The organism is Variovorax sp. KBS0712, from assembly GCF_006323185.2.
Classification (GTDB): Bacteria; Pseudomonadota; Gammaproteobacteria; order Burkholderiales; family Burkholderiaceae_C; genus Variovorax; species Variovorax boronicumulans.
The window spans coordinates 567587-681193 of the sequence record NZ_VCCD02000001.1 but is presented as its reverse complement, the minus strand read 5'-3'; the positions used below and the strand labels follow the sequence as shown (position 1 = coordinate 681193).

Here is a 113607-nt window from a genome sequence, read left to right as displayed (position 1 = left end):
CGAGAATTCTTCAGAAACCTACTGGCTGCGCGCGCGCCTCACGGGGCAACTGGACGGCGGCTGGTCGTGGCGCAACGAGTTCTCGGCCAACCAGTCGAAGCGCATGTTCCGCAACTCAGAGAGCGCCACCTTCGTGCCGCCCGCCAGCATCGCGCGCGACCAGACGCTCATCACGCACGACCAGGACTTCTGGCTCGACCGCTTCGACGCCACGCACAAGGGAAAGATCGTGGGCCTGGACAACCGCTTCGTCGTCGGCGGCGAATACAGCGAGACGCGCTTCGGCAGCCAGCGCCGCTTCTCCAACAGCAGCCCCGCCACCGCCGCGCAACTGCGCGTGCCCGTGTTCGACCCGTACACCGGCTACTTCGACGACAACCCCGCGCTGACCACCGGCGCGGGCAACCGCGCCGACACCTTCTCGCGCGTGAAGGTCGCCTCGGTCTTCGTGGAAGACGCGCTCAAGCCGATGCGCGACCTCACGCTGGTCGGCGGCCTGCGCCACGACCGCACCGAGGTCGACCGCCGCATCTGGGACCTGAACGCAGGCAGCGTCACGCGCTTCGGTGCGAGCTACCGCGCCACCTCGGGGCGCCTCGGCGCGGTGTACGACCTGTCGCCGCAGTCGAGCCTGTATGCGCAATACACCAACGCCACGCTGCCGGTGGGATCGCTCTTCCTGCTGTCGGCCTCGAACGCCGCGTTCCCGATGTCGCGCGGCAAGCAGGCCGAGGTGGGCTTCAAGCAGAGCCTGCCCGCGGCCAACCTGGAGTGGACCGCCGCGCTGTACAAGATCGAACTCGACAACGTGCTCTCGCGCGACCCGAACAACGCCGCCACCACGGTGAACAACGGCCGGCAGTCGTCACGCGGCCTCGAGCTGTCGGCCGTGTGGAAGCCCACGCGCGAATGGACGCTGGCGGGCAACCTCGCGGCGCTCGATGCGCGCTTCGACACGCTGGTCGAAGCCGGCAACGTCTCGCGCGTGGGCAAGACCCCGCCGAACGTGCCCGAGCGCATGGCCAACGTCTTCGCCACCTACCGGCCCGACGGCTCGAAGTTCGAGTACTTCGCATCGCTGAACCACACGGGGCCGATGTACACCGACAACGCCAATCAGATCCGCATCAACGGCTTCACGACGGTCGATGCGGCCGTGAGCTACCGCCTGAAGAATGCGCTGCTGAGTTTTCGCGTGCGCAACCTGACGGACCGGCTCTACGCGACCTGGACTGGCCGTGCGGCGAGCCAGGTGCTGCTGGCGCCGCGGCGCACTTTCGAGGTGTCGGCGAAGTTCGATTTCTGAAGTTCGTGCGCCGGGGCGAACCAGCAGCGTCCCCCGTGCGCAGGACACTGGGTGCTTCCCGCAGCGAAATTAAGGAGGAGGCCGCAGGCCGGGGGACATTCGCGGAGGGAAGTACCCGGTGGCCTGCGCACTCGCCCTGAACAAACCCAGCCTCAGCGCATCTGCAACCGCGCATCCTTCGGATACCCGATCGTGTAGTCTGCCGACACGCGCGCCGTCTGCCCCGCGTCCAGGTCGAAGCGCCACATCGCCAGCCCCGGCTGCTTGTTCCACGCTTGATCAGCGGGTTGCGGTGCAAAGCGTGTGGTCACGCGCACCTGCTCGTCGACCGACACCGGCGCGGCCTCCAGCACCTGCACCGCGATCGGCGTGCGGTGGCGGTTCTCGACCACGTAGGCGCGCTGCACCTGGCGCTCGGCGCGCGAGCCGACAAAACCGCCCGAGCCCTGGTTGTCGCGCTCGGGCTCGACCAGCACGCGCACCAGTTCGTCGCGGCCGAACGAGAGCGTGAGCTTCGCGTCGCTCGGCGCGTTCCAGCGGCCCTGGCCGACGAAGTTGCCGTCGCGGTACAGCTGCATCGGGCCGGCCGGCCACACGCCCGCGGGCTGCGTCATCTCGGCGACCAGGAAGGCGCTCGGGTCCACGCGCGGGCTGGTGCGCGCGGCGAGCTGCGCCGTGTCCTCATGCTGGCCCAGCGCCAGGGTCACGCGCTGGCCGTTGGAAGGCACGTCGATGCTTTGCGGCACGGCAAATTCGGTGGCGAAGCTGTTGTCGAACACGCTCACGTCGAACAGCGGCTCGCGTGCGCGCTCCATGGCCATCTTGCGGTCGGCGGCAATGGGCGAGGGGGCTGCGGCCATCGGCGCGGCCATGTATGCCGACTCGGCGTTCGCGCGCGGCGGCGGCTCGATGCCGATGCGCCACGCGCTCGGCGTGCGCCCCGTGGTCTCGCGGCGCGGCTGGCCGGTGGACAGCACCAGCTTCACGCCGCGCCAGTCCTCGCCCGTGGCCTGCGCCACCAGCGCCTGGCGCTCGATGCGCACCTTGCGCGTCGTGGTGTCGAGCAGCGCGCGGTAGCTCGGCGTCCAGCCCGGGCCGTTGACCTGGTAGCTGAGCTTCACGTCGGCATCGGCACTGGCGGCCAGCGTGACCGTCACGGCCGTCACCTGCGCTCCCTGGCCCTGCGTGCGGCCGCGCTCGGCCAGCAGGGGCTTGAGCTGGCGGTCGAGGTCGGTCTGCTGGCGCTGGATCTGGTGCTGCTTGAGCAGCGCGTCCTGGCCCGAGCGGCGCATCGCCTCGGTCATGGCCGAGAGGTTGCGCGCATCCATCGGCGCGCGCGCGCCGGGGCCCGACTCGCCGCCCGACAGCCCCTTGAGATAACCCGTGACCATGCCCAGCGCGTCGGTCTCGGCCTGCAGTGCGGCCTTGCGGTCTTCGAGTTCGCGGATGCGGCCGTCGAGCGCGCTGGTGGCGCAGTTGGCGGAGAGCTCGCGCGCCTCGCTGAGCACCGAGGTCTCGCCCACGCGCACTGCCGTGCCGGCCGACACTTGCAGGCTCTGCACGTCGAGCCCGGCCGGCAGGCAGGCAAAAGTGACCGAGCGGCTGCCCGCCGCGACGCGCGCCACGCGCTCCACCGTGGCGCTGCCGGGGTAGACCTTGACCTGGGTGATGCGCGAGGCATCGGCCTGCAGCTGTGCATGGGCGCCCGCGCCCGCGGCCAGCCAGAGGGCGGCGAGGGCGGTGGCGCGCAGGAGGGGACGGGCGGAGAACGGTGTGTGCATGGAAAGCCTTCCGGAAGAAAGTCGGTGACGAATCTCCGCTTCTACGGACGGGGCGGGTGAACGGGGTTAAGGCGCTGCGAAGTTTTTTTCATGACGCCGATGTGACGCGGGCGCGTTGCTGTCGCGCAGGCATCTGCCGGCGGCGAACCGGTCACCCAAGAGACGGTGCGCGGCGGCCCGGCTTCCTAGAGTGGGTCTCGCCTTCCCTCCATTGATTCACCCTGAAAGGACACCCCCCCATGCTCGACACGATCCAGGCCATCAACCGGTCGGCCGCCTTCAACCGCTGGGCTGGCTTCGACGTCACACAGGCCGCCGACGGGCAGGCCGAACTGCGCATGAAATGGCGCGAGGAAGACATGGGCCAGTACACCGGCTTCCTGCACGCGGGGATGATCGCCGCGCTGCTCGACACCGTGAGCGGCTTCGCGGCCGCCACCGTGGCGGGCCGCGTGCTGGCTTCGCACTTTTCCATCAACTGCATCTCGCCCGCCATCGGCGAGGCCTTCGTGGCGCGCGGGCGCGTGGTGAAGGCGGGGCGCAAGCAGGTCTTCGTCGGGGCCGAGCTGTTCGCGCAGCCCGAGGGCCAGGGCGAAGACAAGCTCAAGCTCGTGGCGACGGCGAACGCCATCCTGGTGCCGGTGGACGAGGCGTCGACGACGCCGAAGCCGAAGCAGGCGGCATAACCATCACCGGCTCGGGCTTGCGCTTCAGCCCGAACAGCGGGCGCAGCCAGCCGATGCGGCGGATCAGCCCGTCGGTCAGCAGCCAGCAGCCGGCGATCGTCACGGCGACCAGCGCCACGGGCTCCCACACCGGGCCCAGCGCCAGCGGCACCAGCAGCGCCACCCCCGCGACGATCAGCGTCTGGTGCAGCATGTACCAGGGGTAGACCGACTCGTTGGCCCAGCGCAGCCACGGCCAGGGGCGGTTCAGGTGGCGGTGGCCATGGCCCAGGATCGTGGCGACCGCGAGCCACAGGTAGGCCGTGCGCAGCACGTCCATCAGCAACCCCTTGGGCGCAACGACGGCCCCGACGCGCAGCGCGATGAACGCGCCGATCGCCGCCACCGCCAGCAGCAGCGACACGCGGCGCAGCCGTTCGAGCTCGCGCCAGATGCCCGTGTCCACGCCCATCCAGTAGCCGTAGAGGAAGACGGTGAAGTAGATGCTGTGCAGGTGGAAGTCCCACACCAGGTTGTGCGTGGCCGGAAAGTGCCGCGCCAGCAGCACCGTCCACGCCAGCAGCGGCAGCGCCGGCAGCACCAGCAGCTGCCAGCCGCGCAGCCCGTTGAAGCGCCGCCGCACCCACTGGCCGGCCGCCGAGCGCCACAGCGGCAGCGTCAGCGCGACCAGCGCCGTGTAGACGAACAGGTAGGGCAGGTACCAGAGGTGGTTCCAGGTGATGCCGAACTCCGCCCCCGCAAACGCGCCCTTGGGCCAGGGCGCGCCCATCGGCAGGTAGCGCAGCAGGAAGGTGCCGAAGCCCGGCGCCACCAACCCGCGCGCCACGCCTTCGGCATAGGCCTGGTAGGGCACGACCACCGCCATGCCGAAGGCCAGCGGCAGCATCAACCGCAGGCCCCGGCTGCGCAGCAGGCCCCAGGTGCCCTGGCCCCGGCTCAGGAAACCGAGCGACACGCCCGAGATGAGAAACACCAGGTCCATGCGCCACAGGTTCAGCACCCGCATCGGCCACGGCAACCACTCGGCCGCGTGCGGGCTCTTCAGGTGCCAGGGCCAGTCGGCCACGTAGTACATGCCCACGTGATAGAGGATGACGAACAGGAAGGCGAGGGCGCGCAGGGCGTCGATGTCGTGGCGGCGCTGCGGTGTGGGAACGGAATCGGAGGGCATGGCGGGCTCCTGGAACGAGGAAACGGCGGCCATCGTGGCCCCCGCGCCCGTCCCCGGGGCCATCGCCGGGACGGATCGGCCCGGATTTGTGACGAACGGTGGCCCCCAGGGACGAAATCCGGCCCCGGTTCGCGAGAATCCCCGCATGAGCGAGCCGCGCAAGAACCTGTACGAGCGCTATGAACCGATCCGGCGGTACGTCGAAGTCGGCTTCTGGATCGTGCTGATGACGGTGCATGCCGCGATCAGCACCGTGGTCGCGCTCATCGACGCCCGCAGCCGCGCCGTGCCGCGCGCGAACTGGGAGGTCGTCACCTGGGAGGTGTCGAGCCACATCGCGCTGCTGGCCCTGGTGCCGGTGCTGGTGGCCGTGGAGCGCCGGCTGTCGCCGCTGGCGCGCGACCACTGGGGGCGCTTTCTTGCCGGGCACCTGGTGGCCAGCGTGCTCCTGAGCCTGGCGCACGTGGCGGCGATGTTCGGGCTGCGCGCCGCGGTGTACGCGGCGGCCGGCGAGCCCTACGACTTCGGCGGCGCCATGGGGCGATGGGGCTACGAGTACCTGAAGGACGTGCGCGTCTACGCCACGATGGTCTTCGGCGTGTGGGCCTACCGGCTCTTCATGCTGCGGCTGCAGGGCGAGGCGCGCGTGCTCGATCCGCCGGAAGAGGGCGTGGCGCCGGTGCCCGAGACTTTGGAGCAGAGGGAGGGAGTCGAGCCCTCGGTACAGGAACTGACAACGCCGGCAGCGCCGCCGCCGGCCCGCCCCGAACGCTTCCTCGTGCGCAAGCTGCGCCGCGAATTCCTCATCGCCGCCACCGACATCGACTGGCTGCAGGCCGAGGGCAACTACGTCGGCCTGCACGTCAACGGCCACGACTACCTGCTGCGCGCCACGCTCACCGACTTCCTGACCCAACTCGACCCCGCCACCTTCGTGCGCGTGCACCGCAGCCACGCGGTGAACCTGGGCCGCATCAAGGAGATCGAGCCGCTCGACGGCGGTGACGCCCGGCTGCACATGCACGACGGCACGAGCGTGCCCTGCAGCCGGCGCTACCGCGACGCGCTGCGCGGCGGCGCGGGCTGAGCGCTCCGGCGGCGCGTTCCGATCCGGTGCGTGCCCTGCGAAATCGGCCCATTCCTGGGTCGTTTCGCACCATTCAAGAGCCTTCAGGCACCATTTTTGCTTTCTTGCGCCGGCGCCCCGAGCCGTTCGGGTGCGACGCACCAAATCAAACCAAAAACCTGCAAGAAGCTCTCATGGACGCACTCAAACAGGGCGCTGACGCGCTGTTCATCCTTCTCGGCGCCATCATGGTCCTGGCCATGCATGCCGGCTTTGCCTTCCTGGAACTGGGCACCGTGCGCAAGAAGAACCAGGTCAATGCGCTGGTCAAGATCCTGGTCGACTTCTCGGTGTCGACCATCGTGTACTTCCTGGTGGGCTACGGTGTGGCTTACGGCACGCATTTCTTCGTCAGCGCCACCGAACTGTCGGCAAGAAGCGGCTACGAGCTGGTGAAGTTCTTCTTCCTGCTGACCTTCGCGGCGGCCATCCCGGCCATCATCTCGGGCGGCATCGCCGAGCGCGCCAAGTTCTGGCCGCAACTGATCGCCACCGCCGTGATCGTCGGTTTCGTCTATCCGCTGTACGAGGGCATCGCCTGGAACAAGGCCTTCGGCATCCAGGGCTGGATCGCCTCGGTCACCGGCCACGAGTTCCATGACTTCGCCGGCTCGGTCGTCGTGCACGCCGTGGGCGGCTGGCTCGCGCTGCCGGCCGTGCTGCTGCTGGGCGCACGCCGCAACCGCTACCGCGGCGACGGCTCGCTCAGCGCACACCCGCCGTCGAACATTCCCTTCCTGGCGCTGGGCGCGTGGGTGCTGTGCGTGGGCTGGTTCGGCTTCAACGTGATGAGCGCGCAGAGCATCGACAAGATCTCGGGCCTGGTCGCCGTCAACTCGCTGATGGCCATGGTCGGTGGCACGCTGGTGGCGCTGGCCATGGGCAAGAACGACCCCGGCTTCGTCTACAACGGCCCGCTCGCCGGCCTCGTGGCCGTGTGCGCCGGCTCCGACCTCATGCACCCGCTGGGCGCGCTCGTGGCGGGCGGCGTGGCCGGTGCCATCTTCGTCTTCATGTTCACGCGCACCCAGAACAAATGGAAGATCGACGACGTGCTCGGCGTGTGGCCGCTGCACGGCCTGTGCGGCACCTGGGGCGGCATCGCGGCGGGCATCTTCGGCACGCAGGCGCTGGGCGGCATCGGTGGCGTGAACCTGTGGGCGCAGCTGATCGGCACCTTGCTTGGCGTGGTCTGGGCGCTGATCGGCGGCGCCGTGGTGTACGGCGTGCTCAAGGCGACGATGGGGCTGCGGCTGTCGCAGGAGGAGGAATACGACGGGGCGGACCTGTCGATCCACCACATTTCTGCGACGCCGGAGCGGGAAGTGAACTGGTGAGGGCGTTGCGGCTCAGGACATGAGCCGCATCGGGGGATTAGCGGCGCACGGCACGAATTTGCCAGCTGTAGCAAACTTGCCGGCGACCTCCGATCCCACCTGTTCACCACCCCATGACCCAATCTCCCCCCGCCCTCGAAGTCCTCCCCCGCGACCTGTCCGCCTACCGCGAGGGCAACGTCGGCATCGACTACGTGCACCGCTTCGAATCCGGCAAGCCCGGCCCGCACGTGCTGATCAATGCCCTGACGCACGGCAACGAGATCTGCGGCATGACCGCCGCCACGCACCTGCTCGACACCGGCGTGCGCCCGAAGATCGGCACGCTCACCGTCAGCTTTGCCAACGTGGCGGCGTATGAGTCCTTCAACGAGGCGCTGCCTTTCGACAGCCGCCAGCTGGTGCACAACCTCAACCGCGTGTGGTCGCCCGAATGGCTCGACGGCAGCGAGGACAGCCCCGAGCTGCGCCGCGCCCGCGAGCTGCGCCCGGTGGTGAGCGCGGCCGACCACATCCTCGACATCCATTCCACGAGCCAGCCCGTGATCCCGTTCTGGGTGTACCCGGCCTTCGACCGCAACGCCGAGGCCGCCATGGCCATCGGCCGCCCGTCGGTGCACCTGGTGATGCCCGACGGCCTGGGCTCGGGCACGCCGCTGATCCAGCACGGCCAGCATGGCCGGGCCGACGGCAAGGGCGTGGCGCTGGTGGCCGAGTGCGGCCAGCATTTCCTGCGCTCGGCCTCCGAGCTGGCCACCGCCGTCTCGCTCGACTTCCTGGCGCACTTCGGCCTCATCGACAAGGACCCGGCCGTGCCCGCGCCCGGCGAGCAGCGTCGCTTCGAGCTGCTCCAGACGCACGTGATCAAGTCGGAAGACTTCGCCTTCGTGCGCCCGCTGATCGGCTTCGAGACCTTCGCCAAGGGCGAGCTGATCGCCACCAACGGCCCCGACGAAATCCGCGCGCCGTGCGACGACTGCACGATCTTCATGCCCGCGCAGCGAACGATCGTGGGGCGCGAGGCGGTGTACCTGACCAGGCCGCTCTGAGGCCGGCGTTCTTCTCTTCAGCAGATCAGCAGGTGCCGCGGTTTGTCCGCGGTGCTGTAGTCGGCATGCCAGTAGTGCGGGTCGTCGCAGAGGCTGAACGCGGCCTGCTTGCCGGCGTGCCGGGCCGTGAAGTGCCTTTGGAGCGTGACGTGCACCGAGCCCTCGTCGGGCCAGTCGATGCCGACATCGACGACGCTGTTGCCCGCGGCGACTTCGGCGGCAACGATCCGCTGCAGGGCGGGGTGCAAGAGGGTGTTGAGGCGGGCGAGGGCTTCGCGGTGTTCGGTGGAGGCGAACGAGGTGTCGAGGCAGGCTTCGGTGAACATCGCTGAATGGGCCATGGCGCGCCTCCCAGTTAGACCGTTGTAGATGCCTTCGACTTCGGGATCGTCCGGCCCTTGCACTTCGGGTAGTTGGCGCAACCCCAGAAGCTGCCGTCGTTCCTGGACGAGCTTCGTTCGACCATCTTGGTGCCGCAACTCGCACAGGTCGGCCGCCAGTACTCGCCTTCGTAGGCCACGGCGAGCAGCGCTGCCTGTTGTTCGGGCGTGCGCTGGCCGATGAGCCGGAGCAACGCTGCGCCGTCCTGGGCGTGAATGCCGTTCGCCTTCGCAAATGCCGCCGCTTCCGCCGAAAAGGTCGAGCTCGTCACGTAGGTGCCGCTCTTCAATTGGTGCGAAGCCATCACGCCGAGGAACTCACGCATCTCCTTCACGCCCACGGCTTTGCTCTGCCAATGCTTGCACTGGACGATGCGCGGCATGTCACTGTGCCTGGACTGGAGCCAGATATCGACGCCGCCGTCCGCGCCGTGCGATTGGCTGCGCGTGGTGAAGCCGGCTTGTGCGTAGAGCGCTTCGCACAAGGCCTCGAAGCGACGCCATTCGATGGCGTGGAGCACGGCGGGGCTCCACTGCGATTCCTGGCCCGCATGGGGTGTTGTCGATGGTGCGGGTGACAGCGTGGGCTCGCGACGCTCGGCTGTCGAGGTGGGCGCGGGGCGTGTGGGAGCGCGAGCTGTCGTGGGCTCGATCTCCACAGGGGCGGCTTGACGACGGACGACGTAGTGCAGGCCCAGTAGCACGGCCCCGATTGCCAGCGCGACCCAACCGGCAGGCCGCAGCGCCGGCCCCAGCGTGCCCACGATCGGCCCTTTCAGGAAGGCGGGGGCGACCACCAGCAGCAGGATGCCGACGAAGATCGCCGTCCAGGCCTTGCCGGCCAGTTCCTGTCGCGCGCGCTCGCGTCGGCGCTCGGCTCTTGTCTGTTTTGCCATCGGTCGCTCGCCTCGCTCCTCGAAAGATCTCTTTATAAGCCGGGGGCGGGCGCCCGGGTCTTCACCGCGCGACCGCGTTGCTCTGTGCATCTCGCAGCGCGTTGTCCGCGGCTTGCCGCGCCTGCGAGCTGCCGGACTCGGGGGCATGCGCTTCTTCCGGTGTTTCGGGCGGCTTGTTGATCTCCTTGACCAGCCCGGCCAGGTGCGTGTCGTCGTCTCCTCCGCACTGCTCGGGTGGCCGGCTCAAACGGGCGCCGTCGAAGTGCCATCCGGCGGTGCCGCCCGTGGCGGCTTTTGTGCGCAGCCAGAGCTGTTCCCAGCGCGGGAATGCCGAGGGGTCGTCGCGCCAGTACAAGCTCTGCAGCATCTGAGACAGGGCCACCTGCGTCTCACGCTGAGCCGGCTGCGTCGAAACGAGGATCTCGGCCACCTCGAAAAGTCGCGGCGTCGAGATGAAGTAGCGCTGCCCCATGCGGGTGCGCTGCGTGTCCGGCCCTTCGGGCATCAGATATCCCGAGCCGCCGCTCCCGCTGTCGGCGCCCAGGACGCAGAGCGCTTCGGCTGGGGTGAAGTGCCGCAGGTCACCGAGCGCCGACGCCGTCGCCTTCTGGTCGCCGCGCGCCACGGTCTGGCTGAACGCCCGGAATTCCTTGTACGAAGCGTCCCAATCCGCCCGACGTGCGGCGTCGGCGATGCTGAAGGCAGCGATCACCAACACGACGCCACCAGCGAGCCCCGCAACGCTCGCACCGAGGGTCCGGGTCGCGCCGCCTGCGGCCAGGACTGCCACCAGGACGACCAGCACGGCCGCCCCGATCGCATAGGGCAGGAGGTACGCGAACCACAGCGGCAAGAGGCTCAGGCCGATGAGGCCCAGGCCCGTGAGCACGGGGACGACGGCGAGCCAGATGAGAAAGGACTTGGTTCGGGTCGTCATGCGCCGAGATTACCGAGGGCGGTGAGGGCCTGTTCCTGCGCGCGACTCAACCCGCAACGAACAACGCCGGGTCCACCATCGTCCGGTTCAGCATCACCCCCCAATGCAAGTGCGGCCCAGTCACCCGCCCCGTCGCTCCCACCGCGGCCAGCTGGTCGCCGACCTTGAGCACGTCGCCCACTTTCACGTCCCAGCGGCTCAGGTGGCAGTACATCGTCAGCAGGCCGCCGCCGTGGTCGACCCAGACGGTGCCGCCGTTGAAGAAGTAGTCGCCGGTGTCGATCACCTTGCCGGCCAGCGGCGCGCGCACGGGCGTGCCGGTGCCGGCTGCGATGTCCATGCCGCTGTGCGGATTGCGCGACTGGCCGTTGAACACGCGGCGCAGGCCGAACGAGCTGGAGCGGCGGCCCGGCACGGGCACGCGCATCTGCAGCGCGGCGTCGGGGCGCAGGTCGGTGAGGGTGGCCATCACGCCGGTCAGGTGATCGCGTTCCTTGACGTAGCGCGCCTCGTCTTCCGGCGACAGGTCGACCGTGCGCGGCGCCACCGTCAGCCGCTGTTCGCGGTACTGCTTCGGGGCGACGGTGTAGGCGATCTGGCGTTCGGGCTTGCCCTCGGCGCGCACGCTGATGCTGGCTTCGCCGGGTACGGTGGCGAGCGGAATGCCGACCAGCGCGGTCCATTCGATCGGATCGCCGAGCACCAGCACCGGCACATCACCGGCGAAAGCCTTGGGGCGCGTGGCCGCCGGGCCGAGCGACAGGCGGGCGACGCCGCCCGGCACCAGCGAGGCGCGCGGCCAGACGTCGGGCGCCTGCGGCTTGTTGTTGTTCTTCTTGGCCGGGGCCGCGGCACCGGCGGGCAGCGCCAGCAAGCCGAGGGCGCCGAGCACGGCGCTGCGGCGGTTCAATGCGGCAGAAGGGAGATCGGAGAGAGGAAGGTTCATGTACATGGACAGGATTCGAATGAGGCGTTGAAGGTGCGGCGGTTCAGCCGCCGCTCTGTTCCCGCCAGGTTCCGGGTGCGAGCCCGTCGAGCGTGTAGGGCCCGATGGCGGCGCGGATGAGGCGCAGCGTCGGCAGCCCCACGGCCGCCGTCATGCGCCGCACCTGGCGGTTGCGGCCTTCGCTGATCGCCAGCTCCAGCCACGCGGTGGGTATGAGCTTGCGCTCGCGGATCGGGGGCTCGCGGTGCCACACGTCGGGCGGTGGGTCGAGCAGGCGTGCCCGTGCGGGACGCGTGGGCCCGTCGTTGAGTTGCACGCCGTTGCGCAGAGCAGCGAGTGCCTCGTCGGTCGGTACGCCCTCGACCTGCACCCAGTAGGTCTTCTCCATCTTGAAGCGCGGATCGGCGATGCGCGCCTGGAGCTTGCCGTCGTCGGTGAGCAGCAGCAGGCCCTCGCTGTCGGCATCGAGGCGGCCGGCGACGTAGACACCGGGGAGGTCGATGAAGTCCTTCAGGCCGCGCCAGCGGCCCTCGGGCGTGAACTGGCTGAGGACGCCGTAGGGTTTGTTGAAGCGGATCAGGCGAGAAGAAGGGCTCGTAGCGTTCATGAACCGACAGGATAGCCGGGGTCTGTCGACGCTCGGCGCAAGAAAAAAGCCGGAGCCCTGACGGCCCCGGCTTTGCGGGAGAGAGATAGACCGGGCCTACTTGGCCCAGCTGTCCCGCATCCCCGCCGCGCGGTTGAACACCACCTGTCCGCCGGCGGCGTCGCCCTTCGTGTCGCGCACGAAGTAGCCATGCCGTTCGAACTGGATGCCCACGCCGGGCTCGGCCTTCGCCAGCGACGGCTCGACGAAGGCCGTGCACACCTCGAGGCTGTGCTTGTTCAGCTCGTCCAGCAGCTCGCCGCCGCCGGGGTTGGCTTCGGCGAACAGGCGCTCGTACAACCGCACCTCGGCCTGCACGGCATCGGCCGCGGCGACCCAGGTGATGTTGCCCTTGACCTTGATCGCGTCCGCGCCGGGCGTGCCGCTCTTGGTATCGGGCACCAGCGTGGCCTGCACTTCGAGGAGCTTGCCGTCGGCGTCGCGCGTGGCGCCGATGCATTCGATGACGTGGCCGTACTTCAGGCGCACCTTGTTGCCGGGGAACAGGCGGAAGAAGCCCTTGGGCTGCACGTCTTCGTAGTCGGTGCGCTCGATCCAGACCTCACGGCCGAGCTTGAATTCGCGCTTGCCCATCTCGGGGTGGTGCGGGTGCACGGGGGCGGAGCAGTCGTCGAGCGCGTCGTCGCCGCCCATCAGCTCACCCCAGTTGGTGATGACCAGTTTCACCGGGTCGAGCACGGCCATGGCGCGCGGCGCGATGGGGTCGAGGGTGTCGCGCAGCGCGGCCTCGAGGCTGGCGTATTCGATCCAGCCGCCCGACTTGGTGGTGCCGCTGCGTTCGCAGAACAGCTGCAGCGCGGCGGGCGTGTAGCCGCGGCGGCGCAGGCCGGCGATGGTGGGCATGCGCGGGTCGTCCCAGCCGTCGACGTGTTTCTCTTCGACGAGCTGGCGCAGCTTGCGCTTGCTGGTCATCACGTGGGTGACGTTCAGGCGGGCGAACTCGTACTGGCGCGGATGCGGGCTGGCGACGAGACCGCCTTCGGCCAGGCGGTCGAGCAGCCAGTCGTAGAAGGGGCGCTGGTCTTCGAATTCGAGCGTGCAGATGGAGTGGGTGATCTGCTCCAGCGCGTCTTCGATCGGGTGCGCGTAGGTGTACATCGGGTAGATGCACCACTTGTCGCCCGTGTTGTGGTGCGTGGCCCGGCGGATGCGGTACAGCGCGGGGTCGCGCATGTTGATGTTGGGGCTCGCCATGTCGATCTTGGCGCGCAGGATGGCGGCGCCGTCGGCGAGCTTGCCGTCGCGCATCTCGCGAAAGCGCGCCAGGTTTTCGTCGGGCGTGCGGCTGCGAAAACGGCTGTCGGTGCCGGGCGTGTTGAAGTCGCCGCGGTTGGCGCGCATTTCTTCGGGCGTCTGCTCGTCGACGTACGCCAGGCCGGCGCCGATCAGGTACTCGGCGGCTTCGTACATGAAGTCGAAGTAGTTGCTGGCGAAGTACTCGTGCTCCTGAATCGTGCCGGGCGCGCTGGGGCGGTCGGCCAGGTAGGTTTCGTAGCCGAGCCACTTCACGGCGTCGCGGATGGAATCGACGTACTCCTGCTCTTCCTTCTCGGGGTTGGTGTCGTCGAAGCGCAGGTGGCACACGCCGCCGTATTCCTTGGCCAGCTCGAAATTCAGCCAGATGCTCTTGGCGTGGCCGATGTGCAGGTAGCCGTTGGGCTCGGGCGGAAAGCGCATGCGCACCTTGGCGGGGTCGGGCATGCCCTGGGCGTGGTGGGCGGCGTCGCCCGGGGAACCGCCCCAGGTGCGGCCTGCGTAGGCACCCTGTGCGAGGTCGTTCTCGATCACATGGCGCAGGAAATTGCTCGGTGCAGCGGTCGTTTTGGTGCCGCTTTTGTCGGTCGGGGAGGTCATCGCGTCATTCTAGAGGGGGCCCTGTCGGGGTTACTTTTGGCAACGCTCTTCACAATGCAGCGTCCACCCGCTTTGCAATTGCAGCGTTCAATACGGACATGGGGCGCACAACGCCCCCCAACAAGGAGTCCCACATCATGAGCGTCACACGTTCTACCTTCTTCAAATGGGCCGCCGCCGGTGCGGTGGCCTTCGGTGCGCTGTTTGCCGCCACCTCGGCCAGCGCCCGCGGCGACGTGAGCTGGTCGATCGGCGTCGGCGTGCCCGGCGTGGCGGTCGGCGTGGGCGGTCCCGCCTACTACCCGGCCCCGGTCTATGCGCCGCCGGCCCCGGTGTATTACGCACCGCCGCCCCCGGTCTACTACCGTCCGCCGCCGCCGGTGTACTACCGTCCGGCACCGGTCTACTACGCACCGCCGCCGGCCTATTACGGCCCGCGCTACTACGGTCGTGGTTATCACCGCGGTCATGGCCACGGACACGGCCACTGGCGCTGATTTACAACGCCATTCGTGACTGAATGAAAAAAGCCGGCCCCGAAAAGGCCGGCTTTTTGCTGCGTGCCCGGCGCCTGGATTTCACATGGCGCGAAACAGGTGGGCGTAGAGCCGGCTGACCGGGATCTTCTCGGCCCGCCCGCGCAGCGCGAGGTGCAGCTTGCCGGCCTCGTCGCGGTGCACCGCCTCGATGGCCGCGCTGCGCACCACCACCGCCCGGTGCACCTGCCAGAAGGTGTCGGCATCGAGCTGGGGCAACAGTTGCTTGAGGGGCGTGCGGATCAGGTACTCCTGCGTGGCGGTGAGCACGCGCAGGTACTTGTCGGCGGCCTCGAAATACAGCACCTCGTCGATCGGCACCATGCGCACGGTGGCGCCGCCCGCATCGCTGGCGGCGATCATGCGCAGCGGCGCTGACGATGCCGACGATGCCGACGGTGCACCGCCGGCGGCGCCCAGCACCTGGCGCCACTGGGCGAGGGTCCGCTCCAGCACCTCGTCAGGCGGCACGGGCGGGGTCATCGACGGCGCGGCCGCCGCCAGCGCCTGCCGCAGCCGCGCCACGGTCTTGCGCAGGCGCTCGGGCTGCACGGGCTTGAGCACGTAGTCGATGGCCTCGGCCTCGAAGGCGCGCGCGGCGTACTCGTCGTAGGCGGTCACGAACACCAGCTGCGGCATCGGCGCTTCGTCGGTGGGCCAGCTGTCGGCCAGCTCGGCGGCGGCGCCCAGGCCGTCCAGGCCGGGCATGCGGATGTCGAAGAACAGCACCTGCGGCAGCAGCCGCAGCGCCTCGCGCACGGCGCTGCGGCCGTCGCGGGCGGTGGCGACCACGCGCAGCTCGGGCCAGGCGGCGGCCAGTTCGGCCTGCAGGGCCTGGGCCAGCAGGGGTTCGTCTTCGGCGATGAGGGCGGTGAGGGGCATCGTCTTCTTCTTGTTGTCGTGGAGGCCTGTTCAGGCGGGCAGGGGAAGGTTCAGGGTGACGCACGTCCCGCCGCCCGCGGGCGTGGGGTGCAGGCTCAACCGGCCTTGTTCACCGTACACGGTGGCCAGCCGCTCGCGCACCTGTTCGAGCCCGAAGCCGCCGCCTTCCGAGGGCTGCCGCGTGGCATCGAGCCCGACGCCGGTGTCGCTCACCTCGATGACCAGTTCGCCCGCCTCGCGGCGCGCGCGCACGGCGATCTCGCCACCTTCGACCTGGGGCTCGAGGCCGTGGCGGATGCTGTTCTCGACCAGCGGCTGCAGCAGCAGCGGCGGCACGGGCGTGTCGCGCAGATCCTCGGGCAGCTCAAGCGTGTAGCGCAGGCGCTCGCCCATGCGCACCGACATCAGTTCGAGGTAGTCGCCCAGCCGGTCGAACTCGGCCGACAGCGGATGCGACAGCGCGCGCGAGCCGCTGAGCGTCATGCGCAGGTAACTGTTGAGCCGGTCGAGCATCGCCACGGCGCGCGGCGGATCGACGGTGATCAGCACACGCAGGTTGGCCAGCGTGTTGAAGAGCATGTGTGGCTCGAGCTGGGTTTCGAGCAGCTTGAGGCGCGCGTCGGTGGCGTCTCGCTGTGCCAGGTCGAGCTGGCGCTGCATGTGCTTGCTGCGCCCGAGGCTGTAGAAGAAGTAGCACATGCCGATGGTGGCCGCCAGCGTGATGACGATGGTGGAGACCATCCGGTGCCGGGCGAAGCCGGTGAAGTCGAACAGCGGCCGGCCGACCCAGGCGTCCCCGATGGCGCCGCCGCCGAGGAAGCCCAGTGTGACGCCGAAGGCCACCAGCACGAAGCCCCAGGGCCCGTGCGGCCAGAGCACGTTCTGGTGGCCGCTGATGAACAGGCGCCCGGTGTCGATGACCAGCCAGCTGATCGTTCCGATCGACAGCGAATACACCATCTGCGAACTCCAGCTGCCCATGCCCGAGACCGTCAGCGCTGCGGCGATGACGCAGCAGAAGGTGGCCGTGATCAGGCCGTGCCGCAGGATGTCTCGCAGGTTCTCGGCGCGAAAGCGCGACGGGCGTGGCGTGTCGTCCGCCGTGGCCGTCACCGGCGGTCCCCGCCACCTAGCGCGCGGCGTTCACGTTCCAGCAGTCGGTCGTACAGGCCGCCGCCGGGCGCGATGAGCCAGACCACGGCGCCGTGGATCAGCAGGCCCAGGCCCCAGCCCATGAGCGGGTACACGGCCCAGTTGTGGCCGCGCGAGGCGGCAAGTGCAACCAGCCCGACGTTGACGACCACGTAGACGAAGGCGTGGATGAACCAGCCCATCTTGGCGCCGGCGCGGCGGCGGGCGCGCCGCTCGATGTCGGCGGACGAAGAAGAGGAGGAGGAAGAGGACATGGGGGTCATGACAGCTCCTTGAGAGAGACAGGTGAAATGGGAACGAAGTCGCTGGCGGCCGGTGCCGGCATCGACGGTGAAGGTGGCAGCGCCGCGCGCTGGCGCAGCTCCTCGGTGGTCTCGCCCGGCCCGTCCGCCCGCCAGCCCGGCGGCTTCACCAGGTAGCCGACGAAGGCGCGCAGCGAACGCGCCGAGCGCAGGTCGCGCCATTGGCTGAACTCGATCTCGAACAGGTTGTACGAGGTGATCGGCTTCACCAGTCCGTAGCGGCAGGGCAGGTCGGCGCGCTCGGGGATGTAGGTGCCGAACAGGCGGTCGAACACGATCAGCACGCCGCCGTAGTTGCCGTCCAGGTACTCCAGGTTCGAGGCGTGATGCACGCGGTGGGCCGAGGGCGTGTTCAGCACCCATTCGAGCGGGCCGAGCTTCGGAATCCAGGTCGCGTGAATCCAGAACTGGTAGAGCAGGTTCAGCGTGAGCATCAGCAAGATGATCCGCGGCGGCATGCCCAGGAGCGGCGCCAGCAGGAAGAAGGCCAGCGTGCCGGTGAGCCGGCCGGTCCAGCCGAAGCGGTAGGCGGCCGACAGGTTCAGCTGGTTCGGCGAATGGTGCACGGCGTGGGTGCACCAGAACCAGCGCACGCGGTGCGCGGCGCGGTGGTACCAGTAGTAGCAGAACTCCTGGCCGACGAAGCAGGCGAGCCAGCCGGTCCAGTGGTCCATCGGCAGCGTGAAGAGCCGGTGGGCATAAAGCCAGTCCATGGCGCCGACCCAGAAGGCCAGCGGCAGCAGCCAGCGCAGCGGGTATTCGCGCACCAGAAAATCGAAGACCGAGATGCCCGCCGCCTTCCAGTCGTAGCTGCGCCAGCCGTTGCGCCACGACAGCACCAGCGCTTCGGCCAGCGAGGCAAGCAGCACCACCGAGATGGAAATCTTGAGGATCAACACGAGCACGGTCATGGCGGTTCCTGGCGGCGAAGGGCGGGCGGGGCGCCGGAATCTTAGGCCGCGCGGGCGCTGCTGACCATCGCGCCCGACGCGGCGGCCAGGCGCCACAGGCGCGCGGCGCGGGCCGCGAAGATGCCGCTGAAGGCGCCGTACAGCGCCGGCACGCCCAGGGCGAAGGCGGCCTGGTGGCGCAGCTCAGGGTGCATGGCCAGCGACACGCCCACCACGTACTTGGTGAGGAAGATGCCCATCATGAGCATCAGCGGCACGGCGGTGCCGGCCACCTCGAACTGGCGCGCCGCGGCGTCGTAGCGCGTGGTCGCCGGCAGCGGACGGCGCAGCACCAGCACCATGAGCAGCAGCGCGGCCACGGCCCAGCCGAGCAGGGCGCCGGCCGACTCGCCGGACACCGACACCACGCCCCAGAACGACAGGCCGGCCATGGCGACCGGCATCACCAGCACGCGGTTCAGGCCGATGCGGTTGGCCACGAGCTGCCGGCCACCGAGCCAGGCCAGCAGGACGAACACGGCGAACACCCACTTCGGGGTGTGAAGAAGGATTTGCATCAGCATGGGAGGCTCCGTTGGGTGGAAGGAAATGAGGGCAGGGAGGGAATCGATGGAGCGGACTGTGCCGATGCCGCCCGGCCGCCGCCACGGCCATGCGACGAAATGCGGGTGGGCGGCGTGAAGTGCCGGTCGCCGGCGCGAATGGCGACCCCGGCGATGGCGGGGCGCCGCGCAAACGGAAGCTTTACCGTCGCTTTACGGCACGGAAAACTGCGGGAGTGATATTTCGCGCTGTACTCTAGGCCGCCTCCCTTCAGGCCGCCTTTTCGCACCCCTTCGCACGCACCGCCCATGGATTCCCAAACGCCCCCCGAACCCCTGCCACCCGTCGTGTCGCCGACCCATCCTCCGGCGCGCCGGCGCCGCTGGGTCGGGAGCCTGCTGGCCCTGCTGCTGCTCGTGGCGCTCGGGGGCGGTGCCTGGTACCTGGTGCAGCGTTCCAAGTCACCGGCACCGGGCGCGGGCGGACCGGGTGCAGGCGCAGGCCGCCCAGGTGGCGGCGGGCCCGGCGGTCGGGCGGGCGGCGGAGGCCCGGCCTCCAGCACCGTCGGCACCGCCGTCGCGCGGCAGGCCGACATCCCGGTGCAGCTCGAAGCGCTGGGCACCGTCACGCCGCTGGCCAACGTGACGGTGCAGCCGCAGGTGTCGGGCGTGCTCACGGCCGTGCTGTTCAAGGAAGGCCAGATGGTCAAGAAGGGCGACGTGCTCGCCACCATCGATCCACAGCCCTTCGAGAACGCGCTGGCGCAGGCCGCCGGTGCCCGCCAGCGCGACGAGGCCCAGCTGGCCGCGGCGCGCGTCACGCTGCAGCGCTACCAGACGCTGCTCGGGCAGGACTCCATCGCCCGCCAGGACGTCGACACCCAGGCCGCGCTGGTCAAGCAGCTCGAAGGCACCGTGGCCATCGACCGCGCCAACGAGAACACCGCCAAGCTCAACCTGGCCTGGAGCCGCATCACGGCGCCGGTGAGCGGGCGCATCGGCCTGCGGCCGGTGGACGCGGGCAACTACATCTCGACCGGCAGCACCGGCGGCGTGGCCACCATCACGCAGATCGCGCCCATCGACGTCGAGTTCGCCATTCCGCAAGACCGCGTGCCCGAGGTGCAGGAGCGGCTGGGCCAGGGCGCCACGCTCGCCACCACCGCCTTCGACCGCACGCGCACGCGCCGGCTGGCCGACGGCAGTTTCTCCACGCTCGACAACATGGTCGACACGCAGACCGGCACCGTGAAGGCCAAGGCGCGCTTCACCAACGCCGACGGCGCGCTGTTCCCGAACCAGTTCGTCAACCTGCGGCTGCTGCTGCGCACCGTGAGCAGCGCGGTGGTGGTACCGGTCACGGCGCTGCGCCACGGCCCGAACGGCGACTACGTGTACGTGGTGACGGCCGAGAACACGGCCTCGCAGCGGCCGGTGACGCGCGGCGAATCGAGCGTCGATTTCGCCTCCATCACCAAGGGCCTGCAGCCCGGCGAAACCGTGGTCACCGAAGGCGGCGACCGCCTGAAGGACGGCGCGCGCGTGCAGACCACGGTCGACCGGCCGGCGGGTGCGGCCTCGGGTGCGGCCGCGCCGGGCGGACGGCGTGGAGGACGCCGGCAGGAAGGTGGCGGTGGTGCAGGTGGTGCGCAAGGTGGCGGTGCCCGCCCGGCCGAAGCGGCGGCGCCGGCTTCGCCCTCGCAGGCCCCGGCCGCACCCGCTGCTGGAGCGGCGGCACCGGCTGCAGCGCCAGCGGCCACAGCGCCCGCACCTGCAGCAGCCCCTGCACCCGCAGCCACGCCCGCCAAGCTCCCCACCCCCGAGCAGCGCCAGCGCATGCTCGACGCGGCCAAGGACGATCCCGAACAACTCGAACGCCGCAAGCGTTTCCTCGAAGCCCTCGACCGCGGCGAACCGGCCGCGCTGGAGCGCTGGCAGCGCATGGCCGAGCGCGGTGGCGCCGGTGGCAGCGGCGAACGCGGCGGTGAGGGACGGCGCAGCCCATGAGCCCCTCGCGCCCGTTCATCCTGCGGCCGGTCGCCACCTCGCTGCTGATGCTGGCCATCGTGCTGGCCGGCCTTGTGGCGTTCCGCTTTTTGCCGCTGGCGGCGCTGCCGCAGGTCGACTACCCGACCATCCAGGTCCAGACGCTCTACCCCGGGGCCAGCCCCGAGGTCATGAGCAACACCGTCACCGCGCCGCTGGAGCGCCAGTTCGGCCAGATGTCGGGCCTGGACCGCATGAGCTCGACCAGCGCGGCGGGCGTGTCGATCATCACGCTGCAGTTCTCGCTGGGCCAGACGCTCGATGTCGCCGAGCAGGAAGTGCAGGCCGCCATCAACGCCGGCGGCTCGCTGCTGCCGGCCGACCTGCCCGCGCCGCCGGTGTACGCCAAGGTCAACCCGGCCGATGCGCCGGTGCTCACGCTGGCCATCACCTCCGACACGCTGCCGCTCACCGAGGTGCAGAACCTCGTGAACACCCGGCTCGCGCAGAAGATCAGCCAGGTCTCGGGCGTGGGCCTCGTGTCGCTCAGCGGCGGGCAGCGCCCGGCCGTGCGCATCCAGGCCAACACGCAGGCGCTGGCGGCCAACGGCATCGGGCTGGATTCGCTGCGCACCGCCATCAGCGCGGCCAACTCCAACGGCGCCAAGGGCAGCTTCGACGGCCCCAAGCGCGCCTACACCATCAACTCGAACGACCAGCTGCTCACGGTCGACGACTACAAGAACCTCATCGTCAGCTACAAGAACGGCGCGCCGATCCGCATGGTCGACGTGGCGCGCGTGGTCAACAGCGCCGAGAACACGCAGCTCGGTGCCTGGGCCGGACGCAAGGTCGACGGGCAGGTGCAGCTCACGCCGGCCATCATCCTGAACGTGCAGCGCCAGCCCGGCGCCAACGTGATCGCCACCGTCAACGCCATCAAGAAGCAGCTGCCCGAGCTGCAGGCCGGCATGCCCGCGGGCCTGCAGGTCGAGGTGTTGAGCGACCGCACCGCCGGCATCCGCTCGTCGGTGCAGCACGTCGAGATGGAACTGGTGCTGGCCGTGGTGCTCGTGGTGCTGGTGATCTTCGCCTTCCTGGGCAGCCTGCGCGCCACCGTCATCGCCAGCATCGCCGTGCCGATCTCGCTGATCGGCAGCTTCGGCCTGATGTACCTGCTGGGCTACAGCCTGAACAACCTGAGCCTGATGGCGCTGACCATCGCCACCGGCTTCGTGGTGGACGACGCGATCGTCATGATCGAGAACATCGCGCGCTACATCGAGGAGGGCGAGAAGCCGCTGCAGGCCGCGTTCAAGGGCGCTGCGCAGATCGGCTTCACGATCATCTCGCTGACCGTGTCGCTCATTGCCGTGCTGATCCCGCTGCTGTTCATGGGCGACGTGGTGGGCCGCCTGTTCCGCGAGTTCGCCGTGACGCTGGCGATCACCATCCTGATCTCGGGCGTGGTGTCGCTCACGCTGGTGCCGATGATGTCGGCGCGCTGGCTCAAGCACGAGCCGAAGAAAGACGCATCGGGCACCGGCTTCGGCGCGCGCGCCCAGCGTTTCTTCGACGGCGTGATGGTGCGCTACGACCGCTCGCTGCACTGGGTGATCGCGCACCAGCCGCTCACGCTGCTGGTGGCGCTGCTCACCATGGTTCTGACCGTGGTGCTTTACCTCACGATCCCCAAGGGCCTGTTCCCCACGCAGGACACCGGCCAGCTTCAGGCCCGCGTGCAGGCCGCGCAAGACGTGTCTTTCGAGCGCATGGCGCAGCTGCAGCAGCAGGCCGCGCGCGCCATCCTCGAAGACCATGACGTCGAGAACCTCAGCTCCTTCGTCGGCGTGGACGCGGCCAACAACACGATGCTGCACACCGGCAGCATGCTCATCAACCTGACCCGCAGCCACGACAACCAGCAGGAGGTGATGGAGCGCCTGCGCGAGCGCGTGCGGCAGGTGGCCGGCCTCACGCTGTACCTGCAACCTACTCAGGACCTGACCATCGACGCCGAGACCGGGCCGACCGAGTACCGCGTGTCGCTCGAAGGCGTGAACAGTGCGCTGGTCACCGAGTGGATGCAGAAGCTGGTGGCGAAGCTGCAGGAGTCGGACAAGGTGCGCAACGTGAGCAGCGATGCCGGGGCGCAGGGGCTGGCGGCGTATGTGAACGTGAACCGCGACACGGCGTCGCGGCTGTCGATCACCGCGAGTTCGGTGGACGACGCGCTGTACAGCGCTTTCGGGCAGCGCATCGTGTCGACGATCTTCACCGAGACGAATCAGTACCGCGTGATCCTCGAGGCCCAGCCTGGCATGGTGAACACGCCGCAGACGCTGGGGCAACTGAACCTCATTGCGGGGTCGGGCACGGCGACGCCGTTGTCGGCGTTTGCGGAGATCAGCGAGCGGCAGGCGCCGTTGCAGATCACGCACGTGGCGCAGTATCCGGCGAGTACGTTGAACTTCGATACGGCGCCGGGGGTGTCGCTCGGTGGATCGGTTGCCGCGATTCGCGCGGCTGCTAAAGAGATCGGGCTGCCAAGCAGTGTGACGATGACTTTTCTGGGGGCTTCTGGGGCTTATGAGAAGTCGTTGTCGAATCAGCTGTGGTTGATTTTGGCGGCGGTGGTTTGTGTGTACATCGTTCTCGGGGTGCTGTACGAGAGCTATGTGCATCCGTTGACGATCTTGTCTACGTTGCCTTCTGCTGGGGTTGGGGCTTTGCTTGCCTTGATGCTGACCGGCAATGACCTGGGGGTGATCGGGATCATCGGGATCATCCTGCTGATCGGCATCGTGAAGAAGAACGCGATCATGATGATCGACTTTGCTATCGATGCTGAGCGGACGCAGGGGAAGTCTGCTCGTGAAGCCATTCATCAAGCTGCGTTGTTGCGGTTTCGGCCGATCTTGATGACTACGTTGGCGGCTTTGTTTGCTGCTGTGCCCTTGATGTTCAGTTTTGGGGACGGGGCGGAGTTGCGACGTCCTCTCGGGTTGGCGATCTTTGGGGGGTTGATCGTTAGTCAGTTGCTGACTTTGTTTACTACGCCTGTTATTTATCTGGCGTTTGATCGGTTGGGTGGGGGGAGTGCTCGTAGGTCTTCTGCTGAGCTTGAGGAGGAGACGGCTTGATCTGTTTGTTCTCCTGCTGTTCTTTTGTGTTCCGGGGCCGGGTCTCGCCCCGGCAGGCGACCTACTTTTCTTTGCTTCGCCAAAGAAACGTAGGCAAAAGAAAGGCGACCCCACTGTCTGCGACCCTCCGCTTCGCTACGGGCAACCTGCGGTGCTCACGTTTCGCGGGGTCTCGCAGAACTCGCTTCGCTCAAACAGCTGCGAGCCCTGATCCGCGAAACGCTCCGCTCCTCGGCGCAGCCAGAGGGGAGGGGAGCTTCGGGCCGTCGCGTCGCTCGGCCCGGGGGTACCAACAGCCGAATTCAATGCCCGCGCGCGCGCCCGCGGCTTCCCCTACGCGCAGTTCTTTGCCAACGCCCACGCACCAACCACTCCCAGCTGCAGCAGGCGCGAAGCGCCTGCTGCAGCCCACAGGCCGAGCGAAGCGATGGCCCGTTGGTATCCGAAGCCCTTCTGTATGCGCCGAGGAGCGCAGCGTTTCGCGGATCAGGGCTCGCCCTTGTTTGAGCGAAGCGAGTTTGGGCGAGACCCCGCGAAACGCGAGCACCGCAGGTTGCCCGAAGCGAAGCGTAGGGACGCAGACAGTAGGGTCGCCTTTCTTTTGCCTACGTTTCTTTGGCGAAGCAAAGAAAAGTAGGTCGGCCGCCGGGCCGAGACCCGGCCTCGGGAAGCAAAACGAGGCACTGCGATGAACCTGTCGCGTCCTTTCGTCCGCCGCCCCATAGGCACAGTCCTCCTGACCATAGGCATCGCCCTGGCAGGAATCGCAGCGTTCTTCGTCCTACCAGTCTCCCCGCTACCCCAAGTCGACTATCCAGTCATCTCGGTAAGAGCCTCGATCCCAGGCGCAAGCCCAGAGACGATGGCAACCAGCGTCGCCACGCCACTGGAAAGACACCTGGGCACCATCGCAGGCGTCAACGAAATGACGTCCACCAGCTCCGTAGGCTCCTCCCGAGTCACGCTGCAATTCGACCTCAGCCGCAACATCGACGGCGCCGCCAGAGAAGTCCAGGCCGCCATCAACGCCAGCCGCGTAGACCTGCCTGCGACATTAAGAAGCAACCCCACCTACCGCAAAGCCAACCCGGCGGCGTCGCCAGTCATCATCCTGGCCCTCACGTCCAAAACAAAGACCCCAGGCCAGATCTACGACGCCGTCTCCAACATCGTCAGCCAGCGCCTGTCTCAGGTAGACGGCGTAGGCGACGTAGAGATCGGCGGCGGCTCGCTCCCCGCGGTACGCATCGAGCTGCTCCCCTTCGCCCTCAACCGCTACGGCATCAGCACCGAAGACGTGCGCGCAGCGATCCAGGCGTCCAACGCCAACCGCCCCAAGGGCATGGTCCAGGGCGAAGGCCGCAAGCTGCAGATCTACACCCAGACCCCGGCGCTGCGCGCGAGCGACTACGCCTCGATGGTCGTGGCCTGGCGCAACGGCGCGGCGGTGCGGCTGCGCGAGGTGGCCGACGTGATCGACGGTGTGGAAGACACGCGCACGCTGGGCCTGTTCAACGGCGAGCCGGCGATCATCGTGCTGATCACGCGCCAGCCCTCGGCCAACATCATCGAGACCGTCGACAACGTGCGCGCGCTGCTGCCCGAGCTGCAGGCACAACTGCCGCCGGACGTGACGCTGCAGGTCGCCTCGGACAGCACCAACTCCATCCGCAGCTCGCTGCGCGAAGTGGAGATGACGCTGGTCATCGCGGTGCTGCTCGTCGTGCTGGTGGTCAGCCTCTTCCTGCGCAGCGTGCGCGCGACGGTGGTGCCGGCGGTGGCCACGGTGGTGGCACTGCTGGGCACGTTCGGGGTGATGCACCTGCTGGGCTTCAGCCTCAACAACCTGAGCCTGATGGCGCTCACGGTGGCCACGGGCTTCGTGGTGGACGACGCCATCGTGGTGCTGGAGAACACCAGCCGCCACATCGAATCGGGCATGTCGCGCATGAAGGCGGCGCTGCTCGGCGCGCAGGAGGTGGGCTTCACGGTGCTGTCGATCAGCGTGTCGCTGGTGGCGGTGTTCATTCCGCTGCTGTTCATGGGCGGGCAGGTGGGGCGGCTGTTCCGCGAGTTCGCGGTCACGCTGTCGGCGGCGGTGCTGATCTCGCTGGTCATTTCGCTCACCACCACGCCGATGATGTGCGCGTGGATGCTCAAGCCCGGCGGCGAGCACGACAAGAACAAGCCGCAAGGCCGCTTCGGCCGCGCGGCGGCGCGCAGCTACGACTGGATGCTCAAGCGCTACGAGAGCGCACTCGACTGGGCGCTGGACAGCAAGGCGATCGTCATGGTCGTGCTGCTGGCGGTGGTGGGGCTGAACGTCTACCTGTTCAGCGCGGCGCCCAAGGGCTTCTTCCCGCAGCAGGACAGCGGGCAGCTCAACGGCGGCCTGCGCGCCGACCAGAGCATTTCGTCGCAGGCCATGGGCGCCAAGCTGCGCGAGGTGGTCGACATCATCCGCAAGGACGAGGCGGTCGACACCGTGGTGGGCTTCACGGGCGGCGGGCGCGCGGGCGGCGGCTTCATGTTCGTCAACCTGAAGCCGGCCAGCCAGCGCAAGGACAGCGGCCTGGCGGTGATCGCGCGGCTGCGCCCGCAGCTGGCGCAGGTGACGGGGCTGCGCGTGTTCCTCGGCCCGGTGCAGGACGTGCGCTCGGGCGGGCGCTCCAGCAACTCCACCTACCAGTACACGCTCAAGAGCGACAGCCTGTCTGACCTGCGCACCTGGGCCGTGAAGCTGGCCGACGAGATGAAGCAGCAGCCCACGCTGACCGACATCGACACCGACCAGGACCAGAACGGCGTGGAGACGGTGGCCAAGGTCGACCGCGACAGCGCACGGCGGCTGGGGCTCACCTCCACCGCCATCGACAACGCGCTGTACAACGCCTTCGGCCAGCGGCAGGTGGCCACCATCTACACCGAGCTCAACCAGTACCACGTGGTGATGGAGTGGGCGCCGGGCTACACGCGCAGCCCGAACGCGCTGCGCGACGTGTACGTGCCGGCCACGAAGACCTCGGTGGTGGCGGGGCAGGCGGTGACCACGCAGGTGGCGGCCACGACGTCCACGGGCGGCACGACGACGTCTGCCAGCACCGCCGCCGCGACGGTGCCGGTGTCGGCCAACGCCGGCTCGCGCAACGCCTCGACCGGCAACGTGCTGAGCAACACGGCCACCGCGCTGGTGCCGCTGTCGGCGGTGGCAAAGTTCGAGGAGCAGTCGGTGGCCACGTCGGTGAGCCATGAAGACGGCGAGCTCGCCACCACCATCTCGTTCAACCTGGCCGAGGGCGCCAACCTCGGCGACGCGCGCGAGGCCATCGCCAAGGCCGAGGCCAACATCGCCATGCCGACCAACGTGCGCGGCGCCTTTGCCGGCACCGCGCTGAGCGCGCAGCAGTCGCAGGGGCAGCAGGCGATGCTGATCGTGGCGGCGCTGGTGGTGATCTACATCGTGCTGGGCATCCTGTACGAGAGCCTGGTGCATCCGGTGACGGTGCTCTCGACGCTGCCCTCGGCCGGCGTGGGCGCGGTGCTGGCGCTCTTGATGTTCCGCATGGAGTTTTCCATCATCGCGCTGATCGGCGTGTTCCTGTTGATCGGCATCGTGAAGAAGAACGCCATCCTGATCATCGACTTCGCGCTGGAGGCCGAGCGCTCGCGCGGCCTGAGCCCGCTCGAGGCGGTGCGCGAGGCCTGCCTGCTGCGCTTCCGCCCGATCTTGATGACCACCCTGGCCGCCGCGCTCGGTGCGCTGCCGCTGGCCATCGGCTTCGGCGAGGGCGCCGAGCTGCGCCGGCCGCTGGGCGTGGCGATCATCGGCGGGCTCATCGCGAGCCAGCTGCTGACGCTGCTCACCACGCCGGTGGTGTACCTGCTGCTGGACAAGCTGCGCCGCCGCGGCAAGAACGAACACGCGCTGAGCCGCGCTCCGGCCGTCTGAGACCCATGACCATGAATGCCTCCCTTTCTTCTATCGGCCCTTCACGCCGTTTCTTCGCGCTGAGCACGCTCGCGTTGGCCGCCGTGCTCGCCGGCTGCGCCGTGGGCCCGGCCTACAAGGTGCCCGAGTCGGCGGCATCGGCCGGCTGGAAGGAACAGCCCGCCGCCGACGGCTGGCTGCCCGCCGCGCCGGCCGACGCGCTCGACCGCGGCGAGTGGTGGAAGCTCTTCGGCGACGCCACGCTCGACGAACTCGCGGCGCGCGTGCAGGTGTCGAACCAGAACATCGCCGCCGCCGTCGCCAACTACACGCAGGCCCAGGCGCTGGTGCGCGAGCAGCGCGCGGGGCTGTTCCCGTCGGTGTCCTTCGACGGCAGCGGCAAGCGCTCGGGCACGGTGGGCGGCAACGCCTCGGCCAGCCCGTCGAACACCTTCGGCGCCACGCTGGGCGCGAGCTGGACGCCCGACGTGTGGGGCCGCCTGCGCGAGGCCGTGAACAGCGCGCAGGCCAACGCCCAGGCCAGCGAGGCCGACCTGGCCTCGGCGCGGCTGTCGGCCGTCGGCGACCTGGCGACCAACTACTTCTCGCTGCGCGAGGCCGACGCCGAGATCGTGCTGCTCGACGAAACCATCCTCGGCTACCGGCGCGCGTTCGAGATCACGAGCAACCGCTACGCCGCCGGCATTGCCGCGCAGACCGACGTGCTGCAGGCGCAGACGCAACTGGTGAACGCCAAGGCCGACCGCGTGGGCCTGCAGCGCACGCGCGCCACGCTGGAGCACGCCATCGCGATGCTGGTGGGCGTGGCGCCGGCCGACTTCAGCCTGCCGCCCGCGCGCTGGACGCCCACGGTGCCCGGCGTGCCGACCGGTGTGCCCTCGACGCTGCTGCAGCGCCGTCCCGACATCGCGGCGGCGGAGCGCGCGGTGGCCGCGGCCAATGCGCAGATCGGCGTGGCGCGCTCGGCTTATTACCCGAACATCTCGCTCACGGCCTCGGTCGGCAGCAACGCCAGCCGCGTGAGAGACCTCTTCGGCGCGGCCAACACGCTGTGGGGGCTGGGCCTGTCGGTGGCGCAGGTGGTGTTCGACGCGGGCGCCATCAGTGCCAGCGTCGATGCCGCCAAGGCCGGCCACGAGGCCAGCGTGGCGCGCTACCGGCAGACCGTGCTGGCCGCGTTCCAGACCGTGGAAGACCAGCTGACCACCGGCGCCACGCTGGCGCAGCAGGAAGGCTTGCGCCGCGAGGCCACGGCAGCGGCCGACAAGACCGAGCAGCAACTGCTCAACCGGTATCGCGCGGGGCAGGTGAGCTACACCGATGTGGTGCAGGCGCAGGCCGCCGCACTGAGCGCGCGGCGCGCGCTCGTGCAGCTTCAGGTCAATCGCCAGGCCGCGGCAATCGCGCTGATCCAGGCCATGGGCGGCGGCTGGCAGGCCGACTGGATGGGGGCGACCCGCCCGGTCGACAACAGCACTTCAAACAACAGCGCCGCTTCCCGCACACCGTAAGGGGCGGGTGTCGCGGGCGGGCATGGGAACCTGCCTGGCCCGTCGGCCCGACCGGCGCGAACACCGGACCGGGCGTCGTCGCTTCGCGGCGGTGGTCACCGCTCGGCGCTCACAGGATCGCTCTCTCCCCATCAGTGCGCTGGTCGGTCGAGGGCCTCGCCCAGGTAGTCCTTGTCTGTCACCAGGACCCAGAGGGCGAGCACCATGATCACCGCAGCCACGAGGACTGCATTGACCAGCGCCGGCTCGACCATGCGGAAGTCGAGCAACCAGGGCGACACCGCCAGCCAGGCTGCCAGCGCCACTTCGGTCCACTCTTCCCACTGGTGCGGCACGAAGGTCGCGCCCAAGGCCACGGCGCCCAGCACGATGCCGGTCGCCACCATGGTCCACATGGCGAGCGAATTGCCCTGAAAGCCCAGTACCCATGGCGAGACGATCAGCCACACGCCGGCGACGGCGTTGACGGGGTCCTGCCAATGCTTCACATGCTTCATGGTCGTACCTCCTGTCGCAGCACGACGCCACGACACTGGTTGGACTGCCGCGCCGCGCCGTGGTTCCGCCATGCGGCATGGCGCCGGCCGCGCGGGGCTTGCGGATCGGCGCCGCCTTCCTATACTTGAGTGCGCACTCAACTAAACGAACGATGGAGACCGCCCGCGCATGGCCCGCCCCCGCAGTGTCGACAAGCACAACGCCATCCTCGAGGCGGCGCTGGTCGAGTTCGGCCGGCGCGGCGTGTGGGCCACGCCGACCTCGGCGATCTCGCGCACCGCGGGCGTGGCCGAGGGCACGCTGTTCACCTACTTCGCGAGCAAGGCGCTGCTGACCGACGCGCTGTACCGCGCGCTGAAGACCGAGCTGGCCGGCGTGATGCTGGCCGACTGGCCCGAGGCCGCCGATCCGCGCACCCAGTTCCGCCACATCTGGGACCGCTACGTGCGCTGGGGCGTGGCGCACCCCGGCAAGCTGCGCGTGCTGGCGCAGCTCAAGGTGTCCGACGAACTGAGCGACGAGAGCCGCGCCGCCGGCATGGCGCCGTTCGCGCGCCTGGAAGCGGTGGCGCAGGAGTGCATGCGGCGCGGGCTGGTCGTCGAGCGGCCGATGGAATTCCTGGGCGCGATGCTCACGGCCATGGCCGAGACCACCGTCGGCTACATCGCGCAGGCCGGCGACGCAGCGCCGGCCTTCGACTACGCCGAAGCCGGCTTCGAGATCTTCTGGCAAGGCATCGCCGTGCCGCCCTGACGACCTGACGACCTGACGACGACCCTACCTCCCGCACGAACGACAAGACCCACCGAAGAAAGACCACGCCATGCCCACACTCAAACGCCGCCACTTCGTGCTCGGCACCCTCGGCGCCGCCGGCGCCCTGGTCGTCGGCTGGGCCGCCACGCCGGCGGCTTCGCGCCTCGTGCCCGGCGCGCCGCTGCCGGCGGGCAACGGGCAGGTCGCGCTCAACGGCTGGGTCAAGGTGGGCAGCGACGACACCGTCACGCTGGTGATGACGCAATCGGAAATGGGGCAGGGCACGCACACCGGCCTGGCGATGCTGCTGGCCGAAGAAATGGACGCCGCGGTGTCGCAGGTGCGGCTCGAGCAGGCCGGCTTCGACGCCATCTACAACAACCAGGCCATGATCCTCGACGCGCTGCCCTTCAGGCCCGGCGACGAGGGCTTCGGCAAGCGCGCGGCGCACCAGGTGGTGGGCAAGCTGCTGCGCACGATCCCGGGGCTCTCGGGCACGGGCGGCTCGTCGAGTGTCACCGACCAGTGGGGCCCGGTGCGCGAGGCCGGCGCGTCGGCGCGGCTCATGCTGGTGGGCGCGGCCGCCGCACAGTGGCAGGTGCCTGCCAGCGAATGCCGCACCGAGGCGGGCCGCGTGCTGCACCCGGCCTCCAACCGCAGCGCGCGCTTCGGTGAGCTGGCCGCAAAGGCCGCGCAGCAGCCGCTGCCCACGGCGGTGAAGCTCAAGGCGCAAGCCGACTTCCGCGTCATCGGCCAGCCGCAGCGGCGCATCGACAACGCCGGCAAGCTCAATGGCACCGCCACCTACGGCATCGACGTGCTGCCGCAGGGCCTGCTGTACGCCAGCATCGCCATGTGCCCGACGCTGGCCGGCCGCGTCGCGCGCTTCGACGCCAAGGCGGCCGAGGCGCTGCCCGGCGTGCGCAAGGTGATGGCGCTGGAACCGGTGGCCGCGAGCCTTGTCGGCACCGGCAGCACGGCGGGCGGCGTGGCGGTGATCGCCGACACGCCGTACCACGCGATGCGCGCGCTGAAGCAGGTCGACATCGAATGGGATCACGGCCCGGCCGCGAGCCTGTCGAGCGCCGAGATGATCGACCGCCTCGCGCGCACGCTCGACGCCGACGCGGGCAATGCGCGCCTCGATACCGGCGGCGTGGCGGCGGCGCTGAAGTCCGCCGCGCGCACGATCGAGGTCGAGTACCGCGTGCCCTTCCTGGCGCACGCCACCATGGAGCCGATGAACTGCACCGTGCAGTTCAAGGATGGCGCCGCCACCGTCTGGGCGCCCACGCAGGCGCCGGGCTTCGCGCGCGCCGCGGTCGCCAAGGCGCTGGGCATCGATGCCGAGAAGGTCACGCTGCACGTCACCTACCTGGGCGGCGGCTTCGGGCGGCGCTACTTCATCGACTTCCTGGTGCAGGCCGCGCAGCTCGCGCGCGAGGCCGGCGGCGCGCCGGTGCAGCTGATCTGGTCGCGTGAGGAAGACATGACGCACGACTTCTACCGGCCCGCCTACGTGGCGCTGTGCAAGGCCGGCTTCGACGCGGCGGGTGCGCTGGTCGCGTGGCAGACCACCAGCGCCGGCTCCAGCCTCGGGGCGCCGTCGTTCATGGACAACTCGACCGACGGCGCCTGGAACACCGCCTACGACTTCCCGCAGGCCCGCGTGGCGCACGTGCCGGTCGAATCGGCCGTCACCACCGGCATCTGGCGCTCGGTGGCGCATTCGCAGAACGGCTTCTTCGTCGAGAGCTTCATCGACGAATGCGCCGTCGCCGCCGGCAAGGACCCGGTGGCCTTCCGCGCCGGCCTGCTCGCGAAAGATGCGCGCCACCTGGCGGTGCTGAAGCGCGTGGCCGAGCTCTCCAAGTGGGGCGAGCCGCTGGCCGACGGACCCGACGGCACGAAGCGCGCGCGCGGCGTGGCCATCCACCGGGCCTTCGGCAGCATCGTGGCGCAGGTGGCCGAGGTGTCGGTGACGCCCGAGCGGCAGATCCGCGTGCACCGTGTGGTGTGCGTGATCGACTGCGGCCTGCCGGTCAACCCCAACCTGATCCGCCAGCAGATGGAAGGCGGCATCGTGTTCGGCCTGTCGGCCGCGCTGCGCGGCGAGATCACCGTGGCGCGCGGCCAGGTGCAGCAGAGCAACTTCCACGACTACACGCCGCTGCGCATCGACGAGTGCCCGGCCATCGAGGTCGACATCCTCGCCGGCACCGGCGCCGAGGTGCCGCCTGGTGGCGTGGGTGAGCCGGGCACGCCGCCCATCGCGCCCGCCGTGGCCAACGCCGTGTTCGCGCTGACCGGCCAGCGCCTGCGCAGCCTGCCTCTGCGGCTGGCCTGATCTCCCGGAACAGCAAGAAAGACACCCCATGACCACCACCACGCTGAAGATCAACGGCCAGACCGCCACCGTGAGCGCCGAGCCCGACACCCCGTTGCTGTGGGTGCTGCGCGGCGAGATGAAGCTCGTCGGCACCAAGTTCGGCTGCGGCAAGGCGCTGTGCGGCGCCTGCACCGTGCACCTGGACGGCCAGGCCGTGCGCTCCTGCGTCACCCCGCTGGAGGCCGTGGGCGGGCGCGAAGTCACCACCATCGAGGGCCTGAAGGGCCGGGAAGCCGACGCCCTGCGCGCGGCCTGGACCGAGGTCGACGTGGTGCAGTGCGGCTATTGCCAGAGCGGCCAGCTCATGTCGGCCTGCGCGCTGCTCAAAGCCACGCCCAAACCCAGCGACGACCAGGTCTCGGACGCCATGCGCGGCAACATTTGCCGCTGCGGCACCTACCCCCGGATTCGCGCCGCGATCCACCTGGCGGCAGAAACAGCGGGGCGGTAACGCAGAAACCGGGGTGGTTGTTTACAGAAGTTAATAATTTTTCCGTAATTCTCGAAAAAGTCGCCAGAACGGCATTTTTACGGAAATTGGGGATATGAAGCTTCGATACGCCGCCGTACCATCCGCGCGGCCCGCTTCCGGCCGTCCCCTGTTTCCGACTTTCGATGACCCCCCCAGATCCCTCGCGGACGCGCGTTCTGTCCGTGGCCGACACGCTGCGCACCCGCATCTTCGACGGTGCGATCGCCCCCGGCGCCCACCTGATGGAGATTTCGCTCGCCAACGAGCTTGGCGTGTCGCGCACCCCTGTGCGCGGCGCCATGGCGCGGCTGGCCGACGAGGGGTTGCTGGTCTACCACCCGCAGCGGGGTTTCCAGGTGCGCCGTTTCGACGCCAAGGACGTGTTCGACGCCTTCAGCGTGCGCGCCACGCTCGAAGGCATGGGCTGCCGCCTGCTCAGCGAGCGTGGCCTGGACGGCGAGGCGCTGGCCGAACTGACGGCCATGGTCGACGAGCAGCATGCGCTGCTGCATGACAGCGGCGAATGGACCGACGAGCGGGCCGACCTGTGGCAGGACCTGAACCAGGCTTTCCACCACAAGCTGCTGTCGCTGGCCGACAACCGCTGGCTCAGCGAGGCCGTGCAGCGCGCCTGCCAGCTGCCGGTGATCTTCGACAGCCGCTCGCGCCCGCACAGGCACGACGCCGCGATGCTGCTGTACCGCCACAGCCAGGCCCTGCAGGCGCTCGAAGAGCACCGCTGCATCGTCGAGGCGCTGGGCCGGCAGGAGGCCTCGGGCGCCGAAGCCGCGATGCGCGAGCACATCAACGCCAACCGCGACCTGCTGGTGCTCTACCTGCGCCAGAGCGCCGGCCGCACCCGCGCACTCGCCTGATCAGCCGCCGCGCGCCACCGGCGCCATGAGGTAGGCCCCCGACTCGAACAGCTGCGCCTCGGCCTGGTCGATGCGCCGGATCACCGGCTTGCCCGCGCGGCTCGCCAGCAACTCGACCAGCGCTTCCGTCACGGCCACGCCGGCCGCCACCGACGGGAAGAACGAGGGGCTGTGGATGGTGAAGAGCAGCGTCTCGTCCGCCAGCAGCGACAGCGGCGAGGTCACGCTGTCGGTGATCGCCACGATGCGGCAACCGGCCGCCTTCGCGGCCTCGGCCACCTGCAAGGCTTCGCGCGAGTAGGGCGCAAAGCTCGCCACCACCAGCGCGTCGCCCTTGGCGAAGGCGCGCTGCTGCATCTCGAGCGAGCCGCCCTGGCCGTCCACCAGGTGCACGCTGGTGCGAAAGAGCCGGTACACGTACACGAACGAGAAGGCGATCGGAAAGCAGGCGCGAAAGCCCGCCGCGTGCACGGCCGGCGCCTTCTCCAGCAGCGCGCAGGCCTTGAGCAGCGCCGGCCCGCTCTGCTGGTGCGTGAGCTCCAGGTTGCGCCGCTGCACCTCGAACATCTCGCCCGCCAGGCCCTGGTCGGCGACGCGGCCCACCAGCTGCTTGGCGCGCCCGCCGTAGGTCTCGGTGCCCAGGCCCATGTCGGCGGCGAAGGCCTCCTTCAGCTGCGGCCAGCCCTCGAAGCCCAGATGCTGGGCGAAGCGCACCAGCGTGGCCGGCGTGCTCTGCGCGCGCGTGCCGACGTTGCGCATCGAGCCCGTGACCACTTCGTTGGGGTGGTCGAGCACGTAGCGCGCGACCTGCTGCAGGGCAGGGCTCAGCTCGTTGAAACGCTGGCGGATCAGTTCTTTGGCGCCCATGGCGGTGTCTCTTTTCGTGCGGTGTCTGGAACGAATGTACCGGAGCAGGGAAATCCCGGGAGTTGACGGAACAAATGTTCCAAACAATAATTCAACCGAAACGTTAGTTCCAAACACAGGCCCCGCTTTTCCCTCGCCATGACGCACGTCTTCCACCGCCATCTTCGCCAGACCCCGCCTGTTGCCGCCAGCGCGCAGGGCATGTTCATCCGCGACGCCGAAGGGCGCGAGTACCTCGATGCCTCGGGCGGCGCGGCCGTGTCCTCGCTCGGCCACGGCCATCCCGAGGTCATGGCGGCCATGCACGCGCAGATCGACACACTGGCCTACGCCCACACCAGCTTCTTCACGAGCGAGGTGGCCGAGCAGCTGGCCGACGAACTGGTCGGTTCTGCCCCCGAAGGCATGAGCCACGTCTACCTCGTGAGCGGTGGCTCGGAGGCGGTGGAGTCGGCGCTGAAGATGGCGCGCCAGCACTTCGTGGAAATCGGCCAGCCGCAGCGCACGCACTTCATCGCGCGCCGCCAGAGCTACCACGGCAACACGCTGGGCGCGCTCGCGGTGGGCGGCAACGCCTGGCGGCGCGAGCCCTTCGCGCCCATCCTCGTGCCGGCCACGCACGTCGCGCCGTGCTACTCCTACCGCGAGCAGCGCGCCGATGAAAGCGCGGAGCAGTACGGCCTGCGCCTGGCGGCCGAGCTCGAAGCGGCCATCGTCGCGCAGGGCGCTGACCGCGTGATCGCCTTCGTGGCCGAGACCGTGGGCGGTGCCACCGCCGGCGTGCTCACACCGGTGCCGGGCTATTTCAAGGCCGTGCGCGCCGTGTGCGACAAGTACGGCGTGCTGCTGATCCTCGACGAGGTGATGTGCGGCATGGGCCGCACCGGTTCGCTGCATGCCTGCGAGCAGGAGGGCGTGGTGCCCGACCTGATGACCATCGCCAAGGGCCTGGGCGGCGGCTACCAGCCGATCGGCGCGGTGCTGGCGCAGCGCCGCATCGTCGAGGCCATGTCCAAGGGCAGCGGCTTCTTCCAGCACGGCCACACCTACCTGGGCCATCCGATGGCCTGCGCGGCGGCGCTCGCGGTGCAGCAGGTGATCCGCCGCGACGGCCTGGTCGCCAAGGTGCGCGAGGACGGCGTTGCCTTCGGCGCGATGCTGGCCGAGGCGCTGGGCGAGCACCCGCACGTGGGCGACATCCGTGGGCGCGGCTTCTTCTGGGGCGTCGAGCTGGTGGCCGACCGCGCGAGCAAGAAGCCCTTCGATCCGGCCCTGGCCGTCAACGCGCGCCTCAAGAAGGACGCGATGGCGCGCGGCCTGCTGTGCTACCCCTTCGGCGGCACGGTGGACGGGCGCCAGGGCGACCACGTGCTGCTGGCGCCGCCGTATATCGCGACGCGTGACCACCTGCGGGAGATCGTCGCGCGGCTCGCCGCCTCGGTCGACGCGGTCACGCGCGGCGCGACGCGCTGAGCCACCGCCCCTTTTTCTTCAACCGCCGTTCCGAGGAGCGTTCCATGCCCCAGCTTCGCCCGTCGCTTTCCATCGCCGCCGCCTTCGCGCTGGCCCTTGCCGCCCTGGCACCGACCGCTCCCGCGCAGGCGCAGCCCGCCAACGACACGCTCGCCAAGATCAAGGCCAGCGGCGCCATCACCTTCGGCTACCGCGAGGCCTCGTTCGGCTTCTCGTACCTGGACGCCAACCTCAAGCCCGTGGGCTACAGCATCGAGATCTGCAACCGCATCGTCGACGCGGTGAAGACCGAGCTGAAGCTGCCGGCCGTCGAGGTCAAGTACCAGGCGGTGACCTCGGCCAACCGCATTCCGCTGGTGCAGAACGGCACGGTGGACATCGAGTGCGGCTCCACCACCAACCTGGTCGAGCGCCAGTCGCAGGTGGCCTTCTCGCCGGACATCTTCCGCTACAACGTGCGCACGCTGGTAAAGGCCGATTCGGGCATCAAGAGCATCGCCGACCTGCAGGGCAAGACGGTGGTCACCACCGCCGGCACCACGTCGTTCCGCCTGCTGCGCGCGGCCGACAAGGGCCGCAGCCTCGAGGTGAACCAGCTCTCGGGCAAGGACCACACCGACTCGTTCCTGCTGGTCGAGAGCGGCCGCGCGCAGGCCTTCGTGCTCGACGACATCCTGCTGGCGGGCCAGATCGCCAACGCGCGCAACCCGAAGGACTTCGTCATCACCGGCGAGAGCCTGCGCACCGAGAACCAGTCGCTGATGTTCCGCAAGGACGACCCGGCCTTCAAGGCGCTGGTGGACCGCGTGGTGTCGGGCATGATGAAGTCCGGCGAGATGGAAAAGCTCTACAGCAAGTGGTTCATGTCGCCGATTCCGCCCAAGGGCATCAACATCAACTACCCGCTCAATGCCGAGACGAAGGAGGCCTTTGCCAACCCGTCGTCCAAGGGCATCTGATCTCACCTGACTTCATGACACGCATCGCCCTCATCCACGCGCTCTCACATTCCGTCGCGCCCATCAACGAAGCCTTCGCACGCGACTGGCCCGAGGCCGTGCGCATGAACCTGCTGGACGACAGCCTGTCAGCCGACCTCGCGCGCGACGGCAAGGGGCTCGACGCGGCGATGCACGAGCGCTTCCAGCGCCTGGCGCAGTACGCGGTGGACACGGGCGCGCGCGGCATCCTCTTCACCTGCTCGGCCTTCGGGCCGTGCATCGAGGCGGTGGCGCAGCGGCACGCGGGCATTCCGGTGCTCAAGCCCAACGAGGCCATGATCGAAGAGGCCGTGCAGGGCGAGGGCCGCCTGGGCCTGATCGCGACCTTCGCGCGCACGCTGGAATCGATGCCGCCGGAGTTTCCTGCCGGCATGGCGCTCGAGCTGGCGCTGGCCGAGGGCGCGCTGGCCGCGCTCGATGCGGGTGATGCACAGCGCCACGATGCGCTCATCGCCGAACAGGCCGCGGCGTTGCGCGCACGCGGCTGCACGCGCATTGCCCTGGCTCAGTTCAGCATGGCGCGGGCGCGTGGTGCCTGCGAAGCGGCCAGTGGCCTGCCGGTGCTGACGACGGTCGACAGCGCGGTGCGCGCGCTGCGCCGTCGCGCTTCAGTGTGAGCCGCCGTTGCCGACGACCGTGACCAGCGTGGTCATCGCCACCTGCGCGGCCTCGCCGCGCGCGAGCGGACGGCCCGGGCCGGCGTTGCCGCTGTCGGTTTCCAGGCCCTGCGCCAGGCGGCGGTAGATGTCCGACGAGGGCATGGTCGCCGCCGTGCCGAGCGCGTCGCAGTAGGTGTCGGTGAGCACGGCGGCCAGCCGTTCGCGCTCGGCGTAGCACAGCACGGGCGCGTCGGCGGCGAAGACCGACGCCACGCAGTGCATCAGGTAGGCCTGGGTCTCGAGCGAGAAGGCCTGCTGGCGCACGTAGTCTTCCACCGCGTGCCAGAAGAGGGTGTCGGAGGTGCGGCGCCAGCTTTCGAGCACCTTGCGCGACTTGGCGACCAGGTCGGCGTGCGCGTCGTGCGGCTCGCTCGGGCGCAGCGCCAGGCCCTGCAGCGTGAGCGCGGCCACCGGGCCGGCCGCACCGAGCAGGAAGCTCCAGAACTTCCAGCGCGCAAACCATTTCTTGTCATGGGCCGGGCCCAGCGGCTCCAGCAACCGGAAGTCGATGCACAGGGCGGCGTCGGCCTGCAGGCCGGAGGCCATGCGGTCGGCCTCCACGTGGCCCTGCGCGACGATGCAGGCGCTGGCGCCGCAGCGGTCGATGTCGGCCAGACGCTGGGTCAGCTGGCGCAGCTCGTGGGCCGAGGCGCCGGTGGCTTCGGCCACGCGCAGCATGCCGTGGCACTGCTCCCGCTCCAGCTGGCAGGGGCTCTTGAGACGGTCTTCGACATGGTCGTCGAGCGTCGAGGGGCGTTCTTCTGCGACGCAGTCCTCGAGTTCACTCCCGGTGGTGAACGTTGACATGGATGCTCCTTCGGGCGCAGATGAATAACTGTTATCAATATGTATTAACGCGCCGAGGTCGAACATCACCTGAACTAGGTATTTCCGTGGGCGGGCTGCCTCGTGTTCCACCGGCGGAACGGCGCCTGAACAGGGCCTGACCGATGGCCTCGCCATAATTGCCGCTCTTTCAAGGAGTACGCGTGGATATCGTTTTGCTGGTCAAGGCCGCTGTCATGGGCATCGTGGAGGGTCTGACCGAATTCCTGCCGATCTCGTCGACCGGCCACCTCATTCTTGCGGGCTCGCTGCTGGGCTTCGACGACGCCAAGGCCAAGGTGTTCGACATCGCCATCCAGACCGGCGCGATCTTCGCGGTGATCCTGGTCTACTGGCAGAAGATCCATTCGACCGTGGTGGCGCTGCCGCGCCAGCCCAAGGCGCGCCGGCTGGCGCTGAACATCGTCATCGGCTTCCTGCCCGCGGTGGTGCTGGGCCTCTTGTTCGGCAAGATGATCAAGGCGCACCTGTTCATCCCGACCGTGGTGGCCAGCACCTTCATCATCGGCGGCTTCATCATCCTGTGGGCCGAGAAGCGCCCGCCCGGTTCGGTGCGTGTCGAGCACGTGGACGACATGACGCCCTGGGACGCGCTCAAGGTCGGCCTGGTGCAGTGTTTCGCGATGATCCCCGGCACCAGCCGCAGCGGCTCGACCATCATCGGCGGCATGCTGCTGGGCCTGTCGCGCCAGGCGGCGACCGATTTCTCGTTCTTCCTGGCCATTCCGACGCTGATCGGCGCGGGCGCCTACAGCCTCTACAAGGAGCGCGCGCTGCTGTCGGTGGCCGACATTCCGATGTTCACGGTGGGCCTGGCCTTCTCGTTCATCAGCGCATGGCTGTGCGTGCGCTGGCTGCTGAAGTACATCAGCACGCACAACTTCATTCCGTTCGCGTGGTATCGCATCGCCTTCGGCATCGTGGTGCTGGCCACGGCGTGGACCGGCGCGGTGGTCTGGGCGGAATAAGCCAGCAGCCTCAGGCCGCCGCGCCCAGCAGCGCGCCGGCGGCCTTCGCCTCCCGCCGCACGGCGATGGCGATCGGCCCGTCGATCGACGGGTCGAACCCGCCCGTGGCACCCAGCGCGGTGATCACGGCGCACACCCTTCCTGCGTAGTCGTACACCGGTGCCGCCACGGCGCTGATGCCGCGCAGGTAGGTGTCCCTCACGATGGCGCAGTGCGCCTGCTGCACCTCGCGGCGCAGCGCGCCGATGGGGTCGTCGGCATCGAGCAGAGCGCGCATGTCCTCGGTGGCGTCGGCCAGTTCCTGCTCGGCCAGCGCCACCACGCGCGACTCGTCGAGCAGGCCCAGGAAGGCGCGCCCGGTGGCCGACCACAGCATCGACATCACCGAGCCGGCGCGCACGTTCACCGTCACCGGCAGGCCCGGCTCCTCGAAGCGCACGATGGTCGGGCCCTTGTTGCCCATCACCGCGACGAAGCAGGTCACCTCCAACGATTCGCGCAGGCGGATCAGGCAGGGCTCGGCCGCGCGGATCGGGTCGGCCTGGCGCATGGCAGCCAGGCCGATCTGGATCGCCTCGGGCCCCAGGTAGTAGTGCTGCGAGGCGGTGTCCTGGCGCACCAGGCTTTCCTCCATCAGGCTCGCGAGGTAGCGGTGCACCTTGGCCGGGCTCTCGCCCACGTGGGTGGCCAGCGCCGTGAGGCTGCTGCGCCCGCCCAGGTGCGCCAGGCCCTTGAGCACGGCCATGCCGGTCTCGGCGGACTGCACGCGCTGGCGGCGCTCGCGGGGAGGGGAAGGGGGTGCTTCAGCGGGGGAGGTCATGTCGTCCTCATCTTAGGTGGCGGCCTCGGTGGCCGGGTAAACCCGTGGTTTGGTGATTACGCAATGCGTATGATAATTACGCAATACACAATTCCAACCCCGGAGACACCCAGATGAAGATGAACTTCGCCCGCGGCCTTGCGGTCCTGTCCCTGGCTGCCCTGGCCACTGCCGCCAGCGCCCAGACCACCTTCCCCGCCAAGCCGATCCGCTGGCTCGTGCCCTACGCAGCGGGCGGCGGCTCCGACTTCCTCGCGCGCACCGTCGCCCAGACGCTGTCGACCCAGGTCGGCCAGCCGGTGCTGGTGGACAACAAGCCGGGTGGCAACACCGCGCTGGCCGCCGCCGAAACCGCGCGCGCCCCGGCCGACGGCTACACCGTGCTCTCGGCCGACAACGGCACGCTGGTGTTCAACCCGGCGCTGTACAAGTCGCTGAGCTACAGCCCCACCAAGGACCTGGCGCCCGTCACGCTGATGGGCAAGTTCCCGATGATCCTGGTGGTCGGCGCCAACTCGGGCTTTGCCACCGCCAAGGACTTCATCGCCCAGGCCAAGGCCAAGCCGGGCGGCATCAACTACGCCTCGGCCGGCGCGGGCAGCCCGCACCACCTGGCGATGGAACTGCTGAAAGTGGAGGCCAAGCTCTTCATGGTCCACGTGCCGTACCGCGGCGCGGCGCCCGCGCTGGCCGACGTGGTCGGCGGGCAGCTGCCGGCCATGATGGTCGACATGGCCGCCGGCGCCGGCTTCATCAAGGGCGGCAAGGTGCGCGCGCTGGCCGTGGCCAACCCCACGCGCCTGCCGCAGCTGCCCGACGTGCCCACCTTCGCCGAGCTCGGCTACAAGAACGTCGAGGCCGCCGCGCTGGTCGGCGTGGTGGTGCCCGCGGCCACGCCGGCCGACGTGGTGAACACGCTCAACCGCCAGCTGGTGGCCGCGATCCACGAGCCCTCGGTGAACAAGCGCATGGTCGACTTCGGCGTCGAGCCCGTGGGCAACACGCCCGCGCAGTACACCGAGCTGCTCAAGGCCGAGACCGCGCGCTGGCACAAGCTGATCCGCGACCTGAAGATCACGCTCGACTGAGTCTGCTGCCATGTCCGACACCGCCATGCCTTCGCGCACCTCCGGTTGCCCCGTCGCGCACGGGGCGCTCTCCGCCGAGCGCACGCCCACCGGCTGCCCCGTGAGCCAGCGCGCCGCCGAGTTCGACCCCTTCGAGGACGGCTACCAGCAGGACCCGCCCGAGTACGTGCGCTGGGCCCGCGAGCAGGAGCCGATCTTCTACAGCCCCAAGCTGGGCTACTGGGTGATCACGCGCTACGACGACATCAAGGCGGTGTTCCGCGACAACCTCACCTTCAGCCCGTCGAACGCGCTGGAGAAGATCACGCCCACGGGTGAAGAAGCCAACGCCGTGCTCGCAAGCTACGGCTTCGCGCTCAACCGCACGCTGGTGAACGAGGACGAGCCGGCCCACATGCCGCGCCGCCGCGCGCTCATGGACCCGTTCACGCCCGAGGCGCTGAAGCACCACGAGCCGCTGGTGCGCGAACTCGCGCGCAGCTATGTCGACCGCTTCATCGACGACGGCCGCGCCGACCTCGTCGACCAGATGCTGTGGGAGATTCCGCTCACCGTGGCGCTGCACTTTCTCGGCGTGCCCGAGGAAGACATGGACACGCTGCGCAAATACTCCATTGCGCACACCGTCAACACCTGGGGCCGCCCCAAGCCCGAGGAGCAGGTGGCCGTGGCGCACGCGGTCGGCAACTTCTGGCAGTACGCCGGCAAGGTGCTCGACAAGATGCGCCAGGACCCCGACGCGCCGGGCTGGATGCAGTACGGCATCCGCAAGCAGATGCAGCACCCCGAGGTCGTCACCGACTCGTACCTGCACTCGATGATGATGGCCGGCATCGTGGCCGCGCACGAGACCACCGCCAACGCCACCGCCAACGCCGTGAAGCTGCTGCTGCAGCACCCGCAGGTGTGGCAGGAGCTGTGCGACGACCCGGGCCTCATTCCCAACGCGGTGGAAGAGTGCCTGCGCCACAACGGCTCGGTGGCCGCCTGGCGCCGGCTGGTCACCAAGGACACGCAGGTCGGCGGCGTCGACCTGCCGGCGGGCTCGCGCCTGCTGATCGTCACCTCGTCGGCCAACCACGACGAAGGCCACTTCGCCGATGCCGACCTGTTCGACATCCGCCGCGACAACGCCAGCGACCACCTGACCTTCGGCTACGGCTCGCACCAGTGCATGGGCAAGAACCTGGCGCGCATGGAGATGCAGATCTTCCTGGAGGAGTTCACGCGCCGCCTGCCGCACATGCGCCTGTCGGAGCAGCGCTTCAGCTACGTGCCCAACACCTCGTTCCGCGGCCCCGAGCACCTGTGGGTCGAGTGGGACCCGCGCGCCAACCCGGAGCGCGCCAACGCGGGCCTGCGCGACGTGCAGGTGCCGGTGCGCATCGGCGAGCCTTCAGCGCACGCCATCGCGCGGCCCGTGGTGGTCGAGCGCGTGACGCCGGTGGCCGACGGCATCGTGCGCCTGCGCCTGGTTTCGCCCGACGGCAAGCCGCTGCCGCGCTGGACGCCGGGCTCGCACATCGACGTGGAATGTGGCTCTCCCGAGCTGTCGCGCCAGTACTCGCTGTGCGGCGACCCCGACGAAGCCCACGCGCTGGAGATCGCCGTGCTGCACGAGCCCGAAGGCCGCGGCGGCTCGGCCTGGGTGCATGCGAACGTGAAGGCGGGCGACCGCCTGCGCATCCGCGGCCCGCGCAACCACTTCCGGCTCGACGAGTCGCTGCCGAAGGCGATCTTCATCGCCGGCGGCATCGGCATCACGCCCGTGAGCGCGATGGCGCGGCGCGCCAAGGCGCTGGGCATGGACTACGAACTGCACTACAGCGGCCGCAGCCGCGCGAGCATGGCCTTCGTCGACGAGCTGGCCGCGCTGCACGGCGAGCGCCTGCACGTGCATGCCGCCGACGAAGGCCGGCGCAACGACCTGCGCGCGCTGCTGGCCACGCCCGTGCCCGGCGCGCAGGTGTATGCCTGCGGCCCGCTGCGCATGCTCGAAGCGCTGGAAGATTGCTGCGCCGCGTGGCCCGAGGGCGCGCTGCGCGTGGAGCATTTCGAATCGACGCTGGCCACGCTCGATCCGTCGAAGGAACACGCCTTCGAGGTGGAGCTGAAAGACTCCGGCCTCGTCATCACCGTACCGCCCGACCAGACCTTGCTGACGGCCCTGCGCGCGGCCAACGTCGATGTGCAGAGCGACTGCGAGGAAGGCCTGTGCGGTTCCTGCGAAGTGCGCGTGCTGGCCGGCAAGGTCGATCACCGCGACGTGGTACTCACGCGCAGCGAGCGCGATGCGAACACGAAGATGATGGCCTGCTGTTCGCGTGCCTGCGACGGGCGGCTGGTGCTCGAACTCTGAGGTTTTTCGCCGCGCATTGATTCATCGCAAGTGTTTCGCGGCACGCCCACCGCACAGTGGGGCGTGCCGAATCGGCACCTCACCGAAGGAACCATGTGATGAAGACGAGAACCACCGCGGCCCTGCTTTTCACGGCGCTGCTTGCCGGCCCCGTGCTGGCCGCCACCTGCGACATCGAGATCGAAGGCAACGACGCGATGCAGTTCAACAAGACCGCCATCGCCGTACCGGCCAGCTGCAAGCAGTTCACCGTGAAGCTCAAGCACGTCGGCAAGCTGCCCAAGGCCGCGATGGGCCACAACTGGGTGCTGAGCAAGGCCGCCGACGCGCAGGGCGTGGCGGCGGACGGCATCGGCGCGGGGCTGGACAAGGCCTACGTGAAGCCGGGCGATGCTCGCGTCATCGCGCATTCGAAGGTCATCGGCGGCGGCGAGACCGATGCCGTGAGCTTCGACGTGAGCAAGCTCAAGGCGGGAGACAGCTATGCGTGGTTCTGCTCGTTCCCGGGGCACGCGTCGCTCATGAAGGGCACGCTGGCGCTGGTCAAGTAGGCGCCGCGCCGCCCAGGGGCATCCGCAGCACCACCTGCGTCTCGCCGGGGCGCGACTGCAGCTGCAGCTGCGCGCCCAGGCGGCGTGCCCGCGCCCGCAGGTTGCGCAGCCCCGCGCCGCCGCTCACGCCGTCCACTGCAAACCCTCGGCCGTCGTCGCGCACGCTGAGCTGCAACTCGGCGCCCGCGCGCGCCACCGTCACGTCCACGCGCCGGCCTGCGCTGTGCTTGAGCACGTTGGTCAGCGCCTCCTGCAGGAAGCGCATCAGGTCCAGGCTCTGCGAGGGCGCGAGTTCGAGCGTGTCGATGCCCGAGACCTTCCAGCGGCAGTCGATGCCGTTCGCGTCCAGCAGCTGCGCGCTGCGGTAGCGCAGCGGCGCCAGCAGCTCGCCGAGCGCGCGCGCCCCGTCGTCGCGGCCGGTGGCGTCGATGATCAGCCGCAGGTCGTCGCGCAGGCTCTTGAGCATCGCCAGCAGCTGCGGCGCGCTGAGGTGCTCGGGCGTGCGCTCCAGCGTCGCGATGCTGCCCACCAGCATGCCGCCCAGGCCGTCGTGCAGGTCGCTCACCAGGGCCACGCGCTCGCCGATGCGCGCGTGCGCGAGCTCCAGCGCGTGCTGCTGCGCGAGCGTGGACGCGAGTTCGGCCTTGGCGGCGTTCACTTCCTCGATCAGCTCGGTGTTGAAGTTCTCGATGCGCCGCAGGCTCTGCACGAAGCGCCCGGCCTGCGTCAGCGCCATGCCCAAGAGCAGCACGTACGAGGACATGGTCGTGTAGTAGATGTTGCTGTCGATCACCTGCGTGAACACCAGCAGGTCGTGCGCGCCCGTGAGCGCCGACACCGCCATGAACGGCGCGAGCGAACGCATCGGGCTGCCGCGGTGGCGCAGCGCGTGGAAGATGCCGCTGCTGTTCACCACGATGATCGTGAGGCCGCCCACCAGCGTCCAGATCGCGCGGTGCGTGGGCAGGTTGGCGGTGCCCGCGAACCACAGGTCGAGCACGCCCACGGCCGCCACTGCGAACGCCGCGATCTCCAGGCGCGGCAGGCGCCGCCCGGCAAAGCGCAGCACGAACACGCCATACGACACGCTGAAGAACAGCAGCAGCGAGGTGTTCAGCGCCTGCCAGCTGTGATTGCTGGCAAAGGGCCACGGACTGGTGGCGATCTGGTTGTAGCCGAACAGCAGCCACAGCACCGACATCGCCGCGAACCAGCCGTAGGCCGTCTCGCGCCGGCGCAGCAGCCACCACGCCGCGAAGAAGGCCGACACCGCCGCGCTGGTCGCCAGGCCGAACACCTGCAGGTCGCGCCGCATGAGCTGCTCGCGGCCGAACTCGGCCTGCATGGCCGCGGGCGTGCCCAGGCTCACCGGCCCCAGCCCGGCCTGGTAGGCCGACAGGCCCGACACGCGCACCAGCAGCGTGTTGGTGCCGGCGCGCAATTGCGGCGCGTCCAGCAGCCAGTAGCGCGGCGAGTTCCATGCGCGCGTGAGCGGCTCGACCAGGCTGCGGTCGCGCCAGATCGTCGTGCCGTTGAGCGAGACCTCGCCGGCCATGTTCAGGTAGTGCAGCAGCAGCCCGGTTTCGGCCACCGGCGCGGGCTGCTCCCAGGTCAGCCGATACCAGACCACGCCGTCGAAGCCGGGCCAGCGCGTGGCCCAGCTGTCGGGCAGGGCGATGGGCGTCCAGCCGTCGGCGGGTGGGGTCGTGTCGTCCCAGCCGGTGCCGCGTGCGGCTTCGGCGCGAAGTTCGGGAACCACCGGTGTTTGTGCGTGCGCGCTGCCCGACGAGAGCAGCAGCCACAGGGCCCACAGCAGCAGGCCCGCAAGGAACCTCAGCGCAGCAGGCCCTGCCGTCGGCCCTGGTAGACCGCCTCGGTGCGCGAGTTGACGGCCAGCTTGCGGTAGATGTTCTTGGTGTGGCATTCCACGGTGAGTCTGGAGATCGACAGCGCCTCCGCCATGTCGCGGTTGCTCATTCCTTGCGACACGAGCTCGAGGATTTTGCGCTCGCGCGGCGTCAGCATGACGGGCGTGGTGGCCGGCGTCAGCGACGGGTCGTCGGGCGGCGAGGGCAGGCCGGGCAGCTGGGTCGCGACCCAGCCGAGGATGCGGCGCGCGATGGCCGGGTCGATCGGCGCGCCGCCTTGCTCGATGCTGCGCAGCGCGATGCTGAGCTCGAGGTCGTCGCGTTCCTTCAGCAGGTAGCCGATGGCGCCGGCACGCAGCGCCGCGAAGATCACGGCCTCGGTGCGCCAGGCCGAGATCACCACGGCGGGCACCAGCCGGTGGTGCACGTGCATCCACTCGATCAGGTCGACGCCGCTGCCGTCGGGCAGGCCGATGTCGATCAGCGCCACACCGAAATGCTGCTGCTCCAGCAGCGAGCGGGCCGAGGTCAGGCTGTCGGCCCAGGCGATCTGGGGCTCGTCGCATCCGAGTGTCGACAGCACGTACGCCAGGCGCTCGCGCATCGCCGGATCGTCTTCGACCACCAGCGCGGGGCTCAGCGAGACCACTTCAACGTCTTCCAGGAGAGGGGCAGACATAGGACGACATTTTTGAGCCGTGGTGTACGTGGTGCAACGTTTTTTCTTAAATGAAACGACTGTTTCTAAAGTTCCTATTTGTATCTTGATGTTAATTCAAAGCGACCACAACCCTAATCGAGGATGACCCCTCCGCTCAGGTTGACTATTGCCCCGGTCATGGCCCCGGCCAGCGGCGAGGCCAGGAACACTGCGGTGCCCGCGAGCTGGTCCAGCGAGGGCAGGCGTTCGACCAGCAGCCCGTCGGGCCGCGCGGCCAGCATCTGCTCGACCGTGAGGCCCATGCGCTCGGCCGCCGGGCGAAACACCTCGCCGCTGTGCGAGCCCGCGGCCACCGCCTCGGGAATCGCGTGCGAGCGGATGCAGGCCGTGCGGATGCGAAAGGCCGCCAGCTCGCCCGCCATGTGGCGCGCGAGCCCCTCCACGCCGGCGCAGGCCACGGCATGTCCGAGGTACCCGGGGCCGGGTAGGCGCGAGGCGGGCGTCGACACCGACAGGATCACGCCGCCGCCGCGCGCCGCCATGTGCGGCGCCACGGCCTTGGCGGTGAGGAAGTTGGCGCGCGTGTAGGCGTGGATGGGGAGGAAGAAGTCCTCCAGCGACAGCTCGGCCAGTGGCCGGCCCTGCACATGGAAGACGCCGACGGCGTTGAACGCGAGGTCGATGCCGCCGGCCTGCTCGGCCACCTCGGCCGCGTGGCGCAGCATCGCGGCCTCGTCCAGCGCGTCGACCACCGCGGCCTGCGCGCGGCCGCCGGCTTGGGTGATGTCTCGCACCACCGCGTCGAGCTTGTCGCGGTTGCGGCCGGTGATGAACACGCGGGCGCCTTCGCGTGCAAAGGCGCGGGCGACGGCGCCGCCGAGGGCACCGCTGCCGCCGTGGATCACGGCGCAGCGGTCTTGCAAGGACTGGACATTCGAGGGCATGAGAGCTTCTCCTTGGCGTGAATGGCGACCCGCGACATGCGGGCGCTCGTTCCAAGGACGGCGCAGGCCCAGCTGATCCGACAGCGCCGTGGGATTTTTTTCAGACCTGCGGGATGCGCGGCGCGATCACGCCCGGGTCGTACCAGGTCACCGGGCGGATCTCGAACACGCCGCCCTCGAAGTCCAGCCGCCGCGCCGCATGCCGCGCGTCTTCGAGCGACTCGCACTCGACGATGTAGATGCCCATCAGCTGCTCCTTCGTCTCGGCGAAGGGCCCGTCGGTCACCAGCGGATGCGCGGCGCCGGCGTGCCGCACGGTGGTGGCTGTGTCGGGCATCAGGCGCAGCACGGTGCCGAGCCGGCCGGCGGCCTGCAGCTCGTCGCGCAGGTCGGCGTGGCGCTCGAGCATCTCGTCTTCGACCTCGGGCGCCCAGCCGGCCGCCGCAGCTTCGGAACCGTAGATCAGGATGGAATAGATCATCGTTCGTCCTTTGCTTGAAGGGAGTCGGAAGAGGCGCCCGCGCCGAGGCGGTCGAGCAGCAGGCGGATGTGCGCGGCCTCGGCGGCGGTGCGGGCCAGTGCGAGCGCGTCGGCAAAGGCGCGGCGCGCTTCGTCGCTGCGGCCCAGCTGCATCAGCAGCCCGCCGCGCAGGCCGTGGAAGTGGAAGTACGCCGACAGCGGCTCTGCCAGCGCGTCGACCATCGCCAGCGCCGCCTCGGGCCCGCGCACCTTGGCCACGGCCACCGCGCGGTTGAGCGTGACCACGGGCGAAGGCTGCAGCTTTTCGAGCCCGGCGTAGAGCCGGTCGATCTCGGCCCAGTCGGTGTCGGCGGCGCGCGCGGCCCGCGCGTGCGTGGCCGCGATGGCCGCCTGCAGCTGGTACGGCCCGACGCGGCGCTGGCGCAGCGCGGCGTCGAGCAGGGCCAGGCCTTCGTCGATCGCCGCGCGGTGCCAGCGCGTGCGGTCCTGGTCTTCGAGCAGCACGACCATGCCGGCCGCGTCCAGCCGCGCATCGGCGCGCGCGTGCTGCAACAGCAGCAGGGCGCACAGGCCGGCGGTCTCGGGCTCGTCGGGGAACAGGTCGCACAGCAGGCGCGCGAGCCGGATCGCCTCTTCGCACAGCGCCACGCGCACATGGGCCGTGCCGCCGCTGGCCGCATAGCCTTCGTTGAACAGCAGATAGACCACCGCGCCCACGGCCGCCAGCCGCTCGCCGCGTTCGCGCGCGCCGGGCGCATCGAAGGGCAGGCCGGCCGCGGCCACGCGCTGCTTGGCGCGCGTGATGCGCTGTTCCATGGCGCGCTCGCCGACCAGGAAGGCGCGCGCGATCTCCGGCACCGACAGGCCCGAGACGATGCGCAGCGCCAGCGCGATCTGCTGCGCGAGCGGCAACGCGGGGTGGCAGCAGACGAACAGCAGGCGCAGCACGTCGTCGCGGTAGTGCGACTGGTCGAGCTGTTCGGCGAGGTCGGGGTCGAGGGCCATGTCCGCGTCGCCGTCATCGGCTTCGGGCAGCGGATCGTGCCGGTCGCGCCGCCGCAGCTCGTCGAGCGCCGCGTTGCGCCCCACGAGGATCAGCCACGCCAGCGGATCGTCGGGCGGGCCGTGCTCGGGCCAGTGCCGCAGCGCGCGCAGGCTGGCTTCCTGGAAGCCTTCCTCGGCCGTGTCCAGGTCGCGGAAGTAGCGCAGCAGTGCCGCCACCGCGCGCGGGCGCGCAGCGGTCAGTGTGGTGGCGATCCAGCTCAGCTCGGTGGTGCTCATCGTCGGCGCGTGGGTGTCGCTTCTGTTCCTTCGACGGAGGTCGGTTCAACCCCAAGGACGCGCCAGTATGCGGCGGGCCGACAGCGGTGCGCAAAAAAAGTCCGCGTGGACAATGCGGCGCATGTCCGACCTCCACGCCCTGACCCGGCAGTTTCCGCACCCCGGCCGGCTCGACGCCATCCTGTTGCGCCCCGCGCGGCGCACGCCAGTTCAATCGGTGGAGGAGGTGCAGGCCATCGAAGGGCTGGGGCTGGCCGGCGACCGCATCAGCGCCGGGCGCGGCGGTGGCAAGCGGCAGGTCACGCTGATCCAGGCGGAGCACCTGCCGGTTGTCGCGGCGCTTGCGCAGCGCATGGAGGGTGTGGGTGCGGGCCTGCTGCGCCGCAACCTCGTCGTGTCGGGCCTCAACCTGCTGGCGGCGCGCTCGCTGTTTCGCGACCAGCCGCTGGTGCTGGCGCTCGGGCCCGAGGTGCTGCTCGAGATCACCGGGCCCTGCGAGCCTTGCTCGCGCATGGAAGAACTGCTCGGCCCCGGTGGCTACAACGCCATGCGCGGGCATGGCGGCGTGACGGCGCGGGTGCTGCGTGGCGGTGTGCTGCGCGTCGGCGACGTGGTCGCCTGCCGCACCGCCTGAACACCACCTACATCAGGTTGCGCAGCGAAGCCTCGATGGCCGCCGCCGTGGCCAGCGGCTTTTCCATCGGGAACAGGTGGCTGCCGTCGAGCATCGTGATGCGGCCCTTGGTGACCTGCTCGGTCATCGCCATGCCCACCTGCTTCATCTCGACCGACTGGCGTCCGCCGATGAACGCCACCTTGCACTTGAGCGGGTGGCGGCGCAGCAGCGCGCCCAGCGTGTGGGGCAGGGTGTTGTAGATGGCGGTTTCCACGTCGCGGTCGAAGCTCAGCGAGCGCGTGTCTTCGCTGTCGAAGGTGCCGTGGTCGATGTAGTCGTGCAGCACCTGCTCGTCCCACTTCGCGAACGCCTTCTTGCTGCGGAAGTGCTCGAACACCGCCTCGCGGTGCTCCCAGCTGTTCTTGCGCTTGCGGCTCACGGCGCCGGGCGAAATGCTCTTCATGAGCGGCGTGCGCTTGACCACGTTGAGCGTGTTCGCGCGCCAGCCGCCGAGGATCGGCGAATCGATCAGCAGCACGCCGCGCGCCAGCTCGGGGTGGCGCGCCGCGCACATCAGGCTCAGGAAGCCGCCCAGCGAATGGCCGATGAGAAACACCGGGCCGCCCGCGCGGTCGGCACGCAGCTTGGCGAAGTCGGCCAGCTGCTGCACCAGGTGCGGCCAGTTGTCGGTGACGGGGTACTTCGGGTCGTGCCCGAATTTCTCGATGGCGTCGACCTCGAAGCCCCGGTTGCGAAGGCTGTCGAGAACGACGCGGTAGGTGCTCGCCGGAAAGCTGTTGCCGTGCGAAAAGATGACAGGAGGCACGGACAGATTCAGATGAGCTTTTCGTCGGGCGTGGAGATCTTGCGCAGCGGGCTGTGACGCGTGGCCGGCATCCGCAGCGGGTGTTCGGTGGCGCTGTCGTCCCACACCGGGTCTTCGATGCTGTCGAACACCTCGCGCAGCTTCTGGCCCCAGCTGTTGTGCATCATGCGGTAGTAGGGGTTGTCGGCGTCGATGCAGATCACGCGGTCGGTCTCGAGCTTGTTGGCCTCGTACACCACGAGGTCCAGCGGCAGGCCGACCGACAGGTTCGACTTCATGGTCGAGTCCATCGACACCAGCGCGCACTTGGCGGCTTCGTCCAGCGGCGTCTCGGGCGTGAGCACGCGGTCGAGCACGGGCTTGCCGTACTTCGACTCGCCCACCTGGAAGTAGGGCGTCTCGGTGGTGGCTTCGATGAAGTTGCCCGCGGCGTAGACCAGGAACAGGCGCATGCCTTCGCCCTTGACCTGCCCGCCGAAGATGAACGACACGTTGAAATCGAGGCCCGCATGCTTGAGTGCTTCGGCATCGCGGTCGTACACATGGCGCACGGCCGAGCCCAGCACGCGCGCGGCGTCGAACATGCTCTTGGCGTTCCAGATGGTGATGGGTTCGCCCTGCGTGCCGTCCTCGCGCGTTTCGCGCAGCTCTTCGATCTGCAGGATTTCGCGCACCGACTGCGAGATGCTCAGGTTGCCCGACGACAGCAGCACCATCACGCGGTCGCCTGGCTGCTCGTAGACGATCATCTTGCGGAAGGTGCTGATGTGGTCCACCCCCGCGTTCGTGCGCGAGTCGGAAAGAAACACCAGGCCGGCGTTGAGTTTGATGCCTACGCAATAAGTCATGGGTTCGCCTTGCAGGAACTGGGCCCGCTCATGCGGTACTGCGTTCACGTGCGTTCAGTTTCTGGAGGGCATAGAGCGCGTCGAGGGCTTCGCGCGGGCTCATGGCGTCCGGGTCGAGGGCAGCCAGCGCGGATTCTACGGCGCTGGCCATGGGGGTTTCGGTGGCCGGCGGCGGCGCAAACAGGTCGACCTGCGCACGCGTTTGCGCATGCTGCGATTCGAGCGCATCGAGCGCCTGCCGCGCGTGGTTGACCACCGCCGCGGGCATGCCCGCCAGGCGCGCCACCTGGATGCCGTAGCTCTTGCTGGCCGGGCCCGGCTGCATCTCGTGCAGGAACACGATGTCGCGGCCCGACTCGGTCGCGCTCACGTGCATGTTCACCGCGCCGTGGTGCGTGGCCGGGAACTCGGTGAGCTCGAAGTAGTGCGTGGCGAACAGCGTGAAGGCCTTGCTGCGGTCGTGCAACTGCGCCGCGATGCCGGCCGCCAGCGCCAGGCCGTCGAAGGTGCTGGTGCCGCGGCCGATTTCGTCCATCAGCACCAGCGACTGCGCCGTGGCGCTGTGCAGGATCTGCGCGGCCTCGGTCATCTCGAGCATGAAGGTCGACTGCGCGTTGGCCAGGTCGTCCGCTGCGCCGATGCGCGTGTGAATCGCATCGATCGGCCCGAGTCGGCAGGCCGTGGCGGGCACGTGCGAGCCGATGGACGCCAGCAGCACCACGATCGCCACCTGCCGCATGTAGGTCGACTTACCGCCCATGTTCGGGCCGGTGATGATCTGCATGCGCTGCTGCGGCCCCATCTGCGTGTCGTTGGCGATGAAGCCGCCCGACGACTTCTCGGCCAGCCGCGCCTCCACCACCGGATGGCGGCCCTGCTGGATCTCGATGCACGGGTGCGACACGAAGGTCGGCGCGCGCCAGTTCAGCGTGTGCGAGCGCTCGGCCAGCGCGCACAGCGCGTCGAGCGCAGCGATGCCGCCGGCCAGCTGCGTGAGCGCGGGCACCGAAGGCTGCAGCGCGTCGAGGAGCTGCTCGTACAGCCACTTCTCGCGCGCCAGTGCGCGGTCTTGCGCGCTCAGTGCCTTGTCTTCGAAGGCCTTGAGTTCGGGCGTGATGAAGCGCTCGGCGTTCTTCAGCGTCTGGCGGCGGCGGTAGTTGTCGGGCACCTTCGAGAGCGCGCTTTGCGTCACCTCGATGTAGAAGCCGTGCACGCGGTTGAACTGCACGCGCAGGTTGCTGATGCCGGTGCGCTCGCGCTCGCTGATCTCGAGTTTGAGCAAAAAGTCGTCGCAGTTCTCGCTGATCTCGCGCAGCTCGTCGAGCTCGGCGTCGTGGCCCGTGGCGATCACGCCGCCGTCGCGCACCAGCGCCGACGGATCGGGCTTGATCGCACGCACCAGCAGGTCGGCGCAGCCCGGCGGCGGTGCCAGGCGTTCGGTGATCTGCGCCAGCAGCGCAGCCGCGCCCGGCAGCAGCGGCGCCAGTTGCTCGGCCTTCGCCAGCGCGAGCTGCAGCGCGACCAGTTCGCGCGGGCGCACTTGCCGCAGCGCAATGCGCGCCGCGATGCGTTCCACGTCGCTCGTGTTCTTCAGTTGCTCGCGCAGCGTGCGCCAGGGCGCGGCGGTGGCGCCGGGCCCGGGGGACTGCAGCGCACCGATGGCGTCGAGCCGGCCTTGTGCTTCGCTGCGGTCGCGGCGCGGCGAGAGCAGCCAGCGCTTGAGCAGGCGGCTGCCCATGCCCGTCATGCAGGTGTCGAGCAGCGAGAACATCGTGGGCGCGTCTTCGCCGCGCAGCGTCTGCACCAGCTCCAGGTTGCGGCGCGTGGTGGGCGGCAGCTCGATCAGGTCGCCGTCGCGTTCCACCGACAGCCGCTGCACGTGCGACAGCGCGCGGCCCTGCGTGTGCTCGGCATAGCCCAGTAGCGCGGCGGCGGCGGCGTGCGCGTTGCCCAGCGATTCGGCGTTCCACGCCGCGAGGCTGTGGCTGCCCATCTGCTCGCTGAGCTTGCGCTCGCCCAGGCCGGGATCGAACTGCCAGGCCGGACGCAGCGACAGCGTGAACGGCACAGCCGCGCGCGCGGCCTTCAGGCGCTGCTCGAAGGCGGGCGTGACCTCGGCGCTGTACAGCAGCTCGCTCGGTGCGATGCGCGCGATCCAGGCTTCGAGCGCGTCGGCCGGGCACTCGGCCAGCCGCAGTTCGGCACCCGTCACGCTGAGCCAGGCCAGGCCGCAGAAGTTGCGCGTGCCCGCATGCACGGCGAGCAGCAGCGAATCGCTCTTGTCGTTGAGCAGTTCCGAGTCGGTCAGCGTGCCGGGCGTGACCACCCGCACCACCTTGCGCTCGACCGGCCCCTTGCTGGCACCGACCTCGCCCACCTGTTCGCAGATGGCGACCGATTCGCCCAGCTTGATGAGCCGCGCGAGGTAGGTGTCGACCGAGTGGAAGGGCACGCCGCACATCAGCACCGGCTGCCCGGCCGACTGGCCGCGCTGGGTGAGCGTGATGTCGAGCAGGCGCGAGGCCTTTTCGGCGTCGGCCCAGAACAGTTCGTAGAAATCGCCCATCCGGTAGAACAGCAGGGTGTCCGGATGGTCGGCCTTGAGGCCTAAGTACTGCGCCATCATCGGCGTGTGCCCGGCGAAATCGCCAGCCGAGGGGGCTTGATCTTTGGTGCTTTTCACCGGTAAGGTCATTGAATCCGTGGAGAAGAAAAGAGGGTGCGCGCTGCGCATCCCGGGGATCGGGTCATTATCGGGGACGGCCATCGGCGTGCGCGCCGGCCTCCCCGCACCGACGCCCCTGCCGCGTCCACTTTGGCCGCATTCCCCTGAATCCAGACAGCTCCCCCGTGCGTAGCCATGCGCATGCGCATGACTACGCGGGCGCACGCGACCTTTTTTCTCCATGGAGACCCCAGTGAGCTACGAGGACATCCGGAAACGATTTCATGTGCCTGCCCGCAAGGGCGCCAGGGTGCTGGTGCACGGGCAGCCCGGCACCGTGACCACCGTGCGGGGGCTCACGCTGCGCGTGCGGCTGGACGGCATGAGCTGGTCGCGGCCGTACCTGCCGGACGAGCTGCAATGGCTGCCGGCCCCGGCGCCCGAGCCGCAGGGGCAGGGGCAGGGGCAGGGGCAGGGGCAGGGGCAGGGGCAGGGGCAGGGCGGCCCCGAGCACTGACGCGGTCGGGCGCGGGCGGCGGCCTGCATCGCCGCTCCTAAAATCCCTCGGCGCAAACCCCGCGTGAAGAACAAAGGCGCCCATGGCCCCGTCGGATGAAATCAAAGGCCCTGCAGCGGACGCGCTCCCGGACACCGCCACCTTGCCCGCTGACCTTGCGGCGCTGTACCTGTGCATGTCGCCGGCCCAGCTGGCGGACCTGCGCAAGTCGAAACGGCCCGAAGGGCGACCGGGCACGGGCAACAGCGGCCCGTCCGTCATCCGACCCGTCGAAGGCACGGGCGGTGCCAAGGACCCGGCGCTCTACCAGCTCGGCACGCTGCGCGAATTCGCCAAGGCGAACGCCGCGCCCTCGGCTTTCGACACCGCGCTGAACACCGGCCTGCCGGGCTGGTTCGGCGCCAAGCTGCCTTTCTTCGCCGAGCGCGAACCCCGCATCAAGCGCGGCAAGCGCGTGCTCATCGGCGGCGCCTGGGACCGGGCCGATCCGCTGCGCGAGCAGCGCTTCGTCGCGCTGGCCAAGGGCCGCATCCGCTTCACGTCGCTGACGTGTGCCGAAGCTGCGGCGAGCCTGTGGGCCGACGTGGCCAGTCACCGCGCGTTCGCCGACCAGGGGCTGGCCCTGCTCGCGCGCGAGACGCAGGCCATCGAGGCCTCGCTGGCCGACACGGCCCGCCTGGCCGCGACCGCACCGACCGATGCGGCGGCCTGAGTTCATTCCAAGTTCGAAGAGGGAAACGTCCCGATGCTGATCAACTGCGTGGCCTATGAAAACGGCGCCAAGCTCGCCGACATTCCCGTCGAGGACATCAGCGACTACATCTCCCGCGCCGGCTGTTTCGTCTGGGTGGCGTTGAGCGACGCCACGCCCGAAGAGCTGGCCCAGATGCAGGACGAATTCGACCTGCACCCGCTGGCCGTCGAAGACGCCCAGCACGGCCACCAGCGTCCCAAGGTCGAGGAGTACGGCGACTCGCTGTTCGTCGTGATGCACCTGGTCGAGCCCTCGACCGAAGCCGAAGGCGAGCACAGCGTGAACGTGGGCGAGGTCAACGTGTTCGTCGGCCGCAACTACGTGCTGTCGGTGCGCAACCGCAGCCAGCAGGGCTTCCTGGGCGTGCGCGAGCGTTGCGAGCGCGAGCCTGACCTGCTGCGCAACGGCGCGGGCTTCGTGCTCTATGCGCTGATGGACGCGGTGGTCGACCGCTACTTTCCGGTGATCGACGCGCTCGAAGTGGAACTCGAATCCATCGAGCAGCAGATCTTTGCGCAGGGCGGCGCGGCGCGCGACAAGATCAAGCAGCTGTACGACCTGAAGCGCCGCAGCCTCATCCTCAAGCGCGCGGTGGCGCCGCTGGTGGAGGCAGCGGGCAAGCTGCACGGCGGGCGCGTCCCGCAGATCTGCGTGGGCACGCAGGAATATTTCCGCGACGTGGGCGACCACCTGGTGCGCATCAACGGTTCGATCGACGCGGTGCGCGACACCATCGCCACGGCGGTGCAGGTGAACCTCTCGATGGTCACCATCGAGGAGAGCGAAGTGACCAAGCGGCTCGCCGCCTGGGCCAGCATCTTCGCGGTGTGCACCGCCTTCGCGGGCATCTGGGGCATGAACTTCGAGCACATGCCCGAGCTGAAATTCCGCTATGGATACGCGATGGCGCTGGGGCTGATCGTCAGCACCTGCGGCTACCTCTACTACCGGTTCAAGCGCGTCGGCTGGCTCTAGCGCGAAGCCCGGCCCCGGGCTTCGCGACTGAGTCGCGCCTTCCTTATTCGTCGTGCGTGTCGTGCGTCGCCACCGCACCGCGACGCCAGTAACCCGACGCCCGAACCCACTTCGGGTTCGCACCGCGCTCGCCCACGAGGTGCGCGCGCAGCGCCTTCGCGATCGCCGATTCGCAACCGACCCAGGCGTGGAAGTCACCGTCCGGCAGCGTCATCGCTTTCAGCGTGTCGACCAGCACGGGGCTCAGTCCCGGCGCGGCGCCTTCGCGGTGCACCCAGCGCAGCGTGAGCTCGGCCTGCGTCTCCAAAGGAATCTCGTCGGCTGCGCTGTCGACTTCCGCCAGCACCACCACGCGCGCGCCGGCCGGCAGTTCGGCCAGGCGGCGAGAGATGGCGGGCAGGGCGGTGTCGTCGCCGATCAGCAGGTGCCAGTCGAATTCGGTCGGCACGATGAACGAGCCGCGCGGGCCGCCTACGCCGACGATGTCGCCGGGCTTGGCCTGCTCGGCCCACTGCGTGGCGGGGCCGGCGTCGTGCAGCGCGAAGTCGATCTCGAGCGTATTGGCCTGTGGGTCGTGGCGGCGCGGCGTGTAGTCGCGCATGGCGGGGCGCCCGCCCTCGGGCCACACGGGGCCGTCGGGGCCGGCGGTCGGCAGCGTGAGCTGGCCGGTGGCGACATCGGGAAAGAACAGCTTCGCGTGGTCGTCGAAGCCGGGGCTGGTGAAGCCCTGGAGCGCGTCGCCGGTCAGCGTGATGCGGATCAGGTGCGGCGTCACGCGCTGCACGGTCTTCACCGTGAGTTGGCGAAAACGCAGTTCGTGGCGCACGCGGCGGGGCGTGCGGTCGGGCGTGTTGGAAGAAGAAGCAGTGGTTGTGAAGTCGGTCATTTGCAGAGATGGGTTCAGATGCGTTCGAGCTGTTGTGCGGCGCTGTCGAGCACCGCGGCGAATTCGTGGGCTTGTTGTTCGGTGAGGGGGGCGCCGCCAAGGCGCAGGCGCATCGCGAGCTTGAGGTTCTCGATGGCGCGGGTGACTTGCGGGGGCCGTCCGGCGCGCGGGCCGGCGCCGTCCACGCCGCCCGCCATGCGGGCCATCATGGCGTCGGCCGTTTCGCGGTTGGCGGCCAGGAACTCCTGGCCGCTCGGCGTGATGCTGTAGCGCTTGCGACCGCCGACGTCGGCGGTTTCCACGCTCAGGTAGCCCAGCTCTTCCAGCAGCGTGAGCGTGGGGTAGACCACGCCGGGGCTCGGCGCGTAGGTGCCGCCCAGGCGGTCTTCGATGGCCTTGATGAGTTCGTAGCCGTGCGAGGGCTTGTCGGCAATGAGCTGCAGCAGCACGAAGCGCAGCCCGCCGTGGCCGAACACCCGGCCCGCGCCGCCGCCGCGCCCGCCGCGCATCCCGCGGCCGCCGCCGGCCAGGCCGTCTTCGTGTTCGCCGCGCGGGGCGTGGCGGTGGTGATGGTGGTGCGGAGCGTGGTGAAGGTGGCGCATGGGGATGGCTTTCTTGAGTGGGTCGAGACTATTCTAGATATATCGAAATAGAAAGCGAAAGCCCACCCATGGGGCGACCCTGCCGGTCGCATGGGTTCTGGCGGCGCGGCCCCTTCGGACTACAGCGGGCGCAAAGGCGCCGCGCGCGCAATCAGCCGGATCTGCTCGAAGTCCAGCCGGTCCAGCGCCTGGCGCAGCGTCAGCACCATCGGCTGGCTGTGCGCCTCGGCGGCCAGCCGGTTCACCCACTCGTGCAGGTCGCTCCAGCGCCCGTCGCGGGCGAGCACTTCGAGTTCGTCCTTCTGCGCCGGCGACAGCGGCGTCAACACCGGCAGCAGCCGGCCGCGCGCCCGGGGCCTGGCGCGCGGGCGCGGCGCGGCGATGGGTTCCGATGGCGGCGGTGCAGGCGCGTCCGACGAAGGCGCCGGCTCGGTCGACAGCGAGAACACCACCCGCGTCCCCGAGCCCATGCCGCTGTGGATGGCGAGCCGCCCGCCCATCCGCTGCACGATGCGCTGCGCAATCACCAGCCCGAGCCCGCCGCCCGCCATGCTGGGCGCGTTGTCGGCCAGCAGGCGCGTCATGCGCTCGAGCGTGTCGGCGTCGATGCCCGTGCCGCTGTCGGTCACCTCGAAATGCAGCAGCCACGCGCCGTGGGACGGTTGCGCCTGCAAGCGCAGCCCGATGGCGCCGTTGCGCGTGAACCTGGCCGCGTTCGACAGCAGGTTCAGCACCACCTGCTGCAGCCGCTTGCCGTCCAGGTGGACCAGGGCCGGCAACTCGCCGTCGATCGTGAGTTCGAAGCTGTTGTGCTGGCGCTGCGCGAGTGCGTCCGCGTACTGCGCGACGTTGTCGACCAGCGTGCGCAGTTGCACCGGCTGCGCCTCGACGGCCAGCGGCGCCAGCTCGCCCTTGGCGTAGTCGACCAGGTCATCGATGAGCTCCAGCTGGTAGGCCGCGCTGCGTTCGATGGTTGCGAGCCGCGTCGGCGCGGGCATGTCGCCGGCGTCCTGCATCAGCCGCAGGTTGCCCAGGATGGTGGCCACCGGCGCGCGCAGGTCGTGGCTGATGTAGGCCAGCAGCTCCTTCTGCTCGCGCGTGCGCTGCTCGGCCTGGCCCAGCGCCTCGCTCAGGGCGCGGGTCTTGCGCACCACTTCTTCTTCGAGCCGCTGCTGCTCCTGCGCCTGCCACTGCAGCAGCGTCTGCTGCGCCGCGTTGCGCTGGCGCGTCTCCTGGAACGACCACGCCGTGATCGCGAACGCGCCCACCAGCATGCCGGGGAACGCCAGCGCATAGTGGTCGAAGTCGGACATCGAGCGCTCCGCGAACATCAGCGCCGACATGCGCATCAGCGCGCCCACGCAGATCACGAGCATCACCAGCAGCGACAGCCGCCCGCCCGGGCCGGCGCGCCGCTGGTAGATGAAGGTGCAGACCGTCAGCGCGAGCACGATCAGTGGCGCGTTCACGATGCCGATGGCCGCGAAGGTCGCATAGGGACCGAGCAGGGTGCCCAGCAGCACGACGATCTCGACACCGGCCAGCGCGAACAGCAGCGGGCGCCCGGGCACGCGCACCGGGCTCTGGCGGCCGCGCTCGTGAAAGTACAGCAGCAGGCACAGCGCCGTGGCCGCCACCATCACGCTGTGGCCGCGGTAGCTCCAGTCGGTGCTGTCGGGCCACAGCGCGATGCGCGCATAGCCGCGGTAGGTGGCCTCGTACAGCGCCAGCAGCGCAAAGCTCCCCGCCTGGAACGCGAGCATCGGCGCGCGCGAAATCCACCACAGCGCCGCCGAATACACCGCGAAGGCCAGCAGCCCCCCGATCAGCAGGCCGCTGAGCAGCGCATGGTTGCGTTCGATGTGATGCCACGCCTCGTCGGTGTGCAGCTCCAGCACCAGCTTGATCTGGCCCGTGCTCATGACGCGCACCAGCACCTGCACCGACTCGCCCGGCTGCAGATCGATCTGCATCTGTGGAATGCGGTCGTGGCGGTGCGTGCTGTCCATCGGGTCGGACACGCCGGCCTGCGCGTGCGTCCATGCGGGTTGGCCATTGCGCGTGCGCAGCAGATGAAAGTCGACATGCCGCAGCCACGTCACGTTGAGCCCGAACCGCGCCGTGCGCACCTCCTGCGCATCGTTGACCAGCGACAGGCGCAGCCAGACCGCCGAGGTCGAGAACCCGCGCATCAGCTGGTCGGGCGTGGCGGGCAGGAACCCGTTCGCACCACCGCTCGGCACTGCGAGCACCTCGCGCGCCGACAGGCGGGCCGTGGGGTCTGCGAACACCTCGATGGTCTGTTCGATGGCGACCTTGCCGCGGGCAAGTGCGCTGAACCTGACGGCTTCCGCCGCGCTGGCCGCGAAGCCCCACAACCACAAGGCCAGGCCGAGCAGCAGACCGCTTGCCCACCAGGGGCGTGTGCGCACCGGATGCATCGCGCGTCAGGTGCCGGAACGTTCGACACCGGCCTGGCGACAGGCCGAGGGCGTGCAGTCGAAGTACTCGCGAAACGCCGTCGCGAAGTTCGCGGCGCTCGAGAACCCCACCGCCGCGGCGATCTCTTCGATGCGCATGGCCGATTCGAGCAGCAGGCGCTGCGCCTCGTGCAGCCGCGCTTCGCGCACGAACTCGAACACCGTGCGGTTCGTCAGCTCCTTGAACACGCGCGACAGGCGCTTTTCGTGCGTGCCCACGCGTGCCGCCAGCTCGCGCAGCGGCAGCACGCGGCTCAGGTCGGCCAGGATGAGTCGCTCCGCCGCCTGCATGAGCGCGCGGTCCATGCCCGAGCCCGGCGCGCCGCCGTCGTTCGCGGCGGGGCTGTCGGGCGGGGGCGCAGGCTGCGGGGCAGGGGCGGTGCGCGCCCTGCGGGATTCCGCCAGCGCCAGGTGAATCTCGACGCGGGCCATCACCTCGGCCGGGTCGAAGGGCTTCACGATGTAGTCGACCGCGCCCGCCCGCAGGCCCGTCAGGCGCTCTTCCAGGCTGGCCGACGAGGTCACGAAGATCACCGGAATGTCCGCCGTGGCCGGGTCGGCCTTCAGCAGGCGGCAGGCGGCAAACCCGTCGGTGCCGCCCAGGCGCACGTCCAGCAGCACCAGGTCCATCTGCAGCGTCGTCGCCCGCCGGTAACCCTCCATCGCGTCGAAGGCGAGCGTGATGCGGTAGCCGGTGCCCCGCAGCGTTTCCAGCAAAAGCTTGAGTTCGTCAACGTTGTCGTCGACAACCAGAAGATGAGCTCTCCGGGGCTCCGGAGGTGACCAATAGGACATGGAAAGAGGGGGCGCCGGCACCGCGTTGGAACGCCCTGTGGCCGAAACAATGTAACCAAGAAATTAATTTGGTAATCATTGTCACAAGAAATGCAAATTCATCCAATGACCGGTCTTCATTCCTGATCGATTCACCCGCCATTGACGCCCGAGGCCTTAAAAAAGGTGCCGCGGCGAGGGGGGCTGTCAGAGGGAAAACGGGGTGCTGGACAGGGCCCGTCCGGTATTGCAGGAAATAGCCGGGCCGATTCCGTCCATCAAAAGAATTGGACGCTCCGGCAAAAGCCCGTAAGCCAAAAGACCGCCAGCGCTCGCTTTCCCAACTTGCGAATTGCTGATTTTCTTTCGCCAATCGTGTGAAGTATTCGACATTCACACACGTTTGTGAACAGTTGTACGCCACGGCAAACGCCACGGCCTCTCCGGCAAAAGTCCGGACACCCCCCCGAACCAAGAATCCCGCCCCATGCAAGCGCAAGCCTGCGTGATCCGCGCACCGGGTCGCGCCGGCGAGTCCTCGAGAGCCACCCGCGGCCTTCGAGATTTCCCAACGTGCGACCCGGGCTGTTCGCTGAAAGCGAGGGCTCGCCCGAGGTCCGGAGTCAAGGAGAAAGACCAATCATGGAAGCTGTTTACAAGTCTGGTGGCGCGTCATCCCGCAAAGCGACGGCGGAAGCCCCTCTGGTTCTGGATCGCCCGTCGATCGTCACGCTGAAGATCGCGCCCGAGAGCGTGCTCAAGTTCGAGCGCCGCGGCGACGACCTCGTGCTCGTGCTGCGCGACGGCCAGGAAGTCGCCGTGCGCGGCTTCTTCGCCGAGTACCCCGACGCCGGCCGCAACGACCTCGTGCTCGAAGACGGCGCCGGCGTGCAGTGGTGGGGCCAGTACACCGCGCCCTGGAAAGACTTCCACTTCACCGAGATCGAATGGAACGACGCCGGCGGCGCCTTGCTGCCCGACGGCGTGCCGGGCTGGCTGCTGGGCGCGCTCGGCGTGCTGGGCGTCGGTGCCGCCGCGAGCGGTGGCGGCGGCGGTGGTGGCCCGGCTTTCATTCCGCCGTTGCTTCCCGCGCAGAACCGCGGCCCCGAAGGCAAGGCCGAGCCTGTCGTCACCGACCAGGACAAGCCTGTTAGCGGACAAGTGCACGCGACCGACCCGGACCGTGACACGCTGACCTACACCGTCGCCAAGGGCCCCGAGCACGGCACCGTCACCGTTGATCCGTCCACGGGCCAGTTCGTCTACACGCCCAAGCCCGGCTACGAAGGGCCCGACAGCTTCGAGGTGACCGTCAGCGACGGCAAGGGCGGCACCACCACCGTCACGGTGCCCGTGACCGTCTCGCCCGTGAACGACGCACCCACCGCGCCCGACTACACGGAGACCACGACCGAAGACACGCCCGTGAGCGGCCGCGTGACCGGCAGCGACATCGACAGTGGCGACACGCTGACCTACACGAAGGGCAGCGACCCGGCGCACGGCACGGTCACGGTCAACCCGGACGGCACGTACACGTACACGCCGAACCCGGACTTCCATGGGACGGACAGCTTCACGGTGACGGTGAGCGATGGCCATGGCGGTACGACGACGAGCACGGTGACGGTGACGGTCTCGCCCGTCAACGACGCGCCCAAGGCGCCGGACTACGACGAGACGACGAACGAAGACATGCCGATCAGCGGAAGCGTGGTCGGCACCGACGTCGATGGCGATGCGCTGACGTACGTGAAGGGCAGCGATCCGGCGAACGGCACGGTCACGGTCAATCCCGATGGCACGTATGTCTACACGCCGAATCTGAACTTCAATGGCACCGACAGCTTCACCGTGACGGTTAGTGACGGCAACGGCGGCACGTTCACCAGCACGGTGAACGTGACCGTCAACCCGGTCAATGACGCACCGACGGCGCCCAACTACATCGAGACCAAGAACGAAGACACACCCGTCAGCGGCCAGGTCGTTGGCAGCGACGTCGATGGCGACACCCTGACGTACACCAAGGGCAGCGATCCGGCGCACGGCACGGTCACGGTCAACGCCGATGGCACGTACATCTACGTCCCCGGCGCCAACTTCAACGGCACCGACAGCTTCACCGTGACGGTGAGCGACGGCCACGGTGGCACGACCACCAGCACGGTGAACGTGACCATCAATCCGGTCAACGACGCACCGACGGCGCCCAACTACATCGAGACCACGAATGAAGACACGCCGGTCAGCGGCAAGGTCGTCGGCAGTGACGTCGATGGCGACGCGCTGACGTACACCAAGGGCAGCGACCCCGCGCACGGCACGGTCACGGTCAACGCTGATGGCACGTACACCTACACCCCGGGTACGAACTTCAACGGCACCGACAGCTTCACCGTCACGGTGAGCGATGGCCACGGCGGCAACACCACCAGCACGGTGAACGTGACCATCAACCCGGTCAACGACGCCCCGACGGCGCCCAACTACAACCAGACCACGAACGAAGACACGCCGGTCAACGGCAAGGTGACGGGTACTGACGTGGACGGCGATGCGCTGACCTACACGAAGGGCAGCAACCCCTCGAATGGCTCTGTCACGGTCAATCCGGATGGCACGTACGTCTACACGCCGAACCCGAACTTCAACGGCACCGACACGTTCACCGTCACGGTCAGTGACGGCCACGGCGGCACGACGACCAGCACCGTCACCGTCACCGTCGATCCGGTCAACGACGCCCCGACGGCGCCCAACTACAACCAGACCACGAACGAGGACACGCCCGTCAACGGCAAGGTCATCGGCAGCGACGTCGACGGTGACACGTTGACCTACACCAAGGGCAGCAATCCTTCGAACGGCTCTGTCACGGTCAATCCGGATGGCACGTACACCTATACGCCGAACCCGGACTTCCACGGGACGGACAGCTTCACGGTAACGGTGAGCGATGGTCACGGGGGTACGACGACGAGCACGGTGACCGTGACGGTCGACCCGGCGAACGATGCGCCGACGGTGCCTGACTACACCAAGACCACGGATGAAGACACGCCCGTGAGCGGCCAGGTCGTTGGCAGCGACGTCGATGGCGACACGCTGACTTACGTGAAGGGCAGCGATCCAGCGCACGGCACGGTCACGGTCAACGCCGATGGCACGTACACCTACGTCCCTGGTGCCAACTTCCACGGCACCGACAGCTTCACCGTCACGGTGAGCGACGGCCATGGCGGCACCACCACCAGCACGGTGAACGTGACCATCAATCCGGTCAACGACGCACCGACGGCGCCCAACTACAACCAGACCACGAACGAAGACACGCCCGTCAGCGGCCAGGTCGTGGGCAGCGACGTCGACGGCGATGCACTGACGTACGTGAAGGGTAGCGACCCCGCGAACGGCACGGTGACGGTCAACGCGGACGGCACCTATACCTACACCCCGAATGCCAACTTCAACGGCACCGACACGTTCACCGTCACGGTGAGCGATGGCCATGGCGGCACGACGACCAGCACCATCACGGTCACGATCGATCCGGTCAACGATGCACCGACAGTCCCCAACTACACCGAGACGACGAACGAAGACACGCCGGTCAGCGGCCAGGTCGTCGGCAGCGACGTCGACGGCGACACGTTGACCTACACGAAGGGCAGCGATCCCACGCACGGCACGGTGACCGTCAACGCCGATGGCACCTACACCTACGTCCCCGGCGCGAACTTCAACGGCACCGACAGCTTCACGGTGACGGTGAGCGACGGTCACGGTGAAACGACCACCAGTACGGTGAATGTGACCATCAACCCGGTCAACGACGCACCGACGGCGCCCAACTACACCGAGACCACGAACGAAGACACGCCGGTCAACGGCCAGGTCGTCGGCAGCGACGTCGACGGCGACGCGCTGACCTACACCAAGGGCAGCGATCCGGCGCATGGCACGGTCACCGTCAATGCCGACGGCACGTACACCTACGTCCCCGGCGCCAACTTCAACGGCACCGACACGTTCACCGTCACGGTGAGCGACGGCCACGGCGGCACGACCACCAGCACCGTGACGGTCACGATCGACCCGGTGAACGACGCCCCCACGGTGCCCAACTACGCCCAGACCACGGACGAAGACACCCCCGTCAGCGGCCAAGTGATCGGCAGCGACGTGGACGGCGATGCGCTGACGTATGCGCTGGGCAACGGCCCTGCGCATGGCACCGTCACGGTCAACGCTGACGGCACCTACACCTACGTCCCCAGCGCCAACTTCAACGGCGCCGACACGTTCACCGTCACCGTGAGCGACGGCCATGGCGGCACGACCACCAGCACCGTGACGGTCACGATCGACCCGGTGAACGACGCGCCGACGGTGCCCAACTACACCCAGACCACGGACGAAGACACACCCGTCAGCGGAAGCGTGGTCGGCAGCGACGTCGATGGCGACACGCTGACCTACGTGAAGGGCAGCGATCCCGCGAACGGCACGGTCACGGTCAACGCGGACGGCACCTACACCTACACCCCGAACGCCAACTTCAACGGCACCGACAGCTTCACCGTCACGGTGAGCGACGGCCACGGCGGCACGACCACCAGCACGGTGAACGTGACCATCAACCCCGTCAACGACGCTCCGGTCTTCGTCGACGGCGGCGGCACGCCGGTCGACACGGCCACCGGCTACGTCTTCGGCTACGACGAGAACCGCCCCGCGGGCACCGTGCTCGGCACGGTCCACGCCACGGACATCGACAGCGCGAACGTCACCTACAGCATCCTCTCGGGCAACGACCAGGGCTACTTCGCCATCGACCCCACCACGGGCGAGATCAGCCTCACGCCGGCAGGCGCTGCGGCCTTCGTCAATGACTACGAAGCAGGCGCCAACGCGCACTCGCTGGTGATCGGCGCGACCGATGGCACGGCCACGACCACCATCCCCGTCACGCTCAACGAGCAGAACATCAACGACGCACCGACGGTGCCCAACTACACCACGACGACGGACGAAGACACGCCCGTCAGCGGTCAAGTGATCGGCAGCGACGTCGACGGCGACGCGCTGACGTACGCCAAGGGCAGCGATCCGGCGCACGGCACGGTCACGGTCAATCCCGATGGCACGTACACCTACGTTCCCGGCGCGAACTTCAACGGCGCCGACAGCTTCACGGTGACGGTGAGCGACGGTCACGGTGGAACCACCACCAGCACGGTGAACGTGACCATCAACCCCGTCAACGACGCCCCGGTGTTCGTCGACGGCGGTGGCACGCCGGTGGACTCGGCCACCGGCTACGTCTTCGGCTACGACGAGAACCGCACTGCGGGCACCGTGCTCGGCACGGTCCACGCCACCGACATCGACAGCGCGAACGTCACCTACAGCATCCTCTCGGGCAACGACAACGGCTACTTCGCCATCGATCCGGCCACCGGCGAGATCAGCCTCACGCCGGCAGGCGCTGCAGCCTTCGTCAACGACTACGAAGCGGGCGCCAACGCGCATTCGCTGGTGGTCGGTGCGAGCGACGGAACCGTCACGACGAACATCCCCGTCACGCTCAACGAGCAGAACGTCAACGAGGCGCCGACGGCTCCCGACGACACCAAGACCACGGACGAAGACACGCCCGTCAGCGGCCAGATCGTCGGCAGCGACGTCGACGGCGACACGCTCACCTACACCAAGGGCAGCAACCCGTCGAACGGCACGGTGACGGTGAACCCCAACGGCACCTACACCTACGTTCCCAATGCCAACTTCAACGGCACTGACAGCTTCACCGTCACGGTGAGCGACGGCCACGGCGGCACGACCACCAGCACGGTGACCGTGACCGTCAACCCGGTGAACGACCCGCCGACGGCCACGGCGACCGACGCCGGCATCGTCTCCGAAGGCAGCCTGCCCGGCGGCATTGCGGCGGCGGACGAGCCGCCGGTGCAATCGACCGGCAAGATCTCCATCGCGGACCCCGACAGCTTGGCGGGCGACCTGTCGGTGTCGCTCAGCGGCCCGGCCGGCGTCACCTCCGGCGGCCAGCCGGTGTCGTGGACCTGGGACGCGGGCACGCACACGCTCACGGGCAGCGTCACCGTCGACGGCGTCACCACCCAGGTGATGACCGTGGCCGTGGGCAATGTCAGCGCCACCGGCGCGGGGCAGTTCGAGGCGGGCTACACCGTCACGCTGAAGGCGCCGATCGACCACCCGGCGGGCAACGGCGAGGGCGTGTCGAACCTGCACTTCGAGGCCGTGGTGAGCGATGGCCAGCTCAGCGGCGCGCCGGTGGGCTTCAACGTGCCCGTCAAGGACGATGCGCCGGTGCTCGTGAACGGCGAGCAGTCCGTCGACGTGGCGCCGATCAACACGAACCTGATGGTGATCCTGGACCTCTCCGGGAGCATGGAGGAGGAGACGCCGACGCGGCTCTCCCGTGCGAAGGCGGCCGTCCAGAACCTGATCGACGGCTACGACCTGTACGGCGAGGTGCGGGTGCAACTCGTCACCTTCAGCACGACCGGGCAGGCACAACAAGCCTGGATGACGGCAGCCGACGCCAAGGCGCTGGTGCAGGACCTGCAGGCCAGTGGCAGCACCAACTACGACGCTGCCCTTGCTTCGGCGATGAGCGGTTTCTCGGCTGGCGGCAAGCTGCAGGGTGCCCAGAACGTGTCCTACTTCCTCACGGACGGCGAGCCGACGCGTGGGGACGGCAATCCCGACCAGCTCGGGAACAGCAGCAGCAGCAACGCGGCTGACAAGGGCATCCAGGCAGCGGAAGAAGCGATCTGGAAGACCTTCCTCACCAACAACAAGATCAACTCGTTCGCACTGGGCCTGGGTTCCAGCCTGGGCCCGACGGAGCAGGCCTACATCGACCCCATCGCCTACAACGGCAACACCGGCACGAACACCAACGGCAAGATCGTCACCGACACGAGCCAGCTGAACGACATGCTGCAAGGCACGATCAGCGTGCCGCCCACGGTCAGCAACCTGCTGACCGGCGGCCTCGGCGGCTCGTCGGGCTTCGGTGCCGACGGCGGCCATGTGTCCACGCTGACCATCGACGGCACCACCTACGCCTTCAACAGCGTCACGGGCTTGATGACGAAGACCGGCCCGGCCACCAGCAGCGACTACAGCTACAACCAGGCGACGCACCAGGTCACCATTGCCACCGACAAGGGCGGCAAGCTGGTGGTGGACTTCGACACGGGCGAGTTCAGCTACCAGGTGGCACCGCGCACCACCACCTCGCACAACTACGACGAGACCCTCAGCTACCAGGTGGTCGACCGCGACGGCGATGCGAGCAACGTGGCCACGCAGACGCTGCACGTCAACTACACGCCTGCAGCGGGTGCGGCAGCGCTCTTCACCTCGGCCGACTCGCTGGGCCTGGCCGGCGTCGATGAAGTCACGGTGTCGATCGAGCAGCAACAGCAACCGCACGATGCGCCGCATTTCCCCTTCGGCGACGGTCCGGCATGGGGAGGGCTGCAGCTGTCCGACATGCTGCAGGGCTTCGGCGCCGCCGAGTCGCTGCACGCGCTGCTGCAGGCCGCGTTCCCACCGGCCTTCGGTGGCACGCAGGCGTCTCCCTCGGTGCTGTCGCTGGCGTCGTCCGCAGATTCGCTCGCGGCCTACGCACCGCCCGTGGCGCCTTCGCTCGACGACGAGCTCCACATGGGCCTCGCGCTTCACCACTGACCGACCGGTGTGCCGGCGCCGCTTGCGGCGTCGGCACCTGGTGGTCTGCACGTCTTCACGCATGCTTGCTTCCCGTCATCTTTCGTCTGCTGCCGCGGGCCTTTTCTTCCTGTTCGCCGGATCGGCGGCGCTTGCGCAAGCGAGCACCGCCGCCCCGCTGGGCATGGCCGAGGCCGTGCGCCTGGCCGCCACCTCGCACCCGACCGTGCGCAACGCCGTCGGCCAGGCACTGCAGGCGGGCGAGGGCATTGCCGCCGCGCGCTCGGGCTACTACCCGCAGGTCAGCGCCGGCGTCAGCGCGCGCACGGGCAACCGCCAGCTGCAGGCCGACGGTCGCCGCCAGGTGCACCAGGCCTCGTTGTCGGTGACGCAGCTGCTGTACGACTTCGGCAAGGTGTCGAGTGCAGTGAGCGAAGCCGAAGCCTCGGCCACCGCCGCGCGCGCCAAGCTGCTCGTGGCGGTCGACGACGTGGTGCGCGACACCGCGCAGGCATGGATCGAAGTGCATCGCCAGCAGGCGCTCGGCGAGATCGCGCAGGCCCAGGTGAAGGGCGTGCAGTCGCTGGCCGGCCTCGTGGGCGAGCGCCAGGCCAAGGGCGCCACCAGCCAGTCCGACGTGGCGCAGGCGCAGTCGCGCCTGGAAGCCGCGCGCGCCCAGCAACTCAATACCGCGTCGCAAGCCGAGCGCTGGCGCCTGAACCTCATGCACCTGACCCAGGGCCGCGCGCCGGCCGACATCGCCGGCGAAGCGCCCGCGCCGCTCGCGAGCGCCTGCGCCGCGCCGCCGCAGACGGCCTTGCCCGCACCGACCGTGCAGATGGCGCAGGCCGAGCGCGACATGGCCAAGGCCGCGCTGCGCGGCGCCGATGCGCAACTGCTGCCCACCCTGTCGCTCAACGCCGCCGTCAACCGGGGGCTCGAATCGGGCGCGCGGCCCGCCGGCCAGTCTGCCAACGAAAGCACGTTCACCGTCAACTTCACCGCGCCGCTGTACGAAGGTGGGCGCAGCCAGGCCCGCCAGCGCGCCGCCGCGCACGCCGTCGAAGCGGCCGAAGCCGCGCTGGGCTATGCAGAACTCAGCGTGCGCCAGCGGCTCGAAGACGCGCGCGTGCAGTCGCAGGGCCACGCGCTGCGCCTGCCCGTGCTCGCCGCGCGCGTGCACAGCACGCAGCGCACGCGCGACCTGTACCGCGAGCAGTACCTGCAGCTGGGCACGCGCTCGCTGCTCGACCTGCTCAATGCCGAGCAGGAGTTCCACGGCGCGCGCTTCGAGCAGGCCGAGAGCGCGCACGAGGTGCAGCGGCTCGCGGTCGAGTGCCTGTACCAGTCGGGCCGCCTGCGCGAGGCCTTCGGGCTGGTCGATGCGGGCGAGCTCGTCGCCGGAGGCCAGCCATGACCGCCACCACCGTGCCCGAACTGTCCGCCGCGCGCGGCCCCGAGCTGCTTGCCGGCTGGGTCGATGCCGTGCTCGCCGTGGCCGCCCACTACCACCTCGACACCTCGCGCGAGCGCATCCGTGGCGCCGCCGCATGGAGCGACCACGAAGACATCGGTGAGCGCGTGCGCCAGATGGCCCGCCAGGCCGGGCTCACCGTGCGCCAGGTCGCGCCGCGCCTGGACACCCTGAGCCCCTGGCGCCTGCCCGTGGTGCTGCAGTTGCGCGACGGGCAGGTGGCCGTGGTCACCGCCATCTCGGCGCAGGGCCTGCGCGTGATGCTCGGTGGCGACCAGGGCGCGGAAACCGTCTGCACGGTCGACGAGCTGCAACCCGCGCTCGAGGCCATGGCCGTGCTGCGGCCCGCGCAATCGGCGCCCGACTCGCGCGTGGACGCCTACATCCGCCCGGTGGAGCCGCACTGGCTGCGCCAGATCGTGCTGGCCGACTGGCGGCCCTACGCGCACATCCTCGTCGCGTCGCTGGCCTACAACCTGATGGCGCTGGCCGGCACGCTGTTCTCGATGCAGGTGTACGACCGCGTCGTGCCCGCGCAGTCGCTGCCCACGCTGCATGTGCTGTTCGGCGGCGTGCTGCTGTCGATCGCGTTCAGCTGGGTCATGCGCGGCGCGCGCATGCGCATCACCGACGTGGTGGGCAAGCGTGCCGACCTGCGCATTTCGGACCGCGTGTTCGGCCACGCGCTGCGCGTGCGCGGCTCGGCGCGCCCGCGCGCCACCGGCACCTTCATTTCGCAGCTGCGCGAGCTGGAGCCCGTGCGCGAAATGCTCACGTCGACCACCGTGGCGGCCGTGGCCGACCTGCCGTTCTTCTTCGTGTTCTGCGTGCTCTTCTGGTTCATTGCCGGCTGGCTCGTGCTCGTGCCGCTGGCCGCGTGCGTGCTGCTGATCGTGCCCAGCCTGCTGGCGCAGCCGCGCCTGCGCGCGCTGGCCCAGACGGGCATGCGCGAATCGTCGCTGCGCAACGCCATGCTGGTCGAGGCGGTGCAGGGCATCGACGACATCAAGGGGCTGCAGGCCGAGCCGCGCTTCCAGAACCAGTGGAACCACTACAACGCCGTCAACGCCGACTCGGGCCTGCAACTGCGCGCGCTGCTCAACACCCTGAGCAACTGGACGCAGACCGTGCAGGGCGCCGCCTTCGCCTTCGTCGTGTTCTTCGGCGCGCCGCTCGTCATGGACGGCCACATGAGCACCGGCGTGCTCGTGGCCGCATCGATTTTGTCGACCCGCATGCTCGCGCCGCTGGCCGGCGTGACGCAGGTGCTCAACCGCTGGCAGCAGGCCAAGGTGGCCGGCGAGGCGCTCGACCAGCTCATGAAGCTGCCGGTCGACCATCCGCCCCACGAGACCCGCGTGCACCGGCCCGCCGTGCAGGGCGACTACACGCTGCGCGACGCCGTCTTCAGCCACGACGGCCAGACCACCGCGCTGCACGTGAAGGCGCTGCACATCGGCGCCGGCGAACGCATTGCCGTGCTCGGGCGCAACGGCGCGGGCAAGTCGACGCTGCTGCAGGCACTGTCGGGCCTCCTCGAGCCGCGTGCGGGCAGCGTGCTGCTCGACGGCGTGTCGATGGCGCACATCGACCCCGCCGACGTGCGCCGCGACGTCGGCCTGCTCGCGCAAGACGCGCGCCTGTTCCACGGCACCCTGCGCGAGAACCTGCAGATGGGCACCCCCCACGCCACCGACGCCGAACTGGTGGCGGCCCTGCAGGCCACCGGCGCCTGGGCCTTCGTGCGCCGCCTGCCCACCGGGCTGGACCATCCGCTGCTCGAAGGCGGGCGTGGCCTCTCGGGCGGACAGCGCCAGAGCCTGCTGCTCGCGCGGCTCCTGCTGCGCCGCCCCGGCGTGCTGCTGCTCGACGAGCCCACCGCCTCGCTCGACGAAGTGGCCGAGCGCGAAGTGATCGAACAGCTGCGCGCGCTGCCCGCCGGCCGCACGCTGGTGCTGGCCACCCACCGCCCGGCCGTGCTCGAGGCGGTCGACCGCATCCTCGTGGTGGACGGCGGCGCCGTCGTGCTCGACGGGCCGCGCGACCAGGTGATGGCGCGGCTGCGCCAAGGCGCGGTCGCTTCGCGCGAGGCGATGGCCTCCGCAGGCCGCGGCAAGGAGGGGCAGGCATGAACGCCGTGACATTGACCAAGGCGCAGGTGCAGGCCGCCGCGCAGGCACCGGCCGTCTCCACCGCCACCGTGTGGGGCCCCGGCGGCGCCGACGACTTCGACGAAGCCCGCGCCAGCGGCTCCGCGCGCGTCGTGTGGTTCATCGCGCTCTTTCTGCTCGCGTTCTTCGTGTGGGCCTGGGTCTTCGAGATCGACGAGGTGTCCAGCGGCATGGGCAAGGTGATTCCCAGCTCGCGCGAGCAGCGCATCCAGTCGCTCGAAGGCGGCATCCTCGCCGAGCTGCGCGTGCACGAAGGCCAGATCGTCGAGAAGGGCCAGGTGCTTGCGCAGCTCGACCCCACGCGCGGCGAATCGAACGTGGAAGAAACCGCCGCGCGCTACCGCGCCGCCCTGGCCAGCAGCGTGCGCCTGCGCGCCGAGGTGCAAGGGCAGGGCAGCCTGCAGTTCCCCGCCGAGCTGAAGGCCTACGCGCAACTGGTCGATTCCGAAAGCGCGCTCTTCCGCTCGCGCCAGGGCAGCCTGCGCGACACCGTGTCCGGCCTGGGCCAGGCGCTCGCGCTCGTGCGCAAGGAGCTCGACATCACCCGCTCGCTGCAGGTGAGCGGCGCGGCCAGCAACGTCGAGCTCATCCGCCTGCAACGCCAGGCCGCCGACCTGGAGCTGAAGATTGCCGAGGCGCGCGCCAACTACATGGTGCGCAGCCGCGAAGAGCTGGCCAAGGCCGATGCCGAGGTGAAGTCGTTGTCGTCCGTGGTGCGCGGGCGCGCCGACTCGCTCGAGCGGCTCACCCTGAACTCGCCCGTGCGCGGCATCGTCAAGAGCTTGCAGGTCACCACCATCGGCGGCGTCGTGCCGCCCAACGGCTCGCTGCTGACCTTGGTGCCGCTGGACGACCAGCTGCTGGTCGAGGCGCGCATCTCGCCGCGCGACATTGCCTTCATGCGGCCCGGGCAGGAGGCGCAGATCAAGATCACCGCCTACGACTACGCCGTGTACGGCGGCCTCAAGGGCCGCGTCGTGACCATCGCGCCCGACACCCAGCGCGACGAGGTCAAGCCCGAGATCGTGTACTACCCCGTGCTCGTGCGCACCGACTCCGACGCACTCACCGACAAGGCCGGCCGCCGCATGCCCATCGTGCCCGGCATGGTGACCACCGCCGACATCCGCACCGGCCGCAAGACCGTGTGGGACTACCTGACCAAGCCGCTGAACAAGGCGCGCGAAGCCATGCGCGAGCGCTGACCCGCGCGCGCTCATCTCTCCCCGCAAACCCATCCGACACCCATCCGACCCAAGAGGACGCTAGCCATGAAAACCACCCCGCACGCATCCCCCGCCGCTGCCGCCTTCGTGCTCGCCGCCGCGCTGCTCGGCGCCGCCGCTCCTGCGGTGGCCCGCGACAACCCCGTGGACCCCGTGAGCAACCCCGACAAGCTCGACTACCGCGACGTCGAGGCGCGCCGCCCCGACTTCAAGGAGCCCTTTCTGCGCGACGGCGTCGTCTCGCGGCCCGAGCGCTTTCGCGAGATCAAGCCCGGCCTCAACCAGGCCCAGGTGCTCGCCGTGCTCGGACAGGCGCTGAAGCAGCAGCGCGGCGCGCTCGGCACCGAGTGGGACTACCACTTCAAGTTCCAGATGCCCCAGTCGGCCAACTACCTCGTGTGCCAGTACAAGGTCGTGTTCGACGACAGCCAGGCCGTGCGCAGCGCCGTGTGGCGCCGCCGCCAATGCCTGGACCTGCTGCCGCGCTGAGCCGCGACGCCGGCCCGCAGCCCATGCCTCGCGATTCCACGCGCGCCCCCCGTCCCTACGAGGCCTTCGTGTACGGCAACTCCGCCGACGAGCCCACGCGGCTCGCCGAGCGTTGCCTGGAGGTGATCGAGGGTACGCTGAAAAGCGTCGACCGCGTCGTGGCCTGTCTGCGTGCCGCCGAGCTGGAACACGGCATCGGCATCGCGGCCATGACGCGCGCCCAGATCGCCGACGCCGCCGAATGGCACCGCGCCAAGCTGCAGGGCCTGCTGGCCGTGAAGCTGCAGCTCACGAACCGCGGCGGCGACCTTCATCTGGTGGACGACCTGCACCTGGTCGTGCGGCTCAAGTCGCGCCTCACCGCGCCCGGCGGCTTTCTGGCGGAGCTGTACCACCTCATGCCCCATGGCTGACGTGGACGACGCGGCCCTCGCGGTGGATGCGGTCCGCTGCACGGGGCCTTGTCTTCTTCTGGTGTTGAACGACAACGCCCTCACGGCCGCCCCGGGAGGCGCGCCGTGATCCGCCGCACCAAGCGCTTTCGCAAGACCCTCTACCGGTTGAGCGACGTGGCGCTGTGGCTGCTCCTTGCGCTCTTCCTTGCGCTGGCGGCCGACGCGCTGCCGGCGCGAGGCGTCAGCCAGGACCACCACGACAGCGAAGCCGAGCGTGCCACCCACGCGCACTAGCTGGCGGCCGGCCCCGAGCCGAACCTTGCTTCGCCTCCGGTGAAGCAGAAAAACCGGGGCATCTCAGATATCTCGTCGATTCGAGAAATCGTCGACGAATTCTTTTCTCTTGCGCGGCTTCGCTTCTCTACAGTGAATGCCCCCGCGACAAGACGGCCCGCTGTAGCGGCCGACGAACCCCGTGAAAGGAACGTCTTCTTCCCATGCATCCATTGATCGATTGACGAGCGAATGAACCGCTTTGCCTCACGGCGGGTGTCGATGTCTCTTTGTGAAGCAGCGACACGAATGTGAGGCACAAAAGGCGACGGCCAGGGTGCGTGAACACCCTGACCGTCTGACCAAGAGACGTGCAAACACTTTGGAAAGAGAGCACACCAAATGGCTGAGCAAATTATCGCTGGGCGTTCAACGCCCAAATCTTCCCGCCGCACACGCGGCGCGGCCTCCGTCAGTCCCACGGGCGAAGACGCCCGAGACCTCCTCGAAATCAAACTGGCCCAGCTGAACTCCCTGCTGTGGTGCTGCTACGGCGACGGCAACGGCTGGTTCGAGGAAGCCGGAGAGAAACACCGGGATCACATGCTATGGATTGCGGCGGATCTGGCGCGGGAGGCGGAGAGGTTGTTGGGGGAGAGTGGGAGGGGATAGAGGGCTGGTCAGCCGTCGTGTCTTTGTGGCCGCGGCTGCCCACTCTTCCTCGTCCTTTAGCGCTGCGAGGGGACAGAGTCGTTGGCTTCTGGGTTGAGGTCAGGATCGCTTTGCAGCGATTGCTTGCGGTCGCGATCCGGGTTAGCGCGGTGCTGCGGCGCTGAGCGTTCAACGAGAATGGTGAAAACACAGGAGCACGCCATGGAGGGGGTATTTGCCAACCGCAGCGAGAAGCGGGATTTCGTTATCAACGAATTGGAGCGTCGCGCGACGGACGAGTGCCCCGTCTATATCGCGTCGGCGTTCTTCACGCATTCGGAAGTGGTGGAGCGGATTTTGCAGAAGGGTTGCAAGGTCCTGATGGTCGTCCGCCTAGGATTTCCCACCAGCCCTCTTGCCATCGAAAAGGTAAAGGCGTACCCCAACCTGCAGTTGCGTATCTACACCGGGCACGCGTTTCACCCCAAGCTCTACATCTTTGGCGACGAACTAGCCTTGGTGGGCTCTGCCAACTTGACCCACGCCGCTCTGCTCACGAACCAGGAGGTCATGGTCAGTATCGGATCGGACGACGCGAGGCTTATGGAGCTCATGGCGATCTTCGAGGACTATTGGGACGGGGCTGAGGTCCCTACCGATGAACAGCTCGCGTTCTACAAAGAAATCTACAAGCAGAACGAGCAGCATCAGGAGAAGTCCGATGCCTTAGCCCAGAAAGTGCTAGAGAAGCTCGGCGACAAGTCGCCTGCGAACATCAATCGAGGCCAGGCCAAGCCTAAGAAGCAGTCACTCTTTCTCTCCAACTTCCGGCGCACCTACCAGGAGGCAGTTTCCGCCTTCGATATCGTCCGCAAGACCTACCGGGCCAGCGGCTATCGCAAGGCGCCGGAGTCAGCCGTACCGCTGCGCATCGAGATCGACTCCTTCATCAGCTGGGTGCGCGAGAAGATCGCACCAGGCGAATCTTGGAAGTCGGGTCCTTTTCGGACTGCCTCGGAGCAGGAGAAGCACATTGGTGACCTGATTTCGCAGTGGAAGACCGTCTACTGGAAGCACTTCGAAGAGACCATCGTCGGTGAGCGCTACCCGCGGTTCAACAGCGTGTTCGGCTCGCGCGAAGCGATCCTGGCAGCGGACGATTCTGAATTGTTCGATGCTCTGGGAACGTTGCACTCTTTCTACGACCGATTCAGGTTCTTCGATGGCGGCGTGGCGGGTTGGAAGGCCAAGTTTCCGACCTTCAACGACCCTAAACGTACCCGCGAGACATTGGCCTACCTGGTCTACGGCGAAGGCGAAATCGTCCAGCGCATGGCCAACGCGATCTTCGATTCGCGCTGGAAGCTCGACGAGTTTGGTCAGGCCAACGTCCAAGAACTGATCGGGTGGCACAACCGAGAGGATTTGCCCATCATCAACGGCCGTACCACTAAAGTGCTTCGGTACTTCGGATCCAAGGTGCGTCAGCTATGAACCGCCACTACGGTTGATCCGAGGAGGTCGCCATGTCCAACGCCTCGAGCATCACCGCCGGTCGCCTCTACCGCATCATGGACTTCAGCCGCGTCGTCCAATTGTTTGAGCGCCAGGAGCTCTATTTCGCCCATCCCACGAGCTGGGACGACCCCTTCGAGCAACGGGTGAAGCATCAAAGCAGCCATGCGTTGTTCGCGCAGTGCTGGTGTCAGATCGGTATCTCTGACGCGATGTGGCGCATCTATTCCCAAAACGGGATGGGGGTCCGGATTTCTACGACCACCAAGAAGCTGTCGAGGGCCGTTCGCGCCGCAATCCGCCCTTTGGGATATGGGTGGGACTGTCGGCAAGTCGAATACCTCTCCCAGCACGACCTTGACCAACGGACCAAGCAGATCGCCAGCGGGCTCGCTCGTGATTTCAACGTCCAGAAGGCGGTCAATCTGTTGTACCTCAAACGCGAGGCGTTCCGACATGAGACCGAATGGCGCGCGGCGATCTACTGCCCAGAGGCGAACCCGGACAAGGTAGCGCCGGGGCTTGCGGTAAAGATCGACCCGCACAAGCTGATCGACAACATCCTCCTCGACCCACGCGCCCCTAAAGAGCTTGTCGACGCCTTCCAGTTCTACTTTCAGCAGAAGTTGGGCTACAAGCGCCGGGTTGGGCCTTCGATACTCTACAAGTCGCCGCAGCCCATCCAAATCATGCGAGAGTGAGCGGGATCTGTGTCAGGCAATTAGCCAAGGATTTCCCGACGGAGTCGGGTCCGCCGATCCAGTACCTGCGAGGTACAGCGGCTGTTCGATATGCTGGCGGTCTACCCCAACACTTGATAAGCACACAGTGTCGCCTTCTTCCTCCTTGGATATCGACTGGGCGTCGATCCATCCCTTAAATGGTTCGAAGCAAGATGCCTTCGAAGAGCTCTGTACTCAGCTAGCGCGCGTGTCGTGCCCAACCGGCTCGAAGTTCATCCGGAAAGGACGACCGGATGCCGGCGTGGAAGCGCACGTCATCCATCCGGACCGCACCGAGTGGGCATGGCAATCGAAGTACTTCGACGCGATGCGAAGCTCTCAATGGACGCAACTCGACGAATCCGTCAAGACAGCGCTCGTCGGCCACCCCAATCTGACGCGCTTCATCGTCTGCGTGCCAGTGGATCTTCCCGATGGGCGAACCAGCAGTGCGAGGACTGCAAGACAGCAATGGAACGAGCGCGTCGAGAAGTGGTCTGGCTGGGCCACCCGTTCGGGCATGTCGGTCGAGTTCGTTTGGCAGGGAAGCCACGAAATGCTGACCGAACTTGCAAAGCCGCTGCACGACGGCCTCGTGCATTTCTTCTTCGGCATGCGGCACCTCGACGACAGTTGGTTCGCGGCTCGACTGTCGGAGGCGCTTCTAGCCGCGGGGCCTCGGTACACGCCGGAGCTCAACATCGAATTGCCACTCTCCCACGACTTTGACGCGTTTGGCCGCACGCAAAAGTTTTTCGATGGTGTCCGAGCAAGAGCGAGGCGCATTACAGATCGGATGCGAAACCACGCGTTCAGTTTGGTCAAGGAACCGAACGCTCAACTGCAGAAAAAGATGGAGGCTGCACAGCTGGCATGCGATCACACGATCGAAGAGTTCAAAGCACTGTCGAACGACCCAGTACAGCAGGATCCGCTTGGCACATTGAAGTGTTCGCTGCGCGAAGCAGTGCGCAAAACCGGTGACCTATTCTCGGAGTACCAGCAGCAGCGTGAGGAAGCAAAGGTCAAGAGGGAGAACTCTAGTAGTGATGCCACGGTGCCTCAGGAGGAAAGCGACCACTCATACACGCTTCGAGAACTGAACGCTGACCTGCGTGATGCGCTTTCGCACATAGATAAGCTGCATGCCATCGCGTCCGGAAACCTGGCCATCATTGCCGGCGACGCGGGCAGCGGGAAGACTCATCTTCTCTGCGACCTGGCAAAACAACGGTCCAGCAAGGGCCTGCCGAGCATTGTTCTCATGGGCCAGCGGTTCTTGGATAGCGGCGACCCGTGGACTCAGGCACTGCAGCAACTTGATGTTGGAAGCTGGAATGCCGGAGATCTAGTCAAAGTGCTGGAAGTTGTCGCGCAGAGAGCCAATAGCCGAGTGCTCTTCATCATCGACGCGATAAATGAAGGAGCGGGCCGGCAACTCTGGCCGGCCCACCTATCTGCATTTCTGCACCGCCTGAAAGCGTCACCCTGGATTGGCATCATCATCTCCGTGCGCAGCTCTTACGCTGCGGATCTGCTGCCTGAGGACGCAACCCAAGGCGCAGTCTGGCTCGAGCATCGTGGCTTCGAGGATGTGGAGTTTGACGCCACCCGCGCATTCTTTGAATATTTTGGAATCGACCTGCCCTCGACGCCGCTGCTTGCGCCCGAGTTCAGCAATCCCCTGTATCTCAAGACCCTGTGTCTAGGTCTTCAGGCGTCCGGTCAAAAGCGGTTGCCCCGCGGCTTTCATGGCGTAGTCAATGCATTCATCCAGTACGTCGCGGCCATTAACAGGAAGGCAGCCCTCGACCTCGACTACGACAAGAAAATCAATCTTGTCGCAGACGCGCTGAAGGCTCTTGCCAGACACATGGTGGACAGCCGCAGCCCGTGGTTGAGCTATTCCGAGGCACGGAAGATAGTGGACACGCACCTGCCCGGCCGCGACTACTCTCGCTCGTTGACGGCCAAACTCTTTGGAGAAGGGCTGCTGATCGAGGAGCAGGCCTGGTCACATACAGAGAAAAAATTGGTGACTGTCGTCCAGATCGCCTACGAGAGGCTGTCTGACTATTTGTGCGTAGAGTGTCTTCTTGACTTGCATCTCGATGCGAAAGATCCGTCGAAGGCATTTGAAACTGCGGGCCCTCTGGACCTCAAGGCACTTTGCACGACGTGGTCGAGACCTGGTTTTCACGAGGCCCTCCATATCCTGGTCGCTGAGCGCAGCGGGAGGGAACTGATAGGAATGATGCCGGCACTCGCCCACCAGCATTTCACGCCTAGCGTCTTCCTGAATAGCCTCGTGTGGCGGGACCCTAAGGCCATCACGCCTCAGGCCGTGGCCTATCTGGATATTCTTAGAAAGGAGAATCAAGAGGACGTCATTGAAACGCTAGTGACGCTCGCGACTATCCCTGATCACCCGTTGAACGCCAAGTTCACAGATGGTCTGCTGCGGAAAGACTGCATGGCAAAAAGGGACGCTTGGTGGTCCATCGGACTGCACAGCCAGTGGGAGCGGAAGAGTGCTGTTGATCGGCTTATTCAGTGGGCCAATCGACTTTGGCCACACACCAAGATCACGGACGAATCAGCCACACTGACCGCATCCATTCTGGCTTGGCTGCTACCGACGTCAAACCGATACCTTCGCGACAATGCAACTAAAGCACTGGTACGGGTTCTCTCATGGAGGCCCTTGGTAATCGAGAATTTGCTTGAGAATTTTTGCGAATTGGACGACGCCTACGTCGTTGAACGAGTACTGGCGGCCGCATACGGCGCAACAATGAGGACCCAGGACGCACGTGGCGTGGCCGCGGTCGCAGATCTGACCCATGCCAAGGTGTTTGCAGCCGGCAAACCGAGACCCCATCTGCTGCTGCGCGAATATGCTCAAGGCATCATTAAGAGAGCGCAGTACTTGCAAAAAGCCTCTAGCGAAAGTCGGTGGCCCAATATAGACCCGCCCTACGTTAGTGATTGGCCGAAGATTCCTACCGAGAGCGAAATTGACGCTATAGCGCCCTCGTGGAGCGGCGACAAATCAAAGAGCGTTGCTTGGGGGCACCACAGAATCCGCTCGTCAGTCATGAACGACGACTTTGGTCGTTATGTTATCGGCACGAATTTCGGATCAACCAACTGGCTCTCACTACGGCTAACTGAGCCTCAGTGGGTGTCACTCGATCAGCAAATTGAACGTGCCGTGACGACACTCTCCAAAGCTGAACACGACGACTGGGAGCGTTTTCAGAGTGCAGTGCAGGCCCGCGTTTTTGAACGATTCGATCACCGCTTGAAAGGGATTCTTTCAAGTGCCAAAGAGTTGACTGAAGGGGAGTCCCCCCAGCGTAGTAGAGCCGAGCGAGATCTCGCCGAGGCTCGACAACGACTGACCACCACGCTAGGAAAGAAGAGCTCCACCTTTACGCCATTGATGGATGCGATTGCTGGTAAATCTTCAACGCGTATGCCGCCAAAGTTCGATCTGAAGCTTGTGCAGCGCTACGTGGTTGGCCGCGTGTTCGACTTGGGCTGGACGGCCGAGCGTTTCGACCATTTTGACAGTGATGTAAAGGGCAGTGGCCGTGAGGCTGCAAAGGCCGAACGCATTGGAAAGAAGTATCAGTGGATCGCCTATCACGAGATGCTCGCGTATATGGCCGACCACTATCAATTCCTTGACTCGCGATCCAGGAAAGTCGGTGCTGCCTATCGCGGTAGCTGGCAAGAGGATGTACGCGACATAGACCCGTCGAACGTCATGCAGCCGTTAGCTATTGAAGAGAGCAATGTGCCAATCCCCTACGCTTTTTGGGGGGCTACGGGCATCCGGAATTGGCATGTGGACGTTGACGGCAAGGCATGGGCGAGCATCACCGAGGACATTCCCCGGCCACAAGATCTGCTGTTCAGTCGGGATGAGCCGTCGCGTAGCGACTGGGTCAACCTGTACGCACATTTGAAATGGAGCATGCCGCGCCCAGCTTACGAGGACTCCTTTAGGGACGGACGACGCGAGGTCTGGATGCATCTTGACGGCGCCCTTGTGCGGCAAGCGGACATTGGGAAGCTAAAAAGCAAGCAAGTCATCAGCGAAATTGAGCGCCATAGCCAGAGCGACAGTGGGCTGCACGAGATCTACATCGGTGAGATTGGTTGGTCGGAAGCGTCGACATTCTTCAACGACCCGTACTACGCCCATATGGGATGGGCAGGCGGCGTCGATCGAGCATTGCTCGATGCCATCGGAGCGTCTCAAGGCTATTCCCGGGAGCGAGGGGGATTTGATTGCTCGATCGATTCCGAATCAATCTCCCTGCGCATTCCGACCGACAAGGTGCTCGGCTACCTTGAAGGAAGTTGGAGCGGAATCTCGGCCACCTACGTGGACAAAGCTGGCACCGTAGTCGCTTTCGACCCATCGGCGAATGTCGCCGGACCATCATCCCTGCTACTCAGGAAGGATCGCTTGGCCAAAGTGTTGCGAGATCACGAACTGGCTGTTTGCTGGTTTGTCCACGGCGAGATGACTGACGCAGCGGGGGCGCCACACTACGACATTCATGCGCGCAGATCGTTTGAAGGTATCTTCACTTGGGATGGGGTGAGTTTCACGGGCAAGTACTCGTTTGGCAAGGTGGAGTCGTTCGTCGAGAATTCCTAGTCGCTTCGGTAAGTAGCACGTCGGCTTATCGATCTGAGACTGGACATCCGGAGGTGAATTTTTGAGTGGGCGCAATCAGTCTGAAGCAATCATCTAAGCGAGGCTGCTAGTGACAGCGCTTCAGAGGGCGAGGACTGCTCGGAAATCAACGCTTTTCAGCGACAGATTTCCTGCATTCGCCCTCACCTCTGCGGCATATCCTTAACCGAATACCCCAAACTCACAGTCGCATCCTCCGGAATCCCCGGCATCGTCGCATTCCAAGCCTGCCACTGCGCCCGCATCGCCTCCAGCCGCTGCGGCTCCTTCTTCCCCAGGTTCGCGCGTTCGCGCTCATCGGCCGGAATGTTGAACAGGTACTCGTTGCCATCGACCTTCAGGTACTTCCAGTCGCCGTCGCGCATGGCTTCCTGGCCGCGGTGGTTCATGCGCCAGTGCAGGGGGCGGCGGAAGGTGTGGGTGGCGTCTTTCAGCACGGGCATGAGTGACACGCCATCGAGCGGGTACGCCGCGTCGGCCTTCACGCCGGCGGCGTCGAGCATGGTGGCCGACCAGTCCATGGTCATGCACAGCTGGGTGCTCTCGCCGCCCTTGGCGATCACCTTGGGCCAGTGCGCGATCCATGGCACGCGGATGCCGCCTTCGGTCAGGTCCATCTTGCCGCCGACGAGCGGCCAGTTGTCCGAGAAGCGCTCGCCGCCGTTGTCGCTGGTGAACACGACGAGGGTGTTGTCGGCCATGCCGTGCTTTTCGAGCGCGGCCATGATCCAGCCGATGCCCTCGTCCATGTGATGGATCATGCGGCGGTACACATGAATGTTGCCGCCCGACAGGTCGAACAGGTTGTCCTTCACGAGCGGCGCCTTGTCGGCGTCGTCGCGGGTTTCCCACGGCCAGTGGGGGGCGGTGTAGTGCAGGCTCAGGAAGAAGGGCGCCTCTTGCGTGGCCATGCGTTCGACGTAGTCGACGGCGCGCTTGGAGAGCACGTCGGTCAGGTAGCCCTCGTCGTCCTTGTGCTCTTCTTCGCCGTACCAGAGGTCGTGGCGGCCGGCCGAGTCGCAGTGGGTGAAGTAGTCGACACCGCCCGACATGGGGCCGAAGAATTCTTCATACCCCGAGCGCAGCGGGCCGAAGCTGGGCGGGTAGCCCAGGTGCCACTTGCCGATGAGCGCGGTCTTGTAGCCGCTGTCTTTCAGCAGCGACGGCAGGGTGGGGTGCTCGGTGGGCAGGCCCAGCGTGGTGCTGCCGCGGCTTCGGCTGTTGATGGGCTCTTCGGCCGCGCCGCGCAGGCGGTACTGGTACCGCGCGGTGATCATCGCGAAGCGCGTGGGCGAGCACACGGGCGAGTTTGAATAGCCCTGCGTGAGCTTCAAGCCGTTGGCGGCCAGGCCGTCGAGCACGGGCGACACGCGGCCAAAAGGCGCCTCGCGGCCGCCGTAGCAACCGAGGTCGGCATAGCCGAGGTCGTCGGCCACGATGAAGATGATGTTGGGGCGGGTGCTGCTGCGTGTCGTCATAAGTCGCTGAGAGGTTTTTCGATCAGGGCTGGTAGCCGGATTTCTGCACGACCGGGGCCCATTGCGCCTTGTAGGCCTTGAGCATCGCGGCGGTCTGCGCCTGGGTGCTCACCACCGGCGTCATGCCGGCGTCCTTGAACTTGCGTTGGGTGTCGGGGTCTTGCATCACGGCGTGGATGGTGGTGGCCAGGCGTTCGACTTTCTCCTTGGGCATGCTGGCCGGCGCGAAGAAGGTGTTCCAGCCGGTGGCGGCGAGGTCGAGTCCGGCTTCCTTGAAGGTGGGAATGGTGGGCGCGAAGGGCGAGCGCTTTTCGCCCGACAGCGCCAGGATGCGCAGCTTGCCGGCGGTGTGCTGCGGCAGCACGACGTCTTCGGTGTCGACGGCAATGGGCACCTGGCCGCCGATCAGGTCATTCAGCAACGGGGCGGAGCCGCGGTAGCCGATCACCTGGGTCTGCACCTTGGCCTTCTCGCCCACCATGAGGCCGAAGAAGTGCGGCAGGCTGCCGGTGGCGGGCACGCCCACGTTGGCCTGCTGCGGGTTGGCGCGCATCCATGCGAGCAAATGGTTCAACTCGCGCACGGGCAGGGTGGGCGACACGGCCAGCGCAAAGTCGTAGGCGTTGACGTGCGACACGGGCACGAAGTCGCGCTCGGCGTCGTAGCCGTTGTCCTTGAAGACGAGCGGCGCCACCACCATCACGGCGGGGTTGGCGAGCATCAGCACGTTCTGGTTGGCGGGCGTGGCCTTGGCCTGCTGCGCGGCCAGCCGGCCGCCCGCGCCGGGCTTGTTGTCGACGATCACGGGCACGCCGAGCTGGGCCGCGAGCTTGTCGCCCACGATGCGCGCCACGCGGTCGGTGGCGCCGCCGGGCGCGTAGCCGACGACGATGCGCAGCGGGCTGTCGAGTGCGGCTTGGGCGGCCTGTGCGCGCGCGAGCGTAGGGGCGGCGATGGCCGCCACGAGGCCGGCCATGGCCAGCACGGCGGCGAGGCGGCGGCGGGCCGGGTTGAAGGAAGAAGCGAAAGCGGGGAGGGCGCGCGGGATCATGAAGGGTGTGTCCTTGTTGTCGATCGGTCGGTCAGTCATTGGCCTGGAAGTTCACGGCCTTCATGATGCCGGCCCAGCGGGCAATGTCTTCGCGCATGGTCTTCACGAGCGCCTCGGGGCCGTCGGCCACGGGGTACATGCCGTTCTGCAGCAGCAGCTGGCGCACGTCGCGGCTGTTCACGGCGCGGATGATTTCGGCGCGCAATTTCTCGGCGGTGGCCGGCGGCGTCTTCAGCGGCGCGTAGTAGGCGAACCATGCGGTGGCCACCACGTCCTTGTAGCCGCTCTCCACGAAGCTGGGCAGCTGCGGCATGAGCGGCGAGCGCTTGTCGCCGCTGGTGGCCAGCACCTTCACGCGGCCGGTGGGCAGCATCTGCTGCGCGCCGCCGATGGTGTCGAAGTACACGGGCACGGTGCCGCCCATCACGTCCTGGCGCGCGGGCGTGGAGCCGCGGTAGGGCACGTGCACCATCTTCAGGCCGGCCGCGCGGTTGAGCATTTCGCCCAGGAAGTGCGAGGGCGTGCCGGCGCCGTACGAGCCGAAGCTGACCTTGTCGCCCTGCGCCTTGGCCCAGGTGATGAACTCGGCCAGGGTGTTGGCGGGCACGTCCTTGTGCACGGTGAGCGCCAGCTCGAAGCGCGCGGCGTTCACCAGCGGCACGAAGTCCTTGATCGGGTCGTACGACAGGTTGCGGTAGGCGCTGGGGAACATGGTCATCATGCTCGCGGTGCCCAGCAGCAGGGTGTGGCCGTCGGGCGGCGCGGTCTTCACGGCGTCCACGGCAATGCGGCCGGCCGCGCCGGAGCGGTTGTCGATGATGAGCGGGCCGAGCGAATCGCGCACCTGGTGGGCAATGGCGCGGGTCAGCACGTCCTGCGTGCCGCCGGCGGGCACGCCGATGAGCACCTTGATCGGCTGGCCGGGGGTGAAGGGCGCGGGCTGCTGCTGCGCGAACGCAAGCGGTGCGAAGGATGCAAGGGGGGCAAGGGCCAGCCCGCCAAGGGTGGTCAGGGTGCGGCGGCGGGTCGGGTCGGGAAGCTGGGGCATCGTCAATCTCTCCGGGGTCTCGTTCGGCGTTCGGCAGGGTCTGTGCGTGGCCGGGGCGGGTGGCCGCGGCTGCGGACGATTCTGGAGACGCTACATTCGATTGATCAAATCAACCATCGCCCGGATTTACCCGGCCTTTCGAGACGCCGCCCCATGACTGCCGAAGACGCCGCCACCCCGCCGCGCCGCCCGCTGGACGACCTGCTGCTGTACCGGCTGTCGCGCCTGCTCGCGGTGGCGGGCAGCATGGTGATCCGGCTGTGCGAGGGCCGCTTCGGCATCACGCGGCGCGAGTGGCGCCTGATCGCGGTGCTGGCCAGCCGGGGCGAGCTGGGCTCGTCGCAGCTGGCCGAGCATGCGCAGCTGGACCGGGCGCGCACCTCGAAGGCGGTGGGCTCGCTGGTGGCCAAGCGGCTGGTGTCGCGCACGGCGCTGGCGGGCGACCGGCGGCAGGTGCGGCTGGGCCTCACGGCGACGGGGCAGGCGCTGTACGACGAACTCTTTCCGCTGGTGACGCGCATCAACGCCGAGCTGATGGGCACGCTCGACGCAGACGATGCCGCGCGCTTCGACGACGCGCTGCACCGGCTGCAGGCGCACGCCGAAACCATGGTGGCGCAGGCGGTGCTGCCCAAGGCCGACCGGGGGCGCCACGCGGCGGCGGCTGCGGCAGCTGCTGCAGGCAACGGCAAGAAGAACAGCACGGCGCGCAGCGGCAAGGCCGTCAGTCCACCTTCATCCCGGTCGCCTTGACGATGCGGCCGTAGCGCGCCTGCGCCGTGGCCAGGCGCGCGGTGGCGGCCGCATCGGTTTCGGCCAGCGGCACCATGTCGAGCGAGGCCAGGCGGGCCTTGAGTTCGGGCAGGGCCATCGCCTTGTACAGCGCCTGGCGCAGGGTCTGCATCACGGGCTCGGGCGTGGCGGCCGGCACCATGGCGAGGTAGAGCACTTCGAACTCCAGGTCTTTCAGGCCCAGCTCGCCCACGGTGGGCACCTCGGGCAGCAGCGGTGCGCGCTGGCGGTCGGTGACGGCCAGGGCGCGCAGCTTGCCGCCCTGGATCTGCGGCAGCACGCCGGGCGTGGCGACGATGCCGGCCTGCACCTCGTTGCCGAGCATGGCCATCACGGCCGGGGCGTTGCCCTTGTAGGGCACGTGCACGATCTTCGCGCCCGTGGCGCTCGCGAAGATCTCGGCGGCAATGTGGCCCGGGCTGCCGTTGCCGGCCGAGCTGAAGGTGGCGGGCTCGGCCTTGGCCTGCGCGATGAAGTCGGGCAGCGTCTTCGCCTTCACCGAGGCGGCGGTGGTGAAGCTCAGGCCCGACGAGCTGAAGATCATCAGCGGCTTGAGGTCCTTGGCCGCAAAGGGCATCGACGCGTACAGGTGCGGGTTGACGGTGAAGGTGCTGTCGATGCCCAGCAGCACGGTGTAGCCGTCGGCCGGGCTCTTGGCCACGGCGTCGGCGCCGATGTTGCCGCCCGCGCCGGGGCGGTTGTCGACCACGAAGGGCTGCTTCAGGTCTTTCTGCAGCGCGTCGGCCAGCGCGCGCCCGAGGATGTCGATGGGGCCGCCGGCCGGGAAGTTGACGAGGAACTTCACGGGCTTGGCGGGGTAGTTCGCCTGGGCCTGCGCGGCCGGGGCGGCGAAGCCGAGGGCCAGCGCGGCGCAGGCGGCAGCGAGCGTGAGGCGGCGGCGCGCGCCAAAGGAAGAGGAAGGCTTCGAGGAAAAAATCGTGGTCATGGCTGCTGTGTCTGTCTCCGTATCCACGGCACTCTAGAAGGCTGCGCGGCGCGGCACAACTGAAGTCTCTTCCGCCAGCTATTCCCTATGGTTATATTTGAAAGCGCGTCGCCCCACCGGCTTCGAGGAGAACCGCATGTCAGCCATGAACTTTGAGCGCCTGAAGATGCGCCACCTGCAATGCCTCGTCATGGTGGCGCAGGAGCGCAACCTGGTGCGCGCGGCCGAGGCGCTGTCGCTCACGCAGCCGGCGGTGTCGAAGACGGTGGCCGAACTTGAAGAGATCGTGGGCCGCCAGTTGCTGCTGCGCCGGCGCCGCGGCGTGGAGCTCACGCCGGCCGCCGAGGTGCTGGTGCGCCATGCCGTGTCGGCGCTGCGCGGCCTGCGCGAGGGCCTGGGCCTGGCGATGGACCAGCCCGAGGCCGACCAGCTGCGCGTGGCGGTCGGCGCCTTGCCCAACATGGCGGCGCACCTGCTGCCCGAGGCGGTCGCGCGGCTGCATGCGGCGCACCCGGCGATGCGCGTGCGCGTGGTGAGCGGCACCAACGCGCAGCTCATGACGCAGCTGCGCCAGGGCGAAATCGACCTCGTGCTGGGCCGGCTGGCGCAGGCCTCGGCCATGGCCGATCTGGCCTTCGAGCAGCTGTACAGCGAGGTGCTGCTGCTGGTGGTGCGCCCCGGCCACCCGCTGGCGTCGCGGCGCAAGCCCACGCTCGACGCGCTGGCCGCTTATCCGCTGGTGCTGCCGGTGTCGGGCACGCTGATCCGGCACACGGCCGACGCCTTCCTCATCGCGCAGGGGCTGGCGCTGCCGGCGCGGCTGGTGGAGGCGACCGACACCAGCTTTGCGGTGGGCCTGCTGCAGCGCTCCGACGCGGTGTGGTTTGCGCCGCAGGGCGCGGTGGAAGGCTTCGTGGCGCGCGGCGAACTCCAGCGCGTGGCCATCGACACGGCAAGCACCGAAGGCCCGGTGGGCGTGACCGTGCGGCGCGGCGCCGAGACGGGCGAGGGCGCGCGCCTGCTGCTGGACACCATCCGGGGCATTGCCGCCACGCGCGCTGCCTGAAGGGTTTCTTCAGGGTTCCTTCAGAATAGATCGAGCGCTCGGTCTAATAATTCGGGCATGACCGAATTCCGCGAGAACCACCGTGCGCAAAGTTGACCCCGAACGCCAGCAGGCCAAGCGCCGCCAGATCCTGGAGGCCGCGGGCGACTGCTTTGCGCGGCGCGGCTTTCATGCCGCCACCACCGCCGAGATCTGCGCCGCCGCGGGCATGAGCCCCGGCAACCTCTTTCATTACTTCCCCAGCAAGAACGCGATCATCGAGGCCCTGGCCGAAGAGGAGTGGCGCGACACGGCCGCGTACTTCGCCGCGATCGACGACGACCCGTCCGACCCGCTGGAGGTGGTGCTGTCGTTCCTCGACGTGGTGATGGTCTTCGCCTCCGACCGCAGCTACTCGCGGCTGGCGCTGGAGGTGGCGGCCGAGACCCTGCGCAACCCGGTGGTCTGCGCCAGCGTGGCCGCGGGCGACACCGAAATGCGCGACGGCCTTGCGGCCCTGCTGCGCAAGGCGGCGGCACGTGGGCAGATCGACCCCGAGCTCGACCCCGTGCAATCGGCCAACTGGATCGCCGCGCTCATCGACGGCGTGTTCTCGCGCCTGGCGCTCGACACGGGCTTCGACCCGGCGCGCGAGGCACCGATGCTGCGGCGCGTGGTGGGCCGCTTTCTCGCGAAGCCGGGGCGGGGCGCATGAACCCGACCCCTGTGGCAGTCGAGCGCCAATCGCTCGTCGATGCATTGCGCGGCTTTGCGCTGCTGGGCATCCTGGTCGTGAACATCGCGGCCTTTGCCTCGCCGTACTACGGCCAGCCGTTGCCCGACCCGATGATGCGTTCGGGGCTGGACCGCGTGGCGGCCTTTGCCGTCGCCTTCCTGTTCGAGACCAAGTTCTACCTGCTGTTCTCGTTCCTGTTCGGCTACAGCTTCACGCTGCAGATGCAGTCGGCGCAGCGCAGCGGCAAGCCCTTCGTGCCGCGCCTGGCGCGCCGGCTGGTGGCGCTGTGGTGCATCGGCGCGCTGCATGCGGTGCTGCTGTTCCATGGCGACATCCTCACGACCTACGCGGTGCTCGGCGCCGTGCTGCTGGCGCTGCGCCACCAGAGCGACGCGGTGCTCGCGCGCTGGGCGCTGCGGCTGGTGCTGGCGACCGCGATGGTGTGGGGCGCCATCGGCATGCTCGCGATGCTGGGTGGGCCGGCGACCGAAGACGTTCTTCGAACCGCGAGGGCCGACGCGGCCTCTGCACTCGCGGCCTACCGCGGCACGGCGGCGACGGTCATCCGCCAGCACCTGCGCGAGCTGTCGCAGGTGTGGATCGTGCTCGGGCTGGTGCAGGCGCCGATGGCGCTGGCGATGTTCTTCGCGGGCGTCATCGAGGGCCGCCGCAACCTGTTCGCGCGGGCCGACCGCTACCGTCCGCTGTTCAAGCGCCTGCTGGTGCCCGGGCTGGTGCTGGGGCTGCCGGGCGCGGCCGTGTATGCGTGGACCGCGTCGGTCGTGCCGGGCTCGCGCTGGGACGTGCTCGGCCTGGCGGTCGGCGTCTTCACCTCGCCGCTGCTCACGGCGACGTACGTGGGCGCGATGATGCTGCTGTTCCAGTCGCGCTGGGGCGGCTGGCTGGCGCAGGCGCTCGCACCGGCGGGGCGCATGGCGCTGTCGAACTACCTGCTGCAGTCGGCGGTGTGCGCGTGGCTCTTTTTGGCGTATGGGCTGCGGCTCATCGGCGAGCTCGGGCCGTTCATGAGCCTGATGGTCGCCTTCGGCATCTTCGGCGCGCAGATGTTGGTCAGCCGCTGGTGGCTGGCACGCTTTGCGTACGGCCCGGTGGAGTGGGTGCTGCGCGCCTTCACCAACCTCGAATGGCCCGCCCTGCGGCGTATGCAGCGGTCACGTTGAGCGACGAGAATGCCCTCGTTCCAACGAGGAGGATGCGCCGATGAGTTCCATGGAAGACGTGTGGGCCTACCGCGAAGAGACGCTCTACCCGCGCCTGTTCGGCCCCGAGCGCACCGGCATCTACGTGCTGGACTTCGACGACTTCAAGGCGCTGGGCGCCGAGGACATCGATCCGCGCTGGCTGCACCTGGGCGTGTTCGAATTCGCGCCCACGCCCGTGCGCAACACCTGGCTGTACGTGACCTCGGGCGGCTCCACGCCCTGGGAGACCGAGCCCGCCGACTACGACCCGGAAGACTATTCGTGGATCGGCTCCGAGCTGGTCATCGAAGTGCCGTCGCAGCCGCAGGACCAGTGGGCCATCAAGCTGCTGCGCCGCCTGCTCGCCTACAACGTGCTGCTCGCGCACTCGCACTTCGGCGAAGACAAACAGCCCTTCGACTACGGCGACCGCATTCCCGTCGGCGAAGCGATCCGCGAGAAGGGCACCGTGGCCCTGCGCCATGTGATGCTGATGGAGCCGAAGCACTACCCCGCGACGGCGCAGCTCGATTCGGGCCGTTTCGACTTCCTGCACCTCGTCGGCATCAACGATTCCGAACGCGACTGGGCCAAGGCCCACAGCTCCGAGGCGCTGCTGCGTTTGCTCGAAGTGCATGGCGGCGCGCCCGTGACCGACGCGCGGCGCAAGGCGGTCGTTTGAGCCGCGCCAAAGGTGCGGCCGCCGCCGGCGGTGCCGAGCGTTCGCACGGGCGAGCGCTCGAGCTGGCCGAGTCGCTCGGCGCGATGGGCCCCATCGAGGTCAAGCGCTTCTTCGGCGGCTTCGGCCTCGTGCAGGCCGGCGTGCAGTTCGCCTTCGTGATGAAGGGCACGCTGTACCTGCGCGTGGACGACGCCACCCGGCCGGAATTCGAGCGACTGGGCGCGGTGCCGTTCTCGTACGCGACCAGCGCCTCGACCGTGAAGGTCGCGAGCTACTACGAGGCGCCGGTCGACGCGCTCGAAGACCCGCATGCCTTGCGCGAGTGGGCGACGAAGGCGCTGGCGAGCGCGCTGGGGGCGCGCAAGCCCGCGCGCCGCAAGCCGGCCAGTTGATTCGTCAACGCGACAACAGCGTCGACAGCTGAAACACCGCAAAGCCCAGCAGCAACGCGCCCGACAGCTTGTTGATGCCCTGCAGCACGCGCGCGCCGAGCTTGTGCCGCACCATCGACACGATGCTCGACAGCCCGAGCCACCACAGCGCCGAGCCGAGGAACACCCCAGCCACCATCGTGAGCGCCGCACCGCTGCCGCTGCCCACGTGGCCGCTGCCGAGCGAAGCGAACACCGCGACGAACGACAGGATCGTCATCGGGTTGGCCAGCGTGAGCGCGAACACCGACAACAGCGCCTTCAGTGGCGTGGCCGCGTCTTCCGCGGCGCGGGCCTGCGTGCCGCCGGCGCGCGCAGCAACTGCACGCCCATCCACGCGAGAAACGCCGCGCCGCCGAGCGCCAGCGGCACGCGCGCAGCCACCATCGTCGACACCACGGCCGACACGCCGAAGGCACCGATCGCGCCGTAGCAGGCATCGGCCAGCGCGGCACCGAGGCCGCTGAGAAAACCGATCGTGCGGCCATGCGCGAGCGTGCGCTGGATGCACAGCAGACCGATGGGGCCGACGGGTGCGGCGATCGAGAGCCCGATGACGAGGGCCTTGAGAAAGAGAGGGAAGTCCATGCCATCGATTGTTCGGCGAGGCCTGCATGGCGAGAATGGCGAAATTCAGGCGCACGGCATGCCTTGCCTGAAATCGGAAGCGAAATTCTCAATCGGGCCTGAAATCCATGGAAATCGACGCCAAGAACTGGCAGATCCTCGACGTGCTGCAGCAGGACGCGCGCACCTCGCTCACGGCGCTGGCGCGGCAGGTGGCGCTGTCGGTGCCCTCCACCTCCGAGCGCGTGAAGCGCCTCGAAGAAGCCGGCGTCATCGAGGGCTACCGCGCCGTGGTGCCGCCGCGCAAGGCGGGCTACACCGTCACCGCGCTGGTCGGCATCACCACCGCGCAACCCGACAAGGCCCGGCTGCTGAAGCTGCTCGGCAGCCGGCGCGAAGTGCTCGAATGCTTTCACGTCACGGGGCAGGACTCGTACGTGCTGAAGGTGGTCGCGCGCGACATCGAGCACCTCGAAGCCTTCGTGAGCAGCATCAACCACCTGGGCGAAACGCGCACCTCGATCGTGATGTCGGTGCCGATCGCGGCGCGCGCGGTGGCGGCGCCGGCGGGCACCGTGCCTGACTGAGGCGCGCTTCTCTCGCCCCAAAAAAATGGTCCGCACAAAGGCGGACCGAATGGACCCGCCTGACGGGCTCCTGGAGAAACGGAACATCCGCGGGCGCAGGGCCGCCCGCGGTCATTCACTCACTTGCTTGCTTCTTTGCGCGTGACAGTCTTCCCTGATCAGAACGAGTGGCGCAACCCGACGTCGTAGCCCGTCGAGGTCTTGGGCACGAACACCCCGGTGTTCACGAAGGCGGGGCCGCCGACCGTGAGCGCCGCGCCGTTCTTGTTGCTGATGCGCGCGACGGTGGCGTACAGGGCGGTGCGCTTGGACAGGTTGTGGATGTAGCCGATGGCCAGCTTGTTGGCCTTGGGGTCGGCGACTGACGGCGTGAACGGCAGGTTGACGGTGTTGAGGTCGTACTTGACCTGCGAGTACGAGGCGCGGATCAGGCCCGGGCCGACCGGCGCGGTCACGCCGATCAGGTAGCCCGTGAGGTCGACGTCCGGCACGCCGCCGGCCAGCGGCGTGACGGCGTAATCGCGCGTTTTCTTGATTCGAGACAATTCGCCGAACAGCTTGACCACGCCGAAATCGTAGGAGCTGCCGAGATTGAAGGTCTTGACGTTGTCGGTGGTGCCTGCATAGAAATTGTCGGCCGCCGTGCTGTTGCCGTACGACACGGCCACGTCGAACGGGCCATTGGCATAACCGACACGCCCGCCCAGGTAACGTCCCGCGCGCGATGCGGCCGAATTACCCGAATTGAGCGCGCCCGCCGCATTGACGCCGGGCGGCGTGGCCGTGCCGGGGTCGTATTTGGTGTTTTCATGCAGCGCGTACATGAATTGGCCATAAAAGCCGCCGAGGTTCTTCGGCAGGAAATAGCCGATTGAATTGCTGGCGCGGTTGTAATTGAGGTCGCCGCCGAAGCCGCCCGAGCCGCCGCCGGCGTTCGTGTTGGCGGCGGTGAAGATCAGGCTGCGGCCCACGCCGACGATGCCGAAGGGGTCGAACACGATGTCGTTCCAGGCCGTGGGCACGTAGTCGCGGCCCAGGCGAAGTTCACCGAAACCGCCCGACAGGCTGACCGTGGAACGGCGCTGGAAGGTGGTGATGCCGGTCTTGCCGTCGTCGGGGCTGATCGGCGCCTCGAGCCAGAAGCTGGCCGCGAGCCCACCGCCCAGGTCTTCGGTGCCCCGAAAACCCAGCCGGCTCGTGGAGTAGCCGCCCGAGCTCAGCGCGGTCTGGCTCGCGGTGCGCGTGCCCTGGTTTACGTAGAACGGGTTGAACAGCGTGGCGCCGTTCATGTCCTGCGATTTCGACGAGTAATTGCTGATGCCCGTGTCCACCACGCCGAACAGCGTGACGGAAGACTGCGCATTGGCGAACCCGACACCGAACAGTGCGGCGGCCGTGAGGAATTGTCTTTTCATTGTTGCCCTTGAATTGAATATGAAATTCATCGCTCCCACGCACCGCGTTGGAGCTCCGGTTCGGCGTGCGGAAATACCTTCAATTGATTTCTTCTGCCTTCCGCATGGTTCATGCGTCTGGGCAAATCATATCGATCGATTGCGACAGGAAAAGACCGAAGCCGCCTTTTTCAATTACGTTTTCCGTGCAGCCGGGTTACGAATTGGAAAGATCCGCTTGCCCCTTGCAGAGAATGGATGAATTGGTCTTCATCCTGTCGTTTTTGTAATTGAACCGTTCGCGCGGCGACGGTCCGAATTCCTAGCGTGTCGGCATGGCGAAGCAAAACCGCCATCGCCGAAGCGGGTGGTCCTCTTCGGCGTTCAACGAAGGAGATGACACATGACGAACAGGAAGATGGCCTTTGCGCTGGCGGCGATGGCCGCCGCAGCGCTCCCGCTGGTGGCTGGCGCACAAACCAGCCAGCAGCACGTCGAGGGGCCCGCGCATTTCGCGGCGACCGAAGCCGGCATCAAGGAGCACCCCGAAAACGCCGGCCCGGGCAAGACCGACGCCCAGGTGGTGGCCGAACTGCGCGCCGCGCAGCAAAGCCCCGAGTGGGCCGGCGTGCTGCGCTGGGGCGCACCGATCCCCGTGAAGGCCACGCAACCCCGCACACGCGCGGAGGTGATGGCCGAGCTGGAGCGCGCGCAGTCGCAACCGGGCTGGGAGCGCGCCTCGCGGCTGGGGGCGCCGATGGTGTTGCCTGCGGCGGCGCTTGCGCGGTAGGGGAGAAGAAAGAAGACGGCGGCGGGAGCTTCAGCCCGCCGTCGCGCCCTGCATCACCGGCGGCTGCCCCATCGCCGGATCATTGCCTTCGAAGCGCATCTTCGGCAGGAACTGCGGGTACTCGCGCTGCATGAAGTCGATGACGCCTTCGCGCACGTAGCAGCGCAGGTCGAAGGCGAGGCCGGAGGTGGCGGCGGTGCAGAGCACGCGGACCTGCATGGTGCGTTCGGTGGCGTCGGTCACGCGCAGGTTGAAGAAGCGGCCGTCCCACTCGGGCGCGGCCTTCACGAGGCGCTCGACCTCGGCGCGCAGCGGCGCCAGCGGCGTGCCGTAGTCCAGGTAGAAGAAAACCGAGCCGAGCAGTTCGGCCGAATGGCGGGTCCAGTTCTGGAACGGCTTCTCGATGAAGTAGGTGAGCGGCAGGATCAGGCGCCGGTCGTCCCAGATGCGCACGACCACGAAGGTGCCGGTGATTTCCTCGACCCGGCCCCATTCGCCTTCGACCACGAGCACGTCGTCGATGCGGATTGGCTGCGACAGCGCGATCTGCAGGCCGGCGATGAGGTTGCTGAAGACGGGCTTGGCCGCCAGGCCCGCCACGATGCCGATCACGCCGGCCGAGGCCAGCAGGCTGGCGCCGACCTGGCGCGCGCCGGGGAAGGTCATGAGCATCATGGCGCCGCCGGCCACGACGACGACGGACATGGCGGTGCGCGCGAGCACGCGGGTCTGCGTGAGCACGCGGCGCGCCTGCAGGTTGTCGGAGATGTCCGAAGGGTGCTGCGCGAGCACGCCGTCGGCAAAACCGCTGATGGCCTTGAGCACGAACCAGGTGCTGGCCGCGATGAGGAGCAGCCCCGTGAGATGCCGCACGCTGCCGATGAAGCGCAGGTCGTCCGGCGCCGCCTGCCACACCATCATGAGCGCCGCCAGCGGCAGCACCAGCCGCGCGGGGGCGGTGCAGTTGAGCACCATCGCATGCACGGCGGGCGCCGGGCGGGTGATCCGCCTGAGGACCATGCCCCCGATGCGGTGGGCGAGAAGGGCGAGGGGCGCGGCGATCAGGGCGGCAATCCAGGTGCCGAACCAGGGGTGTGCGAGGAGCTCTTGGGTCATCAGGCGGGGGTGGTCTTTGCTTCTGGGGTGTTGTCGTTCAGTGGTTGAAGAATGCGCGCTGCGTCGTCGCGCAGCTGCGTGGCGAGCGCCGTGGCCAGGTCGAGCCGGCGCACCAGCCAGGGGCTGATGTCGTTGTCGAACGGGTCAGGCAGTGGAATGGGGCCGCCGACGGTGGTGGCCCCCGTGCTCTCGGGGTGAGAGGGCCCCGCGATCGGAATGGTTCCCAGGGCGGCCTCGATGCGTTGCGCGGTGCGCACGAGCGGGCCTTCGATGTCGCCCGGCGTGAGGCGGTCGCGCCGCAGCACGAGCATCGACTTCACCGCGCTGAGCTGCGCGAGCAGCTGGTAGCTGTGGGCCTGCAGATGCTCGAGCGGTTCGAGCGGCGGCTGCACGGCGCGCGGTTCGGAGAGCGAACGCTGCGTGGCCTGCACGAGCGCCGAGAGGCTGTCGTAGGCCTCGCGGCGCGCGAGCCGCCATTCGAGCTCGGGGCTGCTCTGGATGGCCTGCAGCTGGCCCAGGCCGAGCGCGAGCCGCGCATGGCGTGCCTGCGCGGTGAGCACGCGCGCCACCAGCGCCGGAATCTGCGTGCGCTCCCACGAGGGCAGCACGTAGCAGAAGCCCCAGGCCAGCGCGGCGCCGATGAGCGTGTCGGCGATGCGCTCGAACAGCGCGAAGATGGGCGCGGTGCCGGTGTTCAGCATGTGGGCCTGCAGCAGGCCCAGCACGGTGGCGGCCACGGCGGTGACGAGGTAGCGCCGCACCGCGAAGCTGTGGGCAATGGCCTGCGCGATGGTCACGGTCACGAGCAGCATCAGCGGCGAGGGATGCGCCGACAGCAGGCCCACCGCGAGCACGCAGCCCAGCAACGTGCCGGCGACGCGGCTGTTGCGCCGCTCCAGGGTCTGCGAGAGGCTGCCGCGCAGCACGACCACGATGGTCAGCAAGATCCAGTAGTCGTGCGACCCCCAGGGCATCGACACGGCGATGCCGTAGCCGGCCGCGATGGCCAGCGCCGCGCGAATCGCGTGGCGCAGCGGCGGCGCGTCCCAGCGCCACAGCGCGAGGAAGGGGCGCAGCGACCAGTCGGTCGGGCTCACGAAGAGCTGCCAGTTGGCGCGCACCACGGCCAGGTTGGGCTCGGCGTCGCCGCGCGCCATGGCCGCCAGGCGCAGCACCTCGTCGTTGATGTGGCCGATGCGGCTGGCCAGCCCGCGCGCGAGCATCGCGGCCGACGGGCCCATCTGGCCGTGCGTGTCTTCGTCGTCCGCCGTCACGTGGATCGCGGCCAGGCGCGGCCGGCGGTCGGCCACGGCGGCGGGGTGGCGGCGCATGAGCAGCGCATCGGCCAGGCCGGTCGTTTCGTCGGCCAGCTCTTCGAGGATGCGGCGCATCTCGACCAGCGCCTGCGCGTGCGACGGATGGGCGCGCAGGGCGTCGAGATCAAGTTCGCTGGCGAGCAGCTGGTCGCGCATCTCGAGCACGATGACGAGCATGCCGGCCAGGCGCTGGCGGCGCGGCGTGCGCGGCGACTCGAGCACGATGTCGCGCGTGGCCTGCAGCTGGTCGGCCAGCGCGGCCTGCTCACGCAGCAGCTGGCCCAGCAGCGAGGCGGGGGTGTCGCGGATGTCGCGGGTCTCGTCCTGCGGCGTGAACTGGCTGGCCTCGGTGCGCATGAGCGCGGCCAGCGAAAACAGCACGTCGGCGATCGACTGGGTGCGAAAGCGCCCGTTGAGCAGCAGGTTGGCCAGCGTGGCCCACACCACGTACAGGCCGGCGCCCAGGCCGAATTCGGTGGTGCGCGCGATGGCGTCCGACAGCCCGGCGGGCGCGGGCGTGGCCATGGAGAAGACCATCGAGAACATCACCGCGATGGCGATGGGAATGCCGCGCTTGCCCCAGGCCATGGCCACGAAGGCCATGAAGGTGGCGGGCACCAGCAGCAGCCCGAGGCGGATCGGTGCGCCGTGCAGCATCTGCACCGCGAAGAACAGCGGCAGGCCGATGAGCGGCGCCGGCAGCATCTGCAAAAACTTGCCGCGGCGCGGGCCGGGCAGGTCGGGCGGCGCCGTGACGATCACGCCGGTGGCGGCGGCCGAGGCGGCCAGGGTGCTCAGCCACAGGTGCACCCCGCCCGAGATCACGAGCAGGCCGAGCGCGACGGTGAGCCCGCTCGCGACGTAGTGGCTCAGCGCAATGCGCAACGCCGCGCGAACCCGCGAGGCGGCGCCCGGCCCCGTCATCACTTGGCGGAGGCGTCGCCCTCGGCGGGCGCCTCGCGCTTGATGCGGGTGAGCTTGCGCGGGGCGGCCGGCGCGGCGGGGGCTGCGGCGGCCGGGGTCTCGGCGCTGCCGTCGAGCGGGGCGGCCGTGGCTTCGGTCACGGTGCTGCGGGCGTACAGGTCGACCGAGGCGTCGGCGGGGCTCGACCTGGTCGAGGCCGAGACGGCGCGCACGCGGTCGCTGGCGCGCAGCTTGTCGTCCACGTTGGCGAACTTGGAGTACTTGGCGAGCAGCGGCACCAGCTGGCCGTACACGCGCGGGGCGCCGGCCAGGCATTCGCGCTGGTCGAGGAACTCGGGCTCGCCCGTGAAGTTGCCGATGAGGCCACCGGCCTCGGTCACCAGCAGCGAGCCGGCCGCCACGTCCCAGGGGTTCAGGCCGGTCTCGAAGAAGCCGTCGGTGAAGCCGGCGGCCACGTAGGCCAGGTCGAGCGCGGCGGCGCCGGGGCGGCGCAGGCCGGCCATGCGGGGCATCATGTCCGCCATGATGGCCAGGTACTGCTTGAAGTTGTCGCCGGTGCGGAACGGGAAGCCGGTGGAAATGAGGCACTCGCTGAGCTTCACGCGCTTGGACACGCGGATGCGGCGCTCGTTCATGTAGGCGCCGCGGCCCTTGGTGGCCGTGAACAGGTCGTTGCGCGAGGGGTCGAAGACGACCGCCTGCTCGATCTTGCCGCGCACCGACAGCGCGATCGACACGCAGTAGACCGGGAAGCCGTGGATGAAGTTGGTGGTGCCGTCGAGCGGATCGATGATCCAGACGAATTCGGAGTCCTTGGCGCCGTATTCGGTGCCCGATTCTTCGGCCAGGATGCCGTGCCCCGGGTATGCGCCCAGCAAGGTCTCGATGATGACCTTTTCGCTGGCGTGATCGACTTCGGTGACGAAGTCGTTGACCTGCTTCTGGGAGATGCGCACGGCCTCGACGTCGAGGGCGGCGCGATTGATGATGGCGCCGGCGGCGCGTGCGGCCTTGACGGCCACATTGAGCATGGGATGCAGGTTGGGGGACGACATTCTGGATTGTGAGAAGAACGGGTGGGAGAGGTCCCCAAGAATGCAATCTGGGCGACCCTGCGGTCCGGCGATGCGGGCGGCGAGAATCGGGCATTTTACCGGCTCAGCCCGTTTGTGTCTTCCCCACCCGTCATGCGCACCCGTTTCATCCTCATCCAGACCAGCCACGCCGGCAATGTGGGCGCCGCCGCCCGCGCCATGAAGACCATGGGTTTCGACGACCTGGTGCTGGTGACGCCGCGCTGGGCCAACGTGCTGCGGCGCGAGGAAACCATCCAGCGCGCCAGCGGCGCCCTGGACGTGCTGAACAACGCCCGCATCGTCGAAACGCTCGATGAAGCCCTCGACGGCGTGACCCACCTGTGCGCCACGGCCATGATCCCGCGCGACTTCGGTCCGCCCACGCGCACGCCGCGCGAGCACCTGGAGCCGCTGGGCACGCAGGGCGACCAGCATGTGGCCTTCCTGTTCGGCTCCGAGCGCTTCGGCATGCGCAACGAGGACGTCTACCGCTGCAACGTGGCCCTGAGCATCCCGACAGACCCGAAGTTCGGCTCGCTCAACCTGGGCGCGGCGATCCAGGTGGTGGCCTACGAATGGCGCCTGGCGCTGGGCGGCTACGGTGTGCGCGAGGCCATCGCGCCGGTGCAGGCGGCCGACGCGCAGGCCGTGGCCGGCATGCTCGACCACTGGGAACGCTCGCTGGTGGACATAGGCTTTCTCGACCCGGCGGCGCCCAAGAAGCTCATGCCGCGGTTGCAGCAGTTGTTCAATCGCGCGCAGCCCACGCCCGAGGAAATCCACATCCTGCGCGGCATCGCCAAGGCCATGAGCGACGCGACCCGGCCGCCGCGCGACAGCTGAACCGTCACAAAACCCCATCGCGCGTAAGCGAAGACGCCCGGCTTTAGACTGCCCGGCCCCTATCGATATAACGACAACAAAGGCAGCGATGTTCTCTCGACTGCGCGCCGACATCCGGTGCATCCTCGAACGCGACCCGGCCGCCCGCAGCGCCTGGGAAGTGATCACGGTCTACCCCGGCTTCCATGCCGTGGTGCTGCACCGCTGGGCGCACGCCTGTTGGACCCACGGTTTCAAGTGGCCGGCCCGCTTCATCGCGCACTGCGCGCGCGCATTCACGGGCATCGAGATCCACCCGGCCGCCAAGATCGGCGAACGCGTGTTCTTCGACCACGCCATGGGCGTGGTGGTCGGCGAAACCGCCGAGATCGGCGACGGCTGCACCATCTACCAGGGCGTGACCTTGGGCGGCACCTCGCTCTACAAGGGCACCAAGCGCCACCCGACGCTGGGAAAGAACGTGGTGGTGAGCGCGGGCGCCAAGGTGCTGGGCGGCTTCGTCGTGGGCGACGGCGCCAAGATCGGCTCCAACGCGGTGGTCATCAAGCCGGTGCCGGCCGGGGCGACCGCGGTGGGCATTCCGGCGCGCATCATTCCGTCGAAAGAGGGCGAGAGCGCCGACGTGGCCGCGCCGCAGAAGTTCTCGGCCTACGGCATCACGCAGGACGACGACCCGCTGAGCCAGGCCATGCGCGGCCTGATCGACAACGCCTCGAGCCAGGAGCACCAGATCGCGCTCCTGTGGCAGGCCATCGAGAAGCTGTCGGCGCAGCCGGGCACCAAGGACTGCGTGCCGGGCGACGCGGCGCGCGGCGAGTCGTTCGAGGCCGACAAGCTGACGCAGCTGATCGGCAAGTAGACAAGAGCGCCGATCAGCCGGCCCGCTTGCCCGGCGCGTGCAGCGTGCCGTGCACGTGCCCCGCATGCTGGCCGAAGGTCTCGGGGGCGAGCGCGGCGGTGTCCAGCTCCTGCAGGATGCCGCAGGCGCTGGCCGATTCGGGGCCGCCGCACTGCAGGCGCAAGGCCTTCAGCTGCTTTTCGAGCGTCTTCAGCTCGGCGATGCGCGAGGCCACGTGGCCGATGTGGTCGTCCAGCAGCTGGTTCACTTCGCCGCAGTCGTCCTGCGGCGCATCGCGGAATTTCAGCAGGCTGCGGATCTCGTCGAGCGTCATGTCCAGCGAGCGGCAGCGGCGGATGAAGCCCAGGCGCTGGGCATGCTCGTCGTCGTAGATGCGGTAGTTGCCGTCGGTGCGCGCGGGCGCGGGCAGCAGCTGTTCGCGCTCGTAGTACCGGATGGTTTCGACCGGCGTGTTCGTGGCCTTGGCCAGTTCACCGATTTTCATGATGCGGCATCTCAAGGAAGTGGCAATCAACGGTTGACTCTACACCTGCTTCAGGGTTTCCAATGAATGCATGACGAATCAGAACACCCTGAATCAGCCGGTGCCGCGCGCTGCGCCGCATGACCACGCTCACGACCACGGGCACAGCCACGGACATGACCACGGGCACGACCATGCCCACGATCACGCCCCCGCCGCGCCGGCAACGGCCTGCTGCGGCAGCGCGGTGTGCGGCAGTGCCCCGGCGTCGGCCGAGCCGGCCGACCTGCCGAAGGGCGCCGTGCTGTTTCGCATTCCCACCATGGACTGCGCGGTGGAAGAGTCCGAGATCCGCCGCGCCCTCGAGCCCGTCGCGGGCGTGAAGGCCCTGCGCTTTCGCCTGAGCGAACGCACGCTGGCCCTCACCACCGAAGACGGTGCGCTGCCCGCCGCGCTCGAAGCCATCCGCCAGGCCGGCTTCAAGCCCGAGCCGGTGGCATCGTCGACGGGGCAGAAGGCCGAGCCCGCGCGCTTTGCCGGCATGTCGACCGGCCTGGCGCGCCTCGTGGCCGCGCTGGTGCTGGCCATCGCGGCTGAAACCGTGTCCTTCCTGGCGCTCGACGGCGTGGGCTTCATGGCCGCCGAGATGGGGCTCGCGCTCGCGGCCATCGCGCTGGCCGGCCTGGACACCTACAAGAAGGGCTTCGCCGCGCTGGTGCGCGGGCGCCTCAACATCAATGCGCTGATGGCCGTCGCCGTCACGGGCGCCTTCATCATCGGCCAGTGGCCCGAGGCCGCGATGGTGATGGCGCTGTACGCCATCGCCGAGCTCATCGAGGCCCGCGCCGTCGACCGCGCGCGCAACGCCATCCAGAGCCTCCTGGCGCTCGCGCCCGAACAGGCCGAGGTGCGGCAGCCCGACGGCAGCTGGCAGACCGTGCGCGCCGACGCGGTGGCGCTCGACGCCGTCGCCCGCATCCGCCCCGGTGAGCGCGTGCCGCTGGACGGCGTGGTGCTCGAAGGCACCAGCGCCATCGACCAGGCGCCGGTCACGGGCGAGAGCATTCCGGTCGACAAGGCTGCGGGCGACGCGGTGTTTGCCGGCACCATCAACCAGACCGGCGCACTGGTGTTCCGCGTGACGGCCGTGGCGGCCAACACCACGCTCGCGCGCATCATCCACGCGGTGGAAGAAGCGCAGGGTTCGCGCGCGCCCACGCAGCGCTTCGTCGACAAGTTCGCCGCCATCTACACGCCCACCGTGTTCGTGCTGGCGCTGGCCATCGCGGTGCTCACGCCGTGGCTGCTGGGCTGGACCTGGGTGCAGGCCGTCTACAAGGCGCTGGTGCTGCTGGTCATCGCCTGCCCGTGCGCGCTGGTCATCTCCACGCCCGTGACGGTCGTGAGCGCGCTGGCCTCGGCCGCGCGGCGCGGCATCCTCATCAAGGGCGGCACCTACCTCGAAGAGGCGCGCAAGCTCAAGGCCGTGGCGCTCGACAAGACCGGCACCATCACCGAAGGCAAGCCCAAGCTGGTCGAGTCGGTGCTGATCGACAAGGCCGGTGGCGATGAAGGCGCGGTGTACGCGCTGGCCGCCAACATCGCAGGCCGTTCCGACCACCCGGTGTCGAAGGCCATCGCCCAGGGCCTGGGTGGGGCGGTCGAAGAAGTCGGTGACTTCACCGCGCTGCCCGGACGCGGCGTGCAGGCCACGCACGCCGGCCAGACCTACGTGCTGGGCAACCACCGGCTGATCGAGGAGCGCGGCCTGTGCTCCCCGGCACTGGAAGCCGAGCTGAAGCGGCACGAAGAAGCCGGCCGCACGGTGACGCTGCTTGCTTCGGACACCTCGGTGCTGGCGCTGTTCGCAGTGGCCGACACCATCAAGCCCTCGTCGCAAGCCGCCGTGGCCGAGCTGCGCGCGCTGGGCGTGACGCCCGTCATGCTCACCGGCGACAACACCGCCACCGCGAAGACCATCGGTGCGCATGCCGGCATCGACGACGTGCGCGGCAACCTGCTGCCCGAAGAGAAGCTCGATGCCATCCAGGCGATGCAGCAGCGCTACGGCGCCGTCGCGATGACCGGCGACGGCATCAACGACGCCCCCGCGCTCGCTAGGGCCGACATCGGCTTCGCCATGGGCGGCGCCGGCACCGACACCGCGATGGAAGCGGCCGACGTGGTCATCATGAACGACGACCTGCGCCGCATCCCCGAGACCATCCGCCTGTCGCGCCGCTCGCATGCCGTGCTGTGGCAGAACATCACCCTCGCACTCGGCATCAAGGGCGTGTTCTTCGTGCTCGCGGTGTTCGGCAGCGCGACCATGTGGATGGCGGTGTTTGCCGACATGGGCGCGAGCCTGCTGGTGGTGGCGAACGGGCTGCGGCTGATGCGGACCGAAAAGCAGGAATAGCGCAGCGCGGAGGAGGCGGCCTCGGAGAAGAGGGCTGAAGCGAGCGTCTGCCGGTCAACGCCTCACTCGGCACGCCAGACGAGGTGCAGGTCGCCATCTACGAATCCCAGAGAGACCGCGCGAGCAGCCTTCAGGCGCGAAGCGCCCGCAGACGCGGCGTCCAGGTAGCGAAGAATCATCTGCGAGATGGCCTGCAGGCCTGCCTCCCAGTCTGGCCCCACCGCTTCGCTCGCGATCTCGAAACGTGGCGATGAGGACATGAAGATGTCGTCGCACGCCCAGTCGGAATCTTCCGGGTCGTAGGTTGGAGCACCCACGAGTTCGAGGTCGTAGGTCGTCGAACTGTCGTAGAGGTTGAAGTGAAAAGCGGCGATGCCTTCAGGCAGCGGCGCAGACAAGACGGCATCGATCCAGGCGGCCAGATCGGCGAACAGAGGAGCGTTCATGAGGCTGAAGTGGCTGAGTTTTGGATCATGCGCATTCGGATTTCTAGCACGGCCTTGAGGCGTCTGGGCTCACCTGCGCGCCGCCCACGTCTCCAACGGCCCCCGCGCCGCGTTGCACATCTGGATCGAGCCGGGCGCGCCGAACTAACATCGGGCGAGTTTTTTCCCCAGGCCTCACGACCGTTCCGCCCATGTCCGTCACCACCCTCCTGCTGCAACTCGTCGTCATCCTCACCACCGCACGCCTGTGCGGCTGGGTGCTGCGCCATGTGGGGCAGCCGAGCGTGGTGGGGGAGATGGCGGCGGGGCTGATGCTCGGGCCGGCGGTCATGGGCCTGCTGTTCCCGTCGCTGCACGTGCAGCTGTTCGCCAAGGAGTCGCTGCAGGGGCTGTCGTCGCTGGCGACGGTGGGGCTGGTGCTGTTCATGTTCGTGGTGGGCCTGGAGCTGCGGGCCACGCGCAACATGCGCGCGCAGCTGCAGGCGGCCGGCGCGGTGGGCGTGCTCAGCGTGCTGGTGCCGCTGGTGCTGGGCCTGGCGATCTCGCCGGCACTGCACCCCACGCTCGCGCCGGCCGGCGTGGGCTTCTGGCCCTTCGCGCTGTTCATGGCGGCGGCGCTGTCGATCACGGCCTTCCCGGTGATGGCGCGCATCCTGAAAGACCGCGGCATGACGCGCACGCCCTTCGGCCAGCTCTCGCTGAGCGCGGCGGCGGTGGTCGACGTGTTCGCGTGGATCCTGCTGGCCTTCGTGGTCGCGCTGGTGGGCACCAGCGACGGCTACGCGGGCCTGATCAAGATCACGGTCGGCGTGGTGGTGATGCTCACGGTGCTGTTCCTCGGGCTGAAGCCGGCCTTTGCTTGGCTGCTGCGCGTGAAGGCACCCGACGGCGAGCCGTCGACCACGCTCATGGCCGCGCTCATGATCGGCCTGCTGGTCACGGCGCTGCTGACCGAATGGCTGCACCTGCACGCGGTGTTCGGCGCCTTCCTGTTCGGCGCCTGCCTGCCGCGCGACGACCGCCTGCTGCGCTCGCTGAGCGAGCGCATCGAGCCGATTTCCATCGTGGTGCTGATGCCGCTGTTCTTCGCGCTCGCGGGGCTGGGCACCACGGCCAACGCGTTCTCGGGCGCCAGCCTGGGCGCGATGCTGCTGATCGTGGGCGTGGCCACCGTGGGCAAGATCGCGGGCGGCGCGGCCGGCGCGCGCATCGCCGGCTACAGCTGGCGCGACAGCCTGGCCACCGGCTCGCTCATGAACGCGCGCGGGCTGATGGAGCTCATCGTCATCAAGATCGGCCTGGACGTCGGCCTGATCGGCCCCGAGCTCTTCACGATGCTGCTGGTGATGGCGCTGGCCACCACCGCGATGACCGGGCCGCTGATGACGCTGTGCATCGGCCGCAAGCCCAAGCCCGCCGAGACGGCGGCGCACGCCGAGCCCTGAAGCCCTTCAGCTGCTGCGGCGCACGCTGAACCCGATGCGCGTCTCGCCGCCCTGGCTCGACGCGAACACCTGCCCGCCGTGCATGCGCGCGATCGCCTCGACGATCGACAGCCCCAGCCCGTGGTGGCGCGTGGAGCCGTCGCGCGCCTGGGCCGCGCGGTAGAAGCGCTCGAACAGGCGCGGCAGCGCCTCGGGGTCGATGGGGGCGCCGCGGTTGATCACGGCGATGGTGTCGTGTTCTCCGCCAGGGGCGGCAGCGATCTCGATGCGCAGCGTCGAGGCCGGTTCGGCAAAGCGGATCGCGTTGCCCAACAGGTTGAAGAGGGCGCGCCGGATCAGCCCCGCGTCCACCTCGGCCACGGCCTCGCCGTGCACCTCGGCACGCAGGCCGGCCTCGTCGAGCATGGCGTCGTAGAAGTCGATCACGTCGCGCGCCTGCTCCGCCAGGCTCACCGGGGCCATCGAGCGCGCCGAGGTGCCGCGGTCGGCCTTCGAAAGAAACAGCATGTCGGTCACGATGCCCGACAGCCGCCCCATCTCCTCGAGGTTGGAGGCCAGCACGGCCTGCAGCTCCTCGTTGCTGCGCGGGCGCGTGAGCGCCACCTCGGTCGAGCCCAGCAGGTTGGCCAGCGGCGTGCGCAGCTCGTGCGCCACGTCGGCGTTGAACGACTCCAGCTGCACGTAGGCGCGCTGCACCCGCGCCAGCAGCGCGTTGAACTGCGTGATCCAGGGCCGCAGCTCCTGCGCGAAGGCGCCGGGGTCGATCGACTGGTGGACGTGGTCGGGCGTGATGGCCGCGGTGCGCTCGGCCAGCGCCTTCAGCGGCCGCAGCCCGCGCCGCACCAGCCACATGCCGGTGAGCGACACCAGCGCTGTGCCCAGCACCACCGCGCCCAGCAGCGTCCAGGCCAGGCGTTCGAGCAGCCGGGAGTCCTGCGCGATGTTCACGCCGACCTGCACCGACAGGTCGGTGTGGAAGTCGCCGTTCTGCCAGGGCACGACGATGGCGCGCCGCAGCCAGCGGCCCTGCGGCGGCGGCGTGGACTGGAACAGCGGCTTGCCGGCGTTGGCGATCGACAGGGTCACGTCGTCCTGCATCGAGAAGAAGTCGTCGAGCTTGTGCCGCAGAAAGACGAGGTCGCCGCCTTTCTCGGCCTCCTTGAGCAGGTGCTCGACGAGCACCGTCTTCTGGTCGAGCGCGTCGCGCTGCTTGGCGCCGAAGCTCCAGGCCGTCACGAGGTAGATGGCCAGGCAGATGATGCTCAGGCCGGACAGCGTCTGCGCGGCGAACCAGAACGAGAGCCGGCTCTGTATTGAATGTGGTCTTGTCTTCATTCGCGACATACCGCGGAACCGGCTTTGCCGGGCCGCTGGTATGGCCCCCTGCAAGGGGGTTGGCGGCCACACGAAGTGGGCAAGCCTGGGGGTGTACTCATACCCAGGAACGGTCTTCGAGTACGTAGCCCATGCCGCGAACGGTGTGCAGCAGCTTCACGTCGAAGGGGTCGTCGATCTTGCTGCGCAGGCGGCGGATCGCCACCTCGACCACGTTGGTGTCGCTGTCGAAGTTCATGTCCCACACCTGCTCGGCGAGCGTGGAGCGCGACAAAATCTGCCCGCGCCGGCGCAGCAGCACCACCAGCAGCGTGAACTCCTTGGCCGTGAGGTCCAGCCGCGTGCGGTTGCGCATGCACTTGCGGCTCACCAGGTCCAGCTCCAGGTCGGCCAGGCGCAGCACCGTGGGCTCCTGTGTCTTGCCGCGCCGCAGCAGCGCCTGCACGCGCGCCAGCAGCTCCGAGAAGGAGAAGGGCTTCACCAGGTAGTCGTCGGCGCCTTGCTGCAGGCCCTGCACGCGGTCTTCGACCTTGTCGCGTGCGGTGAGCACCAGCACCGGCACGTTCTTCGTGCGGCGAATGGCCTGCAGCACGGCAAAGCCGTCGATGCCGGGCAGCATCACGTCCAGCAGCACGAGCGCGTAGTCGCCCTCGGTGGCGAGGTAGCGGCCTTCGATGCCATCGCGGGCGATGTCGACCACGTAGCCGTTCTCTTCCAGCCCCTTTTTCAGGTAATCGCCCAGTTTGGGTTCGTCTTCGATGACAAGAATTCGCATGGTACGGATCGTACCCAAGGCCTTTCGAGACGCTGGTTACGATTTAGTAATCCTATTGAAGGACAAAGCGCCGACACGCTGTCGTACAGTGGGCCGGGCCCTCGGTTCGCAGGGCTTTTCTTGGTCGGCGCGCCACGCCCCGTCGATATACTTTTGTCAACAATGCGCCGCTGGCTCCTGATTTTCCTGCTGTTTCTCTTGCCTTTCCAGTACAGCTGGGCGGTGTCGGCAGCCTATTGCCTGCACGAAGGCGACAAGGGCAGCGGCCACTGGGGCCACCACGAGGACGAGCCGCGCGGCACCGACCGCACCCACGCGGGCGACGGCGCCAAGAAAGACAGCACCCGCCAGCCCAACGCGGCGGTCGGCCATTGCATCGTTGCCCACTTCGGGCAGGCCCAGCATGCGGACACCGCCGCCGCGCTGCCGGCCCAGGCGCCCGTGGCTTCGCAGCCGCTGCGCGCCGCTTCCACCGAACGCTTCGCCTCGCACATCGCCGAAGTGCCGGTGCGCCCCGACTGGTTGCTCTCCGCCTGATTCGGCGAGAGCACAGCCCCTTTTCTTCTTTCTGATCTCACTCATCAGCTGAGCGCTCCTCGCCGAATTCGTCCGTCCGTTGTTTCGCAACCCAGGAGAATTCGATGCGCACGCTTTTCGTGCCGCTGGCCGTGTTGGCCTTGGCGGTACCCCCGGCCTTTTCACAGCAGACCCCGCAGGCGGCCGGTCCCTCGTCGTCCCTGTCGGCAACCGCCCGCACGCTGGAGCCCGAAGGCCCGCTGACCCTGCGCGCCGCCGTGGCGCTGGCGCTGCAGGCCAACCCGGGCCTGTCGGCCGCGCGCCATGAGCAGGCTGCCGCCGACGGCGCCGTGGTGCAGGCCGGCGCCTGGCCCAACCCCACGCTGGACACGCAGCTGGAAGACCTGCGCCGCAACAACCGCACGACCACGCTGCAGCTGAGCCAGCCCCTCGAGCTGGGCGGCAAGCGCGCCGCGCGCGTCACGGCGGCCGAGCGTGCGCGCGACCAGGCGGCGTCGGCGCTGTCGGCGCGGCGCGCCGAACTGCGCGCCGCGGCCGTCACCGCCTTCTTCGACGTGCTGACCGCGCAGGAGCGCCTGCGCCTGGCGCAAGACTCGGTGGGGCTCGCGCAGATCGCCACCCGCGCCGCGGCCAACCGCGTGGCGGCCGGCAAGGTGTCGCCGCTCGAAGAAACCAAGGCGCGCGTGGCCGAGGCCGGCATCCGCGTCGAACTGCTGCAGGCCGAAGGCACGCTGCGCGCGTCGCGCCAGCTGCTGGCCGCGCTGTGGGGCAACCCGGCGCCGCGCTTCACGCAGGTGGACGGCGCTGTCGACCAGCTGCCGGCCCAGGCCGCCGCGCCCGAGGTGGCGCGCCGCCTGCCCGATGCGCCGGTGCTGCGCCAGGCCCGGCTCGAGGTCGAGCGCCGCCGCGCGCTCAGCGACCTGGAGCAGGCCAAGCGCATTCCCGACGTGACCGTGTCGCTCGGCGTCAAGCGTGTGCCGGCATCGGAAGGCGAGGGCGGCGAGGCCGTGAGCAGCAGCCGGCGCAACCAGGTGGTGGTGGGCCTGTCGGTGCCGCTGCCGATCTTCGACACCAACCGCGGCAACATCGCCGAAGCGCTGAGCCGCGAAGACAAGGCACGCGACGAACTCGCCGCCGCCGAGCTGCAACTGGGCGCCGACGTGGCCCAGGCCAGCGAGCGCCTGCGCTCCGCGCGCGCCACCGCCGAGACGCTGCAGCGCGACGCACTGCCCGGCGCCGAGACCGCCTACCGCGCCGCCACCAAGGGCTTCGAGCTGGGCAAGTTCAGCTTTCTCGAAGCGCTCGACGCGCAGCGCACGCTGTTCCAGGTGCGCAACCAGTACCTCGTCGCGCTGGCCGAGGCGCACCGCGCGGCCGGCGAGCTCGACCGCCTGCTGGGCACCGGGGGCGACGACATCGCCTCGAACGCGACGCCGAGCGCGACGCCGAACGTGCGCTGAAGAAGAACACCGAACCGATTCCGACCATGACCACACCACACAACCGCACATCGTCCGCCGGCCGCAAGCAGTGGATCGCCATTGCCGCCGTCCTGCTCGCCGGCCTCGTCGCCGGCGCGCTCATCCTGCGCACCGCGCCGTCCAAGCCCGAGGCGGGCGGGCACTCGGAGTCCGCCGGCCATGCCGACGGCGAGCACCACGAGGAAGACAAGCGCCACGCCAAGGGCAAGGAAGACGACCACGGCCATTCGCATGACGAAGGCCATGGCGACAAGGAACATCACGCGGAAGAAGGCAAGGATGCCGGCAAAGAGGCGGGCAAGGAAACGCCCACATCGGCAGAACCCCAGAAGGCCGCCGCCAACGCCCACAAGGAAGACGAGGAAAAGATCCCCTTCACCGACGAGCAGGTCAAGGCCGCCGGCATCGCGATCGACAGCGTCGGCCCGGCGCGCATCAAGACGTCGCTGCAGCTGCCCGGCGAGATCAAGTTCAACGAAGACCGCACGGCCCACGTGGTGCCGCGCGTGGCGGGCGTGGTCGACAGCGTGTCGGCCAACCTCGGCCAGGAAGTCAAGCGCGGCCAGGTGCTGGCTGTGATCTCCAGCCCCGCGCTCTCGGAGCAGCGCAGCGAGCTGCAGACCGCGCAGCGCCGGCTGGCGCTGGCACGCACCACGCACGACCGCGAGAAGAAACTGTGGGAAGAAAAGATCTCCCCGCAGCAAGACTTCCTGCAGGCCGAGCAGGCCATGCAGGAGGCGCAGATCGCGGTGGCCAACGCCAACCAGAAGCTGCTGGCGCTGGGCGCCACGCCCGGCTCGTCGGCGCTGGGCCGCTACGAGCTGCGCGCGCCCTTCGACGGCATGGTCGTCGAAAAGCACATCTCGCTGGGCGAATCGGTGGGCGAGGCGGTCAACGTGTTCACCATTTCCGACCTGTCGACCGTGTGGGCCGAGATCAGCGTGCCCGCCAGCAACCTGAACCTGGTGCGCATCGGCGAGGCCGTGACCATCCGCGCCGGCGCCTTCGACCAGGCCGCGCGCGGCACCGTGTCGTACGTGGGCTCGCTCATCGGCGCGCAGACGCGCACCGCCACCGCGCGCGTCACGCTCACCAACCCGCAGCGCACCTGGCGCCCGGGCCTGTTCGTGAACGTGGAGCTGGTGGCGTCGCAGGCCGATGCACCCGTCACCGTGTCGGCCGAAGCCGTGCAGACCGTGGACGACCAGCCCACCGTGTTCCTGCGCGTGCCCGGCGGCTTTGTGCCACAGCACGTGAAGACCGGCCGCAGCGACGGCCAGCGCATCGAGATCGTGGGCGGCCTGAAGCCCGGCGCGGCCTATGCGGCCAGCGGCAGCTTCGTCGTGAAGTCGCAGCAGGGCAAGAGCTCGGCCACGCACACCCACTGAGGACGACCGCATGTTCGAACGCATCATCCGCTTCTCCATCGAGCAGCGCTGGCTGATCCTGCTGGCCGTGCTCGGCATGGCGGCGCTCGGCGTCTTCAGCTACCAGAAGCTGCCCATCGACGCCGTGCCCGACATCACCAACGTGCAGGTGCAGATCAACACCTCTGCGCCCGGCTACTCGCCGCTCGAAGCCGAGCAGCGCGTGACCTACCCCATCGAGACCGTCATGGCCGGCCTGCCGGGCCTGCAGCAGACGCGCTCGCTGTCGCGCTACGGCCTGTCGCAGGTCACGGTGATCTTCAAGGACGGCACCGACATCTACTTTGCGCGCCAGCTCGTCAACGAGCGCATCCAGTCGGCGCGCGAGAGCATGCCGCCCGGCGTGTCGCCGGTGATCGGGCCCATCTCGACTGGCCTGGGCGAGATCTACCTGTGGACCGTCGAGACCGAAGAGGGGGCGAAGAAGGCCGACGGCAAGCCCTACACGCCGACCGACCTGCGAGAGATTCAAGACTGGATCATCAAGCCGCAATTGCGCAACGTGCCGGGCGTGACCGAGATCAACTCCATCGGCGGCTACGCCAAGGAGTTCCAGATCGCACCCGACCCCGCGAAGCTCTTGGCGCACGGCCTCACGATGACCGACCTGGTCACCGCGCTGGAGCGCAACAACGCCAACGTGGGTGCGGGCTACATCGAGAAGCGCGGCGAGCAGTACCTCATTCGCGCGCCGGGGCAGGTGAAGTCGGTGGAAGACATCGGCAACGTGATCCTGGGCAACGCCGGCGGCATTCCGCTGCGCGTGTCCGACGTGGCCGAGGTCGGCATCGGCCAGGAGCTGCGCACCGGCGCCGCCACCGACAACGGCCGCGAGGTGGTGCTGGGCACCGTGTTCATGCTCATCGGCGAGAACAGCCGCACCGTCTCGCAGGCGGTCGACAAGAAGATGCAGGAGATCAACCGCACGCTGCCCGCGGGCGTGAAGGCCGTGACGGTGTACGACCGCACGGTGCTGGTCGACAAGGCCATTGCCACCGTGAAGAAGAACCTCTTCGAGGGCGCGGTGCTGGTGGTGGCGATCCTGTTCCTGTTTCTGGGCAACATCCGCGCGGCCATCATCACCGCGACGGTGATCCCGCTGTCGATGCTCTTCACCTTCACCGGCATGGTGAACCAGAAGGTCAGCGCCAACCTCATGAGCCTGGGCGCGCTCGACTTCGGCATCATCATC

At 68.4% G+C, this 113607-nt stretch carries 95 protein-coding genes (2 of these 95 only partly in view); 52 read left to right on the top strand and 43 right to left on the bottom strand.

Annotated features, from left to right (window positions below; genetic code table 11):
- Positions 1–1306, top strand: partial view of a TonB-dependent receptor gene (locus FFI97_RS02965; protein WP_139706516.1) — the 3' portion only. It extends 884 nt beyond the left edge of the window; the window shows 1306 of its 2190 coding nt (coding positions 885–2190); its start codon lies beyond the left edge, outside the window; the stop codon is at positions 1304–1306.
- Between the two features lie 152 nt (positions 1307–1458).
- Here the strand turns inward: FFI97_RS02965 and FFI97_RS02960 are convergent, their stop codons facing one another.
- Positions 1459–3087: a DUF4139 domain-containing protein gene (locus FFI97_RS02960; RefSeq protein ID WP_139706762.1), complete on the bottom strand. Its 1629-nt coding sequence runs from the start codon at positions 3085–3087 to the stop codon at positions 1459–1461.
- Positions 3088–3326: 239 nt separating this feature from the next.
- Here FFI97_RS02960 and FFI97_RS02955 point away from each other — a divergent pair, with 239 nt between their 5' ends.
- The gene (locus FFI97_RS02955; RefSeq protein WP_062476955.1) at positions 3327–3773 is read left to right on the top strand and encodes a PaaI family thioesterase; all 447 of its coding nucleotides are present in this window, start codon (positions 3327–3329) and stop codon (positions 3771–3773) included.
- Here the strand turns inward: FFI97_RS02955 and FFI97_RS02950 are convergent.
- Positions 3691–4944: an acyltransferase family protein gene (locus tag FFI97_RS02950; RefSeq protein WP_139706761.1), complete on the bottom strand. Its 1254-nt coding sequence runs from the start codon at positions 4942–4944 to the stop codon at positions 3691–3693. The two genes, FFI97_RS02955 and FFI97_RS02950, sit on opposite strands and share 83 nt — an antisense overlap.
- Before the next feature lie 145 nt (positions 4945–5089).
- Between FFI97_RS02950 and FFI97_RS02945 the strand changes: the two genes are divergently transcribed.
- From FFI97_RS02945 to FFI97_RS02935, 3 genes are all read left to right on the top strand, one after another.
- Positions 5090–6031 (top strand): LytTR family DNA-binding domain-containing protein, encoded by a 942-nt coding sequence (locus FFI97_RS02945; protein ID WP_139706759.1) that lies wholly within the window; start codon positions 5090–5092, stop codon positions 6029–6031.
- Between the two features lie 173 nt (positions 6032–6204).
- Positions 6205–7407, top strand: a complete 1203-nt coding sequence (locus tag FFI97_RS02940) for an ammonium transporter (RefSeq protein WP_062476947.1) — start codon at positions 6205–6207, stop codon at positions 7405–7407.
- A gap of 113 nt (positions 7408–7520) precedes the next feature.
- Positions 7521–8456 carry a succinylglutamate desuccinylase/aspartoacylase family protein gene (locus FFI97_RS02935; protein ID WP_139706757.1) on the top strand — a complete coding sequence of 312 codons (936 nt, stop codon included), beginning with the start codon at positions 7521–7523 and terminating at the stop codon, positions 8454–8456.
- Positions 8457–8473: 17 nt separating this feature from the next.
- On the opposite strand, the gene FFI97_RS02930 is transcribed toward FFI97_RS02935, so the two are convergent.
- The 6 genes from FFI97_RS02930 to FFI97_RS02905 all read right to left on the bottom strand — a co-directional run bounded on the left by FFI97_RS02930 (position 8474) and on the right by FFI97_RS02905 (position 14136).
- Positions 8474–8797 carry a hypothetical protein gene (locus FFI97_RS02930; protein WP_139706755.1) on the bottom strand — a complete coding sequence of 108 codons (324 nt, stop codon included), beginning with the start codon at positions 8795–8797 and terminating at the stop codon, positions 8474–8476.
- Between the two features lie 14 nt (positions 8798–8811).
- The gene (locus FFI97_RS02925) at positions 8812–9732 is read right to left on the bottom strand and encodes a restriction endonuclease (protein WP_139706753.1); all 921 of its coding nucleotides are present in this window, start codon (positions 9730–9732) and stop codon (positions 8812–8814) included.
- Positions 9733–9793: 61 nt separating this feature from the next.
- A complete protein-coding gene (locus tag FFI97_RS02920) occupies positions 9794–10669 on the bottom strand; it encodes a hypothetical protein (RefSeq protein WP_139706751.1) in 876 nt (291 codons plus the stop codon).
- A 46-nt stretch (positions 10670–10715) separates the two neighbouring features.
- The gene (locus tag FFI97_RS02915) at positions 10716–11615 is read right to left on the bottom strand and encodes a peptidoglycan DD-metalloendopeptidase family protein (RefSeq protein ID WP_409574611.1); all 900 of its coding nucleotides are present in this window, start codon (positions 11613–11615) and stop codon (positions 10716–10718) included.
- A 43-nt stretch (positions 11616–11658) separates the two neighbouring features.
- On the bottom strand, positions 11659–12222 hold the full coding sequence (locus tag FFI97_RS02910; protein ID WP_139706747.1) for a pseudouridine synthase: 564 nt from the start codon (positions 12220–12222) through the stop codon (positions 11659–11661).
- A 96-nt stretch (positions 12223–12318) separates the two neighbouring features.
- The gene (locus FFI97_RS02905; protein WP_139706744.1) at positions 12319–14136 is read right to left on the bottom strand and encodes a glutamine--tRNA ligase/YqeY domain fusion protein; all 1818 of its coding nucleotides are present in this window, start codon (positions 14134–14136) and stop codon (positions 12319–12321) included.
- A 137-nt stretch (positions 14137–14273) separates the two neighbouring features.
- Here FFI97_RS02905 and FFI97_RS02900 point away from each other — a divergent pair, with 137 nt between their 5' ends.
- Positions 14274–14633, top strand: a complete 360-nt coding sequence (locus FFI97_RS02900; RefSeq protein WP_139706742.1) for a hypothetical protein — start codon at positions 14274–14276, stop codon at positions 14631–14633.
- Positions 14634–14714: 81 nt separating this feature from the next.
- Here FFI97_RS02900 and FFI97_RS02895 read toward each other — a convergent pair whose 3' ends face one another.
- Genes FFI97_RS02895 through FFI97_RS02875 form a run of 5 tightly spaced genes read right to left on the bottom strand, consistent with a single transcriptional unit; the run spans position 14715 to position 18509 of the window.
- Positions 14715–15554: a LytR/AlgR family response regulator transcription factor gene (locus tag FFI97_RS02895; protein ID WP_144004357.1), complete on the bottom strand. Its 840-nt coding sequence runs from the start codon at positions 15552–15554 to the stop codon at positions 14715–14717.
- Between the two features lie 30 nt (positions 15555–15584).
- Complete coding sequence (locus FFI97_RS02890) at positions 15585–16667, bottom strand: sensor histidine kinase (RefSeq protein WP_139706951.1); 1083 nt, start codon at positions 16665–16667, stop codon at positions 15585–15587.
- Positions 16664–16969: a 2TM domain-containing protein gene (locus FFI97_RS02885; protein ID WP_409574610.1), complete on the bottom strand. Its 306-nt coding sequence runs from the start codon at positions 16967–16969 to the stop codon at positions 16664–16666. Before FFI97_RS02885 ends, FFI97_RS02890 begins: the two co-directional genes overlap by 4 nt.
- A complete protein-coding gene (locus FFI97_RS02880) occupies positions 16966–17919 on the bottom strand; it encodes a sterol desaturase family protein (protein WP_139706949.1) in 954 nt (317 codons plus the stop codon). The genes FFI97_RS02885 and FFI97_RS02880 overlap by 4 nt, the downstream gene beginning before the upstream one ends.
- Before the next feature lie 41 nt (positions 17920–17960).
- Complete coding sequence (locus tag FFI97_RS02875) at positions 17961–18509, bottom strand: DUF6622 family protein (protein ID WP_313906278.1); 549 nt, start codon at positions 18507–18509, stop codon at positions 17961–17963.
- A gap of 261 nt (positions 18510–18770) precedes the next feature.
- Here FFI97_RS02875 and FFI97_RS02870 point away from each other — a divergent pair, with 261 nt between their 5' ends.
- From FFI97_RS02870 to FFI97_RS02850, 4 genes are all read left to right on the top strand, one after another.
- The gene (locus tag FFI97_RS02870; RefSeq protein WP_144004356.1) at positions 18771–20468 is read left to right on the top strand and encodes an efflux RND transporter periplasmic adaptor subunit; all 1698 of its coding nucleotides are present in this window, start codon (positions 18771–18773) and stop codon (positions 20466–20468) included.
- Positions 20465–23590, top strand: coding sequence for an efflux RND transporter permease subunit (locus FFI97_RS02865; protein WP_139704439.1), 3126 nt, complete (start codon positions 20465–20467; stop codon positions 23588–23590). Before FFI97_RS02870 ends, FFI97_RS02865 begins: the two co-directional genes overlap by 4 nt.
- Positions 23591–24278: 688 nt before the next feature.
- Complete coding sequence (locus FFI97_RS02855) at positions 24279–27539, top strand: efflux RND transporter permease subunit (RefSeq protein WP_139704441.1); 3261 nt, start codon at positions 24279–24281, stop codon at positions 27537–27539.
- An 11-nt stretch (positions 27540–27550) separates the two neighbouring features.
- Positions 27551–29050: an efflux transporter outer membrane subunit gene (locus FFI97_RS02850; RefSeq protein ID WP_139704443.1), complete on the top strand. Its 1500-nt coding sequence runs from the start codon at positions 27551–27553 to the stop codon at positions 29048–29050.
- A gap of 131 nt (positions 29051–29181) precedes the next feature.
- On the opposite strand, the gene FFI97_RS02845 is transcribed toward FFI97_RS02850, so the two are convergent.
- Positions 29182–29547: an SPW repeat protein gene (locus tag FFI97_RS02845; protein WP_062474873.1), complete on the bottom strand. Its 366-nt coding sequence runs from the start codon at positions 29545–29547 to the stop codon at positions 29182–29184.
- Between the two features lie 169 nt (positions 29548–29716).
- On the opposite strand from FFI97_RS02845, the gene FFI97_RS02840 reads away from it, so the two are divergent.
- From FFI97_RS02840 to FFI97_RS02825, 4 genes are all read left to right on the top strand, one after another.
- Positions 29717–30301: a TetR/AcrR family transcriptional regulator gene (locus FFI97_RS02840; RefSeq protein WP_139704445.1), complete on the top strand. Its 585-nt coding sequence runs from the start codon at positions 29717–29719 to the stop codon at positions 30299–30301.
- 70 nt (positions 30302–30371) lie between these two features.
- Positions 30372–32651, top strand: coding sequence for a xanthine dehydrogenase family protein molybdopterin-binding subunit (locus FFI97_RS02835; RefSeq protein WP_139704447.1), 2280 nt, complete (start codon positions 30372–30374; stop codon positions 32649–32651).
- A 28-nt stretch (positions 32652–32679) separates the two neighbouring features.
- A complete protein-coding gene (locus FFI97_RS02830) occupies positions 32680–33144 on the top strand; it encodes a (2Fe-2S)-binding protein (protein ID WP_070062620.1) in 465 nt (154 codons plus the stop codon).
- Between the two features lie 164 nt (positions 33145–33308).
- Positions 33309–34040 (top strand): GntR family transcriptional regulator, encoded by a 732-nt coding sequence (locus FFI97_RS02825; RefSeq protein ID WP_139704448.1) that lies wholly within the window; start codon positions 33309–33311, stop codon positions 34038–34040.
- Here the strand turns inward: FFI97_RS02825 and FFI97_RS02820 are convergent, their stop codons facing one another.
- Positions 34041–34907, bottom strand: a complete 867-nt coding sequence (locus FFI97_RS02820) for a MurR/RpiR family transcriptional regulator (RefSeq protein WP_095746150.1) — start codon at positions 34905–34907, stop codon at positions 34041–34043.
- Positions 34908–35045: 138 nt separating this feature from the next.
- Here FFI97_RS02820 and FFI97_RS02815 point away from each other — a divergent pair, with 138 nt between their 5' ends.
- From FFI97_RS02815 to FFI97_RS02805, 3 genes are read left to right on the top strand one after another with little or no spacing between them, the layout of a single operon-like run.
- A complete protein-coding gene (locus FFI97_RS02815; RefSeq protein ID WP_139704450.1) occupies positions 35046–36380 on the top strand; it encodes an aspartate aminotransferase family protein in 1335 nt (444 codons plus the stop codon).
- 44 nt (positions 36381–36424) lie between these two features.
- Positions 36425–37339, top strand: coding sequence for a transporter substrate-binding domain-containing protein (locus tag FFI97_RS02810; RefSeq protein ID WP_139704452.1), 915 nt, complete (start codon positions 36425–36427; stop codon positions 37337–37339).
- A gap of 14 nt (positions 37340–37353) precedes the next feature.
- Positions 37354–37998 carry an aspartate/glutamate racemase family protein gene (locus FFI97_RS02805; protein WP_139704454.1) on the top strand — a complete coding sequence of 215 codons (645 nt, stop codon included), beginning with the start codon at positions 37354–37356 and terminating at the stop codon, positions 37996–37998.
- Here the strand turns inward: FFI97_RS02805 and FFI97_RS02800 are convergent.
- Positions 37990–38847, bottom strand: coding sequence for a hypothetical protein (locus FFI97_RS02800; RefSeq protein WP_139704455.1), 858 nt, complete (start codon positions 38845–38847; stop codon positions 37990–37992). The two genes, FFI97_RS02805 and FFI97_RS02800, sit on opposite strands and share 9 nt — an antisense overlap.
- Positions 38848–39029: 182 nt before the next feature.
- Here FFI97_RS02800 and FFI97_RS02795 point away from each other — a divergent pair, with 182 nt between their 5' ends.
- Positions 39030–39854, top strand: coding sequence for an undecaprenyl-diphosphate phosphatase (locus tag FFI97_RS02795; protein ID WP_062474913.1), 825 nt, complete (start codon positions 39030–39032; stop codon positions 39852–39854).
- A 10-nt stretch (positions 39855–39864) separates the two neighbouring features.
- Here the strand turns inward: FFI97_RS02795 and FFI97_RS02790 are convergent, their stop codons facing one another.
- Positions 39865–40674, bottom strand: coding sequence for an IclR family transcriptional regulator (locus FFI97_RS02790; protein ID WP_139704458.1), 810 nt, complete (start codon positions 40672–40674; stop codon positions 39865–39867).
- 113 nt (positions 40675–40787) lie between these two features.
- Between FFI97_RS02790 and FFI97_RS02785 the strand changes: the two genes are divergently transcribed.
- The 3 genes from FFI97_RS02785 to azu all read left to right on the top strand — a co-directional run bounded on the left by FFI97_RS02785 (position 40788) and on the right by azu (position 44672).
- Positions 40788–41762, top strand: coding sequence for a Bug family tripartite tricarboxylate transporter substrate binding protein (locus tag FFI97_RS02785; protein WP_139704460.1), 975 nt, complete (start codon positions 40788–40790; stop codon positions 41760–41762).
- Between the two features lie 10 nt (positions 41763–41772).
- Entirely contained in the window at positions 41773–44121 is a 2349-nt protein-coding gene (locus FFI97_RS02780) for a cytochrome P450/oxidoreductase (protein ID WP_139704462.1), read from the top strand.
- A gap of 98 nt (positions 44122–44219) precedes the next feature.
- On the top strand, positions 44220–44672 hold the full coding sequence (gene azu, locus FFI97_RS02775) for an azurin (RefSeq protein WP_139704464.1): 453 nt from the start codon (positions 44220–44222) through the stop codon (positions 44670–44672).
- On the opposite strand, the gene FFI97_RS02770 is transcribed toward azu, so the two are convergent.
- The 5 genes from FFI97_RS02770 to FFI97_RS02750 all read right to left on the bottom strand — a co-directional run bounded on the left by FFI97_RS02770 (position 44665) and on the right by FFI97_RS02750 (position 49906).
- Positions 44665–46596, bottom strand: coding sequence for an ATP-binding protein (locus FFI97_RS02770; protein ID WP_139704466.1), 1932 nt, complete (start codon positions 46594–46596; stop codon positions 44665–44667). The two genes, azu and FFI97_RS02770, sit on opposite strands and share 8 nt — an antisense overlap.
- The gene (locus tag FFI97_RS02765; protein WP_062474925.1) at positions 46506–47219 is read right to left on the bottom strand and encodes a response regulator transcription factor; all 714 of its coding nucleotides are present in this window, start codon (positions 47217–47219) and stop codon (positions 46506–46508) included. Before FFI97_RS02765 ends, FFI97_RS02770 begins: the two co-directional genes overlap by 91 nt.
- Positions 47220–47332: 113 nt before the next feature.
- The gene (locus FFI97_RS02760) at positions 47333–48145 is read right to left on the bottom strand and encodes an SDR family NAD(P)-dependent oxidoreductase (protein ID WP_139704468.1); all 813 of its coding nucleotides are present in this window, start codon (positions 48143–48145) and stop codon (positions 47333–47335) included.
- Between the two features lie 100 nt (positions 48146–48245).
- Positions 48246–48626 (bottom strand): YciI family protein, encoded by a 381-nt coding sequence (locus tag FFI97_RS02755; protein WP_144004355.1) that lies wholly within the window; start codon positions 48624–48626, stop codon positions 48246–48248.
- Positions 48623–49906, bottom strand: a complete 1284-nt coding sequence (locus tag FFI97_RS02750; protein ID WP_144004354.1) for an RNA polymerase sigma factor — start codon at positions 49904–49906, stop codon at positions 48623–48625. Before FFI97_RS02750 ends, FFI97_RS02755 begins: the two co-directional genes overlap by 4 nt.
- Before the next feature lie 121 nt (positions 49907–50027).
- Here FFI97_RS02750 and FFI97_RS02745 point away from each other — a divergent pair, with 121 nt between their 5' ends.
- Complete coding sequence (locus tag FFI97_RS02745) at positions 50028–50540, top strand: MOSC domain-containing protein (protein WP_139704474.1); 513 nt, start codon at positions 50028–50030, stop codon at positions 50538–50540.
- A gap of 7 nt (positions 50541–50547) precedes the next feature.
- Here the strand turns inward: FFI97_RS02745 and FFI97_RS02740 are convergent, their stop codons facing one another.
- From FFI97_RS02740 to mutS, 3 genes are read right to left on the bottom strand one after another with little or no spacing between them, the layout of a single operon-like run.
- Positions 50548–51354, bottom strand: a complete 807-nt coding sequence (locus tag FFI97_RS02740; protein ID WP_185993629.1) for an alpha/beta fold hydrolase — start codon at positions 51352–51354, stop codon at positions 50548–50550.
- Between the two features lie 2 nt (positions 51355–51356).
- Complete coding sequence (locus tag FFI97_RS02735) at positions 51357–52196, bottom strand: proteasome-type protease (RefSeq protein WP_062474940.1); 840 nt, start codon at positions 52194–52196, stop codon at positions 51357–51359.
- A gap of 28 nt (positions 52197–52224) precedes the next feature.
- Positions 52225–54891: a DNA mismatch repair protein MutS gene (gene mutS / locus FFI97_RS02730; protein WP_185993551.1), complete on the bottom strand. Its 2667-nt coding sequence runs from the start codon at positions 54889–54891 to the stop codon at positions 52225–52227.
- Positions 54892–55102: 211 nt separating this feature from the next.
- Here mutS and FFI97_RS02725 point away from each other — a divergent pair, with 211 nt between their 5' ends.
- From FFI97_RS02725 to corA, 3 genes are all read left to right on the top strand, one after another.
- The gene (locus FFI97_RS02725) at positions 55103–55378 is read left to right on the top strand and encodes a polysaccharide deacetylase (RefSeq protein WP_185993651.1); all 276 of its coding nucleotides are present in this window, start codon (positions 55103–55105) and stop codon (positions 55376–55378) included.
- Positions 55379–55520: 142 nt separating this feature from the next.
- Positions 55521–56090 (top strand): hypothetical protein, encoded by a 570-nt coding sequence (locus tag FFI97_RS02715; RefSeq protein WP_260684885.1) that lies wholly within the window; start codon positions 55521–55523, stop codon positions 56088–56090.
- A 33-nt stretch (positions 56091–56123) separates the two neighbouring features.
- Positions 56124–57107, top strand: a complete 984-nt coding sequence (corA, locus tag FFI97_RS02710; RefSeq protein WP_139704480.1) for a magnesium/cobalt transporter CorA — start codon at positions 56124–56126, stop codon at positions 57105–57107.
- A gap of 43 nt (positions 57108–57150) precedes the next feature.
- Here the strand turns inward: corA and FFI97_RS02705 are convergent, their stop codons facing one another.
- The 4 genes from FFI97_RS02705 to FFI97_RS02690 form a co-directional block, all read right to left on the bottom strand.
- Positions 57151–57993 carry a siderophore-interacting protein gene (locus tag FFI97_RS02705; protein ID WP_139704481.1) on the bottom strand — a complete coding sequence of 281 codons (843 nt, stop codon included), beginning with the start codon at positions 57991–57993 and terminating at the stop codon, positions 57151–57153.
- Between the two features lie 14 nt (positions 57994–58007).
- Positions 58008–58595, bottom strand: a complete 588-nt coding sequence (locus FFI97_RS02700; RefSeq protein ID WP_062474958.1) for a PadR family transcriptional regulator — start codon at positions 58593–58595, stop codon at positions 58008–58010.
- Between the two features lie 119 nt (positions 58596–58714).
- Positions 58715–61027, bottom strand: a complete 2313-nt coding sequence (locus tag FFI97_RS02695) for a sensor histidine kinase (protein WP_185993550.1) — start codon at positions 61025–61027, stop codon at positions 58715–58717.
- Between the two features lie 15 nt (positions 61028–61042).
- Complete coding sequence (locus FFI97_RS02690; protein ID WP_070062643.1) at positions 61043–61870, bottom strand: helix-turn-helix domain-containing protein; 828 nt, start codon at positions 61868–61870, stop codon at positions 61043–61045.
- 621 nt (positions 61871–62491) lie between these two features.
- On the opposite strand from FFI97_RS02690, the gene FFI97_RS02685 reads away from it, so the two are divergent.
- From FFI97_RS02685 to avs2, 10 genes are all read left to right on the top strand, one after another.
- The gene (locus FFI97_RS02685) at positions 62492–69595 is read left to right on the top strand and encodes a tandem-95 repeat protein (RefSeq protein WP_139704485.1); all 7104 of its coding nucleotides are present in this window, start codon (positions 62492–62494) and stop codon (positions 69593–69595) included.
- A 61-nt stretch (positions 69596–69656) separates the two neighbouring features.
- Positions 69657–70991 carry a TolC family outer membrane protein gene (locus FFI97_RS02680; RefSeq protein WP_139704487.1) on the top strand — a complete coding sequence of 445 codons (1335 nt, stop codon included), beginning with the start codon at positions 69657–69659 and terminating at the stop codon, positions 70989–70991.
- The gene (locus FFI97_RS02675) at positions 70988–73180 is read left to right on the top strand and encodes a type I secretion system permease/ATPase (RefSeq protein WP_139704489.1); all 2193 of its coding nucleotides are present in this window, start codon (positions 70988–70990) and stop codon (positions 73178–73180) included. Before FFI97_RS02680 ends, FFI97_RS02675 begins: the two co-directional genes overlap by 4 nt.
- Positions 73177–74424 carry an HlyD family efflux transporter periplasmic adaptor subunit gene (locus FFI97_RS02670; protein WP_062479200.1) on the top strand — a complete coding sequence of 416 codons (1248 nt, stop codon included), beginning with the start codon at positions 73177–73179 and terminating at the stop codon, positions 74422–74424. The genes FFI97_RS02675 and FFI97_RS02670 overlap by 4 nt, the downstream gene beginning before the upstream one ends.
- A 66-nt stretch (positions 74425–74490) precedes the next feature.
- Positions 74491–74934 carry an outer membrane protein assembly factor BamE gene (gene bamE, locus FFI97_RS02665; RefSeq protein WP_062479197.1) on the top strand — a complete coding sequence of 148 codons (444 nt, stop codon included), beginning with the start codon at positions 74491–74493 and terminating at the stop codon, positions 74932–74934.
- A 23-nt stretch (positions 74935–74957) separates the two neighbouring features.
- A complete protein-coding gene (locus tag FFI97_RS02660) occupies positions 74958–75347 on the top strand; it encodes a hypothetical protein (protein ID WP_139704491.1) in 390 nt (129 codons plus the stop codon).
- A 105-nt stretch (positions 75348–75452) separates the two neighbouring features.
- Positions 75453–75623: a hypothetical protein gene (locus tag FFI97_RS33545; protein WP_185993549.1), complete on the top strand. Its 171-nt coding sequence runs from the start codon at positions 75453–75455 to the stop codon at positions 75621–75623.
- Positions 75624–76475: 852 nt separating this feature from the next.
- Positions 76476–77747 (top strand): phospholipase D family protein, encoded by a 1272-nt coding sequence (locus FFI97_RS02650; RefSeq protein WP_185993548.1) that lies wholly within the window; start codon positions 76476–76478, stop codon positions 77745–77747.
- A gap of 32 nt (positions 77748–77779) precedes the next feature.
- Entirely contained in the window at positions 77780–78469 is a 690-nt protein-coding gene (locus FFI97_RS02645; protein WP_139704497.1) for a DUF2971 domain-containing protein, read from the top strand.
- 127 nt (positions 78470–78596) lie between these two features.
- A complete protein-coding gene (avs2, locus tag FFI97_RS02640; RefSeq protein ID WP_185993547.1) occupies positions 78597–83165 on the top strand; it encodes an AVAST type 2 anti-phage system protein Avs2 in 4569 nt (1522 codons plus the stop codon).
- A gap of 182 nt (positions 83166–83347) precedes the next feature.
- Here the strand turns inward: avs2 and FFI97_RS02635 are convergent, their stop codons facing one another.
- From FFI97_RS02635 to FFI97_RS02625, 3 genes are all read right to left on the bottom strand, one after another.
- Positions 83348–84682, bottom strand: a complete 1335-nt coding sequence (locus FFI97_RS02635; protein ID WP_139704500.1) for a sulfatase — start codon at positions 84680–84682, stop codon at positions 83348–83350.
- A 22-nt stretch (positions 84683–84704) separates the two neighbouring features.
- The gene (locus FFI97_RS02630; RefSeq protein ID WP_095949153.1) at positions 84705–85658 is read right to left on the bottom strand and encodes a Bug family tripartite tricarboxylate transporter substrate binding protein; all 954 of its coding nucleotides are present in this window, start codon (positions 85656–85658) and stop codon (positions 84705–84707) included.
- A gap of 106 nt (positions 85659–85764) precedes the next feature.
- Positions 85765–86781 (bottom strand): Bug family tripartite tricarboxylate transporter substrate binding protein, encoded by a 1017-nt coding sequence (locus FFI97_RS02625; RefSeq protein ID WP_139704502.1) that lies wholly within the window; start codon positions 86779–86781, stop codon positions 85765–85767.
- Between the two features lie 153 nt (positions 86782–86934).
- Here FFI97_RS02625 and FFI97_RS02620 point away from each other — a divergent pair, with 153 nt between their 5' ends.
- Positions 86935–87534: a MarR family winged helix-turn-helix transcriptional regulator gene (locus FFI97_RS02620; RefSeq protein WP_139704504.1), complete on the top strand. Its 600-nt coding sequence runs from the start codon at positions 86935–86937 to the stop codon at positions 87532–87534.
- Here FFI97_RS02620 and FFI97_RS02615 read toward each other — a convergent pair.
- Positions 87506–88519, bottom strand: a complete 1014-nt coding sequence (locus FFI97_RS02615) for a tripartite tricarboxylate transporter substrate binding protein (RefSeq protein ID WP_139704506.1) — start codon at positions 88517–88519, stop codon at positions 87506–87508. The two genes, FFI97_RS02620 and FFI97_RS02615, sit on opposite strands and share 29 nt — an antisense overlap.
- A gap of 136 nt (positions 88520–88655) precedes the next feature.
- On the opposite strand from FFI97_RS02615, the gene pcaQ reads away from it, so the two are divergent.
- The 5 genes from pcaQ (at position 88656) to FFI97_RS02590 (ending at position 92576) form a co-directional block, all read left to right on the top strand.
- Positions 88656–89585 carry a pca operon transcription factor PcaQ gene (gene pcaQ, locus FFI97_RS02610; RefSeq protein WP_139704508.1) on the top strand — a complete coding sequence of 310 codons (930 nt, stop codon included), beginning with the start codon at positions 88656–88658 and terminating at the stop codon, positions 89583–89585.
- 82 nt (positions 89586–89667) lie between these two features.
- Positions 89668–90279 (top strand): TetR/AcrR family transcriptional regulator, encoded by a 612-nt coding sequence (locus FFI97_RS02605; protein WP_139704510.1) that lies wholly within the window; start codon positions 89668–89670, stop codon positions 90277–90279.
- Entirely contained in the window at positions 90276–91481 is a 1206-nt protein-coding gene (locus FFI97_RS02600) for a DUF418 domain-containing protein (protein WP_139704512.1), read from the top strand. The genes FFI97_RS02605 and FFI97_RS02600 overlap by 4 nt, the downstream gene beginning before the upstream one ends.
- 40 nt (positions 91482–91521) lie before the next feature.
- Positions 91522–92184, top strand: coding sequence for a suppressor of fused domain protein (locus FFI97_RS02595; protein WP_139704514.1), 663 nt, complete (start codon positions 91522–91524; stop codon positions 92182–92184).
- The gene (locus tag FFI97_RS02590; RefSeq protein WP_260684884.1) at positions 92181–92576 is read left to right on the top strand and encodes a TfoX/Sxy family protein; all 396 of its coding nucleotides are present in this window, start codon (positions 92181–92183) and stop codon (positions 92574–92576) included. Before FFI97_RS02595 ends, FFI97_RS02590 begins: the two co-directional genes overlap by 4 nt.
- A gap of 4 nt (positions 92577–92580) precedes the next feature.
- Here FFI97_RS02590 and FFI97_RS33845 read toward each other — a convergent pair whose 3' ends face one another.
- Together FFI97_RS33845 and FFI97_RS33840 are read right to left on the bottom strand one after the other, a co-directional pair.
- On the bottom strand, positions 92581–92952 hold the full coding sequence (locus FFI97_RS33845) for a LysE family translocator (RefSeq protein ID WP_260684883.1): 372 nt from the start codon (positions 92950–92952) through the stop codon (positions 92581–92583).
- Entirely contained in the window at positions 92877–93203 is a 327-nt protein-coding gene (locus tag FFI97_RS33840; RefSeq protein ID WP_260684882.1) for a LysE family translocator, read from the bottom strand. Before FFI97_RS33840 ends, FFI97_RS33845 begins: the two co-directional genes overlap by 76 nt.
- A 107-nt stretch (positions 93204–93310) precedes the next feature.
- On the opposite strand from FFI97_RS33840, the gene FFI97_RS02580 reads away from it, so the two are divergent.
- Complete coding sequence (locus tag FFI97_RS02580) at positions 93311–93769, top strand: Lrp/AsnC family transcriptional regulator (RefSeq protein ID WP_062479155.1); 459 nt, start codon at positions 93311–93313, stop codon at positions 93767–93769.
- A gap of 158 nt (positions 93770–93927) precedes the next feature.
- Here FFI97_RS02580 and FFI97_RS02575 read toward each other — a convergent pair whose 3' ends face one another.
- The gene (locus FFI97_RS02575) at positions 93928–95184 is read right to left on the bottom strand and encodes a porin (protein ID WP_139704516.1); all 1257 of its coding nucleotides are present in this window, start codon (positions 95182–95184) and stop codon (positions 93928–93930) included.
- Positions 95185–95203: 19 nt separating this feature from the next.
- Here FFI97_RS02575 and FFI97_RS33540 point away from each other — a divergent pair, with 19 nt between their 5' ends.
- On the top strand, positions 95204–95425 hold the full coding sequence (locus FFI97_RS33540; RefSeq protein ID WP_185993546.1) for a hypothetical protein: 222 nt from the start codon (positions 95204–95206) through the stop codon (positions 95423–95425).
- A 141-nt stretch (positions 95426–95566) separates the two neighbouring features.
- Positions 95567–95953 (top strand): DUF4148 domain-containing protein, encoded by a 387-nt coding sequence (locus FFI97_RS02570; protein ID WP_139704518.1) that lies wholly within the window; start codon positions 95567–95569, stop codon positions 95951–95953.
- 30 nt (positions 95954–95983) lie between these two features.
- Here FFI97_RS02570 and FFI97_RS02565 read toward each other — a convergent pair whose 3' ends face one another.
- From FFI97_RS02565 to FFI97_RS02555, 3 genes are read right to left on the bottom strand one after another with little or no spacing between them, the layout of a single operon-like run.
- Entirely contained in the window at positions 95984–97069 is a 1086-nt protein-coding gene (locus FFI97_RS02565) for a mechanosensitive ion channel family protein (RefSeq protein ID WP_139704520.1), read from the bottom strand.
- Complete coding sequence (locus tag FFI97_RS02560) at positions 97069–99309, bottom strand: FUSC family protein (RefSeq protein WP_144004352.1); 2241 nt, start codon at positions 99307–99309, stop codon at positions 97069–97071. The genes FFI97_RS02565 and FFI97_RS02560 overlap by 1 nt, the downstream gene beginning before the upstream one ends.
- Positions 99309–100364, bottom strand: coding sequence for an inositol monophosphatase family protein (locus FFI97_RS02555; protein ID WP_139706900.1), 1056 nt, complete (start codon positions 100362–100364; stop codon positions 99309–99311). Before FFI97_RS02555 ends, FFI97_RS02560 begins: the two co-directional genes overlap by 1 nt.
- Before the next feature lie 132 nt (positions 100365–100496).
- On the opposite strand from FFI97_RS02555, the gene FFI97_RS02550 reads away from it, so the two are divergent.
- Together FFI97_RS02550 and cysE are read left to right on the top strand one after the other, a co-directional pair.
- The gene (locus tag FFI97_RS02550; RefSeq protein ID WP_139706897.1) at positions 100497–101228 is read left to right on the top strand and encodes an RNA methyltransferase; all 732 of its coding nucleotides are present in this window, start codon (positions 100497–100499) and stop codon (positions 101226–101228) included.
- Positions 101229–101295: 67 nt separating this feature from the next.
- Positions 101296–102087 carry a serine O-acetyltransferase gene (cysE, locus tag FFI97_RS02545; RefSeq protein ID WP_223301446.1) on the top strand — a complete coding sequence of 264 codons (792 nt, stop codon included), beginning with the start codon at positions 101296–101298 and terminating at the stop codon, positions 102085–102087.
- Positions 102088–102100: 13 nt separating this feature from the next.
- Here cysE and cadR read toward each other — a convergent pair whose 3' ends face one another.
- Positions 102101–102571 (bottom strand): Cd(II)/Pb(II)-responsive transcriptional regulator, encoded by a 471-nt coding sequence (gene cadR / locus FFI97_RS02540; RefSeq protein ID WP_139706896.1) that lies wholly within the window; start codon positions 102569–102571, stop codon positions 102101–102103.
- A gap of 70 nt (positions 102572–102641) precedes the next feature.
- Here cadR and FFI97_RS02535 point away from each other — a divergent pair, with 70 nt between their 5' ends.
- The gene (locus FFI97_RS02535) at positions 102642–104969 is read left to right on the top strand and encodes a heavy metal translocating P-type ATPase (RefSeq protein ID WP_139706893.1); all 2328 of its coding nucleotides are present in this window, start codon (positions 102642–102644) and stop codon (positions 104967–104969) included.
- A gap of 62 nt (positions 104970–105031) precedes the next feature.
- On the opposite strand, the gene FFI97_RS02530 is transcribed toward FFI97_RS02535, so the two are convergent.
- Positions 105032–105415, bottom strand: coding sequence for a hypothetical protein (locus FFI97_RS02530; protein WP_139706892.1), 384 nt, complete (start codon positions 105413–105415; stop codon positions 105032–105034).
- Between the two features lie 191 nt (positions 105416–105606).
- Between FFI97_RS02530 and FFI97_RS02525 the strand changes: the two genes are divergently transcribed.
- Positions 105607–106860 carry a cation:proton antiporter gene (locus FFI97_RS02525; RefSeq protein ID WP_139706890.1) on the top strand — a complete coding sequence of 418 codons (1254 nt, stop codon included), beginning with the start codon at positions 105607–105609 and terminating at the stop codon, positions 106858–106860.
- 6 nt (positions 106861–106866) lie between these two features.
- On the opposite strand, the gene FFI97_RS02520 is transcribed toward FFI97_RS02525, so the two are convergent.
- Positions 106867–108195: a heavy metal sensor histidine kinase gene (locus FFI97_RS02520; protein ID WP_144004351.1), complete on the bottom strand. Its 1329-nt coding sequence runs from the start codon at positions 108193–108195 to the stop codon at positions 106867–106869.
- A gap of 97 nt (positions 108196–108292) precedes the next feature.
- Entirely contained in the window at positions 108293–108970 is a 678-nt protein-coding gene (locus FFI97_RS02515; protein ID WP_095746105.1) for a heavy metal response regulator transcription factor, read from the bottom strand.
- Positions 108971–109132: 162 nt separating this feature from the next.
- On the opposite strand from FFI97_RS02515, the gene FFI97_RS02510 reads away from it, so the two are divergent.
- The 4 genes from FFI97_RS02510 to FFI97_RS02495 all read left to right on the top strand — a co-directional run.
- Positions 109133–109507, top strand: a complete 375-nt coding sequence (locus FFI97_RS02510; RefSeq protein WP_062481260.1) for a hypothetical protein — start codon at positions 109133–109135, stop codon at positions 109505–109507.
- 104 nt (positions 109508–109611) lie between these two features.
- Complete coding sequence (locus FFI97_RS02505) at positions 109612–110967, top strand: TolC family protein (RefSeq protein ID WP_139702846.1); 1356 nt, start codon at positions 109612–109614, stop codon at positions 110965–110967.
- Between the two features lie 26 nt (positions 110968–110993).
- Positions 110994–112376: an efflux RND transporter periplasmic adaptor subunit gene (locus FFI97_RS02500; protein WP_139702845.1), complete on the top strand. Its 1383-nt coding sequence runs from the start codon at positions 110994–110996 to the stop codon at positions 112374–112376.
- A 10-nt stretch (positions 112377–112386) separates the two neighbouring features.
- A protein-coding gene (locus FFI97_RS02495) for a CusA/CzcA family heavy metal efflux RND transporter (RefSeq protein WP_139702844.1) crosses the window boundary here: on the top strand, positions 112387–113607 show its beginning. The gene runs 1989 nt beyond the window's last position; 1221 of the gene's 3210 nt are visible here — the first part of the coding sequence; its start codon is at positions 112387–112389; its stop codon lies off the right edge, out of view.

Excerpts from the sequence above, each read along its gene's own strand:
- FFI97_RS02820 (WP_095746150.1), bottom strand. The coding sequence starts at position 34,907 with ATGGGCGCCAAAGAACTGATCCGCCAGCGTTTCAACGAGCTGAGCCCT.
- FFI97_RS02845 (WP_062474873.1), bottom strand. The coding sequence starts at position 29,547 with ATGAAGCATGTGAAGCATTGGCAGGACCCCGTCAACGCCGTCGCCGGC.
- FFI97_RS02780 (WP_139704462.1), top strand. The coding sequence starts at position 41,773 with ATGTCCGACACCGCCATGCCTTCGCGCACCTCCGGTTGCCCCGTCGCG.
- FFI97_RS02745 (WP_139704474.1), top strand. The coding sequence starts at position 50,028 with ATGTCCGACCTCCACGCCCTGACCCGGCAGTTTCCGCACCCCGGCCGG.
- FFI97_RS02555 (WP_139706900.1), bottom strand. The coding sequence starts at position 100,364 with ATGTCGTCCCCCAACCTGCATCCCATGCTCAATGTGGCCGTCAAGGCC.
- FFI97_RS02700 (WP_062474958.1), bottom strand. The coding sequence starts at position 58,595 with ATGCGCCACCTTCACCACGCTCCGCACCACCATCACCACCGCCACGCC.
- FFI97_RS02520 (WP_144004351.1), bottom strand. The coding sequence starts at position 108,195 with ATGAAGACAAGACCACATTCAATACAGAGCCGGCTCTCGTTCTGGTTC.
- FFI97_RS33840 (WP_260684882.1), bottom strand. The coding sequence starts at position 93,203 with ATGGACTTCCCTCTCTTTCTCAAGGCCCTCGTCATCGGGCTCTCGATC.
- FFI97_RS02940 (WP_062476947.1), top strand. The coding sequence starts at position 6,205 with ATGGACGCACTCAAACAGGGCGCTGACGCGCTGTTCATCCTTCTCGGC.
- azu (WP_139704464.1), top strand. The coding sequence starts at position 44,220 with ATGAAGACGAGAACCACCGCGGCCCTGCTTTTCACGGCGCTGCTTGCC.
- FFI97_RS02500 (WP_139702845.1), top strand. The coding sequence starts at position 110,994 with ATGACCACACCACACAACCGCACATCGTCCGCCGGCCGCAAGCAGTGG.
- FFI97_RS02850 (WP_139704443.1), top strand. The coding sequence starts at position 27,551 with ATGAATGCCTCCCTTTCTTCTATCGGCCCTTCACGCCGTTTCTTCGCG.
- FFI97_RS02840 (WP_139704445.1), top strand. The coding sequence starts at position 29,717 with ATGGCCCGCCCCCGCAGTGTCGACAAGCACAACGCCATCCTCGAGGCG.
- FFI97_RS02650 (WP_185993548.1), top strand. The coding sequence starts at position 76,476 with ATGGAGGGGGTATTTGCCAACCGCAGCGAGAAGCGGGATTTCGTTATC.
- FFI97_RS02685 (WP_139704485.1), top strand. The coding sequence starts at position 62,492 with ATGGAAGCTGTTTACAAGTCTGGTGGCGCGTCATCCCGCAAAGCGACG.
- FFI97_RS02515 (WP_095746105.1), bottom strand. The coding sequence starts at position 108,970 with ATGCGAATTCTTGTCATCGAAGACGAACCCAAACTGGGCGATTACCTG.
- FFI97_RS02630 (WP_095949153.1), bottom strand. The coding sequence starts at position 85,658 with ATGGCCGGCCTCGTGGCGGCCATCGCCGCCCCTACGCTCGCGCGCGCA.
- FFI97_RS02725 (WP_185993651.1), top strand. The coding sequence starts at position 55,103 with ATGGAGACCCCAGTGAGCTACGAGGACATCCGGAAACGATTTCATGTG.
- mutS (WP_185993551.1), bottom strand. The coding sequence starts at position 54,891 with ATGACCTTACCGGTGAAAAGCACCAAAGATCAAGCCCCCTCGGCTGGC.
- FFI97_RS02825 (WP_139704448.1), top strand. The coding sequence starts at position 33,309 with ATGACCCCCCCAGATCCCTCGCGGACGCGCGTTCTGTCCGTGGCCGAC.
- FFI97_RS02865 (WP_139704439.1), top strand. The coding sequence starts at position 20,465 with ATGAGCCCCTCGCGCCCGTTCATCCTGCGGCCGGTCGCCACCTCGCTG.
- FFI97_RS02805 (WP_139704454.1), top strand. The coding sequence starts at position 37,354 with ATGACACGCATCGCCCTCATCCACGCGCTCTCACATTCCGTCGCGCCC.
- FFI97_RS02690 (WP_070062643.1), bottom strand. The coding sequence starts at position 61,870 with ATGTCCTATTGGTCACCTCCGGAGCCCCGGAGAGCTCATCTTCTGGTT.
- FFI97_RS02625 (WP_139704502.1), bottom strand. The coding sequence starts at position 86,781 with ATGCCCCAGCTTCCCGACCCGACCCGCCGCCGCACCCTGACCACCCTT.
- FFI97_RS02920 (WP_139706751.1), bottom strand. The coding sequence starts at position 10,669 with ATGACGACCCGAACCAAGTCCTTTCTCATCTGGCTCGCCGTCGTCCCC.
- FFI97_RS02660 (WP_139704491.1), top strand. The coding sequence starts at position 74,958 with ATGCCTCGCGATTCCACGCGCGCCCCCCGTCCCTACGAGGCCTTCGTG.
- FFI97_RS02880 (WP_139706949.1), bottom strand. The coding sequence starts at position 17,919 with ATGACCGTGCTCGTGTTGATCCTCAAGATTTCCATCTCGGTGGTGCTG.
- corA (WP_139704480.1), top strand. The coding sequence starts at position 56,124 with ATGCTGATCAACTGCGTGGCCTATGAAAACGGCGCCAAGCTCGCCGAC.
- FFI97_RS02855 (WP_139704441.1), top strand. The coding sequence starts at position 24,279 with ATGAACCTGTCGCGTCCTTTCGTCCGCCGCCCCATAGGCACAGTCCTC.
- pcaQ (WP_139704508.1), top strand. The coding sequence starts at position 88,656 with ATGTCAGCCATGAACTTTGAGCGCCTGAAGATGCGCCACCTGCAATGC.
- FFI97_RS02570 (WP_139704518.1), top strand. The coding sequence starts at position 95,567 with ATGACGAACAGGAAGATGGCCTTTGCGCTGGCGGCGATGGCCGCCGCA.
- FFI97_RS02600 (WP_139704512.1), top strand. The coding sequence starts at position 90,276 with ATGAACCCGACCCCTGTGGCAGTCGAGCGCCAATCGCTCGTCGATGCA.
- FFI97_RS02925 (WP_139706753.1), bottom strand. The coding sequence starts at position 9,732 with ATGGCAAAACAGACAAGAGCCGAGCGCCGACGCGAGCGCGCGCGACAG.
- FFI97_RS02645 (WP_139704497.1), top strand. The coding sequence starts at position 77,780 with ATGTCCAACGCCTCGAGCATCACCGCCGGTCGCCTCTACCGCATCATG.
- FFI97_RS02595 (WP_139704514.1), top strand. The coding sequence starts at position 91,522 with ATGAGTTCCATGGAAGACGTGTGGGCCTACCGCGAAGAGACGCTCTAC.
- FFI97_RS02960 (WP_139706762.1), bottom strand. The coding sequence starts at position 3,087 with ATGCACACACCGTTCTCCGCCCGTCCCCTCCTGCGCGCCACCGCCCTC.
- FFI97_RS02835 (WP_139704447.1), top strand. The coding sequence starts at position 30,372 with ATGCCCACACTCAAACGCCGCCACTTCGTGCTCGGCACCCTCGGCGCC.
- FFI97_RS02560 (WP_144004352.1), bottom strand. The coding sequence starts at position 99,309 with ATGACGGGGCCGGGCGCCGCCTCGCGGGTTCGCGCGGCGTTGCGCATT.
- FFI97_RS02670 (WP_062479200.1), top strand. The coding sequence starts at position 73,177 with ATGAACGCCGTGACATTGACCAAGGCGCAGGTGCAGGCCGCCGCGCAG.
- FFI97_RS02830 (WP_070062620.1), top strand. The coding sequence starts at position 32,680 with ATGACCACCACCACGCTGAAGATCAACGGCCAGACCGCCACCGTGAGC.
- FFI97_RS02565 (WP_139704520.1), bottom strand. The coding sequence starts at position 97,069 with ATGACCCAAGAGCTCCTCGCACACCCCTGGTTCGGCACCTGGATTGCC.
- FFI97_RS02800 (WP_139704455.1), bottom strand. The coding sequence starts at position 38,847 with ATGTCAACGTTCACCACCGGGAGTGAACTCGAGGACTGCGTCGCAGAA.
- FFI97_RS02765 (WP_062474925.1), bottom strand. The coding sequence starts at position 47,219 with ATGTCTGCCCCTCTCCTGGAAGACGTTGAAGTGGTCTCGCTGAGCCCC.
- cadR (WP_139706896.1), bottom strand. The coding sequence starts at position 102,571 with ATGAAAATCGGTGAACTGGCCAAGGCCACGAACACGCCGGTCGAAACC.
- FFI97_RS02505 (WP_139702846.1), top strand. The coding sequence starts at position 109,612 with ATGCGCACGCTTTTCGTGCCGCTGGCCGTGTTGGCCTTGGCGGTACCC.
- FFI97_RS02760 (WP_139704468.1), bottom strand. The coding sequence starts at position 48,145 with ATGCCCTCGAATGTCCAGTCCTTGCAAGACCGCTGCGCCGTGATCCAC.
- FFI97_RS02750 (WP_144004354.1), bottom strand. The coding sequence starts at position 49,906 with ATGAGCACCACCGAGCTGAGCTGGATCGCCACCACACTGACCGCTGCG.
- FFI97_RS02870 (WP_144004356.1), top strand. The coding sequence starts at position 18,771 with ATGGATTCCCAAACGCCCCCCGAACCCCTGCCACCCGTCGTGTCGCCG.
- FFI97_RS02950 (WP_139706761.1), bottom strand. The coding sequence starts at position 4,944 with ATGCCCTCCGATTCCGTTCCCACACCGCAGCGCCGCCACGACATCGAC.
- FFI97_RS02675 (WP_139704489.1), top strand. The coding sequence starts at position 70,988 with ATGACCGCCACCACCGTGCCCGAACTGTCCGCCGCGCGCGGCCCCGAG.
- FFI97_RS02575 (WP_139704516.1), bottom strand. The coding sequence starts at position 95,184 with ATGAAAAGACAATTCCTCACGGCCGCCGCACTGTTCGGTGTCGGGTTC.
- FFI97_RS33540 (WP_185993546.1), top strand. The coding sequence starts at position 95,204 with ATGAAATTCATCGCTCCCACGCACCGCGTTGGAGCTCCGGTTCGGCGT.
- FFI97_RS02930 (WP_139706755.1), bottom strand. The coding sequence starts at position 8,797 with ATGGCCCATTCAGCGATGTTCACCGAAGCCTGCCTCGACACCTCGTTC.
- FFI97_RS02525 (WP_139706890.1), top strand. The coding sequence starts at position 105,607 with ATGTCCGTCACCACCCTCCTGCTGCAACTCGTCGTCATCCTCACCACC.
- FFI97_RS02635 (WP_139704500.1), bottom strand. The coding sequence starts at position 84,682 with ATGACGACACGCAGCAGCACCCGCCCCAACATCATCTTCATCGTGGCC.
- FFI97_RS02810 (WP_139704452.1), top strand. The coding sequence starts at position 36,425 with ATGCCCCAGCTTCGCCCGTCGCTTTCCATCGCCGCCGCCTTCGCGCTG.
- bamE (WP_062479197.1), top strand. The coding sequence starts at position 74,491 with ATGAAAACCACCCCGCACGCATCCCCCGCCGCTGCCGCCTTCGTGCTC.
- FFI97_RS02900 (WP_139706742.1), top strand. The coding sequence starts at position 14,274 with ATGAGCGTCACACGTTCTACCTTCTTCAAATGGGCCGCCGCCGGTGCG.
- FFI97_RS02770 (WP_139704466.1), bottom strand. The coding sequence starts at position 46,596 with ATGCCACACCAAGAACATCTACCGCAAGCTGGCCGTCAACTCGCGCAC.
- FFI97_RS02550 (WP_139706897.1), top strand. The coding sequence starts at position 100,497 with ATGCGCACCCGTTTCATCCTCATCCAGACCAGCCACGCCGGCAATGTG.
- FFI97_RS02705 (WP_139704481.1), bottom strand. The coding sequence starts at position 57,993 with ATGACCGACTTCACAACCACTGCTTCTTCTTCCAACACGCCCGACCGC.
- FFI97_RS02580 (WP_062479155.1), top strand. The coding sequence starts at position 93,311 with ATGGAAATCGACGCCAAGAACTGGCAGATCCTCGACGTGCTGCAGCAG.
- FFI97_RS02785 (WP_139704460.1), top strand. The coding sequence starts at position 40,788 with ATGAAGATGAACTTCGCCCGCGGCCTTGCGGTCCTGTCCCTGGCTGCC.
- FFI97_RS02815 (WP_139704450.1), top strand. The coding sequence starts at position 35,046 with ATGACGCACGTCTTCCACCGCCATCTTCGCCAGACCCCGCCTGTTGCC.
- FFI97_RS02735 (WP_062474940.1), bottom strand. The coding sequence starts at position 52,196 with ATGACTTATTGCGTAGGCATCAAACTCAACGCCGGCCTGGTGTTTCTT.
- FFI97_RS02755 (WP_144004355.1), bottom strand. The coding sequence starts at position 48,626 with ATGATCTATTCCATCCTGATCTACGGTTCCGAAGCTGCGGCGGCCGGC.
- FFI97_RS02910 (WP_139706747.1), bottom strand. The coding sequence starts at position 12,222 with ATGAACGCTACGAGCCCTTCTTCTCGCCTGATCCGCTTCAACAAACCC.
- FFI97_RS02620 (WP_139704504.1), top strand. The coding sequence starts at position 86,935 with ATGACTGCCGAAGACGCCGCCACCCCGCCGCGCCGCCCGCTGGACGAC.
- FFI97_RS02535 (WP_139706893.1), top strand. The coding sequence starts at position 102,642 with ATGACGAATCAGAACACCCTGAATCAGCCGGTGCCGCGCGCTGCGCCG.
- FFI97_RS02915 (WP_409574611.1), bottom strand. The coding sequence starts at position 11,615 with ATGAACCTTCCTCTCTCCGATCTCCCTTCTGCCGCATTGAACCGCCGC.
- FFI97_RS02680 (WP_139704487.1), top strand. The coding sequence starts at position 69,657 with ATGCTTGCTTCCCGTCATCTTTCGTCTGCTGCCGCGGGCCTTTTCTTC.
- FFI97_RS02945 (WP_139706759.1), top strand. The coding sequence starts at position 5,090 with ATGAGCGAGCCGCGCAAGAACCTGTACGAGCGCTATGAACCGATCCGG.
- FFI97_RS02935 (WP_139706757.1), top strand. The coding sequence starts at position 7,521 with ATGACCCAATCTCCCCCCGCCCTCGAAGTCCTCCCCCGCGACCTGTCC.
- FFI97_RS02615 (WP_139704506.1), bottom strand. The coding sequence starts at position 88,519 with ATGACCACGATTTTTTCCTCGAAGCCTTCCTCTTCCTTTGGCGCGCGC.
- FFI97_RS02955 (WP_062476955.1), top strand. The coding sequence starts at position 3,327 with ATGCTCGACACGATCCAGGCCATCAACCGGTCGGCCGCCTTCAACCGC.
- FFI97_RS02905 (WP_139706744.1), bottom strand. The coding sequence starts at position 14,136 with ATGACCTCCCCGACCGACAAAAGCGGCACCAAAACGACCGCTGCACCG.
- FFI97_RS02530 (WP_139706892.1), bottom strand. The coding sequence starts at position 105,415 with ATGAACGCTCCTCTGTTCGCCGATCTGGCCGCCTGGATCGATGCCGTC.
- FFI97_RS02790 (WP_139704458.1), bottom strand. The coding sequence starts at position 40,674 with ATGACCTCCCCCGCTGAAGCACCCCCTTCCCCTCCCCGCGAGCGCCGC.
- FFI97_RS02895 (WP_144004357.1), bottom strand. The coding sequence starts at position 15,554 with ATGCCCCTCACCGCCCTCATCGCCGAAGACGAACCCCTGCTGGCCCAG.
- FFI97_RS02885 (WP_409574610.1), bottom strand. The coding sequence starts at position 16,969 with ATGACCCCCATGTCCTCTTCCTCCTCCTCTTCTTCGTCCGCCGACATC.
- FFI97_RS02510 (WP_062481260.1), top strand. The coding sequence starts at position 109,133 with ATGCGCCGCTGGCTCCTGATTTTCCTGCTGTTTCTCTTGCCTTTCCAG.